The sequence below is a fragment of the Staphylococcus muscae genome (assembly GCF_003019275.1).
GTDB classification, from domain to species: domain Bacteria; phylum Bacillota; class Bacilli; order Staphylococcales; family Staphylococcaceae; genus Staphylococcus; species Staphylococcus muscae.
Genome location: NZ_CP027848.1, coordinates 865,073 through 980,415, shown reverse-complemented (window position 1 = coordinate 980,415; position 115,343 = coordinate 865,073). Strand labels below are relative to the sequence as shown.

General features: G+C 38.5%; 121 protein-coding genes, 2 tRNA genes, 3 rRNA genes, 1 pseudogene and 1 riboswitch (2 of these 128 running past the window's edge). Of the genes and pseudogenes, 94 read left to right on the top strand and 33 right to left on the bottom strand.

The genetic code is table 11. The features are described 5' to 3' along the window. The 25 genes from C7J88_RS04890 to fabZ form a co-directional block, all read left to right on the top strand. Nucleotides 1-9 carry the 3' end of an aldehyde dehydrogenase family protein gene (locus tag C7J88_RS04890; RefSeq protein ID WP_095117524.1) on the top strand. The gene continues 1,419 nt to the left of window position 1, outside the view, so 9 of the gene's 1,428 nt are visible here — the last part of the coding sequence; its start codon lies beyond the left edge, outside the window; its stop codon occupies nucleotides 7-9. A 263-nt stretch (nucleotides 10-272) separates the two neighbouring features. After that, the gene (gene rho / locus C7J88_RS04885; protein ID WP_095117523.1) at nucleotides 273-1,598 is read left to right on the top strand and encodes a transcription termination factor Rho; all 1,326 of its coding nucleotides are present in this window, start codon (nucleotides 273-275) and stop codon (nucleotides 1,596-1,598) included. 121 nt (nucleotides 1,599-1,719) lie between these two features. Next, a complete protein-coding gene (locus tag C7J88_RS04880; protein WP_044359146.1) occupies nucleotides 1,720-1,974 on the top strand; it encodes a type B 50S ribosomal protein L31 in 255 nt (84 codons plus the stop codon). 126 nt (nucleotides 1,975-2,100) lie between these two features. Next, entirely contained in the window at nucleotides 2,101-2,703 is a 603-nt protein-coding gene (locus C7J88_RS04875) for a thymidine kinase (protein ID WP_095117522.1), read from the top strand. After that, a complete protein-coding gene (prfA, locus tag C7J88_RS04870) occupies nucleotides 2,703-3,779 on the top strand; it encodes a peptide chain release factor 1 (RefSeq protein WP_095117521.1) in 1,077 nt (358 codons plus the stop codon). The genes C7J88_RS04875 and prfA overlap by 1 nt, the downstream gene beginning before the upstream one ends. Continuing rightward, a complete protein-coding gene (prmC, locus tag C7J88_RS04865) occupies nucleotides 3,766-4,623 on the top strand; it encodes a peptide chain release factor N(5)-glutamine methyltransferase (protein WP_188595418.1) in 858 nt (285 codons plus the stop codon). The genes prfA and prmC overlap by 14 nt, the downstream gene beginning before the upstream one ends. 80 nt (nucleotides 4,624-4,703) lie before the next feature. Then, nucleotides 4,704-5,750: an L-threonylcarbamoyladenylate synthase gene (locus C7J88_RS04860; protein WP_095117520.1), complete on the top strand. Its 1,047-nt coding sequence runs from the start codon at nucleotides 4,704-4,706 to the stop codon at nucleotides 5,748-5,750. Next, nucleotides 5,750-6,181 (top strand): low molecular weight protein arginine phosphatase, encoded by a 432-nt coding sequence (locus tag C7J88_RS04855; RefSeq protein WP_095117519.1) that lies wholly within the window; start codon nucleotides 5,750-5,752, stop codon nucleotides 6,179-6,181. The genes C7J88_RS04860 and C7J88_RS04855 overlap by 1 nt, the downstream gene beginning before the upstream one ends. A gap of 103 nt (nucleotides 6,182-6,284) precedes the next feature. Continuing rightward, nucleotides 6,285-6,815 (top strand): TIGR01440 family protein, encoded by a 531-nt coding sequence (locus C7J88_RS04850; protein ID WP_095117518.1) that lies wholly within the window; start codon nucleotides 6,285-6,287, stop codon nucleotides 6,813-6,815. A gap of 17 nt (nucleotides 6,816-6,832) precedes the next feature. After that, on the top strand, nucleotides 6,833-8,074 hold the full coding sequence (glyA, locus tag C7J88_RS04845; protein ID WP_095117517.1) for a serine hydroxymethyltransferase: 1,242 nt from the start codon (nucleotides 6,833-6,835) through the stop codon (nucleotides 8,072-8,074). 18 nt (nucleotides 8,075-8,092) lie between these two features. Continuing rightward, the gene (gene upp, locus C7J88_RS04840; protein ID WP_095117516.1) at nucleotides 8,093-8,722 is read left to right on the top strand and encodes a uracil phosphoribosyltransferase; all 630 of its coding nucleotides are present in this window, start codon (nucleotides 8,093-8,095) and stop codon (nucleotides 8,720-8,722) included. 23 nt (nucleotides 8,723-8,745) lie between these two features. Next, complete coding sequence (wecB, locus tag C7J88_RS04835; protein ID WP_095117515.1) at nucleotides 8,746-9,885, top strand: non-hydrolyzing UDP-N-acetylglucosamine 2-epimerase; 1,140 nt, start codon at nucleotides 8,746-8,748, stop codon at nucleotides 9,883-9,885. A gap of 158 nt (nucleotides 9,886-10,043) precedes the next feature. Next, complete coding sequence (locus C7J88_RS04830; protein ID WP_095117514.1) at nucleotides 10,044-10,394, top strand: ATP synthase subunit I; 351 nt, start codon at nucleotides 10,044-10,046, stop codon at nucleotides 10,392-10,394. A gap of 37 nt (nucleotides 10,395-10,431) precedes the next feature. Beyond that, complete coding sequence (gene atpB, locus C7J88_RS04825) at nucleotides 10,432-11,151, top strand: F0F1 ATP synthase subunit A (protein WP_095117513.1); 720 nt, start codon at nucleotides 10,432-10,434, stop codon at nucleotides 11,149-11,151. 42 nt (nucleotides 11,152-11,193) lie between these two features. Then, nucleotides 11,194-11,406: a F0F1 ATP synthase subunit C gene (gene atpE, locus C7J88_RS04820; RefSeq protein WP_044359165.1), complete on the top strand. Its 213-nt coding sequence runs from the start codon at nucleotides 11,194-11,196 to the stop codon at nucleotides 11,404-11,406. 158 nt (nucleotides 11,407-11,564) lie between these two features. Beyond that, nucleotides 11,565-12,080 (top strand): F0F1 ATP synthase subunit B, encoded by a 516-nt coding sequence (locus C7J88_RS04815; protein ID WP_095117512.1) that lies wholly within the window; start codon nucleotides 11,565-11,567, stop codon nucleotides 12,078-12,080. Next, a complete protein-coding gene (locus C7J88_RS04810; RefSeq protein WP_095117511.1) occupies nucleotides 12,080-12,619 on the top strand; it encodes a F0F1 ATP synthase subunit delta in 540 nt (179 codons plus the stop codon). Before C7J88_RS04815 ends, C7J88_RS04810 begins: the two co-directional genes overlap by 1 nt. 27 nt (nucleotides 12,620-12,646) lie before the next feature. Beyond that, complete coding sequence (gene atpA, locus C7J88_RS04805) at nucleotides 12,647-14,158, top strand: F0F1 ATP synthase subunit alpha (protein ID WP_095117510.1); 1,512 nt, start codon at nucleotides 12,647-12,649, stop codon at nucleotides 14,156-14,158. A gap of 31 nt (nucleotides 14,159-14,189) precedes the next feature. Next, nucleotides 14,190-15,056 (top strand): ATP synthase F1 subunit gamma, encoded by an 867-nt coding sequence (atpG, locus tag C7J88_RS04800; RefSeq protein WP_095117509.1) that lies wholly within the window; start codon nucleotides 14,190-14,192, stop codon nucleotides 15,054-15,056. A 23-nt stretch (nucleotides 15,057-15,079) separates the two neighbouring features. After that, the gene (atpD, locus tag C7J88_RS04795) at nucleotides 15,080-16,492 is read left to right on the top strand and encodes a F0F1 ATP synthase subunit beta (RefSeq protein WP_095117508.1); all 1,413 of its coding nucleotides are present in this window, start codon (nucleotides 15,080-15,082) and stop codon (nucleotides 16,490-16,492) included. 22 nt (nucleotides 16,493-16,514) lie between these two features. Beyond that, a complete protein-coding gene (locus C7J88_RS04790; RefSeq protein ID WP_095117507.1) occupies nucleotides 16,515-16,919 on the top strand; it encodes a F0F1 ATP synthase subunit epsilon in 405 nt (134 codons plus the stop codon). Nucleotides 16,920-17,150: 231 nt separating this feature from the next. Continuing rightward, nucleotides 17,151-17,381 (top strand): DUF1146 family protein, encoded by a 231-nt coding sequence (locus C7J88_RS04785; protein ID WP_095117506.1) that lies wholly within the window; start codon nucleotides 17,151-17,153, stop codon nucleotides 17,379-17,381. An 86-nt stretch (nucleotides 17,382-17,467) separates the two neighbouring features. Next, the gene (murA, locus tag C7J88_RS04780; RefSeq protein ID WP_095117505.1) at nucleotides 17,468-18,733 is read left to right on the top strand and encodes a UDP-N-acetylglucosamine 1-carboxyvinyltransferase; all 1,266 of its coding nucleotides are present in this window, start codon (nucleotides 17,468-17,470) and stop codon (nucleotides 18,731-18,733) included. Beyond that, nucleotides 18,726-18,917 carry a hypothetical protein gene (locus C7J88_RS04775; RefSeq protein WP_095117504.1) on the top strand — a complete coding sequence of 64 codons (192 nt, stop codon included), beginning with the start codon at nucleotides 18,726-18,728 and terminating at the stop codon, nucleotides 18,915-18,917. The genes murA and C7J88_RS04775 overlap by 8 nt, the downstream gene beginning before the upstream one ends. A gap of 3 nt (nucleotides 18,918-18,920) precedes the next feature. Beyond that, nucleotides 18,921-19,361, top strand: a complete 441-nt coding sequence (gene fabZ, locus C7J88_RS04770) for a 3-hydroxyacyl-ACP dehydratase FabZ (RefSeq protein WP_095117503.1) — start codon at nucleotides 18,921-18,923, stop codon at nucleotides 19,359-19,361. 29 nt (nucleotides 19,362-19,390) lie between these two features. Here the strand turns inward: fabZ and C7J88_RS04765 are convergent, their stop codons facing one another. Continuing rightward, nucleotides 19,391-19,825, bottom strand: a complete 435-nt coding sequence (locus C7J88_RS04765; protein WP_095117502.1) for a YwpF-like family protein — start codon at nucleotides 19,823-19,825, stop codon at nucleotides 19,391-19,393. A gap of 189 nt (nucleotides 19,826-20,014) precedes the next feature. Between C7J88_RS04765 and C7J88_RS04760 the strand changes: the two genes are divergently transcribed. The 5 genes from C7J88_RS04760 (at nucleotide 20,015) to yidC (ending at nucleotide 24,015) form a co-directional block, all read left to right on the top strand. Beyond that, complete coding sequence (locus C7J88_RS04760) at nucleotides 20,015-20,245, top strand: single-stranded DNA-binding protein (protein WP_157728699.1); 231 nt, start codon at nucleotides 20,015-20,017, stop codon at nucleotides 20,243-20,245. Nucleotides 20,246-20,637: 392 nt separating this feature from the next. Beyond that, nucleotides 20,638-20,738: riboswitch (TPP riboswitch) on the top strand. Nucleotides 20,739-20,816: 78 nt separating this feature from the next. Next, nucleotides 20,817-21,623, top strand: coding sequence for a bifunctional hydroxymethylpyrimidine kinase/phosphomethylpyrimidine kinase (thiD, locus tag C7J88_RS04755; protein ID WP_095118148.1), 807 nt, complete (start codon nucleotides 20,817-20,819; stop codon nucleotides 21,621-21,623). After that, the gene (gene thiM, locus C7J88_RS04750) at nucleotides 21,623-22,429 is read left to right on the top strand and encodes a hydroxyethylthiazole kinase (protein WP_095117500.1); all 807 of its coding nucleotides are present in this window, start codon (nucleotides 21,623-21,625) and stop codon (nucleotides 22,427-22,429) included. The genes thiD and thiM overlap by 1 nt, the downstream gene beginning before the upstream one ends. Further along, entirely contained in the window at nucleotides 22,419-23,057 is a 639-nt protein-coding gene (gene thiE / locus C7J88_RS04745; protein ID WP_095118147.1) for a thiamine phosphate synthase, read from the top strand. Before thiM ends, thiE begins: the two co-directional genes overlap by 11 nt. 88 nt (nucleotides 23,058-23,145) lie before the next feature. After that, nucleotides 23,146-24,015: a membrane protein insertase YidC gene (yidC, locus tag C7J88_RS04740; protein WP_095117499.1), complete on the top strand. Its 870-nt coding sequence runs from the start codon at nucleotides 23,146-23,148 to the stop codon at nucleotides 24,013-24,015. Between the two features lie 68 nt (nucleotides 24,016-24,083). Here yidC and C7J88_RS04735 read toward each other — a convergent pair whose 3' ends face one another. Together C7J88_RS04735 and cls are read right to left on the bottom strand one after the other, a co-directional pair. Then, nucleotides 24,084-24,722 carry an HD domain-containing protein gene (locus tag C7J88_RS04735; protein ID WP_095117498.1) on the bottom strand — a complete coding sequence of 213 codons (639 nt, stop codon included), beginning with the start codon at nucleotides 24,720-24,722 and terminating at the stop codon, nucleotides 24,084-24,086. Between the two features lie 20 nt (nucleotides 24,723-24,742). Next, nucleotides 24,743-26,233, bottom strand: coding sequence for a cardiolipin synthase (gene cls, locus C7J88_RS04730; protein ID WP_095117497.1), 1,491 nt, complete (start codon nucleotides 26,231-26,233; stop codon nucleotides 24,743-24,745). Nucleotides 26,234-26,376: 143 nt separating this feature from the next. On the opposite strand from cls, the gene csoR reads away from it, so the two are divergent. The 5 genes from csoR (at nucleotide 26,377) to C7J88_RS10420 (ending at nucleotide 29,614) form a co-directional block, all read left to right on the top strand. Continuing rightward, on the top strand, nucleotides 26,377-26,664 hold the full coding sequence (gene csoR / locus C7J88_RS04725; protein ID WP_095117496.1) for a copper-sensing transcriptional repressor CsoR: 288 nt from the start codon (nucleotides 26,377-26,379) through the stop codon (nucleotides 26,662-26,664). Between the two features lie 13 nt (nucleotides 26,665-26,677). After that, nucleotides 26,678-26,899 (top strand): putative copper chaperone CsoZ, encoded by a 222-nt coding sequence (gene csoZ / locus C7J88_RS04720; RefSeq protein ID WP_095117495.1) that lies wholly within the window; start codon nucleotides 26,678-26,680, stop codon nucleotides 26,897-26,899. Nucleotides 26,900-26,901: 2 nt separating this feature from the next. Beyond that, nucleotides 26,902-27,105: a cation transporter gene (locus C7J88_RS04715; RefSeq protein WP_095117494.1), complete on the top strand. Its 204-nt coding sequence runs from the start codon at nucleotides 26,902-26,904 to the stop codon at nucleotides 27,103-27,105. Nucleotides 27,106-27,204: 99 nt separating this feature from the next. Then, entirely contained in the window at nucleotides 27,205-29,388 is a 2,184-nt protein-coding gene (locus tag C7J88_RS04710) for a heavy metal translocating P-type ATPase (protein WP_095118146.1), read from the top strand. A gap of 85 nt (nucleotides 29,389-29,473) precedes the next feature. Further along, nucleotides 29,474-29,614 carry an Lmo0850 family protein gene (locus C7J88_RS10420; RefSeq protein WP_095118145.1) on the top strand — a complete coding sequence of 47 codons (141 nt, stop codon included), beginning with the start codon at nucleotides 29,474-29,476 and terminating at the stop codon, nucleotides 29,612-29,614. Nucleotides 29,615-29,684: 70 nt separating this feature from the next. Here the strand turns inward: C7J88_RS10420 and C7J88_RS04705 are convergent, their stop codons facing one another. Beyond that, entirely contained in the window at nucleotides 29,685-30,890 is a 1,206-nt protein-coding gene (locus C7J88_RS04705; protein WP_095117493.1) for an FtsW/RodA/SpoVE family cell cycle protein, read from the bottom strand. A gap of 156 nt (nucleotides 30,891-31,046) precedes the next feature. Here C7J88_RS04705 and C7J88_RS04700 point away from each other — a divergent pair, with 156 nt between their 5' ends. The 23 genes from C7J88_RS04700 to C7J88_RS04590 all read left to right on the top strand — a co-directional run bounded on the left by C7J88_RS04700 (nucleotide 31,047) and on the right by C7J88_RS04590 (nucleotide 53,211). Continuing rightward, nucleotides 31,047-32,120, top strand: a complete 1,074-nt coding sequence (locus tag C7J88_RS04700) for a D-alanine--D-alanine ligase (protein ID WP_095117492.1) — start codon at nucleotides 31,047-31,049, stop codon at nucleotides 32,118-32,120. An 11-nt stretch (nucleotides 32,121-32,131) separates the two neighbouring features. Continuing rightward, a complete protein-coding gene (locus C7J88_RS04695; protein ID WP_095117491.1) occupies nucleotides 32,132-33,496 on the top strand; it encodes a UDP-N-acetylmuramoyl-tripeptide--D-alanyl-D-alanine ligase in 1,365 nt (454 codons plus the stop codon). Nucleotides 33,497-33,703: 207 nt separating this feature from the next. After that, complete coding sequence (cshA, locus tag C7J88_RS04690) at nucleotides 33,704-35,194, top strand: degradosome RNA helicase CshA (RefSeq protein WP_095117490.1); 1,491 nt, start codon at nucleotides 33,704-33,706, stop codon at nucleotides 35,192-35,194. A 198-nt stretch (nucleotides 35,195-35,392) separates the two neighbouring features. Beyond that, nucleotides 35,393-36,094 carry a GNAT family N-acetyltransferase gene (locus C7J88_RS04685; RefSeq protein ID WP_095117489.1) on the top strand — a complete coding sequence of 234 codons (702 nt, stop codon included), beginning with the start codon at nucleotides 35,393-35,395 and terminating at the stop codon, nucleotides 36,092-36,094. Between the two features lie 134 nt (nucleotides 36,095-36,228). Continuing rightward, a complete protein-coding gene (locus C7J88_RS04680; protein ID WP_095117488.1) occupies nucleotides 36,229-36,702 on the top strand; it encodes a PH domain-containing protein in 474 nt (157 codons plus the stop codon). Beyond that, a complete protein-coding gene (locus tag C7J88_RS04675; protein WP_095117487.1) occupies nucleotides 36,695-38,200 on the top strand; it encodes a PH domain-containing protein in 1,506 nt (501 codons plus the stop codon). The genes C7J88_RS04680 and C7J88_RS04675 overlap by 8 nt, the downstream gene beginning before the upstream one ends. Beyond that, nucleotides 38,190-38,765 (top strand): PH domain-containing protein, encoded by a 576-nt coding sequence (locus C7J88_RS04670; RefSeq protein WP_095117486.1) that lies wholly within the window; start codon nucleotides 38,190-38,192, stop codon nucleotides 38,763-38,765. Before C7J88_RS04675 ends, C7J88_RS04670 begins: the two co-directional genes overlap by 11 nt. Beyond that, nucleotides 38,762-39,121 (top strand): holo-ACP synthase, encoded by a 360-nt coding sequence (acpS, locus tag C7J88_RS04665; protein ID WP_095117485.1) that lies wholly within the window; start codon nucleotides 38,762-38,764, stop codon nucleotides 39,119-39,121. Before C7J88_RS04670 ends, acpS begins: the two co-directional genes overlap by 4 nt. Before the next feature lie 27 nt (nucleotides 39,122-39,148). Continuing rightward, on the top strand, nucleotides 39,149-40,297 hold the full coding sequence (alr, locus tag C7J88_RS04660) for an alanine racemase (RefSeq protein WP_095117484.1): 1,149 nt from the start codon (nucleotides 39,149-39,151) through the stop codon (nucleotides 40,295-40,297). 88 nt (nucleotides 40,298-40,385) lie between these two features. Next, entirely contained in the window at nucleotides 40,386-40,556 is a 171-nt protein-coding gene (gene mazE / locus C7J88_RS04655) for a type II toxin-antitoxin system antitoxin MazE (protein ID WP_095117483.1), read from the top strand. Beyond that, a complete protein-coding gene (locus tag C7J88_RS04650) occupies nucleotides 40,557-40,910 on the top strand; it encodes a type II toxin-antitoxin system PemK/MazF family toxin (RefSeq protein WP_095117482.1) in 354 nt (117 codons plus the stop codon). A gap of 295 nt (nucleotides 40,911-41,205) precedes the next feature. Further along, nucleotides 41,206-42,210, top strand: coding sequence for a SpoIIE family protein phosphatase (locus C7J88_RS04645; protein ID WP_268233740.1), 1,005 nt, complete (start codon nucleotides 41,206-41,208; stop codon nucleotides 42,208-42,210). Nucleotides 42,211-42,285: 75 nt separating this feature from the next. Further along, the gene (locus C7J88_RS04640) at nucleotides 42,286-42,612 is read left to right on the top strand and encodes an anti-sigma factor antagonist (protein WP_095117480.1); all 327 of its coding nucleotides are present in this window, start codon (nucleotides 42,286-42,288) and stop codon (nucleotides 42,610-42,612) included. Nucleotide 42,613: 1 nt separating this feature from the next. Further along, a complete protein-coding gene (gene rsbW, locus C7J88_RS04635; RefSeq protein ID WP_095117479.1) occupies nucleotides 42,614-43,096 on the top strand; it encodes an anti-sigma B factor RsbW in 483 nt (160 codons plus the stop codon). Beyond that, nucleotides 43,068-43,841, top strand: a complete 774-nt coding sequence (sigB, locus tag C7J88_RS04630; protein ID WP_095117478.1) for an RNA polymerase sigma factor SigB — start codon at nucleotides 43,068-43,070, stop codon at nucleotides 43,839-43,841. The genes rsbW and sigB overlap by 29 nt, the downstream gene beginning before the upstream one ends. A gap of 143 nt (nucleotides 43,842-43,984) precedes the next feature. Continuing rightward, on the top strand, nucleotides 43,985-46,138 hold the full coding sequence (locus tag C7J88_RS04625; protein WP_095117477.1) for a Tex family protein: 2,154 nt from the start codon (nucleotides 43,985-43,987) through the stop codon (nucleotides 46,136-46,138). Continuing rightward, entirely contained in the window at nucleotides 46,131-46,580 is a 450-nt protein-coding gene (locus C7J88_RS04620; protein WP_095117476.1) for a SprT family protein, read from the top strand. Before C7J88_RS04625 ends, C7J88_RS04620 begins: the two co-directional genes overlap by 8 nt. A 505-nt stretch (nucleotides 46,581-47,085) precedes the next feature. Beyond that, nucleotides 47,086-47,168: transfer RNA gene (locus C7J88_RS04615), tRNA-Leu, on the top strand. Nucleotides 47,169-47,203: 35 nt separating this feature from the next. Continuing rightward, a tRNA-Gly gene (locus C7J88_RS04610) sits at nucleotides 47,204-47,277 on the top strand. A gap of 133 nt (nucleotides 47,278-47,410) precedes the next feature. Beyond that, a 16S ribosomal RNA gene (locus C7J88_RS04605) occupies nucleotides 47,411-48,961 on the top strand. A gap of 486 nt (nucleotides 48,962-49,447) precedes the next feature. After that, a 23S ribosomal RNA gene (locus C7J88_RS04600) occupies nucleotides 49,448-52,372 on the top strand. Nucleotides 52,373-52,446: 74 nt separating this feature from the next. Then, a 5S ribosomal RNA gene (rrf, locus tag C7J88_RS04595) occupies nucleotides 52,447-52,561 on the top strand. The 16S, 23S and 5S rRNA genes sit together here with 2 tRNA genes alongside, the layout of an rRNA operon. A gap of 359 nt (nucleotides 52,562-52,920) precedes the next feature. Next, nucleotides 52,921-53,211: a hypothetical protein gene (locus C7J88_RS04590; protein ID WP_095117475.1), complete on the top strand. Its 291-nt coding sequence runs from the start codon at nucleotides 52,921-52,923 to the stop codon at nucleotides 53,209-53,211. A gap of 84 nt (nucleotides 53,212-53,295) precedes the next feature. Here the strand turns inward: C7J88_RS04590 and ilvA are convergent, their stop codons facing one another. From ilvA to ilvD, 9 genes are all read right to left on the bottom strand, one after another. Next, on the bottom strand, nucleotides 53,296-54,564 hold the full coding sequence (ilvA, locus tag C7J88_RS04585) for a threonine ammonia-lyase IlvA (RefSeq protein WP_095117474.1): 1,269 nt from the start codon (nucleotides 54,562-54,564) through the stop codon (nucleotides 53,296-53,298). 12 nt (nucleotides 54,565-54,576) lie between these two features. After that, a complete protein-coding gene (gene leuD / locus C7J88_RS04580; RefSeq protein WP_095117473.1) occupies nucleotides 54,577-55,146 on the bottom strand; it encodes a 3-isopropylmalate dehydratase small subunit in 570 nt (189 codons plus the stop codon). Continuing rightward, complete coding sequence (gene leuC / locus C7J88_RS04575) at nucleotides 55,146-56,519, bottom strand: 3-isopropylmalate dehydratase large subunit (protein WP_095117472.1); 1,374 nt, start codon at nucleotides 56,517-56,519, stop codon at nucleotides 55,146-55,148. Before leuC ends, leuD begins: the two co-directional genes overlap by 1 nt. Further along, the gene (leuB, locus tag C7J88_RS04570; protein ID WP_095117471.1) at nucleotides 56,519-57,571 is read right to left on the bottom strand and encodes a 3-isopropylmalate dehydrogenase; all 1,053 of its coding nucleotides are present in this window, start codon (nucleotides 57,569-57,571) and stop codon (nucleotides 56,519-56,521) included. Before leuB ends, leuC begins: the two co-directional genes overlap by 1 nt. Beyond that, nucleotides 57,568-59,106, bottom strand: coding sequence for a 2-isopropylmalate synthase (locus C7J88_RS04565; protein WP_095117470.1), 1,539 nt, complete (start codon nucleotides 59,104-59,106; stop codon nucleotides 57,568-57,570). The genes leuB and C7J88_RS04565 overlap by 4 nt, the downstream gene beginning before the upstream one ends. A 96-nt stretch (nucleotides 59,107-59,202) precedes the next feature. Next, entirely contained in the window at nucleotides 59,203-60,207 is a 1,005-nt protein-coding gene (gene ilvC / locus C7J88_RS04560; protein WP_095117469.1) for a ketol-acid reductoisomerase, read from the bottom strand. 44 nt (nucleotides 60,208-60,251) lie between these two features. Next, complete coding sequence (gene ilvN / locus C7J88_RS04555; protein WP_095117468.1) at nucleotides 60,252-60,725, bottom strand: acetolactate synthase small subunit; 474 nt, start codon at nucleotides 60,723-60,725, stop codon at nucleotides 60,252-60,254. Further along, nucleotides 60,722-62,461, bottom strand: a complete 1,740-nt coding sequence (ilvB, locus tag C7J88_RS04550; RefSeq protein ID WP_095117467.1) for a biosynthetic-type acetolactate synthase large subunit — start codon at nucleotides 62,459-62,461, stop codon at nucleotides 60,722-60,724. Before ilvB ends, ilvN begins: the two co-directional genes overlap by 4 nt. 26 nt (nucleotides 62,462-62,487) lie before the next feature. Beyond that, the gene (gene ilvD, locus C7J88_RS04545) at nucleotides 62,488-64,176 is read right to left on the bottom strand and encodes a dihydroxy-acid dehydratase (RefSeq protein ID WP_095117466.1); all 1,689 of its coding nucleotides are present in this window, start codon (nucleotides 64,174-64,176) and stop codon (nucleotides 62,488-62,490) included. A gap of 483 nt (nucleotides 64,177-64,659) precedes the next feature. Here ilvD and tsaE point away from each other — a divergent pair, with 483 nt between their 5' ends. The 4 genes from tsaE to tsaD are packed head-to-tail and all read left to right on the top strand — an operon-like array spanning nucleotide 64,660 to nucleotide 67,207. Further along, nucleotides 64,660-65,109, top strand: coding sequence for a tRNA (adenosine(37)-N6)-threonylcarbamoyltransferase complex ATPase subunit type 1 TsaE (gene tsaE, locus C7J88_RS04540; protein WP_095117465.1), 450 nt, complete (start codon nucleotides 64,660-64,662; stop codon nucleotides 65,107-65,109). After that, nucleotides 65,102-65,770, top strand: a complete 669-nt coding sequence (gene tsaB / locus C7J88_RS04535; RefSeq protein WP_095117464.1) for a tRNA (adenosine(37)-N6)-threonylcarbamoyltransferase complex dimerization subunit type 1 TsaB — start codon at nucleotides 65,102-65,104, stop codon at nucleotides 65,768-65,770. Before tsaE ends, tsaB begins: the two co-directional genes overlap by 8 nt. Before the next feature lie 11 nt (nucleotides 65,771-65,781). After that, nucleotides 65,782-66,207: a ribosomal protein S18-alanine N-acetyltransferase gene (gene rimI, locus C7J88_RS04530; RefSeq protein WP_095118144.1), complete on the top strand. Its 426-nt coding sequence runs from the start codon at nucleotides 65,782-65,784 to the stop codon at nucleotides 66,205-66,207. Continuing rightward, a complete protein-coding gene (tsaD, locus tag C7J88_RS04525; RefSeq protein ID WP_095117463.1) occupies nucleotides 66,200-67,207 on the top strand; it encodes a tRNA (adenosine(37)-N6)-threonylcarbamoyltransferase complex transferase subunit TsaD in 1,008 nt (335 codons plus the stop codon). The genes rimI and tsaD overlap by 8 nt, the downstream gene beginning before the upstream one ends. 318 nt (nucleotides 67,208-67,525) lie before the next feature. Here the strand turns inward: tsaD and abc-f are convergent, their stop codons facing one another. Continuing rightward, nucleotides 67,526-69,478, bottom strand: a complete 1,953-nt coding sequence (gene abc-f / locus C7J88_RS04520) for a ribosomal protection-like ABC-F family protein (protein ID WP_095117462.1) — start codon at nucleotides 69,476-69,478, stop codon at nucleotides 67,526-67,528. A 154-nt stretch (nucleotides 69,479-69,632) separates the two neighbouring features. Between abc-f and C7J88_RS04515 the strand changes: the two genes are divergently transcribed. The 6 genes from C7J88_RS04515 to C7J88_RS04490 all read left to right on the top strand — a co-directional run bounded on the left by C7J88_RS04515 (nucleotide 69,633) and on the right by C7J88_RS04490 (nucleotide 75,510). Continuing rightward, nucleotides 69,633-70,283, top strand: a complete 651-nt coding sequence (locus C7J88_RS04515) for a redox-sensing transcriptional repressor Rex (RefSeq protein WP_095117461.1) — start codon at nucleotides 69,633-69,635, stop codon at nucleotides 70,281-70,283. Between the two features lie 277 nt (nucleotides 70,284-70,560). Continuing rightward, complete coding sequence (locus tag C7J88_RS04510) at nucleotides 70,561-71,643, top strand: YeeE/YedE family protein (protein WP_095117460.1); 1,083 nt, start codon at nucleotides 70,561-70,563, stop codon at nucleotides 71,641-71,643. 24 nt (nucleotides 71,644-71,667) lie between these two features. Further along, on the top strand, nucleotides 71,668-71,892 hold the full coding sequence (locus C7J88_RS04505; RefSeq protein WP_095117459.1) for a sulfurtransferase TusA family protein: 225 nt from the start codon (nucleotides 71,668-71,670) through the stop codon (nucleotides 71,890-71,892). A 186-nt stretch (nucleotides 71,893-72,078) separates the two neighbouring features. After that, complete coding sequence (locus C7J88_RS04500) at nucleotides 72,079-73,062, top strand: LacI family DNA-binding transcriptional regulator (RefSeq protein WP_095117458.1); 984 nt, start codon at nucleotides 72,079-72,081, stop codon at nucleotides 73,060-73,062. A 14-nt stretch (nucleotides 73,063-73,076) separates the two neighbouring features. Further along, nucleotides 73,077-74,570, top strand: coding sequence for a sucrose-6-phosphate hydrolase (locus C7J88_RS04495; protein ID WP_095117457.1), 1,494 nt, complete (start codon nucleotides 73,077-73,079; stop codon nucleotides 74,568-74,570). Beyond that, entirely contained in the window at nucleotides 74,563-75,510 is a 948-nt protein-coding gene (locus tag C7J88_RS04490; RefSeq protein ID WP_095117456.1) for a carbohydrate kinase family protein, read from the top strand. Before C7J88_RS04495 ends, C7J88_RS04490 begins: the two co-directional genes overlap by 8 nt. Before the next feature lie 52 nt (nucleotides 75,511-75,562). On the opposite strand, the gene agrA is transcribed toward C7J88_RS04490, so the two are convergent. Genes agrA through C7J88_RS04470 form a run of 4 tightly spaced genes read right to left on the bottom strand, consistent with a single transcriptional unit; the run spans nucleotide 75,563 to nucleotide 78,331 of the window. Continuing rightward, nucleotides 75,563-76,279 (bottom strand): quorum-sensing response regulator AgrA, encoded by a 717-nt coding sequence (gene agrA / locus C7J88_RS04485; RefSeq protein ID WP_095117455.1) that lies wholly within the window; start codon nucleotides 76,277-76,279, stop codon nucleotides 75,563-75,565. Nucleotides 76,280-76,291: 12 nt separating this feature from the next. Then, nucleotides 76,292-77,587 (bottom strand): quorum-sensing sensor histidine kinase AgrC, encoded by a 1,296-nt coding sequence (gene agrC / locus C7J88_RS04480; protein WP_371866988.1) that lies wholly within the window; start codon nucleotides 77,585-77,587, stop codon nucleotides 76,292-76,294. Nucleotides 77,588-77,624: 37 nt separating this feature from the next. After that, nucleotides 77,625-77,765, bottom strand: a complete 141-nt coding sequence (agrD, locus tag C7J88_RS04475) for a cyclic lactone autoinducer peptide AgrD (protein WP_229709407.1) — start codon at nucleotides 77,763-77,765, stop codon at nucleotides 77,625-77,627. Then, entirely contained in the window at nucleotides 77,765-78,331 is a 567-nt protein-coding gene (locus tag C7J88_RS04470; protein ID WP_095117453.1) for an accessory gene regulator AgrB, read from the bottom strand. Before C7J88_RS04470 ends, agrD begins: the two co-directional genes overlap by 1 nt. 354 nt (nucleotides 78,332-78,685) lie before the next feature. Between C7J88_RS04470 and C7J88_RS10765 the strand changes: the two genes are divergently transcribed. Further along, nucleotides 78,686-78,763 (top strand): delta-lysin family phenol-soluble modulin, encoded by a 78-nt coding sequence (locus tag C7J88_RS10765; protein ID WP_142380996.1) that lies wholly within the window; start codon nucleotides 78,686-78,688, stop codon nucleotides 78,761-78,763. 215 nt (nucleotides 78,764-78,978) lie between these two features. Here C7J88_RS10765 and C7J88_RS04460 read toward each other — a convergent pair whose 3' ends face one another. Beyond that, nucleotides 78,979-79,776, bottom strand: coding sequence for a carbon-nitrogen family hydrolase (locus C7J88_RS04460; protein ID WP_095117452.1), 798 nt, complete (start codon nucleotides 79,774-79,776; stop codon nucleotides 78,979-78,981). A gap of 262 nt (nucleotides 79,777-80,038) precedes the next feature. Between C7J88_RS04460 and C7J88_RS04455 the strand changes: the two genes are divergently transcribed. Together C7J88_RS04455 and adhP are read left to right on the top strand one after the other, a co-directional pair. After that, on the top strand, nucleotides 80,039-81,031 hold the full coding sequence (locus C7J88_RS04455) for an SdrH family protein (protein WP_095117451.1): 993 nt from the start codon (nucleotides 80,039-80,041) through the stop codon (nucleotides 81,029-81,031). 165 nt (nucleotides 81,032-81,196) lie between these two features. After that, the gene (gene adhP / locus C7J88_RS04450) at nucleotides 81,197-82,213 is read left to right on the top strand and encodes an alcohol dehydrogenase AdhP (RefSeq protein WP_095117450.1); all 1,017 of its coding nucleotides are present in this window, start codon (nucleotides 81,197-81,199) and stop codon (nucleotides 82,211-82,213) included. Between the two features lie 186 nt (nucleotides 82,214-82,399). On the opposite strand, the gene mroQ is transcribed toward adhP, so the two are convergent. After that, on the bottom strand, nucleotides 82,400-83,140 hold the full coding sequence (gene mroQ / locus C7J88_RS04445; protein ID WP_095117449.1) for an intramembrane glutamic endopeptidase MroQ: 741 nt from the start codon (nucleotides 83,138-83,140) through the stop codon (nucleotides 82,400-82,402). 172 nt (nucleotides 83,141-83,312) lie between these two features. Between mroQ and groES the strand changes: the two genes are divergently transcribed. The 4 genes and pseudogenes from groES (at nucleotide 83,313) to C7J88_RS10760 (ending at nucleotide 86,698) form a co-directional block, all read left to right on the top strand. Continuing rightward, nucleotides 83,313-83,600, top strand: coding sequence for a co-chaperone GroES (gene groES, locus C7J88_RS04440; RefSeq protein ID WP_095117448.1), 288 nt, complete (start codon nucleotides 83,313-83,315; stop codon nucleotides 83,598-83,600). Nucleotides 83,601-83,640: 40 nt separating this feature from the next. Further along, the gene (groL, locus tag C7J88_RS04435) at nucleotides 83,641-85,260 is read left to right on the top strand and encodes a chaperonin GroEL (protein WP_095117447.1); all 1,620 of its coding nucleotides are present in this window, start codon (nucleotides 83,641-83,643) and stop codon (nucleotides 85,258-85,260) included. A gap of 231 nt (nucleotides 85,261-85,491) precedes the next feature. Continuing rightward, nucleotides 85,492-86,016: a ClbS/DfsB family four-helix bundle protein gene (locus tag C7J88_RS04430; RefSeq protein ID WP_095117446.1), complete on the top strand. Its 525-nt coding sequence runs from the start codon at nucleotides 85,492-85,494 to the stop codon at nucleotides 86,014-86,016. A gap of 162 nt (nucleotides 86,017-86,178) precedes the next feature. After that, nucleotides 86,179-86,698, top strand: a pseudogene (locus tag C7J88_RS10760) (DUF3885 domain-containing protein). 192 nt (nucleotides 86,699-86,890) lie between these two features. On the opposite strand, the gene C7J88_RS04420 reads toward C7J88_RS10760, so the two are convergent. The 4 genes from C7J88_RS04420 to C7J88_RS04405 form a co-directional block, all read right to left on the bottom strand. Further along, a complete protein-coding gene (locus C7J88_RS04420; protein WP_095117445.1) occupies nucleotides 86,891-87,841 on the bottom strand; it encodes a glycosyltransferase family 2 protein in 951 nt (316 codons plus the stop codon). A gap of 274 nt (nucleotides 87,842-88,115) precedes the next feature. Beyond that, nucleotides 88,116-89,360 (bottom strand): acetylornithine deacetylase, encoded by a 1,245-nt coding sequence (locus tag C7J88_RS04415; protein ID WP_095117444.1) that lies wholly within the window; start codon nucleotides 89,358-89,360, stop codon nucleotides 88,116-88,118. Further along, complete coding sequence (locus tag C7J88_RS04410) at nucleotides 89,353-89,865, bottom strand: methylated-DNA--[protein]-cysteine S-methyltransferase (protein ID WP_095117443.1); 513 nt, start codon at nucleotides 89,863-89,865, stop codon at nucleotides 89,353-89,355. The genes C7J88_RS04415 and C7J88_RS04410 overlap by 8 nt, the downstream gene beginning before the upstream one ends. Before the next feature lie 87 nt (nucleotides 89,866-89,952). Beyond that, the gene (locus C7J88_RS04405) at nucleotides 89,953-91,242 is read right to left on the bottom strand and encodes an aminotransferase class I/II-fold pyridoxal phosphate-dependent enzyme (RefSeq protein ID WP_095117442.1); all 1,290 of its coding nucleotides are present in this window, start codon (nucleotides 91,240-91,242) and stop codon (nucleotides 89,953-89,955) included. A 171-nt stretch (nucleotides 91,243-91,413) separates the two neighbouring features. Between C7J88_RS04405 and C7J88_RS10535 the strand changes: the two genes are divergently transcribed. The 12 genes from C7J88_RS10535 to C7J88_RS04350 all read left to right on the top strand — a co-directional run bounded on the left by C7J88_RS10535 (nucleotide 91,414) and on the right by C7J88_RS04350 (nucleotide 101,267). After that, the gene (locus C7J88_RS10535) at nucleotides 91,414-91,587 is read left to right on the top strand and encodes an SE1626 family protein (RefSeq protein ID WP_095117441.1); all 174 of its coding nucleotides are present in this window, start codon (nucleotides 91,414-91,416) and stop codon (nucleotides 91,585-91,587) included. 129 nt (nucleotides 91,588-91,716) lie between these two features. Continuing rightward, nucleotides 91,717-92,094, top strand: coding sequence for a PSM export ABC transporter transcriptional regulator PmtR (gene pmtR / locus C7J88_RS04400; protein ID WP_095117440.1), 378 nt, complete (start codon nucleotides 91,717-91,719; stop codon nucleotides 92,092-92,094). After that, a complete protein-coding gene (pmtA, locus tag C7J88_RS04395) occupies nucleotides 92,091-92,984 on the top strand; it encodes a phenol-soluble modulin export ABC transporter ATP-binding protein PmtA (RefSeq protein ID WP_371866987.1) in 894 nt (297 codons plus the stop codon). The genes pmtR and pmtA overlap by 4 nt, the downstream gene beginning before the upstream one ends. Beyond that, nucleotides 92,968-93,588, top strand: coding sequence for a hypothetical protein (locus tag C7J88_RS04390; protein WP_095117438.1), 621 nt, complete (start codon nucleotides 92,968-92,970; stop codon nucleotides 93,586-93,588). Before pmtA ends, C7J88_RS04390 begins: the two co-directional genes overlap by 17 nt. 25 nt (nucleotides 93,589-93,613) lie before the next feature. Continuing rightward, nucleotides 93,614-94,261, top strand: a complete 648-nt coding sequence (gene pmtB / locus C7J88_RS04385; protein ID WP_095117437.1) for a phenol-soluble modulin export ABC transporter permease subunit PmtB — start codon at nucleotides 93,614-93,616, stop codon at nucleotides 94,259-94,261. An 11-nt stretch (nucleotides 94,262-94,272) separates the two neighbouring features. After that, the gene (gene pmtC, locus C7J88_RS04380; protein ID WP_095117436.1) at nucleotides 94,273-95,148 is read left to right on the top strand and encodes a phenol-soluble modulin export ABC transporter ATP-binding protein PmtC; all 876 of its coding nucleotides are present in this window, start codon (nucleotides 94,273-94,275) and stop codon (nucleotides 95,146-95,148) included. Next, nucleotides 95,145-95,873: a phenol-soluble modulin export ABC transporter permease subunit PmtD gene (gene pmtD, locus C7J88_RS04375; protein ID WP_095117435.1), complete on the top strand. Its 729-nt coding sequence runs from the start codon at nucleotides 95,145-95,147 to the stop codon at nucleotides 95,871-95,873. The genes pmtC and pmtD overlap by 4 nt, the downstream gene beginning before the upstream one ends. A 181-nt stretch (nucleotides 95,874-96,054) precedes the next feature. Beyond that, complete coding sequence (locus C7J88_RS04370; RefSeq protein WP_095117434.1) at nucleotides 96,055-96,738, top strand: GntR family transcriptional regulator; 684 nt, start codon at nucleotides 96,055-96,057, stop codon at nucleotides 96,736-96,738. Nucleotides 96,739-96,751: 13 nt separating this feature from the next. Beyond that, entirely contained in the window at nucleotides 96,752-98,290 is a 1,539-nt protein-coding gene (gntK, locus tag C7J88_RS04365) for a gluconokinase (RefSeq protein WP_095117433.1), read from the top strand. A 22-nt stretch (nucleotides 98,291-98,312) separates the two neighbouring features. Next, nucleotides 98,313-99,674 (top strand): gluconate:H+ symporter, encoded by a 1,362-nt coding sequence (locus C7J88_RS04360; protein WP_095117432.1) that lies wholly within the window; start codon nucleotides 98,313-98,315, stop codon nucleotides 99,672-99,674. A 190-nt stretch (nucleotides 99,675-99,864) separates the two neighbouring features. Then, entirely contained in the window at nucleotides 99,865-100,422 is a 558-nt protein-coding gene (locus C7J88_RS04355) for a DUF1700 domain-containing protein (RefSeq protein WP_095117431.1), read from the top strand. Nucleotides 100,423-100,424: 2 nt separating this feature from the next. Beyond that, a complete protein-coding gene (locus tag C7J88_RS04350) occupies nucleotides 100,425-101,267 on the top strand; it encodes a DUF4097 family beta strand repeat-containing protein (protein WP_095117430.1) in 843 nt (280 codons plus the stop codon). 53 nt (nucleotides 101,268-101,320) lie between these two features. Here C7J88_RS04350 and C7J88_RS04345 read toward each other — a convergent pair whose 3' ends face one another. Both C7J88_RS04345 and C7J88_RS04340 read right to left on the bottom strand, forming a co-directional pair. Next, nucleotides 101,321-102,364, bottom strand: coding sequence for a C45 family autoproteolytic acyltransferase/hydrolase (locus tag C7J88_RS04345; RefSeq protein ID WP_095117429.1), 1,044 nt, complete (start codon nucleotides 102,362-102,364; stop codon nucleotides 101,321-101,323). Between the two features lie 329 nt (nucleotides 102,365-102,693). Further along, on the bottom strand, nucleotides 102,694-103,083 hold the full coding sequence (locus C7J88_RS04340) for a hypothetical protein (RefSeq protein ID WP_095117428.1): 390 nt from the start codon (nucleotides 103,081-103,083) through the stop codon (nucleotides 102,694-102,696). A 166-nt stretch (nucleotides 103,084-103,249) separates the two neighbouring features. Between C7J88_RS04340 and C7J88_RS10530 the strand changes: the two genes are divergently transcribed. Beyond that, the gene (locus C7J88_RS10530) at nucleotides 103,250-103,423 is read left to right on the top strand and encodes a hypothetical protein (RefSeq protein ID WP_095117427.1); all 174 of its coding nucleotides are present in this window, start codon (nucleotides 103,250-103,252) and stop codon (nucleotides 103,421-103,423) included. Nucleotides 103,424-103,500: 77 nt separating this feature from the next. Beyond that, nucleotides 103,501-104,544, top strand: coding sequence for a 6-phosphogluconolactonase (pglS, locus tag C7J88_RS04335; protein WP_095117426.1), 1,044 nt, complete (start codon nucleotides 103,501-103,503; stop codon nucleotides 104,542-104,544). 61 nt (nucleotides 104,545-104,605) lie between these two features. On the opposite strand, the gene C7J88_RS04330 is transcribed toward pglS, so the two are convergent. The 5 genes from C7J88_RS04330 to C7J88_RS04310 all read right to left on the bottom strand — a co-directional run bounded on the left by C7J88_RS04330 (nucleotide 104,606) and on the right by C7J88_RS04310 (nucleotide 108,350). Further along, nucleotides 104,606-105,034, bottom strand: a complete 429-nt coding sequence (locus tag C7J88_RS04330; protein WP_095117425.1) for an SRPBCC family protein — start codon at nucleotides 105,032-105,034, stop codon at nucleotides 104,606-104,608. 32 nt (nucleotides 105,035-105,066) lie between these two features. Further along, complete coding sequence (locus tag C7J88_RS04325) at nucleotides 105,067-106,446, bottom strand: aldehyde dehydrogenase (RefSeq protein ID WP_095117424.1); 1,380 nt, start codon at nucleotides 106,444-106,446, stop codon at nucleotides 105,067-105,069. 65 nt (nucleotides 106,447-106,511) lie between these two features. Beyond that, nucleotides 106,512-106,790 (bottom strand): GNAT family N-acetyltransferase, encoded by a 279-nt coding sequence (locus tag C7J88_RS04320; protein WP_095117423.1) that lies wholly within the window; start codon nucleotides 106,788-106,790, stop codon nucleotides 106,512-106,514. Nucleotides 106,791-106,815: 25 nt separating this feature from the next. After that, nucleotides 106,816-107,742, bottom strand: coding sequence for a manganese-dependent inorganic pyrophosphatase (locus C7J88_RS04315; RefSeq protein ID WP_095117422.1), 927 nt, complete (start codon nucleotides 107,740-107,742; stop codon nucleotides 106,816-106,818). A gap of 56 nt (nucleotides 107,743-107,798) precedes the next feature. After that, nucleotides 107,799-108,350, bottom strand: coding sequence for a cysteine hydrolase family protein (locus C7J88_RS04310; protein WP_095117421.1), 552 nt, complete (start codon nucleotides 108,348-108,350; stop codon nucleotides 107,799-107,801). Nucleotides 108,351-108,423: 73 nt separating this feature from the next. On the opposite strand from C7J88_RS04310, the gene C7J88_RS04305 reads away from it, so the two are divergent. Beyond that, nucleotides 108,424-109,521: a glycosyl hydrolase family 28-related protein gene (locus C7J88_RS04305; RefSeq protein ID WP_095117420.1), complete on the top strand. Its 1,098-nt coding sequence runs from the start codon at nucleotides 108,424-108,426 to the stop codon at nucleotides 109,519-109,521. A gap of 50 nt (nucleotides 109,522-109,571) precedes the next feature. Here the strand turns inward: C7J88_RS04305 and C7J88_RS04300 are convergent, their stop codons facing one another. Both C7J88_RS04300 and C7J88_RS04295 read right to left on the bottom strand, forming a co-directional pair. Then, complete coding sequence (locus C7J88_RS04300) at nucleotides 109,572-110,372, bottom strand: prephenate dehydratase (RefSeq protein ID WP_095117419.1); 801 nt, start codon at nucleotides 110,370-110,372, stop codon at nucleotides 109,572-109,574. A gap of 46 nt (nucleotides 110,373-110,418) precedes the next feature. Continuing rightward, on the bottom strand, nucleotides 110,419-111,489 hold the full coding sequence (locus C7J88_RS04295) for a nitric oxide synthase oxygenase (protein WP_095117418.1): 1,071 nt from the start codon (nucleotides 111,487-111,489) through the stop codon (nucleotides 110,419-110,421). A gap of 256 nt (nucleotides 111,490-111,745) precedes the next feature. Between C7J88_RS04295 and C7J88_RS04290 the strand changes: the two genes are divergently transcribed. From C7J88_RS04290 to purB, 4 genes are all read left to right on the top strand, one after another. Continuing rightward, on the top strand, nucleotides 111,746-113,215 hold the full coding sequence (locus C7J88_RS04290) for a nicotinate phosphoribosyltransferase (RefSeq protein ID WP_095117417.1): 1,470 nt from the start codon (nucleotides 111,746-111,748) through the stop codon (nucleotides 113,213-113,215). Continuing rightward, nucleotides 113,208-114,029, top strand: a complete 822-nt coding sequence (gene nadE, locus C7J88_RS04285) for an NAD(+) synthase (protein WP_095117416.1) — start codon at nucleotides 113,208-113,210, stop codon at nucleotides 114,027-114,029. Before C7J88_RS04290 ends, nadE begins: the two co-directional genes overlap by 8 nt. A gap of 44 nt (nucleotides 114,030-114,073) precedes the next feature. Beyond that, nucleotides 114,074-114,259 (top strand): NETI motif-containing protein, encoded by a 186-nt coding sequence (locus C7J88_RS04280; RefSeq protein WP_095117415.1) that lies wholly within the window; start codon nucleotides 114,074-114,076, stop codon nucleotides 114,257-114,259. A 228-nt stretch (nucleotides 114,260-114,487) separates the two neighbouring features. After that, on the top strand, nucleotides 114,488-115,343 hold the 5' portion of the coding sequence (purB, locus tag C7J88_RS04275; protein WP_095117414.1) for an adenylosuccinate lyase. 440 nt of this gene lie beyond the right edge of the window; 856 of the gene's 1,296 nt are visible here — the first part of the coding sequence; its start codon is at nucleotides 114,488-114,490; the stop codon falls past the right edge of the window.

The window sequence follows — 115,343 nt, the reverse complement described above, 5'->3', positions numbered from 1 at the left end:
TATCACTAAGAAAACATTTGATATAAAACAATAAAATCAGGTAGGATAATGAAGTTTGAGAAACACAAACTCGTATCCTACCTTCCTTTTCTTTTTTGAGAAAATATGTATTTATAGTGAACAGAAAATGATAAATGGAGAAAAGTATCTAAAATGCCAAATTTGAGTGAGATAAGTTAAAGATTTCCAAAATTTTGTTTGCCATATTTCGTGGGCTATTGTATGTTAAATTACATAGTCGAATAAAAATTAAAATGAAATGAGTGTGTTAGATGTCTACAAGGGATACTAGGGAGAGAACTTCACCACAGTATGAATCGTTCCATGAGTTATACAAGAACAACACGACAAAAGCCCTGACAGAAAAAGCCAAGGCATTGAAGTTGGTTAACTATAGTAAGTTGAACAAAAAAGAACTTGTTTTAGCGATTATGGAAGCACAGATGGAAAAAGACGGCAATTACTATATGGAAGGCGTCTTAGATGATATTCAGCCGGATGGGTATGGATTTTTAAGAACTGTTAATTTTTCTAAAGGTGAAAAAGATATTTATATTTCAGCTAGCCAAATACGCCGTTTTGAAATTAAACGCGGTGACAAGGTAACTGGTAAGGTACGTAAACCGAAAGAAAATGAAAAATATTACGGTTTGCTACAAGTTGATTTTGTCAATGATCACAATGCAGAGGAAGTTAAGAAAAGACCTCACTTTCAAGCTTTAACGCCCCTTTATCCAGAAGAACGAATCAAATTGGAAACAACCCCTCACAACTATTCAACACGTGTTATGGATTTGGTCACGCCAATTGGTCTTGGACAACGTGGATTAATCGTAGCACCACCTAAAGCGGGTAAGACTTCATTATTAAAAGAAATTGCGAATGCGATTGTTGCGAATAAGCCGAGTGCTAAATTATTTATTCTTTTGGTGGGTGAACGTCCAGAAGAGGTGACGGACTTGGAACGTTCAGTCGACGAAGCAGAAGTTGTACATTCAACATTTGATGAGCATCCAAAACATCACGTAAAGGTAGCTGAATTACTATTAGAACGTGCCAAACGTCTTGTAGAAATTGGTGAAGATGTTATTATTTTGATGGACTCTATTACACGACTTGCACGTGCTTATAACTTAGTTGTACCACCAAGTGGTCGAACATTATCAGGTGGTTTAGATCCGGCTTCATTACATGGGCCTAAAGCTTTCTTCGGTGCGGCGAGAAACATTGAAGCGGGCGGTAGTTTGACAATATTAGCAACGGCGCTTGTCGATACAGGCTCACGTATGGATGATATGATTTATGAAGAGTTCAAAGGAACAGGCAATATGGAACTACACTTAGACCGTAGATTGTCAGAACGACGTGTCTTCCCAGCAATTGATATTGTGCGCAGTTCTACACGTAAAGAAGAGTTGCTCATACCTAAGGACGAATTGGAAAGCTTATGGCAGTTGCGTAATATGTTCTCAAATGCGCCAGATTTTACAGAGCGTTTTATGAGAAAGTTAAAAAAGACAAAAACAAACGAAGAATTTTTTGAAGAACTGCAAAAGAGTGCGGCCGAAAGTACAAAAACAGGACGTCCCATCATTTAATATGAAATTATCGTGTATAGGGTTGCTTTTTGAATGATGAACCTTTATAATAACTAAGTATTGGGTAAAAACTCACAAATAACTCTGTTCCAGATGGTTCAGGGCAAAGGAGCTGAAAAGAATGAAACAAGGAATCCATCCAGAATATCGTAAAGTTATCTTTTTAGATACAACAACAAACTTTAAGTTTTTAAGTGGATCAACAAAAACAACAAGTGAAACAATGGAATGGGAAGATGGTAACGAATATCCAGTTATCCGTTTAGATATCTCTTCTGATTCACACCCATTCTACACAGGACGTCAAAAGTTTGCTGCTGCAGACGGTCGTGTGGAACGTTTCAACAAAAAATTTGGTCTCAAATCAAACAACTAATGTATGTTCAAGCATTCTCATATTACTTGGGGATGCTTTTTTTATTGTAAATAGAAGATAAATTATAATACACAAAAGTTTGTGATATAATAAAGTGATTTGTTTTAAAAAAGGTGGATAGAAGTCATGTATGAAGCGTATCATTCGGGATGGATAGAATGTATTACTGGCAGTATGTTTAGTGGTAAATCAGAAGAATTAATTCGTCGATTACGTCGAGGCGTCTATGCGAAACAGAAAGTGGTCGTTTTCAAGCCGCTCATCGACGATCGTTACCATAAAGAGAAAGTCGTTTCGCACAACGGTAACGCCATAGAAGCAGTCAATATTTCGTCTGCCAAAGAGATTACACAATACGACTTAAAAGGTGTCGATATTGTAGGTATTGATGAAATACAATTTTTTGATCGTGAAATTGTGGATGTTGCTACATCACTTGCTGAACAAGGGTATCGAGTGATTACGGCAGGACTAGATATGGACTTCAAAGGTGAACCTTTTGAACCTGTCCCTGAGATGTTGGCAGTGAGTGAACATATTACGAAGTTGCAAGCGGTATGTGCAGTGTGTGGGGCATCATCAAGCCGTACACAACGTTTAATCAACGGCAAGCCGGCGAAAGTCGATGACCCGATCATTTTAGTCGGTGCGAATGAAAGTTATGAACCACGTTGTCGCGCACATCATGTAGTGTTACCGAGTGACAAGGTAGAGGAGGATAATCAATAATGTTTGATCAATTAGATATTGTAGAAGAAAGATACGAACAATTAAATGAATTACTAAGCGATCCTGATGTTGTGAGTGACGCCAATAAATTGCGTCAGTATTCAAAAGAACAATCGGATCTTCAAAAAACAGTCGATGTGTATCGTCAATATAAACAAGTAAAAGAAGATAGTGAAGAGATTGAATTAATGATGGCGGAAACAGACGATCAAGACGAAATTGATATGTTGAAACAAGACGCCAATGATTTGAAAGCTCAGATGCCAGAGTTAGAAGAACAACTGAAAATTTTATTAATTCCTAAAGATCCTAACGATGAAAAAGATGTTATCGTTGAAATTCGTGCAGCGGCCGGCGGAGATGAAGCAGCTATTTTCGCAGGTGATTTGTTCCGCATGTATTCAAAGTTTGCAGAATCACAAAGTTTAAAAACAGAAGTGGTAGAAGCAACAGAAAGTGATCATGGTGGTTATAAAGAAATCAGTTTCTCAGTAACAGGTCAAGATGCATATAGCAAGTTGAAATTCGAAAATGGTGCGCATCGTGTACAACGTGTACCAGAAACAGAATCAGGCGGACGTATCCATACATCAACAGCAACAGTTGCAGTGTTACCTGAAGTAGAAGATGTTGAGATCGAAATCCGCAAAGAAGATTTACAAATTGATACGTATCGTTCAAGTGGTGCGGGTGGTCAGCACGTCAATACAACTGACTCTGCCGTGCGTATTACCCACTTACCAACAGGTGTCATCGCAACATCATCTGAAAAGTCACAAATTCAAAACCGTGAAAAAGCAATGAAAGTATTGAAAGCACGTTTGTATGACATGAAGTTACAAGAAGAACAACAAAAATATGCAGCGCAACGTAAATCAGCGGTAGGAACAGGGGATCGTTCAGAACGTATCCGTACATATAACTATCCGCAAAGTCGTGTGACAGATCATCGCATTGGATTGACTTTACAAAAGTTAGACCAAATCATGGAAGGTAAGTTAGATGAAGTGATTGATGCTTTGACGATGCATGAGCAAACAGAAAAATTGAAAGAGCTTAATAGTGGTGAGTTATAAGCAGTGGCTTTTACAAGCGAAAAAAAGCGCAGTAGCGAGTGGGATTGAGACGTCTTCCGTAGAATGGTTGTTGTTTGATTTGTTAGGTTGGACACGTGTGACATTATTGTGTGACGGAGATGAACAGATGTCTGAGTCGGATACACAGTGTTTGAATGAAGGGTTAACCCGTCTATTAGCAGGGGAACCCGTTCAATATATTACAGAACAAGCGACTTTTTATGGTCGTACGTATCATGTTGATTCGCGCGTACTCATTCCAAGACCAGAAACGGAAGAAGTCGTTGCAGCGTTTATCGAGAAGTGTCCTAAATCGGGACGTATTGCAGATATTGGAACAGGTTCGGGCATTATTGCATTGACAGTTAAACAAGAATGCCCGCACATAGAAGTTTGGGCATCCGACATTTCATCAGATGCTTTAGTGGTTGCGCGTCAAAATGCTGAGCATCATCATGCTACAATTCATATGTTGGAAGGCAGTGTGCTGTCGCCATTTATCGAAAATAATATACGATTGGACGGTTTGATTAGCAATCCACCGTATATTGGTGAAGAAGAGATGCCACAAATGGGAGCGAATGTCCTTACGCATGAGCCACATCTTGCATTGTTTGCAGATGATAAAGGTTATGCGATTTATGCGCAATTGCTTAGAGATTTGCCAAAAGTCATGAGCGAAGGTGCCCCGATTGTCTTTGAAATTGGCTATCAACAAGGGAATGCGTTGTGTGAAATGGCTAGGTCTTATTACCCGCATTTACAACCTGAAGTGATGTCAGATATCAACGGGAATCCACGCATTTTTTATATGACGTGGCATGCGTCACCAGAAGAAAAATAAGGTTATGTTACAGATGATGATTCGTCTGTGCATAACCTTTTGTTTTGCAGTAAAATAGAGTATGAGGAGAGGTGTTTAATTTGGTAAAAACAACGATATGGGATGTACGTGAATATACGAACAATCTCATAGATTATCCATATTTATCAGAAATTATAGCAACTTATCGACAAGGTGGACTCGTTGCTTTACCGACTGAGACAGTCTATGGACTTGGCGCTGATGCAACGAATGAAGAAGCGGTGCAGGGAATATACCAGGCGAAAGGACGACCATCAGACAACCCACTGATTGTTCATATTTACGATACGAAGCAACTAGAAGATTTTGTTGAAAATGTATCGGAGACAACAGAACGATTAATGGAAGCATTCTGGCCAGGACCGATTACGTTCATTTTACCATTAAAGCCCGGTTATCTTTGTCAATCAGTCACAGGTGGACTCAATTCAGTAGCTGTAAGAATGCCAAGTCATCCGGTGGCACGCACGCTACTTAAGGAAGTTGCGTTACCCATTGCAGCACCGAGTGCTAATTTAAGTGGCAGACCTTCGCCAACCACTTTTGAACACGTATATTATGATTTAGAAGGTCGCATAGATGGTATCATCCAGTCTACGCAGAGTGAGGCTGGACTTGAAAGTACCGTGTTAGACTGTACGTCATTCCCATTTCGTATTGCGAGACCGGGTACGATTACACGCAGTATGTTGAATGAGATTCTTCCAAATGGTATCGATGCAATGCGTGATGAATCAATAGATAAACCAATTGCACCGGGAATGAAGTATAAACATTACGCACCAGAAACACCATTGAAGATTTTTGAAAGATTAAATGAAAAGTTAGATGCAACACAAAAAGATTGGTCGCAGACAGCATTTATTTTGCCTGCAACTCTATTGTCATATATACCTAAACAGGCACAGACGATTATTTTGAGTGAGACCGAGTCGGATATCAAACAAGCCAATCATAACTTGTATGCGGCGTTGCATCAGTTAGATCAATTGGATGGGATTGCACATGCTTATATTTATGGTTATCCCGATCATGATGATGCGGAAGCTTTGCATAATCGTATGGTGAAAGCGGCAAACCATCAATTTATTAAGGGGGAATGGTGATGAGAATTTTATTTGTATGTACTGGCAACACATGTCGGAGCCCGATGGCAGAAGGAATTGCCAAAAGTCTATTGCCAGATCATGAGATTGCATCTCGTGGTATTATGGCTCAAGATGGTGCACCCATTGCAGGGCATACACGAGACTTGTTGGAAGCGCATGATCATCCTGTTCCTAAAAGCGCAACAGCTTTTTCTCAAGATGATGTTGATGCTGACTTGATCTTAGCGATGACCACTTCACATGTGCAGCACATTCAAATGTTATACGGAGATACTTTGAATGTCGTAACATTAAGCGAATATGTAGGAGAGACGAATGAAGTATCAGATCCATTTGGTGGCTCATATGTGCAATACGCGAATACATTCGAACAGTTGAGTACATTGATTCGTCAATTACAGAAAAAACTTGACACAGAATTAGTATGAGACATAGAAAAAATAAGTTATAATAGTAAACATACAGCATGTATAGAGTTCTATGAATGATCTGTATGTTTGAATCATACATATTCATAGGGAGGTTGTTATGATGGAGAACTTCAGGCAGTTATTGCAAGAGCTCAAGTCAAAATCTTTTTTCGTAGAAGGGGAACTCTGTGTCATCGGTTGTTCCACTTCGGAGGTGCAAGGTGATCGAATAGGAACGTCAGGGTCATTAGATGTAGCGAAAGCATTGTACGACGCATTGGCAGATATCCAAAGTGAAACAGGTGTATCATTTGCCTTTCAAGGCTGTGAACATATCAATCGTGCTTTAACGATTGAACGTGAAGCATACAACCCGTATACGATGGAGCTTGTATCTGTTGTACCTGATACACATGCAGGTGGTTCATTAGCTACTTATGCGTATCGTCATATGAATGATCCGGTCGTTGTCGAATTTATTCGTGCCGATAAGGGGATTGATATCGGTCAGACATTAATCGGTATGCACCTGAAGCATGTTGCTGTGCCTGTACGTTGCAAAACCAAACAGGTAGGGGATGCGATTGTAACAGTAGCGACAAGCCGTCCGAAAAAGATTGGTGGCGAACGTGCAAAATATCAACTTGATTAGGAAAGAGGGAATGGTCTATGTCATTTATTGCAAAGCAAGATAAGGCAGTCTTTGATGCGATTCAAAAGGAATTCAATCGTCAAAATAACAATATTGAATTAATTGCTTCTGAAAACTTTGTCTCTGAAGCAGTGATGGAAGCTCAAGGTTCAGTCATGACGAACAAGTACGCTGAAGGATATCCAGGCCGTCGTTATTATGGTGGTTGTGGATTTGTTGACATAACAGAAACACTTGCTATTGATCGTGCAAAAAAACTTTTTAATGCAGAGCATGTCAACGTACAGCCGCATTCTGGTTCTCAGGCGAATATGGCTGTATACCTTGTAGCATTGGAGCATGGTGATACGGTTTTAGGGATGAACTTGAGTCACGGCGGGCATTTGACACACGGTTCACCTGTCAACTTTAGTGGTAAAACATATAACTTTGTGGAGTATGGTGTAACTAAGGAAGATGAACGCATTGATTACGAAGAAGTGCGCCAATTAGCGAAGAAACATCAGCCTAAATTAATCGTTGCAGGCGCATCAGCTTATTCACGTGAAATTGACTTCAAGAAGTTTAAAGAGATTGCGGATGAAGTTGGCGCAAAGCTAATGGTAGATATGGCACATATCGCAGGTTTAGTAGCAACAGGCCTACATCAAAACCCAGTAGAATACGCAGATTTTGTAACAACAACAACACACAAAACGTTACGTGGTCCACGTGGTGGCATGATTTTATGCAAAGCTGAATATCAAAAAGAAATTGACAAAACAATGTTCCCAGGTATTCAAGGTGGCCCATTAGAACATGTGATTGCTGCAAAAGCAGTTGCATTCGGTGAAGCACTTGAACCTGATTTTAAAGCATATCAAACACAAGTGATAAAAAATGCACAAACACTTGCGCAAACACTTAAAGATAATGGATTCCGCATCGTATCTGGTGGCACAGACAACCATTTAGTTGCAGTAGATGTGAAAGGTTCTGTCGGTATTACTGGTAAAGTAGCAGAAAAAGTTCTTGATGAAGTGGGCATTACATGTAATAAAAACACAATTCCATTCGATCAAGAAAAACCATTTGTTACGAGTGGTATTCGTCTCGGAACACCAGCCGCAACGACACGTGGATTTGATGAAAAAGCTTTTGAAGAAGTCGCACATATTATGAGTGACGTACTTAAGAACCATGAAGACACGAAGGTGCTTGAAGAAGCAAAACAACGTGTTAAAGCATTAACAGAAAAATTCCCTTTATATAATAAATAATTCATTGGAGGCATAGCAATGGGAAATGTACAAGTACTAGATCATCCTTTAATTCAACACAAATTAAGTTTTATTCGTGACGTCAACACAGGAACAAAGGCATTCCGTGAACTTGTTGATGAGGTCGGTATGTTAATGGCTTACGAGGTCACACGAAATTTAGAACTAGAAGATGTAGAAATTGAAACGCCTGTTACAAAAGCAACAGTTAAACGCTTATCAGGTAAAAAATTAGCATTTATTCCAATTTTACGTGCTGGTTTAGGGATGACAACAGGTATTTTAAACCTTGTTCCTGCGGCTCGTATTGGACATGTTGGGTTATATCGTGATCCAAAAACACTTGAAGCAGTTGAATATTTTGTGAAGTTACCACAAGATATCGAAGAGCGTGAAATCATCGTCGTAGATCCTATGTTAGCAACAGGCGCATCAGCAATTGAAGCAATTACTTCATTGAAAAAGCGTGGTGCGAAACATATTCGTTTCATGTGCTTAATTGCAGCGCCAGAAGGTGTTGAAAAGTTACAAGCGGCACATGACGATGTCGATATCTTCATTGCGGCATTGGATGAAAAACTTGATGAGAATGCGTATATTATTCCAGGACTAGGAGATGCCGGAGACCGCTTGTTCGGTACAAAATAGTCTCTGCAAGGAGTACGACGCCAATGAAAAAAATCATGACCATTTTTGGTACACGACCAGAGGCAATTAAGATGGCACCGCTCGTCTTACAATTGAAGAAAGATCCACTGTTGCAGCCTGTGGTTGTTGTGACAGCACAACATCGAGAAATGCTCGATGCAGTATTGGACACATTTGGTATCGAACCCGATTATGATTTGAATGTCATGACACCTGGCCAATCATTATCACAGATTACATCTCGTGTGCTGGTTGGCCTAGAGCGTGTCATTCAAGATGAATCACCTGATATGATTTTAGTCCATGGTGATACGACAACGACGTTCGCTGGTAGCTTAGCAGCATTTTATAACGAAGTCAGCATCGGTCATGTTGAAGCAGGATTGCGAACATATAATAAATATGCGCCATTTCCAGAAGAAATCAATCGTCAAATGACAAGTAACATGGCAGATTTACATTTTGCACCGACTGTACAAGCACGACAAAATCTCTTAAATGAGCGTAAGTCTGAACACGCAGTTGTTGTAACGGGTAATACGGCAATTGATGCAATGCGTACGACGATTCATGAGCAATATGAATCTGATATTTTACGCAGACATCAAGATAAGCGCATTATTTTACTCACTGCGCATCGACGAGAAAATATTGGAGAACCAATGACGCATATTTTTAAAGCAGCAAGACGCATCGTGGATACATTTGACGATGTTGTACTTGTGTATCCAATGCACAAAAATCCAAAAGTGCGAGAAATTGCACATCAATATTTAGATAATCATGCACGCATCGAATTGATTGAACCACTCGATGTCGTTGATTTTCATAATTTTGCCCATCATGCTTACTTTATTATGACTGATTCTGGCGGTGTCCAAGAAGAAGCGCCTTCACTTGGTAAGCCCGTTCTTGTATTGCGAGATACAACGGAAAGACCAGAAGGTGTTGAAGCGGGGACGTTAAGACTTGTTGGGACCAATGAAGCTGATGTGTATCAACACTTATTGCAATTACTAACAGATGTGACACAGTATAAAGCGATGGAAAGTGCTGACAATCCATACGGAGATGGATATGCATCGGAGCGCATCTGTGAACATATCAAATATTACTTTGGTTTGATTAGCGATAAACCATCGCCGTTTAAAGTGGAAAAGTAATTCATTGTAATTTGTGACGAATTTGTGACAAAAACTAGTAAGAATGAAAGCCCTTTTCATTGCACAATTGACACACTTTTGACCCTATATTATCATGAAAGTTGTATGTGTGGAACGGCTTTCTTATTTGTGTCTTAAGGCAGAAAAGGGGACCAAAAATGAAACGTTTCTTAAAAAAATCACAGCCATTTTTAACCGTTTACATGAGTATGATTACCATACTTGTCGTGTTAAACTTGTTGTATCATCACACATTTGTTGTCGGTTTGCTTGTTGGGACACTTGCATCTATGGTGAATACAACCGTATTTGAGTACTATCTTTGGCGTGCACAACAACGTCCTGCGAGCCCGTTATCAACAGGGAATGGCTGGCGATATTTAGTTGCGATAGTCGCCTGTACAATTTGGTTTTTCAACCAATCAGAAATACATATCATAGGTGTACTTATTGGGCTAATGATTTCATACGCAATGATTATTTTTCGTCCCTTGTTCAAAAGGGGATAGGGGTTATTTTAAAACTGAAAAGAGGTGAAATCCAAAAATGCAACATGAAAATCCAATTGTAACGTGGCACTTTTTAGGGATAGATATTAATTTTAACTTATCTACTATCATGATGCTTTTGATTACAGCAGCTATTGTATTCATCATTGCAATTGCATGTACACGCAATCTGCAAAAGCGTCCTAAAGGTGCACAAAACTTCATTGAGTGGGTTTTTGACTTTGTGCGTGGTGTTATTGAGAGTAATATGGCATGGAAAACTGGGGGGCAATTCCACTTCTTAGCAGTGACATTGATCCTGTTCATCTTTGTAGCAAATATGCTCGGCTTACCAATGTCCTTGGTTGTCGGTCATACATTGTGGTGGAAATCACCGACAGCTGATCCACATGTAACGCTAACATTAGCGACAATGATGGTGTTATTAACACATTATTATGGTGTGAAGATGCGTGGTGCGAAAGCATACGCAAAAGGGTATGCAACACCTTATGCAGCGTTATTGCCAATCAACCTTTTTGAAGAGTTTTCTTCAACATTAACGCTCGGTTTGCGTCTCTACGGTAACATCTATGCAGGTGAGATCTTGTTAGGTCTTTTAGCAGGTGTGGCTACTACTACAATCGGTTGGATTATCGGTATTCCTGGCCTGGTTATTTGGCAAGGTTTCTCAATCTTTATCGGTACAATCCAAGCTTATATCTTTATCATGTTATCAATGGTATACATGTCACACAAAGTGGCAGACAACCATTAAATAAAAATAATTTAACTTTATACATTTAGGAGGAAATATATAATGAATTTAATCGCAGCAGCAATCGCAATCGGTTTATCAGCATTAGGTGCAGGTATTGGTAACGGTCTTATCGTATCTAGAACAGTAGAAGGTGTTGCACGTCAACCAGAAGCACGTACACAATTAATGTCAATCATGTTCATCGGTATCGGTTTAGTTGAAGCACTTCCAATCATCGGCGTAGTTATTACATTTATCGTATTATTCCAATAATCAAGAAGACACGAGTATTTGTAACACAAGTCATGACGATATCGAGATAATGCCTTGTAGCTAACAAGTGCAATTGTCTGCGGCGAAGTCTAAAATGATAGGCCTTCGCCATTCGTTTTATGTAATGAATGAAATGATTGAAAGGAGTGTACAGCATAGTGACTGCCAACTTATTTACCTTTGCAGCAGGAAGTGGCGTTAATATTGGTGATATCGCCGTAACATTGGTGACATTTACCATCTTATTAGTACTACTGAAAAAATATGCATGGGGACCATTAAAACAAGTGATGGACGACCGTGAATGTTCTATCAATAAAGATATTGATGATGCAGAACAAGCAAAATTAAATGCGCAACGTCTCGAAGAAGAGAACCAAAAAATCTTAAAAGAAACACAAGACGAAGTGCATAAAATTATTGAAGATGCGAAGTTACAAGCACGTCGTCAACAAGAAGAAATCATCCACGAAGCGAATAAACGTGCGAACGGTATGATTGAAACAGCGCAAAGCGAGATCAACAGCGAAAAAGAACGTGCGTTAGCTGAAATCAATAACCAAGTTTCTGAGCTTTCAGTATTAATCGCATCAAAAGTTTTACGCAAAGAAATTTCTGAACAAGATCAGAAAGCACTCGTTGAAAAGTACATTAAAGAGGTAGGGGATAAATAATGGCTAATGTAGCTCAAAAATATGCCCAAGCACTTTTCGATGTTGCTTTGAAAGCAGAAGTGTTATCGCAAGTTTATAGCGAATTGACTGAGATCCATACTGCGATCCAAAATCAAAAAAGTGATTTGGCAACGATGGATTACGAACCAAAAATCACAGCAAATGAACGTCGTCAATTGGTAGACAATGTATTTAATGGTGTACATCCATATTTATTAAATACATTAAAGGTGATTGCAACACAACGCAATTTCCGACTTTTACCAGAGATTTATCGTGCATTTGAAGAAAGTTATTACGCATTTCATGGACTTGCGGATGCTTACGTTGAATCTGCAGCATCACTTTCTGAAGAAGAATTAGAACAAGTGAAACAAGCATTACTTGTTCGCACAGGTCTTAAAGATTTAAATTTACACACGACTGTCAATGAAGCTTTGATTGGTGGCGTACGTGTGAAGATTGGAACGAAGGTCTATGATGGCTCAATCCAAAATGATTTAAATCAGCTTGTAAAGCAGTTTAGCAGAGTTAATTAATTACGATATAAAAGAGGAGTGACATAGATGGCCATAAAAGCTGAAGAAATTAGTGCATTACTTCGCTCACAAATTGAAAACTATGAGTCTGAGATGTCAGTAACAGATGTAGGTACAGTTATTCAAATTGGTGACGGTATTGCATTAGTTCACGGATTAAATGACGTTATGGCTGGGGAATTATTAGAGTTCCATAACGGCGTTCTTGGATTGGCTCAAAACTTAGAAGAAACAAATGTCGGGGTCGTTATTTTAGGACCTTTCGATGAAATCAAAGAAGGCGACGAAGTGAAACGAACAGGTCGTATCATGGAAGTACCTGTTGGTGAAGAACTTATCGGTCGTGTTGTAAACCCATTAGGTCAACCAATCGATGGTCAAGGACCATTGAACACGACTAAAACACGTCCAATCGAGAAAAAAGCAACAGGTGTTATGGCGCGTAAATCTGTTGATGAGCCTTTACAAACAGGTATCAAAGCCATTGACGCACTTGTGCCAATCGGTCGTGGTCAACGTGAGTTAATCATTGGTGACCGTCAAACAGGTAAAACAACAGTTGCTATCGATACAATCTTAAACCAAAAAGATCAAGATATGATCTGCGTATACGTTGCAATCGGTCAAAAAGAATCAACTGTACGTGCATCAGTTGAAAAACTACGTCAAGCAGGCGCACTTGATTACACAATCGTTGTATCTGCATCAGCAGCACAACCAGCACCAATGTTATACATCGCGCCGTATGCAGGTGTATCTATTGCTGAAGAATTTATGTTCAACGGCAAACACGTATTAATCGTTTATGATGATTTAACAAAACAAGCGGCAGCATATCGTGAGTTATCATTATTACTACGTCGTCCACCAGGTCGTGAAGCATACCCAGGTGATGTATTCTACCTACATAGCCGCTTATTAGAGCGTGCTGCAAAGCTAAACGATGATTTAGGTGGCGGTTCGATTACTGCCTTACCATTCGTAGAGACACAAGCAGGGGATATCTCTGCATACGTTCCAACGAACGTTATCTCAATTACAGATGGTCAAATCTTCTTACAATCTGACTTATTCTTCTCTGGTATTCGTCCTGCCATTAACGCAGGTTTATCAGTATCACGTGTAGGTGGTTCTGCACAGATTAAAGCGATGAAGAAGGTTGCAGGTACATTACGTCTTGACCTTGCATCATATCGTGAACTTGAGTCATTCGCACAGTTCGGTTCAGATTTAGATGAAGCAACATCACGTAAACTTGAACGTGGTAAGAGAACGGTTGAAGTATTGAAACAAGACCAAAACAAACCACTTCCAGTAGAACATCAAGTATTAATTATTTATGCTTTAACACGCGGTTATCTTGATGATATTCCAGTTGAAGACATCACACGCTTCGAAGACGAAATCATCGAATGGACAAAAGCCAATGCAAACGACATTTTCACAGAAATCCGTGAAACAGGTGGCTTACCAGCAGATGAGAAATTTGAAGCAGCGATCAACGAATTCAAGAAAAGCTTCAAAAGAACAGAGCAATAATTGATATTTAATTGATGAAGGTGGTGAGATAGTGGCTTCTTTAAAAGAGATAGATTCTCGTATAAAATCAACCAAAAAGATGAAGCAGATTACGAGTGCAATGAACATGGTATCGAACTCAAAGCTTCGTAAGGCGGAGAAAAATGCGAAAACATTTAGACCTTACATGGATAAAATGCAAGACGCAGTGACTGCGATTGCAGGTACCAATACGTCATCTTCACATCCAATGCTTGTCAAACGCCCAACCAAACGTGTGGGTTATATGGTCTTAACGAGTGATCGTGGTTTAGCAGGTGCATACAATGCAAACGTATTGAAAACGATGATACGTGATATCGATGCACGCCATCAAAACCCTGAAGAGTACAGCATTATAGTTCTCGGGCAAATCGGTGTGTCTTTCTTACAAAACCGTGGTTATCAAGTGGCGAATGCGTTGACAGATATTCCTGATCAACCATCATTCAAGGCGGTACAAGCAATTGCGAAACGTGCCGTAGACTTATATGTCAGCGAAGAAATTGACGAATTGCATGTATATTACAGCCATTATATTAGTGTGATTGAAAACAAACCAACAAGCAGACAGTTGTTACCATTATCTTCTGAGAACGCAAGCGAAGGACATGGCAACATGGCATCATACGAATTTGAACCGGATAAAGAATCAATTTTGCAAGTATTGTTACCACAATATATTGAGAGTTTGATTTACGGTACAATTCTTGATGCGAAAGCCAGTGAACACGCATCACGTATGAATGCAATGAAGAATGCGTCTGATAATGCGACTGAAATGATTGATGATTTATCTTTAGAATTCAACCGTGCGCGACAAGCAGCCATCACGCAACAAATTACGGAAATTGTTGGTGGTTCAGCAGCATTGGAATAATTTGATTATAAGGAGGAACAAACATGGGATTAGGCCGTGTAACTCAGGTCATGGGTCCAGTCATCGACGTGCGTTTTGAGCATGATGAAATGCCAAACATTAACAATGCACTTGTGATTGAAGTACCTAGAGATGGCGAATCTGAGAGTTTAACTTTAGAAGTTGCGCTACATTTAGGTGACGACGTTGTTCGTACAATTGCAATGGACTCTACTGATGGTGTGCAACGTGGTGCAGAAGTAAAAGATACTGGGGCACCAATCAGTGTACCAGTAGGTGATGCGACGTTAGGTCGAGTATTTAATGTATTAGGTGATCACATTGACTTAGATGGTGAAATCGATGCGTCAGTACGTCGTGATCCAATCCATCGTCAAGCACCAACATTTGATGAACTCTCTACTGAAGTAGAAATTTTAGAAACAGGTATTAAAGTTGTTGACTTATTAGCCCCTTACATTAAAGGTGGTAAAATCGGATTATTCGGTGGTGCCGGTGTAGGTAAAACAGTTTTAATTCAAGAATTAATCAACAACATCGCTCAAGAGCACGGTGGTATTTCAGTATTCGCCGGTGTAGGTGAGCGTACACGTGAAGGTAATGACCTTTACTACGAAATGAAAGACAGTGGCGTTATCGCTAAAACAGCAATGGTATTCGGTCAAATGAACGAGCCACCTGGTGCGCGTATGCGTGTAGCATTGTCTGGTTTAACAATGGCGGAATACTTCCGTGACGAACAAGGACAAGACGTATTATTGTTCATCGACAACATCTTCCGTTTTACACAAGCAGGTTCAGAGGTATCAGCGTTATTGGGCCGTATGCCTTCTGCCGTAGGTTACCAACCAACACTTGCTACGGAAATGGGTCAATTACAAGAGCGTATCACGTCTACAACAAAAGGTTCAGTAACATCTATCCAAGCGGTATTCGTACCTGCCGATGACTATACTGACCCAGCGCCAGCAACAGCTTTCGCCCACTTAGATGCAACAACAAACTTAGAGCGTAAATTGAGTGAGATGGGTATTTATCCAGCGGTAGACCCATTAGCTTCTACTTCACGTGCTTTAGAACCAACAATCGTCGGTCAAGAGCACTATGAAGTTGCACGTCAAGTACAATCAACACTTCAAAAATATCGTGAATTACAAGATATTATCGCAATTCTTGGTATGGATGAATTGTCTGATGAAGATAAGAAAACAGTTGAACGCGCACGTCGTATTCAATTCTTCTTATCACAAAACTTCCACGTAGCAGAACAATTTACAGGTCAACCAGGTTCATATGTACCGGTTAAAGATACAGTTCAAGACTTCAAAGCAATCTTAGAAGGTAAATATGACCATATCCCTGAAGATGCTTTCCGTTTAGTGGGTGGCATTGATGATGTACTTGCAAAAGCAAAAGATATGGGTGTTGAAGTATAATTCAAATTAGGAGGCATGGATAATGAATACATTAACCTTAGATATCGTCACTCCTAATGGTTCTGTTTATAATGAAGACAACGTAGAAATCGTTGTTTTACAAACAACAGCAGGCGAGATGGGTGTGATGCATGGTCACATTCCGACAGTTGCGCCATTAAAAATTGGTCATATCAAAGTGACAAGAGACGGTCAGTCCGACTATATAGCTGTGACTGAAGGATTTGCTGAAATTCGTCGAGAAAAAGTCAACATCTTAGTTCAGTCAGCTGAATCAGCAGAAGATATTGATTTAGAACGTGCGAAATCAGCAAAACAGCGTGCAACATTTTATCTTGAAGGCGACAAAGAAGATACAGATATGAAGCGTGCAGAACGTGCATTGAAGCGTGCAGAAAACCGTATCGAAGTAGCCAAATTCAAATAATCTTAATCAAAAAGGTTTAGCTCAATAGGGCTAAACCTTTTTTTATCTCGACGATAGTGTGCTAGATGCTTTGTAATACAATCTTTTAATGACATTTATGACAAGACAACTTTTATTTTTAGTTTTTATTGTCTTCAAAAAGGGAATATCATTATTGCAAGTACTAATAGTATGATTTGAATGAAAAATCATGTAAAATCAATATAGATTTATATGAAGAGGAGCAACATCATGGAATATTTAGGACAGTTTGCAGTTGCGCATATCGTGATGCATGTGCTCTGTATTTGTGTTGCTTACTGGGCATTAAATGCTGTTCGTTTAGAGCAGTTTTTCAAAAAAGGATACCCTGTTCAAGTACAAGTTGTTATGATATTTTTGGCGATTGTGATTGGAACAGGTGTCAGCAATTTTGTCATTGATTTACTTCAGTTTTCAACACAAATTAAATATTTATTTTAGCAATTGTCATGAATGAATTGAAACAATCAAAGTTAATATGGATAACAAAGAAAAGCGTATAGAGAGATAGTGGAGGATTTTTGAAGATGGATAAAATTATTGTACGAGGTGGACAAACTTTAAAAGGGAGTGTAATGGTAGAAGGTGCAAAAAATGCAGTTTTACCTATTATTACTGCAGCATTATTAGCTAGCGAAGGTAAAAGTGAATTACGCAATGTGCCGCCGTTGAGTGATGTTGACACAATCAATAATGTTTTGAGTGTTTTGAATGCGGACGTTTCTTATGATGAAGCGACACAAGTTGTATCAGTGGATGCAACGAAACAATTGAACGAAGAAGCACCCTATGAGTATGTCAGCAAAATGCGTGCAAGTATTCTTGTAATGGGGCCGTTACTCGCACGACTCGGTGTGGCAAAAGTTGCATTACCAGGCGGATGTGCCATTGGATCACGTCCGATTGAGCAACACTTGAAAGGATTCGAAGCATTAGGAGCTGAAATACATCAAGAAGCAGGATTCATACACGCAACAGCAGAAAATGGCTTAGTCGGTAATGATATACACTTAGACTTCCCAAGTGTCGGTGCTACACAAAACATTATGATGGCAGCATCTTTAGCCAAAGGGCGTACAGTCATCGAGAATGTGGCACGTGAACCAGAAATTGTTGACCTTGCCAACTACATCAACGAAATGGGTGGTGATGTGAAAGGGGCAGGAACAGATACGATTACGATTCACGGTGTGGAAGTACTAAAAGGTGTATCTCATGCGATTATTCCTGACCGTATTGTAGCAGGTACATTGATGATTGCAGCAGCAATTACACGTGGTGATGTATTTGTGAAAGGTGCTATTAAAGAGCATATGACAAGTCTTGTGTACAAACTTGAAGAAATGGGCGTTGAACTTGAATATCGTGAAGATGGTATTCGTGTTACAGCACCTGAGCAGCTCAAACCTGTCGACGTGAAAACATTACCACATCCGGGCTTCCCAACGGATATGCAATCACAAATGATGGCACTATTATTAACTGCTGAAGGCCATAAAATCTTAACAGAAACTGTATTCGAAAATCGCTTTATGCATGTAGCTGAATTTAAACGCATGAATGCTAATATTTCGGTTGAGGGACGCAATGCAAAGATTCAAGGCAAAAGTCAATTACAAGGAGCACAAGTAAAGGCAACAGACTTACGTGCGGCAGCAGCATTGATATTAGCAGGTCTTGTCGCTGAAGGTGAAACGACGGTCACAGAGTTAAAGCATCTCGATCGTGGTTATGTGGACTTCCATGGCAAGTTAAAAGCACTCGGTGCAGATATTGAACGTATCAATGATTAAAAAGTATTATTTTGTGGTTGTGGAGCAGTCAACAAGTGTAAAATTGATCGCATTTGTCATTGTCAGTGTCATACTATTTTATATTGGACTTATGATTGGTTTATGGATGAATCATGATGATATTTTCAAAGTATTGAATCCTAACTTTTTTAGATATTTTAGCGAGACATTAGGAGGATCATAGTAGATGGAAACTATTTTTAATTATAATGAGATTAAAAAAATTATTCCGCATCGTCAACCATTTTTGTTGATCGACAAAATTGTGGAATACGAAGAAGGTCAGCGTTGTGTCGGCATTAAACAAGTATCAGGCAATGAACCTTTCTTTCAAGGACATTTTCCTGATTATGCTGTGATGCCAGGTGTATTAATAACAGAAGCACTTGCACAAACAGGTGCTGTTGCGATGTTAAATAGCGAAGAAAATAGAGGGAAAATTGCTCTATTTGCAGGGATTGATAAATGTCGATTTAAAAGACAAGTCGTTCCTGGAGATACATTGAGATTAGAAGTTGAAATCACCAAAATAAAAGGTCCTATTGGTAAAGGGACAGCCAAAGCAACGGTAGACGGTCAGCTTGCATGTAGCTGCGAACTTACATTTGCATTACAGTCACCAGAATAAAACAAGAACGCCAGGAGTATATATCATACTTACTGGCGTTCATCTTTAAGGCGAGGTTTTGATTGCATTTTTCGATTGAAGGCTTTGATCAGTGCTTCTCCTTCCAATCCTTCATCAACAAGTTGCTCTAATAAGCTCTCCGCATACACTTGACGCAATGTATAAATATGACATTCAAAAATAACGGAAATTTTATCTTTGAGTTGTGTAATGTGCTTAATCGTTGCATCAAAAAGTGCTGGATCATTAGATGGACGTGTAATGACCACACGAATATTGAGAAGTTGATTATCTTCCATATAAGCTGTCATCTGTTCTTTATGAATATCTGAAATAACAATTTCAAGCAGCCATCCCGTTCCCCGATCTTCTTTATTAATAATGACCCCATCAATCAGTTCGTACTCAGTCACACTACTGTTATCGGATACAATTTGAAAGCGTACGGCTTTGAATGTCTTCATGTTGCCACCATCCCCTTATTTTTTTAAATTCTACGTTTTTTGAATATATCACTTTTATTATAACTCAAATAATCAACTTATTCGTTATTAGATTGAAATTGTTTAAATAGTAAGCACTTTATATGGTCAATATTTGATAGAACTCAAATTGCATTTTGAAGTACTTCTATACTATCATACTTTCAGGAGGTGATAAGTATTAATCAAATTAAAGCAATCGGCACTGTCTCAAAAGTACCTAAGTATTATGAAAAGCCAGGAAGTTATTTTGTGACCTTTTTTCTTGCAGTTGAACGCAATTACAAAGGGAAGGATAACCACCCCATCTTTGATTATTTAAATTGTAAAGCATTTGGCCCTGTTGCGATACAAATTGATCAAGAAGTGAATCAAGGAGATCTGCTATCTATTGAAGGTTAACTCACAACACGTCGTTATCAGTTTAACGATGAAAAACGTTTTTCAACAGAGATTGTCGTTGAGTCTGTTGAAATTTTAGAAATCCCACCCCTTATTGAATCCAACGATCCCACACTTGTTTAGCTATTTATTACCCATACCCTAACAAAATGTATCCACCACATACTCTCTATTTATATACTACTTCCTTTCTTTATTTAATTCCCTAACCCTAATGACTTTTGTCAGTTTTTAAATCGTACGTTTTCTTAATATTTTATAGGCGGGTTGCACAATGCGTAAGGCGTGGACCCGTCTAATACATACTATAATCTTTCATTCATGACAGTGCTGATAGGGTATTCATTTGAAAAAAGACTTTGAGTTTGCTAAATTTAAGTAAATTAAACATTGATGACTACTAGGGGCGCTAACTCGCTGAGATGAATGGAAATTCAAACCCTTTGAACCTGATTTGGATGATGCCAACGTAGGGAAGTAGATGAAATGATGTATCAGGGTGAGAACGAATCATCCGAGTTACCTCTATGTAGTCTATATGTATAAAGTGAGACATGGAGGTAATCAAATGATTCAGAAACCTAAAATCGCATTGACTATTGCAGGGACAGATCCATCTGGTGGAGCGGGTGCAATGGCAGATCTAAAGTCATTTCATGCATGTGGTGTATATGGAATGAGTGCCATCACGAGTATTGTGGCGCAAAATTCCTTAGGTGTGCAGCATATACATAACCTTGAACCTGCATGGTTAGAAGAACAACTCGCAAGTGTATTTAACGATGAACCACCACATGCATTGAAAACAGGGATGATTCCAACACCTGACATGATGATTATTATCGAACGCTATTTAAAGGACTTTGATATTCCATATGTTATTGATCCAGTCATGGTTGCTAAAAGTGGTGATTCACTAATGGCAGAGCAAGTTCGAAAGCAATTAAAAACTACATTGCTACCGTATGCAGATGTTGCAACACCTAATATTCCAGAAGCTGAAGAAATTACAGGTTTTCAATTGGAAACAATGGATCAGATTCATCGAGCAGGCGACTTCTTTATCAATGAGGTAGGGTCTAAAGGTGTTGTCATTAAAGGTGGCCATTTAGAAGGTGATGCAACAGATCATCTTTTTACAAGAGAGGGGCATTTTGTTTTTGAAGGCGAACGTTATCCAACTGAACACACACATGGGACAGGTTGTACATTCTCAGCAGTTATTACTGCAGAGTTAGCGAAAGGGCGTTCCGTCTATGATGCAGTTGCGAAGGCAAAAGCGTTTATTGCTTTAGCTATTAAATATACACCGGAAATAGGACGGGGCAGAGGTCCGGTCAATCATTTTGCTTATCAATCACAGAAGGGATGGGACTAATGAGCGATTATTTATCAGCAGTACGCAAAGAAAGTCCGCTTGTTATATGTTATACCAATGACGTTGTTAAAAACTTTACTGCAAATGGCTTGCTCAGTTTAGGTGCGAGCCCGGCTATGAGTGAAGCCCCTGAAGAAGCGGTAGACTTTTTTAAAGTTGCACAAGCGTTACTCATCAATATCGGTACACTCACACAACAAAGTGGTGAAGATATGTTGAGTATTGCAAAAGAAGCAAATCGCCAAGGTGTACCAATTGTTTTTGATCCTGTGGCAGTGGGTGCTTCCCAATTCAGAAGAAATTTTTGCAGACGTTTTTTAGAAGAGGTTCAAGTAACAGTCATCAAAGGAAATGCTTCTGAAATTTTAGCACTTGTGGATGAATCAACCACAATGAAAGGGACGGACAGCACGCTTGATCAACTGCCTATTGAAGCAGCTAAACAAGCACAACTTAAATACAATGCAGCTATCGTTATGACTGGTGAAACGGATGTGATCATACAAGATGGCCGAGCAATTGCTTTAGGTAATGGGACGCCGTTATTAGCAAAAGTCACTGGTACAGGCTGTTTACTAGGTGCGGTTGTTGCCAGCTTTTTATTGAAAGATACACATCCTTCATTGGAGAAGTTGGCGGAAGCAGTGTCATACTATACAATTTCGGCGGAACGTGCAGAAGTAAAAGCTGGTGCTGATTTGCCAGGGACATTTGCAGTTGCTTTTTTAGATGCATTGAGTCAAACTGCGACAGTCGCTTTTCAACAAGAGATAAAGAAGAGAGAAGTGAAGAATGATGACATTTGATCGTAAGCAATTAAAAGTTTATTTTATTGCAGGTACACAGGATGTAAAAAAAGGCAGTCTTGATCATATCCTTGAAGATGCTTTAAAAGCAGGTATTACGATGTTTCAGTTTCGTGAAAAAGGGCCATCTGCATTGACAGGAGAAGCTAAAAAGCAAAAGGCATTAGACCTTCAGAAGTTATGTCGAGCATATCATGTTCCTTTTATCGTCAATGATGATGTTGCACTCGCTTTAGAAATAGATGCTGATGGCATACATGTCGGACAAGACGATGCAGAAGTTCAAAGTTTTTATGCACAAGCAGAAGATAAAATTATTGGTTTAAGTGTGAGTAACTTTGAAGAGTATGATCAGTCGGATTTGACACATGTCGATTATATTGGTGTAGGTCCTGTATATCGAACGCAATCGAAGAGCGATGCCAAGCAAGCAGGCGGTATCGAAATGATTCGTCGTATGCGTCGTTATGATGAAGAGATTCCAATTGTCGCAATCGGTGGTATTACAGAAGAAAATGTCGCCTCTATTATTAATAATGGGGCAGATGGTATCGCAACGATTTCTTCTATTACTCAGAGCGACAATATTGAAAAATCTGTGTCCTGCTACTTACAATATTTTAAATAAATTGCTGTAAATTATGAGAAATGTTTCCACCTGAATACGTTATATGATAAAATGACACTTATGTGAATAATAGTATAGAGGTGGAAAAATGAAGAATAAAGCGTTACTGGCCATGCTTTTTGGTATCACACTCTTTTTAGCTGGTTGTGATTATAGTAAGCCTGAAAACCGAGATGGTTTCTTTTACAATACATTCGTACAACCAATGGATAGCTTAATTCATTGGTTAGGCCATGAACTAGATAATAACTATGGTCTTGCGATTATCATTATCGTATTAGTTGTACGTATCGTATTATTACCATTGATGTTATCAAACTATAAAAACATGCATATGATGCGTGAAAAAATGAAAATTGCAAAACCTGATATTACAGCAGTGCAAGAAAAAGTTAAACGTGCACGTACGCAAGAAGACAAACTTGCGGCTAACCAAGAAATGATGACAGTGTACAAAAAATATGGTATGAATCCAATGTCAAGTATGATTGGTTGTTTACCATTAATCATTCAAATGCCAATCATCATGGGTCTTTATTTCGTATTAAGATACCCAACAGGTGGCGGCATTACGAAATACTCTGATTTCATGTGGTTCCAACTAGATAAACCAGATATTTGGATAACACTCATCGCTGGTATTCTTTACTTTTTACAAGCGTATGTATCTTTATCAAATATGCCTGCGGAACAAAAACAAATGGGTTATATGATGATGATTATTTCACCAATTATGATCATCTGGATTTCATACACGTCAGCTGCCGCATTAGGTTTATACTGGTCTGTGTCCGCTGCATTCCTTGTTGTTCAAACATATTTTGCGAACGTGGTTTATAGCAAAAAAGCAAAAGAAGAAGTGGCACCATTGATTAAAAAGATGGAAGCGGAGAAAAAACAAAACAACAAGACAGGTAAAAATACACAAGTTGTATCTAAAAAGAAGAAAAAGAAATAATTCAATCATAAAATACGCCCGTTTCAATAGCGATATATAAGCTATGTGAAACGGGCGTATTTCTATGTTCATTCCCATTCATCAAAGAATTGATTAAGAAACTGTTCAAGAAATTGATGACGTTGTGCTGCTATTTCTTGTGCTTCTGGTGTATTCATCAAAGTTTTTAATAACAATAACTTTTCGTAAAAATGTTTGATGGCAGAAGGTGACAATTGCTCGAGTTGAACACTTTGATTGTTGAGTTCTTGTTGCGTCGCTTCACCTGTCCACATCGGTTCTTTGAAGTGGCCGGCAAATTGGAATGTACGTGCAATACCGATAGCGCCAAGCGCATCTAGACGGTCAGCATCTTGTACGATTTGGGCTTCAATGGTTTTGAGTTTACCTACTTGCTCTGACTGACGAAAACTCATATTTTTGATGATATAGCGAATTGCGTCTTGATCCGTGCTTTTTACGTTAAGGTTATTTAAAAATGTATCGAGATTACGATAGGCTGCTTCTGGATTAACGAGTTTATCATCTACTGTGTCATGTAATAAAGCAGCCATTTCTATAACGTAATGGTTGGCGTTTGGATAGGAGCCTGCAATTGTGTGTGCCAGTTTATGAACACGTTTGACATGTGCAACATCATGACCGGTTGTATCTTGTGCATGTATCTCGTTCATATAATCAAATGCCGCTTGAATATGTGTCTTCATGCTTCAACCTCTCATTTTCATTATAATATCGGTGATAATAGTTGGCTGATTGCCTCTTTGAACTTAATCCCAAGCCCCCGACTATGATAGCGTTCTTTTGTCAACTCTGACGAAACTTCTAAGTCTTTTTCAAAGCTTTCTCGTACTTGTTTGGCAACTTCTTCATTATAAATAAAGGCGTTCACTTCGAAATTTAAAGAAAAACTACGATTATCCATGTTTGTTGTACCAATGCTTGTAATTTCATCGTCAATAGTCATCGTCTTTGCATGTAAAAAGCCATTATCATAATGATAAACACGTGCACCTGCTTCTAAAAGGCTCGCAACGTTTTTATATGTCGCCCAATAGACAAATGGATGATCGGGTTTGTTTGGAATCATAATGTTCACATCGACGCCACCAAGTGCTGCGATTTTTAAAGCATCCATAAACGAACTATCAGGTATGAAATAGGGGGTTTGAATGTAAATCGACTTTTGCGCCATAGAAATCATTTTAAGATAGCCATATTTAATTTGTTCCCATGATTCATCTGGTCCACTTGAGGCAATTTGAATACCTGTGTTGTGCTCCACATTGACATGATTTTCTGGAAAGTATTTTGGGTCATATTGAATATTATGGCGGTGAGACTGTGAATTCCAGTCTAAAATAAAGCGTAATTGCAGGGCGTTGACGCCTTCTCCTTCTAACCGTATATGCGTGTCACGCCAATAACCAAATTTTTTGGAAAGACCTAAATATTCTTTTCCAACATTGAAACCACCAACATAGCCGATTGTGCCGTCAATCACGACGATTTTACGATGATTTCGATTATTCATACGCAAGTTGATTAAAGGCAACTTCGAAGGAAAGAAAGCTTCCACTTGCCCACCTTTTTGGCGAAACTCTTTGAAATGACGTAATTTTAACGTACGAGATCCGATGTCATCGTAGAGCATTTTAACTTCTAGACCTTGTTCAAGTTTCTCTTCTAGTAAAGATAAAATTTCTTTTCCAAGAAGGTCTTTTCGGAAAATATAATATTGAATATGGATATATTTTTTTGCTTGACGAATATCTTCTTTAAGACGATTGAACTTGTCATACCCATCAGTGAATAGTTCAATCTGATTATCATTTGTGTAGAAGGCGGCATTATTGTACAGCAACATTTGAATCATATGATTGTAATATTGCATGTGTGGGTTACTTGGATCAAAATTGCCAGCTTTTAGTGCTTCTAATTGTTCGTTAACACGACGCTCTAAACCAACTTTGTCCTTTTCATCTATTTCAAATAATGACTTACGCTGTATTTGTCGCCCGAAGAGTAAATATAAAACGAATCCTAAGATCGGGAAGAGCCCCAATACGAGCAACCATGCCCAGATAGCTTCAGCACTGCGTCGTTCCATGAAAATAATGGTGAATACAAAAGTCAAATTCAGGAAGAATAGACCAATCAAAATGATGTTGACGATTGCATTTCCATTTGCAAATAATGAAATAAGTAATTCGCCCATATGTTTCTCCTTTAATAATATGTTTTTCATATTGTAGCATTTTTTTCAATGAATTTATATTGAAATCTTTCTTATTGACACATACCTACGTAGGGTATATTATAGAGTTGTAAAATAAATCACAATGAATCGAGGGAGACGCGATGACAGAACATGCAAATCATTCTGACGTGACGAAACGCAATTTACAATCTCGTTTAAATCGCATTGAAGGACAAGTACGAGCAATTAATCGTATGATTGAAGAAGACGTCTATTGCGATGATGTTCTGACTCAAATCCGTGCAACACGTTCTGCGCTGAATGGTGTGGCATCCAAGTTGTTAGAACACCATATGAAAGGATGTATCATGCACAAAGTAGAAGGTGGCAATGAACATGAAGCGATGGATGAACTACTCGTGACCTTCCAAAAGTTGATGAAAGACTAGGAGGTGAACATACGTGCATAGTAAAGTATGGCTATCTGGTCTCTCGAGTGAGGAACAGAAGAAACAGCTTGAGTCGAGACTGAGCAATATGATTGGTGTTGAAGCGGTAGAAGTGAATACCGAATCACAAATGGTGACACTGACGTATGAAACACCAGCTAACTTGAATACGTTGGAAAAAGAAATTTATGATGCAGGTTATCCTGTCATCAATTCATATAAAGGAGAGCGTTAATTATGGCAAAACATACAATTGCAGTAGAAGGTATGAGTTGTGATCATTGTAAAAAAGCAGTTGAAACAGCAGTTCAGGAAAATAAAGATGTTGTATCAGTTGTGGCAACACCAGCTGAAGACATTGTAGATGTAGAATTATCAAATGATGCGGCGCTAGAAGATGTGAAGCAACGTATCTATGATATTGGTTATGACGTTAAATAATATCATATAGAGTGGGAGATTCATTTTGTTATATAGTAGTAGATGATCCCGCTCTTTATTTGAAAATAAAATATACCCCATATAGGTATTGGAGTGGGAATTATGACAAAAGAGACATTTAAAATTTCAGGGATGGATTGTGCGGCTTGTGCTACCCGTATAGAACGCACATTGAATCGTGAAGCAGGAATTGAATCCGCTAATGTGAACCTTGTAATGGAAAAAGGGACAGTTCAATACGATCCATCTCAAATTAGTCAAAAAGAAATATTTGAACGCATAGAAAAAATTGGCTTTCAAGCGCATCCGATAGAAACACAACAACAGACACGAGAACGTAAACAACGTGAATTGAAACATCAAAAGAATAAATTTATTATTTCTCTTATTTTATCATTACCATTGCTGTATACGATGTTTGCACATTTCTCATTTTTAAGCTTTGTACCTGTACCAGACTTATTGATGAATCCATGGTTTCAATTAATACTCGCAACGCCAGTTCAATTTGTTTTAGGTTGGCAATTTTACGTAGGTGCATACCAATCACTAACGAATAAAAGTGCAAATATGGATGTACTCGTTGCGATGGGAACATCGGCTGCGTATTTTTACAGTATTTATTTGATGTTCACACATTCACATGGCGCAGGTCATGTCCCGCTATACTTTGAAACGAGTGCGGTTTTAATTACGCTTATTCTTTTAGGGAAATATTTTGAAAAGCGTGCAAAAGGACATGCGAGTGATGCCATTGAGAAGTTAGCAGCATTACAAGTTAAAGATGCAGAAGTAGAACGTGATGGACAAATACAACGCATGTCTATTGAAGAGATACAAGTCGGTGACGTTGTTCGTGTCCGCAGTGGTGAACAAATTCCACTCGACGGTACAATTGTAGAAGGTTGGTCAACGGTTGATGAATCGATGCTGACAGGAGAAAGTATTCCAATTGACAAAGTTGTAGGCGATTCGGTTATTGGGAGTACATTAAATCAACAAAACTTTATAAAAGTTCGTGTGACACATACTGGTGAAGATCTCGTATTAAATCAAATCATACAAGTCGTTGAAGAAGCACAAGGAGATAAGCCGCAAATTCAACGGTTGGCGGATAAAGTATCAAATATTTTTGTTCCGACAGTTATTGCCATTGCATTTGTAGCATTTTTAATTTGGTATTTTATCCTTACACCATTCGAGTTATCTCAAGCACTCGAAATCTTTATTGCGGTTATCGTAATCGCATGTCCTTGCGCATTAGGACTTGCTACACCAACATCTATTATGGTTGGTTCTGGACGGGCCGCAGAAGCAGGTATTCTGTTTAAAACAGCTGAGTCATTAGAACAAACACATCATATCAATACAATCGTATTTGATAAAACAGGAACTTTAACAGTTGGACAGCCAAAAGTCATTGCTGAACATCGTCTCATAGATGATGCTGTGATTGGACGTTACATCAAAAGTTTAGAAGCACAATCTGAACATCCATTGTCTAAAGCAGTCGTTGATTATTATAAAGATGAAATGATATTGCCGGTTGAAGCGTATAAAACACATACAGGCAGTGGGATTTCTGGTTATATTGACAATCATCATATTGTCGTAGGTGCGATCCCTTTTATTACACAATATGCAACGATTGAAGCAGATGTCCAACGACAAGTGGAGACACTCCAAACATCCGGTGCGACAGTGATTGCAATGACTGTCGATGATCAAGTAGGATTAGTACTCGGTATTCGTGATGAACCAAAACAAGAAGCGAAAGAAGTGCTAGCAGCATTAAAGTCACATTATGAATTGATTATGTTGAGTGGTGATAGCGAAACAACTGCGCGTGCGATTGGTCGTGAGTTAGGTGTGAACAATGTGATTGCAGGTGTCAAACCAGATGAAAAAGCTCAAGTCGTCTCTGACTTACAACAGAAAGATCATCAAGTCATGATGGTCGGTGACGGTGTCAACGATGCACCAGCACTGATGAAGAGTGATATCGGTGTGGCGATGGGCTCAGGCTCTGATATCGCATTGGAATCAGCAGATATTGCACTTGTAAAAGGGAATTTGAAACATATTCCAGAAAGTTTAAAATTAAGCCACTTAACTATTCGTAATATTAAACAGAATTTATTCTTCGCATTTTGTTACAATATGATCGGTATTCCCTTTGCAGCAATGGGATTTTTAGCACCTTGGATTGCCGGAACTGCGATGGCATTTAGTTCTGTATCAGTTGTATTAAACGCACTGAGATTGAAACATATCGCAAAATAAAAGTGACGTATTTCAAATTTTTATAGTCACTGTCATCAATTTAATGTAAGATAGGAGTAGTAGGTTGACAAACTGGGGTGATAATATGGCAAAGCCAAATGACAAGTTTTACAATGTGGTGAAAATGTTATCATCAATTGGGGTTACTGTGAAAAAGACAAAATCACGATTGGATATCATGCGATCACTACCGAAACCAACCACTGCACCAGAAAAACTTAAGTAATCAATCATTTCATAGAAATAACGAAAACCACTTTATCATCTAAACTCAGATGGTAAAGTGGTTTTTTAAGTTATCTTGTTGTGCGAGATTGTGTTTTACTTGCATCATACTTTTTCGGAGTATGGTAGTAAATACTGAGTATAACACCAACACCTGCCATAAGACTCCATAAAGAACTTCCTCCATAACTAATGAAAGGGAGTGGAATCCCAGTAATCGGCAATAGTTGGATCGTCATACCGATATTTTGTACAATATGGAACAGCAAAAGGCTGGCATATCCCATAATAAATGCTTTGCTAAACAGGTCGTCTGATGTGACAGCAAGGCGAATCAGATGAAGCAATAGGAGTAGGAAAACACCTAACACAATGACTGCCCCTACAAAACCGAGCTCTTCACCGATGACAGAAAAAATAAAGTCGGTATGGTTTTCAGGAATATAAACTTCGCCATTGTTCAATCCTTTACCGATAAGTTGACCCGATCCGATAGCTTTCATTGATTCTGTTAAATGAAAACCATCTCCCGTACTATATGAATAAGGATCGAGCCATGAATTGATACGACCGAGTTGGTATGTTTTAATGCCTGATACGTTCTCTATAAAGCTTGGATTGTAAATAATAGATAAAATAATACTACTTCCTAAAAGAATGGCTGAACCGAACAGGGGAGCCAAAATTTTCCATGTCACACCGCTAACGATGACGATCCCCGCAATGATAGCGAGAAAGACAAGTGTAGTTCCAAGGTCATTTTGTAATAAAATAAGCGCCATTGGCAAGATAGTGACAGCAAATATTTTAAGTAATAACATCAAATCTGTTTCGAGTGATTTATTGAATGTAAAACGATTGTGTTGTGCGACAACCTTTGCAACGGATAAAATCAGGACAATCTTCATAAATTCTGATGGCTGGACACTAATTGGACCAACGTGATACCAACTTTTTGCTCCGTTAATAATCGGTGTGAAGCTTGATTCTGGAAGGACAATCAAACCAATTAGTAATAGGATAAAAAAGGCATATACGACATTGACGTATTTCAAAATCTTTTTCGGTGAGACAATCATGATTGAAAATGCAATGATAGCACCGAGTATGTAATAGAAAATCTGTCTGACTCCGAAGTCCATACTGTATTGACCGCCACCCATTGCCGAGTGAATGGTTGTGACACTAATGATGCAGAGTGTGAAAATTAACCCGATCAATTGCCAGTCTAAACGTCGAAAGAATGACTTTTGAGTTTGTTGACGTGAAGAAGCCATAGCCATCTCCTTTGTACTAAAAATTTCTTTAGCTTATATTATATAACGATTTTACATAACATGTAATAAAATTGCTAATATTGTACAAAAATAAATGCATAATAAAGAGCGTGCGTGGTAATATGGGTTTGTAGAATTTATTTTGGAGGCTAAACTATGTCAAAAGAATCTTTATGTATTATTTATGGTGGGAAAAGTGCCGAACATGATGTCTCAATATTAACAGCTCAGAATGTATTAAATGCAATTGATAAATCAAAATACCAAATAGACATTATTTATATTACCAATGAAGGACAATGGAAAAAACAAGAAAATATCAATGAAGAAATAACAGATATTCAAATGCTACACTTAGAAGATGTTGAAGAAGGACAGATTTCTGTTATGTTGACATCATCGAGTCAAGGTGGCCGTTATGATGCGGTCTTCCCATTATTACATGGACCTAATGGTGAAGATGGCACGATTCAAGGGCTTTTTGAAGTACTTGATATTCCGTATGTTGGAAACGGTGTGTTGTCAGCAGCAAGTTCAATGGATAAGCTTGTGATGAAACAATTATTCGCACATAGAGGATTGCCTCAATTACCGTATGTCAGCTTTCTACGTAGTGAATATGAAAAATATCAAGACAATATTTTAAAACTTGTACATGATAAGTTGGAATTCCCAGTTTTCGTAAAACCAGCAAACTTAGGTTCAAGTGTTGGTATCAGCAAATGTGAAGATGAAGCGGCACTCATTCGTGGGATTGAAGAAGCATTTCAATTCGACCGTAAATTGGTGATCGAGCAAGGTGTGAATGCACGTGAAATTGAAGTAGCGGTACTTGGCAATGACTATCCAGAAACAACATGGCCAGGTGAAGTGATCAAAGACGTATCATTCTATGATTACAAAGCGAAATACAAAGATGGTAAAGTACAATTGAGCATTCCGGCTGACTTAGATAAGGAGCTACAAATGACGCTTCGTGATATGGCCGTAGAAGCATTCAAAGCAACAGATTGTTCAGGTTTAGTACGTGCTGACTTCTTCGTGACTGAAGACAATCAAGTATATATTAATGAAACAAATGCGATGCCAGGCTTTACAGCATATAGTATGTTCCCTAAGTTATGGGAAAACATGGGCGTATCTTATTCAGGATTAATTACGAAGCTGATCGAATTGGCAAAAGAACGCTATGCAGATAAACACTTGAATAAATATCGAATTGACGACTAGAGGTTTTAGTGATGATAAATATCAGCTTAAGACAATTAGCAGAATGGGTAGTATGTGAGATAGATGAACGTTATTTAGATGTGGAGATCAAAGGTGTGACGATTGATTCACGCCACATTGAACAGGGACAATTATTCATTCCGTTCAATGGGGAACGTGTAGATGGGCATCGCTTTAGTGAACAAGCGCTACAAGATGGTGCAGCTGCGACATTTTATGATCGACACAGTGAGGTGACTGCGCCAACTGAAGGGCCTGTCATCTATGTAGAAGATACATTACTGGCGCTACAACAATTGGCAGCAGCTTACTTACGCGAAGTGAATCCGACTGTGATTGCGGTGACAGGTTCAAACGGTAAAACAACAACTAAAGATATGTTAGAGAATGTGTTGTCTGCCAACTATAAGGTGAAAAAGACACAAGGCAATTATAACAATGAGATTGGCATGCCATTGACGATTCTTGCGTTATCTCCAGATACAGAAGTTTCTATTTTGGAAATGGGGATGTCAGGTTTTGGTGAAATTGAATTGTTATCAACGATTGCACAACCTGATTATGCAATCATTACGAATATCGGTGAATCGCATATGCAAGACCTTGGTTCAAGAGCAGGCATTGCAAAGGCGAAGTTTGAAGTTATTTCTGGTTTGAAGCCATCTGGAACGTTATTTTATGATGGTGATGAACCATTACTCACTGAATTAGTACAACAAGCAGACGGTTTGAATGCGATTGCTGTTGGGTCGAATATAACACACGATGTGCAGTGTGAGGTTGTTGCACATGATGCATCAGGAATTTCGTTTACATTGAATGGAAACGAAACGTATACACTTCCAGTACTCGGTGCACATAATATGAAAAATGCTGCGTATGCGATAAGTGTAGCAAAACAAATCGGTGTAACCGCTGACGTTATTCAACAGCAATTAAAAGGCTTATCACTCACTGGTATGCGCATGCAAAAGTTTACAGCGTCAAATGGTGCCGTCATTATTAATGATGCATATAATGCGAGTCCTACAAGTATGAAAGCAGCCATTGATACAGTGGTGGAATTAGCAGGACGAAAGATACTCGTATTCGGAGATGTATTGGAACTTGGGTCACAGTCTGCAGAATTGCACGCTGAAGTAGGTGCGTATCTAAAAGGCAAGTCTATTGATACATTATTTACGTATGGTGACGAGTCTAAAGCCATTTGTGAAACGGGATGTGAGTATGTACAGCAAGCGCAACATTTCGACTCAAAAACAGAATTGATTGACACGCTTTCAAAAATGTTAGAAGCGAACGATACAGTGCTTGTAAAAGGGTCTCGTGGCATGAAACTTGAAGAAGTTGTTGATGCGCTAATCACAGTATCTTAAATAATATTATTACGTGTCTTATTAAGGGAGAACTCCTTTGCTAAGGCACTTTTTTGTACACAAATGAACCATTTTGTTGCTTGACAAGTTGACTGACTTATTTCCATTTATTGCGATATTAGTAGTTAGGTGGTAATATGTAGAAGTTAGATTAAAAATATTTGACATACTTATTATGAGAATTTCGATATAAAAAGGAGAATTACTTTGCAAAAATTTACAGAATTAGGTGTTTCAGAACGTACAGCTGAAACCCTTGAGGCAATGGGATTTACTGAGCCGACCCCCATCCAAAAAGACAGTATTCCATATGCACTCGAAAATATTGACATATTGGGACAAGCGCAAACAGGGACAGGAAAAACAGGCGCATTTGGGATCCCACTTATTGAAAAAGTTAAGGGACAGGAAGGTGTTCGTGCCCTTATCTTAGCACCGACACGTGAGCTTGCAATGCAAGTAGCTGAGCAGTTACGCGAATTTAGTCGTGGTCAAAAAGTTCAAGTTGTGACAGTATTCGGTGGTATGCCGATCGATCGTCAAATCAAATCATTAAAACGTGGCCCACAAATCGTCGTTGGTACACCGGGACGTGTGATTGATCATTTGAACCGTCGCACATTGAAACCACAACAAATTGAAACATTAATCTTGGATGAAGCGGATGAAATGATGAACATGGGCTTCATCGATGACATGCGTTATATTATGGATAAATTGCCTTCAGAAAATCGTCAAACGATGCTTTTCTCAGCGACAATGCCAAAAGCAATTCAAGAACTTGTTCAGAAGTTCATGAAGTCACCTAAGATTATTAAAACGATGAATAACGAAATCTCTGATCCACAAATTGATGAATACTACACAATTGTGAAAGAATTAGAGAAGTTCGATACATTTACAAACTTCTTAGATGTACACCAACCTGAACTTGCAATCGTATTCGGACGTACGAAACGTCGTGTTGACGAGTTGACAAGTGCATTGTTATCAAAAGGTTACAAAGCAGAAGGACTTCACGGTGACATTACACAGGCGAAACGTTTAGAAGTATTGAAGAAGTTCAAAAATGATCAAATCGACATTCTTGTTGCAACTGATGTTGCGGCACGTGGTTTAGACATTTCAGGTGTGAGCCATGTATACAACTTCGATATTCCACAAGATACGGAAAGCTATACACACCGAATTGGTCGTACAGGTCGTGCGGGGAAACATGGTATTGCGGTAACATTTGTAAACCCAATCGAGATGGATTACATTCGTCAAATCGAACAAACAAACAAACGTCAAATGCGTGCGTTACGTCCACCTCATCGCAAAGAAGTATTACAAGCGCGTGAGGATGACATTAAGAACAAGGTAGAAAAATGGATGGCTGCCGATAAAGAACCACGCGTTGAAAAGATTGCGAAGTCATTACTTGAGACGTACGAGGCTTCAGACTTAGTAACAGCACTTTTACAAGAATTGGTAGAGTCAAACGACGAAGTAGAAGTACAATTAACATTTGAAAAACCACTTGCACGTAAAACACGTGGACCAAAAGGTGGTAACCGTAAGAGCTCAAATAATAAACGTCACGGTAAAAACAACCGTAATCACAAACAAGGTAGCTTCAACAAAAAAGGCAACTTTAGAAATAAACGTGATAACAAAGTGAAAAAAGGACGTACATTTGCGGATCATCAGAAATAATTATTAAAAAGAGTTAAAGAGATTATTTCTAACTCTAATATAAATCACCCAATCCTTATGAATCATCATTTTGGATTGGGTGATTTTATGTTTCTTTACCTTCAAGTGAGTTGCTTTAACTATTGTTTATTTAGCTATATATAAGATAGTTAAAAATATTCCCTTTATGCTATCATAAAAAATAAAAGGGGCGTTCAAATGAATTATAATTTATACAATCAACCGATAGGGGATGCAGTTCATTCTTTTCATCAACCTGAGAAACCCGACATTGAAATACTTGAAGGTAAATATAGTAAATTGGAACATTTGAGCACTTGCCACTTAGACGATCTATTCGAATTGTTATGTGACTCAAATAATGATTTAAGTTGGACTTACTTACCAAACGATCCCATACACGATAAAGAAGCATTTAGTACATTGATTCATCACTATATTCATTCGGAAGATCCGTATTTCTTTGCGATAGTTGATAAAACGACTAATAAAGCTTTAGGTATGATGTCATTACTTCGTATTAATACGAAAGCTTCAACGATTGAAGTAGGACATATTCATTACTCGCCTTTGTTAAAAAGAACACGCATTGCGACTGAAGTTCAGTATTTACTCGCTAAGTATGTGTTTGAATCATTAAGGTATAGACGTTATGAATGGAAATGTGATAGTTTAAACGCTCCTTCTAAACGAGCAGCTAAAAGATTAGGTTTTACATATGAAGGTACATTTCGACAAGCATTAGTATATAAAGGTAGAAATAGAGATACAGATTGGTTCTCTATCATAGATAAAGAATGGCCGGATATTAAGCAAAAATATGAGTGCTGGTTAGATGAGAGAAATTTCAAGCGTGATGGTACACAAATTCATAAACTTTCTATTCGTTCTCACGTATAAATATAAACCTTACTTTTTGATGAATGATGAGTTTTAGTTGAGTAATAATTGAAATATATGTTATTTGAGCACCTGTATATAGTGAAAAATGAGTATGTTATAATGTAAAAAAATCATTAGAAGGAGCAGAATCAATGACAACTTCATTCCAGAGAAGTCCAGAAGTTGCGAAAAAGTATTTCAGGCAATTTTATTTGCTTAGATGTTTAATTGGTACGGTGTTGCTTATTATTGCTTTTTCCCTCGATTACTATTTTGAGATTTGGCAACCGATACAATATATCGCGGGTGGTTTACTCATCTTACACATTTTATACTGTCTGTTAAAACCTTACTTTCGATATCATTTCACCTATTATCGAATCAAAGAAAATATGATTGAAGTGAAGCGTAACTATTGGTTTCGCAAACATCAAATTCTAAAGATTGAGAGACTTCAATATCTCCACTGGGAAAATGGACCACTATTGCGACGTCATCAGTTGCAAAGTTTGATACTAACAACAGCAGGTCATACGATCACGTTGCCTTTATTATATGAAGAAGACGTGCATCAACTCGAACAGTACTGTCTCGAACTATTACAGGAGGGTGATAGTGATGTATAGTCCACAAAAGCTCCATCCCATCTCATATGTGATGAGTATTTTCAATGCAATAAAATCCAATATTATACCGCTGTTACTCTTCTTGCTATTTGCAATTAAAGATTTTGATTATACGGAGCCTTCGAATTATATTTTCCCTGGAATGGTTGCATTCTTTTTCTTAATCACATTAGTAAACGATGCTATCAAAGCATATCGTACTCGTTATTGGATTGAAGGCAATCATTTTATTGTCACAACAGGTTTATTTAATCTCGAACGAAAAGAATTAAATATTTCTCGCATTCAATCGATGGATACGTCACAAAATCTGATTCATCAAATTGTTGGGGGAGTCAGGTTACAAATACAAACACCGAGTGATGGTATAGCACTTGAAACTATTACCCGAGCACAAAGTGAAGCGATTCAATCAGAACTGGAGAAGGTAAAATTTGATTTGAATGAGCATAAGCGTGATACAGAAGATAGCGAAGTAGCAGATGCTGAATCTTCTACTAATGCAATCAATATGCCACCAGAAGAAGAGTTATATCAATTATCTACAAAAAATCTACTATTTATGGCGATGACAAGCGGTGCTATTTTTGTTGCACTTGCGACACTCAGTCCTATTTTGACGGCAATGTTAGATTATATTGATTGGAATTGGTTGACTGAAGAGGTATCTTCTATTGTGAACAGTACAGTTCTTATTACGACAGTGATTGTTTCAGCTGGTATCATCATTTCATATTTTGTAGGGATTTTGATTACATTTTTCCGCTATTACAATTACACATTGAAACGGCAAGGTGACTACTTGACGATACGATATGGGCTTTTGAATGTTAAAAAAGTAACTGTCCCTTTAAAGCGCATCCAAGCTGTCATTGAACATAAAAGTTATTTGCGTACATTATTTGGCTACACAGCATATGATTTTGTCATAACAAGCGATATGAAAGTCGATTTGGAGAATGACTTTGCGGATGGTCGTGTGATGGTATTGCCATTTATACACAAACGTGAAGTGCGTGCACTATTAGCATCGATGGTACCGCATATGCAGTTTGATGAAGTTGACCACTCCTTACCATGGCGTGGATTCCATAGACGATTTTGGATACAATCACTCGTATTAGTCATCATTGCAGCTATTGTACACTACTATTTCTGGGTGTGGATTTGGATACCTGTCGCATTCTATATAGTGATGCGCATATTTAAGAGTTACATGACTATCTTAAAAGCTGGTTGGCACGTAGCAGGTGATGAAATCGCAATACGCCGTGTCTCGTATACTGGATTCCGAACAACTTATTTCAAACATGACAAAATACTCGGTTGGCAACGTGAATATCATCCAGTGATGGCAAATGCACAATTGAATCATTTTCATTACACGTTGGCTAAAGGTTCGTTGAGCATGGATGTGGGATTAGACTTCGTTGATACGCAAGATGTGGATGCATTACAATCATGGTATATAGAAGGTGGTGATCGTGATGACGCATGAATTGTATAACAAAATGGCACCAGAAGCGCGTAAAGTCATGCGTATTGCTAGTATGATTATTACAGCAGCAATTTTAATCTTAGCAATTGCGTCATTTGTCTCAAGTTATTTCATCAGTTCATTCGAATCACAACTCAAGTGGGTGGCATTGCTGCTAGTCATCATTGCAGTTTTGTATGCAGTTGTATTTGTCTGGCTCAAACCACTTTATACGTACCATGTCTTTCGTTATCATTTTTCAGAACAAGGCATTGTCGTTAGAGAAGGGTTTATATTTGTACAACAAACACAAGTACCATTATTCCGAATCCAAAACATTGATATGGATGAAGGGTTTATTATGCGTAAATATGGGCTTGCAACATTAACTATCTCTACGGCAGGTGGCAATGTTGAGATTTCTTTAATTGAAAAAGAACAAGCATTAAAGATTAAGCAGCTTATTCAACAAGGAATCATTATAGATGAAAATAATGATGAAAGTCATACACCGCTTGAAATAACTGATGAAAATTATGATAAAATAAAAGATGCGCAAACTGAAGATGAGGAGACGTTGTTATGATATTTGGCTTAGGCGTTGATTTAGTTGAAATAGACCGCATCAAGACGATAACAGAAAACCAACCTAAGTTCGTTAAACGCATCTTAAGCCAAGACGAATATGCCCATTACACGCAGTTGTTACATCCTCAGAGACGTATAGAATTTTTGGCAGGTCGATTTGCGGTAAAAGAAGCTTTTAGCAAAGCGCTCGGTACAGGGATCGGTAAAGAAGTCGCATTCAATGACATTCATTGTGCAAACGATGAAAAAGGAAAACCTTATATTTTATTCGATGGTTTTATCGTACATGTATCCATCACCCATACGGCGCACTATGCCATGAGTCAAGTTATATTAGAACAAAAAGATCAATGAAGTATATCAAAGGAAGGTGACAGTAGTTTGTCAGAAAAGTATTATCGTGATACCACATTATCTGTAAATTTAGATGCGATTACATCTAACTATCAAGAATTATCCAAGTGTCATCCTACAAAGACGATGATGCCTGTCGTCAAAGCGAATGCCTATGGCTTAGGAAGTGTAGCAATCGCTAATCATCTCGCATCACTAGGCGTTACGTTCGTCTGTGTTGCGACATTGGATGAAGCGATTGAATTACGCATGCATGGATTTAAAGAGAAAATCTTAATCCTTTCAAGTGTTCCGCCTGCGAATATTAACAAGGCTATTCAACACCGTGTGGCAGTTGCTGTACCTTCTAAAGCGTGGCTGGAAGAAGCAATTTCTCATATTGATCCAACAAATGAAAAGTCATTATGGCTGCATATCAAGTTGGACACTGGTATGAATCGACTAGGCATTAAAGATATCGAAACATATCGTGAAATGATTGCGCTCATCGAACAGTATGAACAGTTGATCTTTGAAGGTGTCTTTTCACATTTTGCATCAGCAGATGAAGAAAATGATTCTGCGCAACAGCAGTATCAACGTTTTGAAAGTCTCGTAACGAATGCAGAGCGTCCAACGTATGTGCATATTCAAAATTCAGCAGGAACATTACGTTTCAATCCTGAAATCTGTAATGCGTATCGTCCAGGTATTGCACTTTACGGTTATTATCCGACACCATTTATTGAATCCAAAAAAACGGCACGTCTGACACCTGCTGCGACTGTTGAAACAACTGTTGTTCAAGTAAAACAAGTAGAAGCGGGAGAAACGATTGGATATGGCGAGACGTATACAGCAACAGAGCGTATGCATATTGCACTTCTATCAATTGGTTATGCAGATGGATATTTACGCCAAATGCAAGGCGCTTATGTAAGTGTAAACGGTCAACAATGTGAAGTGGTTGGTCGTATTAGCATGGATCAAACGGCAATCAAAGTACCAGCGAACGTACAGCCGGGAGACAAAGTTGTCGTATTAGAAGCACGTGCCCATACACCACAATCGGCTGAAACACTTGCCCAGAAACAACAGACGATTAACTATGAAGTACTTTGTAACTTTGGACGTCGTATTCCACGCATCTATATTTCAGGGGAAAACATTGATGTCACAAATGAATTGTTAAAATAATATGGTAGATTTGTTATTTTTTTGCTATCATTGTGAGTGATAAAATTAGATTTTTAATGTGAGTTGAATTGATATGGAGGGTCTCATGATGTCAGTATTCAATCAAGTAAAATTTAAAAATTTAGAGCAGTCATTAAAAGAAGGTTATGCACAAATGGCTGATCTCAATCTCTCCCTAGCGACAGAAGCATATTCAGTAGAGTGTGAGGCGTGCGATTGTAATGAATCTCACTTACTATCAAAGCATCAGGATGATTAAATGAAGCGCGGTGATGTATACTTAGCTGATTTATCACCAGTACAGGGTTCTGAACAAGGGGGAGTTAGACCCGTCGTAATCATACAAAATGATACTGGTAACAAATATAGTCCGACTGTGATTGTAGCGGCAATTACTGGACGTATTAATAAAGCGAAGATTCCAACACATGTAGAAATTGAAAAAAAGAAATACAAACTGGACAAAGATTCTGTTATTTTGTTAGAACAGATTCGGACAGTTGATAAAAATCGATTGAAAGAAAAACTGACTTTTTTATCGGACGAAAAGATGAAAGAAGTAAACAATGCACTCGGTATCAGTCTAGGGTTACAAGTGGTTCAATCACGATAACAGGGGGATATACGAGTTGATCTGTTATAAGTTTTATGACAGTCAAATTGATCTTTGAGTCATGACAGACATTCGAGTTATTTGTGATAGAACAGTGAAGCATGCCCGACAACAATTGAGATAAATAGCACTTCATCTTATGAACGATGTAGATCAAAGGGAATAGGATATTACTTGAAGCGATTTGCTTAAAGTCATCCTTGTCAGGGTGGACGATGAAATCTTTGAACTGATAAGGTTTCACGGCCACTTTTTTGTTTTTAGGTGGAATATGATTGGAAAAGGAGTATTGAGAGTGGCGCAATCAAAAACAGAGTACTATTTTGAATTAATCGACCGGTTTTTAAATAGTAGTAACAGTGATGAAGTTTTAGAGATAGCACGTACATTTGCCAGTAACTTACCTGAAGAAAGTGTCACACCTGAGGCAATTGTCAATATACATAAATCATACCTTGAAGCTCGTACCTTAAGTCAACAAGACATGAAGGATAGCTTGGATGTTCTCGAAGTCGTCATTCAAAGTTTTGGTTACGATTATACGGATTACAAGCGACTTGTTGATCGCATGGAAGTTCATGACAAAGAGATGGGAGTAGCTTCTAGTCTTCAGCAAACAATGCTCAAAACAGATATTCCCCAATTTGATAGCATACAAATCGGTGCAATCTCTGTGGCAGCACATCAAGTGAGTGGTGACTACTTCAACTTGATTGATCATAAAGACGGAACGATGAGTTTTGCAGTTGCAGATGTTATCGGGAAAGGAATACCAGCAGCGTTAGCGATGAGTATGATCAAGTTTGGCATGGACTCATATGGACATTCACAATTGCCAAATGATGGATTGAAGCGGTTGAACCGAGTAGTTGAGAAAAACGTCAACCAAAATATGTTTGTGACAATGTTTTATGGTCTATATGAAGATCTTAATCATATCTTGTATTGCAGTTCAGCAGGACATGAACCCGGCTATATTTTCAGAGCAGCAACCGATACATTTGAAGAAATTACCGTTCGAGGTCGCGTACTCGGTGTAAGTCCCAATATTCGTTATGACCAACAGGAAATAAAGATTGAGTTAAATGATATGATCATTATTTTCACAGACGGTGTTACAGAAATCAGAGACGACTCAGGTCGTTTTATCGATAAAAATTACTTGTTGGACTTTATTTTGAAATATAAAGATATGCATCCGCAAGACATTGTACAGTTATTGTATGAGGCATTGTTACGTTTACAAGAAAAGAGTAAGCGTGATGATTTGACAATCTTGATCATTAAAAGAGCCCGATAATCACTAATAAACGATTATGGTGATCAATAATTGGGTAAAAACTAATAGTAGACTATTTTAGGAGTGTATAAATTAATGAACCTTAACATAGAAACTGATGTATATGAAGAATACTATGAGGTCACTGTTGCTGGTGAATTAGATGTAGCAACAGTCCCTGAACTTGAAGCTGTACTGTTGCCAATTCGCCAAGAAGGAACACATGATGTTCATGTTAATTTGACAGATTTAACTTATATGGATTCAACAGGATTAGGTTTATTTGTTGGGACACTCAAAGCATTGAATCAACATGACAAAGCACTCTATATTTTAGGAGTCAATGATCGTATCAAGCGTCTATTTGATATAACTGGACTAGCTGATTTAATGCATGTGAATCAAGGAACGGAGGTCGAATAACATGCCACAAGCACATGATGTCATCGAGATGAAGGTACCCGCAGCACCAGAATATGTAAGTTTAATTCGTCTGACGTTATCAGGAGTATTTAATCGTGCGAATGCATCGTACAATGATATAGAAGATGCAAAAATTGCAGTGAGTGAAGCTGTTACAAATGCGGTGAAGCATGCATATAAACACCATGAAGCGATTGGATATATTACAATTGTATTTGAAGTGACTGACACGCAAATTAAAATTGTCGTATCTGATCAAGGCGAAAGCTTTAATTACCAAGAAACAAAGCAACAACTAGGACCTTATCAAGATGATGAAAATATTGACTTTTTACGAGAAGGTGGGCTTGGCTTGTTTTTGATTGAAGCATTAATGGATGAAGTCACTGTAAGAAAAGAGACAGGTGTGACAATCAGTATGACGAAGTATATCAAAAAAGAGCAGGTGCAAACCCATGACGAAAGCATCGAACTCAATGAATAATGTTTCATCAGAACAAATCAATCAATGGATTTTAGCATGTCAAAAAAATCAAGATGAAGCCGCACAAGAAAAACTTGTTAATCATTACGGAAAATTAATCGAATCTTTAGCATATCGATATTCAAAAGGTCAATCTCATCATGAAGATCTCGTACAAGTAGGGATGGTTGGTTTGATTGGCGCAATCAATCGTTTTGACCTATCTTTTGATCGTAAGTTTGAGGCGTTCTTAGTACCAACTGTAATCGGTGAAATCAAGCGTTATTTAAGAGACAAAACATGGAGCGTACACGTTCCAAGAAGAATTAAAGAAATCGGTCCACGTATTAAGAAAACAATCGATGAATTGACGAATGAATTAGAGCGGTCGCCATCGATTCGTGAAATTGCGGAACATCTTGAAGTTTCCGATGAAGAAGTTCTTGAAGCAATGGAGATGGGTCAAAGCTATCATGCACTCAGCGTCGATCATTCGATTGAAGCGGATAAAGACGGCTCAACAGTGACATTATTAGATGTTATGGGCAGTCAAGATGAAAACTATGATTTAACCGAAAAGCGCATTATTTTAGAACGAATCTTACCAATACTATCCGATCGAGAAAGAGAAATCATTCAATGCACGTTTATTGAAGGACTCAGTCAGAAAGAAACAGGAGAACGTGTAGGTTTAAGTCAAATGCACGTTTCACGATTGCAACGAACGGCGATTAAGAAACTACAACAAGCTGTAAAGCAAACATAAATATTTGAATAGAAATATTGAAATAATAGCACATGATTTTCTGCACTTATTAAATTAAGTGTCTGAAAAGATTGTACTTCTTTCATCATCAACTTTAAAACAACATCTTTTGAATGGTAAAAAATGGAAAGGCAGTGAATCGTATGGCAACAGATACACTTGTACAAGCAATACATAAAGAATATCAATATTCGGTAAAACAAATTGAAGCGGTTCTCGCACTATTAAGTGAGAAAAATACTGTGCCATTTATTGCGAGATATCGTAAAGAAGCAACTGGTGGCTTAGATGAGGTGGCTATCAAACAAATCGATGATCGATATCAATATATGGAAAACCTTCAAAAGCGAAAAGAAGAGATTATCCATACAATTGAACAACAAGGGTTACTGACATCTGAGTTGAAACAAGATATTTTAAAACAAACAAAGTTACAGCGTGTAGAAGATTTGTATCGTCCATATAAACAAAAGAAAAAAACACGTGCTACGGAAGCGAAAAGAAAAGGGCTTGAACCTTTCGCAGAGTGGATTTTATCACAAAAGTTACCATCAGAGTTGGACGCTCAAGCTGAAAACTATCTCAATGATGAAGTAGCAACAATAGAAGAGGCGATTGCTGGTGCACAAGATATTATCGCTGAAAAAATTGCAGACCATCCAGAATATCGCAAGAAAATTTTAAAAGACGTTTGGCATACAGGTGTCATTGTGACACAAAAAAAGAAAAAAGCAGAAGATGAAAAAGCGGTATATGCGATGTACTACGATTATAGTGAACCTATCAAGAAAGCAGCCAACCACCGTATACTCGCTATAAACCGTGGTGAAAAAGAAAAGATATTATCAGTAAAAATAGATGCGGATATTGAAAAACTGTCTCAAACGATTCGTCGTATGGAAGTGAAAGGAACACATCGACTGTCGGATATCGTCATTACAGCTATTGAAGATGCGATGAAACGTCTTATTTTTCCATCTATCGAACGAGAAATTCGTGGAGATTTAACAGAGCGTGCAGAAACACAAGCCATTGATGTGTTCAGTGAAAACTTGAAAAATTTATTATTGCAAGCACCACTGAAAGGCAAACAAATACTGGGTGTTGATCCAGCCTTTCGTACAGGGTGTAAACTCGCAGTCATCAATCCATATGGTACATTTGTTGCGAAATCAGTGATGTATCCACATCCACCAGTCTCAAAAGTAAAAGAAGCAGAAGAAACCTTTTTATCAATGGTTAAACTATATGATGTTGACTTGGTGGCAATTGGTAATGGTACAGCAAGTCGTGAAACAGAGCAATTTGTAGCAAAAATGATACAAACAAATAACTTGGATATTCAATATATTATTGTCAACGAAGCCGGAGCCTCTGTATACTCAGCTTCAGACATTGCACGCCATGAATTTCCTGACTTTCAAGTTGAAGAGCGCAGCGCCGTATCGATTGGACGTCGTATACAAGATCCATTAAGTGAATTAGTCAAAATTGACCCAAAATCAATCGGTGTCGGTCAGTATCAACATGATGTGAATCAAAAAGCACTTTCAACAGCGTTAGACTTCGTCGTCGAAACAGCTGTAAACCAAGTAGGTGTCAATATCAATACTGCTTCGGGCACACTGTTGCAACACGTTTCCGGTTTATCGAAACAAATTGCAGACAATATTGTATCCCACAGAGAAGAGAATGGACCGTTTACGAAGCATCAACAAATCAAAAAAGTAAAACGTTTAGGTGATAAAACGTTTGAACAAAGTATCGGATTTTTGCGTATTGTAGATGGCGAAGATCCACTTGATAATACGGCGATTCACCCAGAAAGTTATGCGGTGACACATGATTTGTTAAGTGCAGTTAACTTGAACGTATCAGATATTGGCACAGATCATTTGAAAAAAATATTAGAAAAGATAGATACTGATCAATATGCACAAAAGTTAAATATTGGCGTGCCTACCCTTGAAGATATCGTGAATTCGTTAATTGCACCAAATCGTGACCCGCGTGATGCATATGAAACACCGCAGCTAAAGTCAGATGTACTTTCCATTGAAGACTTACGAGAAGGCATGAAGTTAACGGGGACAGTTCGTAATGTTGTGGACTTTGGTGCATTTGTTGATATCGGAGTGAAACAAGATGGCTTAGTGCATATTTCAAAAATATCTAAGCAATTTGTAAAACATCCAATGGATAAAGTGAATGTAGGAGATATTGTCGACGTATGGATAGACGGTATTGATGAGCAAAAAGGAAAAGTAGCGTTGACGATGATTGACCCGCATGAATAACATAGAGCTACAAGTAATGACTGAACAGATAGCCCAACAATACTTTCAGAGAACATTTCAACATCGTGCTTATTTTAACCCACGTTTGCGGACAACAGGTGGACGTTATTTATTAAAAACGCATGATATAGAAATTAATCCGAAACAGTATGAAGCATTTGGTGAAGCAGCACTCGTTGATATTATTAAACATGAATTATGTCACTATTTTCTACATCTTGATAAAAAAGGCTATCAGCATAAAGATGCAGATTTTAAAAAATTGAGTATTCGCGTGGGTGCACCACGATTCTGTAATCCAATTCAAAGTTATGAGTCCAGAGCAAAGTATATCTATAAATGTAGAAATTGTGGCGCAGCATATATGCGAATTCGAAAAGTCGATACAAAACGTATGCGGTGTGGCAAGTGTAGTGGAAAGCTCATAGAAAAAAATAAATAACTGTGTAAGGGCGATAGGTAATATGTATTATTATGTCTATCGTCCTTTGTTGTTTTTAAAAATTTCATGATACTTAAAAAAATAAGCGTTGATTTAAATATTATCTATATTCGGGAAATAGACTTTATAATTGATACAAAAAATGAAAATTACAAAAGATTGTTATGATTTTACTAACATTCGATAAAGCAATCTATAAATCATTCGGTTTTTACAAAGTGAAGAGTGTTTCTTCTTTGTCGTAGTTTGATTTTATATACGATTTTGTGTTGACTTTGAAAAATAGATTATATATAATAACAAAAGTCGAACAAAACAAGTTAAATAATATGGAAAATATATGTTGACTTGAGAGATACGACATGATATAGTTGAGTACGTTGCGAAAACGAAATATTAACAACAGATTACAAATATTAAATAAACATTAAAAAAGTGTTGACATCAAATGTCACGCCTGATATAATGAGTATCGTTCTGAAAAAATGATGTTTAAAGTTACCGAGCGGTCGTGGCGGAATGGCAGACGCGCTAGGTTGAGGGCCTAGTGGGAGAGATCCCGTGGAGGTTCAAGTCCTCTCGGCCGCATCAACTAAACTTTAATATCAACATTTAAATAATCTGCGGGTGTAGTTTAATGGCAAAACCTCAGCCTTCCAAGCTGATGTTGTGGGTTCGATTCCCATCACCCGCTCCATAATTTTTAACATGAACATTGAAAACTGAATGACAATATGTCAACGTTAATTCCGATAATTTGAGTACTCAGAGTAGTACTTTCAAGAGTGATTGACTTAAACAATCAAACGAGCTATATCAAGCTTACTTCTTTTATGGAGAGTTTGATCCTGGCTCAGGATGAACGCTGGCGGCGTGCCTAATACATGCAAGTCGAGCGAACAGACGAGGTGCTTGCACCTCTGACGTTAGCGGCGGACGGGTGAGTAACACGTGGGTAACCTACCTATAAGACTGGAATAACTTCGGGAAACCGGAGCTAATGCCGGATAACATATTGAACCGCATGGTTCAATAGTGAAAGACGGTTTTGCTGTCACTTATAGATGGACCCGCGCCGTATTAGCTAGTTGGTAAGGTAACGGCTTACCAAGGCGACGATACGTAGCCGACCTGAGAGGGTGATCGGCCACACTGGAACTGAGACACGGTCCAGACTCCTACGGGAGGCAGCAGTAGGGAATCTTCCGCAATGGGCGAAAGCCTGACGGAGCAACGCCGCGTGAGTGATGAAGGTCTTCGGATCGTAAAGCTCTGTTATTAGGGAAGAACAAACGTGTAAGTAACTGTGCACGTCTTGACGGTACCTAATCAGAAAGCCACGGCTAACTACGTGCCAGCAGCCGCGGTAATACGTAGGTGGCAAGCGTTATCCGGAATTATTGGGCGTAAAGCGCGCGTAGGCGGTTTTTTAAGTCTGATGTGAAAGCCCACGGCTCAACCGTGGAGGGTCATTGGAAACTGGAAAACTTGAGTGCAGAAGAGGAAAGTGGAATTCCATGTGTAGCGGTGAAATGCGCAGAGATATGGAGGAACACCAGTGGCGAAGGCGGCTTTCTGGTCTGCAACTGACGCTGATGTGCGAAAGCGTGGGGATCAAACAGGATTAGATACCCTGGTAGTCCACGCCGTAAACGATGAGTGCTAAGTGTTAGGGGGTTTCCGCCCCTTAGTGCTGCAGCTAACGCATTAAGCACTCCGCCTGGGGAGTACGGTCGCAAGACTGAAACTCAAAGGAATTGACGGGGACCCGCACAAGCGGTGGAGCATGTGGTTTAATTCGAAGCAACGCGAAGAACCTTACCAAATCTTGACATCCTTTGACCGCACTAGAGATAGTGTTTTCCTCTTCGGAGGACAAAGTGACAGGTGGTGCATGGTTGTCGTCAGCTCGTGTCGTGAGATGTTGGGTTAAGTCCCGCAACGAGCGCAACCCTTGAGCTTAGTTGCCATCATTAAGTTGGGCACTCTAAGTTGACTGCCGGTGACAAACCGGAGGAAGGTGGGGATGACGTCAAATCATCATGCCCCTTATGATTTGGGCTACACACGTGCTACAATGGACATTACAAAGGGCAGCGAAACCGCGAGGTCAAGCAAATCCCATAAAGATGTTCTCAGTTCGGATTGTAGTCTGCAACTCGACTACATGAAGCTGGAATCGCTAGTAATCGTAGATCAGCATGCTACGGTGAATACGTTCCCGGGTCTTGTACACACCGCCCGTCACACCACGAGAGTTTGTAACACCCGAAGCCGGTGGAGTAACCATTTGGAGCTAGCCGTCGAAGGTGGGACAAATGATTGGGGTGAAGTCGTAACAAGGTAGCCGTATCGGAAGGTGCGGCTGGATCACCTCCTTTCTAAGGATAATATACGGAATATCACCTTTAGGTGATAAGCGGATTAACGTGACATATTGTATTCAGTTTTGAATGCTCATATTTGAGGATTCAACCTATAATTAAATTTGTATTGAAAACGTTTGTCAGTCTATGAATCATGAATAAGAACGAGTGAGCTTACTTTGTGTAAGTAATCGAGTGATTATGAAATGATGAAGACGAATGCGAACGTTTGGCAAACAAATTGTTTGTACATTGAAAACTAGATAAGTAAGTATAAATGATTTTACCAAGCAAAAACCGAGTGAATAGCGAAAGCTTGAAACTAAAAAAATTATCGCTAGTCGTCAAATGACGACTCACATAATTAATAACACAGTTTTGAATTGAAAACGCTTGTCAGTCTATAAATCATGAACAAGAGCGAGTGCGCTTACTATGTGTAAGTAATCGAGCGATTGTGAAATGATGAAGCAGAATGCGAGCGATTGTCAATCAAAAGTAGATTAAGTTATTAAGGGCGCACGGTGAATACCTTGGCACTAGAAGCCGAAGAAGGACGTTACTAACGACGATATGCTTTGGGGAGCTGTAAGTAAGCTGTGATCCAGAGATTTCCGAATGGGGAAACCCAGCACGAGTTATGTCGTGTTATCTACATGTGAATACATAGCATGTAAGAAGGCAGACCCGGAGAACTGAAACATCTTAGTACCCGGAGGAAGAGAAAGAAAAATCGATTCCCTGAGTAGCGGCGAGCGAAACGGGAAGAGCCCAAACCAACAAGCTTGCTTGTTGGGGTTGTAGGACACTCTATACGGAGTTACAAAAGGACATGTTAGACGAATAACCTGGAAAGGTTAATCATAGAAGGTAATAATCCTGTAGTCGAAAACGTGACCTCTCTTGAGTGGATCCTGAGTACGGCGGAGCACGTGAAATTCCGTCGGAATCTGGGAGGACCATCTCCTAAGGCTAAATACTCTCTAGTGACCGATAGTGAACCAGTACCGTGAGGGAAAGGTGAAAAGTACCCCGGAAGGGGAGTGAAAGAGAACTTGAAACCGTGTGCTTACAAGTAGTCAGAGCCCGTTAATGGGTGATGGCGTGCCTTTTGTAGAATGAACCGGCGAGTTACGATCTGATGCAAGGTTAAGCAGAAAATGTGGAGCCGTAGCGAAAGCGAGTCTGAATAGGGCGAATGAGTATTTGGTCGTAGACCCGAAACCAGGTGATCTACCCTTGGTCAGGTTGAAGTTCAGGTAACACTGAATGGAGGACCGAACCGACTTACGTTGAAAAGTGAGCGGATGAACTGAGGGTAGCGGAGAAATTCCAATCGAACTTGGAGATAGCTGGTTCTCTCCGAAATAGCTTTAGGGCTAGCCTCAAGTGATGATTATTGGAGGTAGAGCACTGTTTGGACGAGGGGCCCCTCTCGGGTTACCGAATTCAGACAAACTCCGAATGCCAAATAATTTAACTTGGGAGTCAGAATGTGGGTGATAAGGTCCATATTCGAAAGGGAAACAGCCCAGACCACCAGCTAAGGTCCCAAAATATATGTTAAGTGGAAAAGGATGTGGCGTTGCCCAGACAACTAGGATGTTGGCTTAGAAGCAGCCATCATTTAAAGAGTGCGTAATAGCTCACTAGTCGAGTGACACTGCGCCGAAAATGTACCGGGGCTAAACATATTACCGAAGCTGTGGATTGTCCGTAGGACAATGGTAGGAGAGCGTTCTAAGGGCGTTGAAGCATGATCGCAAGGACATGTGGAGCGCTTAGAAGTGAGAATGCCGGTGTGAGTAGCGAAAGACGGGTGAGAATCCCGTCCACCGATTGACTAAGGTTTCCAGAGGAAGGCTCGTCCGCTCTGGGTTAGTCGGGTCCTAAGCTGAGGCCGAAAGGCGTAGGCGATGGATAACAGGTTGATATTCCTGTACCACCTAAATTCGTTTTAAGCGATGGGGGGACGCAGTAGGATAGGCGAAGCGTGCTGTTGGAGTGCACGTCTAAGCAGTGAGATTGAGTGTTAGGCAAATCCGGCACTCGTAAAGATTGAGCTGTGATGGGGAGAAGAAACAAGTTTCTTCGAGTCGTTGATTTCACACTGCCGAGAAAAGCCTCTAGCTAGAAAATAGGTGCCCGTACCGCAAACCGACACAGGTAGTCAAGATGAGAATTCTAAGGTGAGCGAGCGAACTCTCGTTAAGGAACTCGGCAAAATGACCCCGTAACTTCGGGAGAAGGGGTGCTCTTTAGGGTTCACGCTCTGAAGAGCCGCAGTGAATAGGCCCAAGCGACTGTTTATCAAAAACACAGGTCTCTGCTAAACCGTAAGGTGACGTATAGGGGCTGACGCCTGCCCGGTGCTGGAAGGTTAAGAGGAGTGGTTAGCTTCTGCGAAGCTACGAATCGAAGCCCCAGTAAACGGCGGCCGTAACTATAACGGTCCTAAGGTAGCGAAATTCCTTGTCGGGTAAGTTCCGACCCGCACGAAAGGCGTAACGATTTGGGCACTGTCTCAACGAGAGACTCGGTGAAATCATAGTACCGGTGAAGATGCCGGTTACCCGCGACAGGACGGAAAGACCCCGTGGAGCTTTACTGTAGCCTGATATTGAAATTCGGTACAGTTTGTACAGGATAGGTAGGAGCCATAGAAGCGTGAGCGCTAGCTTACGTGGAGGCATTGGTGGGATACTACCCTAATTGTATTGGATTTCTAACCCGCAGCACTTAGCGTGCTGGGAGACAGTGTCAGGCGGGCAGTTTGACTGGGGCGGTCGCCTCCTAAAGAGTAACGGAGGCGCTCAAAGGTTCCCTCAGAATGGTTGGAAATCATTCAAAGAGTGTAAAGGCATAAGGGAGCTTGACTGCGAGACCTACAAGTCGAGCAGGGTCGAAAGACGGACTTAGTGATCCGGTGGTTCCGCATGGAAGGGCCATCGCTCAACGGATAAAAGCTACCCCGGGGATAACAGGCTTATCTCCCCCAAGAGTTCACATCGACGGGGAGGTTTGGCACCTCGATGTCGGCTCATCGCATCCTGGGGCTGTAGTCGGTCCCAAGGGTTGGGCTGTTCGCCCATTAAAGCGGTACGCGAGCTGGGTTCAGAACGTCGTGAGACAGTTCGGTCCCTATCCGTCGTGGGCGTAGGAAATTTGAGAGGCGCTGTCCTTAGTACGAGAGGACCGGGATGGACATACCTCTGGTGTACCAGTTGTCGCGCCAGCGGCATAGCTGGGTAGCTATGTATGGACGGGATAAGTGCTGAAAGCATCTAAGCATGAAGCCCCCCTCGAGATGAGATTTCCCAACTTCGGTTATAAGATCCCTCAAAGATGATGAGGTTAATAGGTTCGAGGTGGAAGCGTAGTGATACGTGGAGCTGACGAATACTAATCGATCGAAGACTTAATCAAATTTTTTCACAAGGTTTTGTTTGTGTAACTGATATACTTACTATCTAGTTTTGAATGTATAACATTCAAATTTATCTGGTGCCAATGGCAAAGAGGTCACACCTGTTCCCATGCCGAACACAGAAGTTAAGCTCTTTAGCGCCGATGGTAGTTGAACTGACGTTCCGCTAGAGTAGGACGGTGCCAGGTAATTCTTCTAAGAGAGGTCTCGATGACTTCTCTTTTTTGTTGTTTTAAAGATGGTTGGGTGTTGAAATCTATGGATGAGAAACTTACTATTAAAATCATATAGAAGCCGAGCTCAGCCACTTTTATTGACTACTATAATTATTGACATTGGAATACTTTCAGTAAGACATGTTCTTAACTTTTGGATATCTTTTTTTATTTTTTCAAATTATGTATGTGCCCATGAGAGAGAAGATTGTAAATCATTCAATTTTATGTGTTTCCCATTATAAAATCATCATATTTAAAAACTGAAATCATGTTGAAATTTGTTTTTTTTTTGTAAAATGAAATCAATACTTTATAATGGAGGTTCTTTTATGTGGATTGTTTTATTAATTGTGATAGCAGCTGTATTTTTTATCACCAAAAAAGGTGATATTGGATTAATTGAATGGTTAAGATCACTTGATGTGGTGATTAGAATTGGAATATTTACGGGTATTATTGCATTGGTATTTTCTGCATTTTCACCGATTATGGCTGAAAGTCAAACAGATTCATTGGGTCTATTTTCTTTAATTGCTGGTATTCTTGTATATGTTTCACTCGGATGTTTTTTGTATACATTTGTTGTGTATTTATATAGAGTGTTATTTGGTGGAGAATAATCTTTTAACAATATAACCATTAAAAGAGACGTCATATAGGTGTTTATAGAACACATCACTATATGACGTCTCTTAATTTATTTTCTATATCAACAATGAATACAACATTTTATTTTCATTGATATAAATATTTTTAGGGTCAAATCCGTCTACATTATTAATCAGTTGTTGTAAGTCTTGGTGGTTTTGTAGTTGAATGCCAATAATAACCGTTCCTGTATTTTGAGAACTTTTTTTCAAGTATTCAAATTTTGTAATATCATCTTTTGGTCCGAGTACATCATTTACAAACTGACGTAATGCACCAGGACGTTGTGGGAAATTGAGAATAAAATAGTGTTTCATTTCTTCATAAAGCAATGAGCGTTCTTCAATTTCTTTCATGCGGTTGATATCATTATTCCCACCACTGATAATACATACGACGTTTTTTCCTTTAATTTGTTCGCGGTATGGTTCTAAGGCACTGATACTCAATGCGCCGGCAGGTTCTGCGACGATGGCTTGCTTAGAGTACATATCTAGAATGGTTGAACAAACAGCACCTTCATCAATTTGAACATAATCATGTAAGAGATGGTTACAAACATTGAATGTGATATCTCCTACACGTGCGACGGAAGCGCCATCCACAAACTTATCGATATTTGGTAACGTGACAACTTGTTGTTGTTTCACAGCTTCATACATGCTGCTTGCACCTAATGGCTCTACACCGATGAGTTGGGTGGATGGACTGTTTTGTGCAAAGTATGTTGCGACACCAGACATCAAACCGCCACCACCAATTGCGCCAAATGCATAATCGAATGTTATATTTTCTTCATTGGCTGATTGTAGGATTTCTTTGGCAAGTGTTCCTTGACCAGCAATCGTATGGATGTTGTTGAATGGATCAATGAATGTCATAGCATGCTCATCAGTATAGGCAAGTGCTTCTTTGAGACAATCATCAAATGTATCGCCCACAAGTTGGATTTCGACGTTATCTCCGCCAAAAAATTGTACTTGGCTTACTTTTTGATTTGGAGTAGTAACCGGCATGAAAATAACGGCATGTAAGTTGAGTTGACGTGCTGTAAAAGCGACACCTTGTGCGTGATTACCTGCACTGGCGCAAGTGATGCCTTTCTCTTGTTGTTCATGTGGTAATACAGAGATAGCGTTGTAAGCACCTCTCAATTTGAATGAACGTACCCACTGCAAATCTTCTCGTTTCAAATAGACATTGCAGTCATATTTCATGGATAGGTAATGATCCTTTTCCAAAGGTGTTTGTTTTACCGTTTGTTGTATGCGTAAAAATGCATCATCCACATCTTTTGCAGTGACAGTTTGTGTTTGGACAGTCATCTTATTCACTCCTTAATGTTGTTGTTCATATTCTGTGATTTGTGATTCATATTGTAATGTCATCGCTATATCATCCAGTCCATTAACTAATTTGTATTTCCACGTATCGTCAATATCGAAGCTGAATGTTTGATGTGACGTTTTTATTTGTTGTTTAGGCAAGTCAATTGTTAGTGTTGATTCTTGGGCTAATGTTTCACGCGTGGCTTTATCTAATGCAATAGGAAGTAAAGCATTTTTCGTACAATTCATGTAGAAGATATCGCTAAAGCTACCTGCAATAATGACTTGGAATCCGTAGTCTTTCAATGCCCAAGCTGCATGTTCACGACTTGAACCACACCCGAAGTTTTCACCAGTGATCAAAATACGAGCCCCTTTGGCTTCGGGTTTATTTAAAGCAAAGTCTGGATTATCTGACCCATCCTCTAAGTAGCGCCATTCGTCAAACAAAAATGGACCGAACCCCGTTTTTGAGATGCGTTTGAGATGTACTTTTGGAATAATTTGGTCTGTATCAATATTGTTATGAAATAATGAAACGACCTTTCCTGTGTATTCCGTAATCGGTTTGATTTCCATTAAGCATGACCTACCTTTCTAACATCAACAAAGTGTCCGTGTATAGCAGCTGCTGCAGCCATAGCAGGGGAGACGAGATGTGTTCTAGCCCCTTTACCTTGTCGTCCTTCAAAGTTACGGTTACTTGTTGAAGCACAATGGACACCCGCTGGAACTTGGTCAGGATTCATACCGAGACACATACTACAACCGGGTTCTCGCCATTCAAAACCAGCTTCTTTGAAAATGACATCTAATCCTAATGCTTCAGCTTGCTTTTTAACTTGTCGTGATCCAGGCACAACGATTGCGGTAATATTATCGTGTACTTGTTGTCCTTTAACAAATTTACTCGCTTCAATGAGATCTGATAATCGTGCATTCGTACATGAACCGAGAAATACGTAGCCAAGTGGAATGTCAGAGGCTTTTTGTCCAGGCTGTAATCCCATGTAGTCATAAGCTCTCGCATCATTTGTGTTTTCAATTTTAGGGAAGGATGTCGAGAAGTTGACGCCCATTTCGGGACTAGTCCCCCATGTCACTTGTGGTTCAAGGTCTGTGACGTCCAGTGTAATCACTTTATCAAAATGAGCATCATGATCACTGTATAAAGATGCCCATTTTGTTTTCAATGCATCGAGATCATTGACATAAGGTTTGCCTTCTAAATAGTCAAAAGTTGTGTTGTCAGGACGCATCAAACCATATTTTGCACCAGCTTCTATTGCCATATTACAGATTGTCATACGGCTTTCCATCGACAAGTCTTCAATCGTTTCACCTGCAAATTCAAGCGCATAACCTGTTCCGAAATTGACACCATGTTGGTTGATTAAATACAAAATGATATCTTTTGCATAAACACCGTGTGGTAATGTACCTGTAATTTCAATTTTTAAATTTTTAGGCTTTGTTTGCCAGAGTGTTTGTGTTGCAAAGACGTGTTCTACTTCGCTTGTACCAATGCCGAAAGCGATGGCGCCAAATGCCCCATGTGTAGCAGTATGTGAATCGCCGCATACGATCGTTTTACCAGGCTGTGTCAATCCGTTCTCTGGGCCGACCATATGAACAATCCCTTGTTCATCTGATCCCATATCAAAAAGTTTAACGTTGAATGCTTCACAATTTTTTTGTAATGCTTGAATTTGTTTGTTGGCAATATCATCTTTAATGTTGAAAATATCAATCGTTGGAACGTTATGATCGATCGTACCGAATGTTAAATCCGGTCTTCTTAACGTCCTGTTTTGTAGTCTTAATCCTTCAAATGCTTGTGGTGACGTGATTTCGTGAATCAAGTGCAAATCAATGTATAGCAATTGTGGTTCACCCGCTTGACCTGTAATCACGTGGTTGTCCCAAATTTTATCGAATAGTGTACGTCCCATTATGAAACCTCCTTGATGCGAGATTGTAGTATCTCAAAAATCTCGCTAGTCGTTGATTGTCCGCCTAAGTCGGGTGTTGTTATTTTTTGAGCAATCAGTTGATCGACGATATTTTCTATCCATGTAGCCATATCTTCACGTTGTGCAGACATTCGTAAACACATGGCAAGTGATAATAACATGCCAAATGGATTGGCTTTGTTTCGACCCGCAATATCAGGTGCAGAACCGTGAATGGGTTCATAGAGAGCGGGACCTGATGTACTAAAGCTTGCAGAAGGTGATAGCCCGAGTGAACCGGGTAACATGGATGCTTCATCGCTTAAAATATCACCGAATAAGTTTTCAGTGACAATGACGTCAAAGTCACTCGGTCTTTTCAATAAATGCATACTGCAAGCATCGACGAGTAAATGCTCTACTGTCACATCAGGATACTGGGTAGCGATGCGATTGACTGTTTGACGCCACAATTTACTGGAAGACAATACATTTTCTTTATCAACGGATGTCAATTTTTTGTGACGTTGCTGTGCGAGTTTGAATGCTTCATGAACGATACGTTCAATTTCATGTGTCGTATAAGTTAATGTATCTACTGCAACATCGGTATCCCAATGACTTGGCGTTCCAAAGTAAATCCCACTTGTTAATTCACGGACAATGATCAAGTTGGTTGAAGCAACAATCTCTGCTTTTAATGGTGACAGGTTGACGGTATGATCACTCACACGCGTAGGGCGTAGATTTGCGAACAATCCAAGAGACTTACGCAATTGTAATAAACCATGTTCCGGTCGATTATTTGGATCTTGCCATTGTGGGCCACCGATTGCTGCGAGTAAGACGGCATCGGCATGCTGACATGCTGCCAATGTTTCATCTGGCAGGGGTGTACCTGTTTGTTCTATTGCGCATCCACCCATAAGGTGTTCTGTTACGTGATATTCAAAATGATACTTTTTCGAAAGAGAGGCGAGCACATCAAGCGTTCCAGACATAATTTCTGGCCCAATACCATCACCTGGTAAGCTCACAATTTGGAATGTCATGCTGTTTCACCTTCTTTTGATGATGTGGGTGGTGATGCTAGTTGTGATGCGGCTTCAACATAAGCTTTACATGATGCGTATATAATATCGTGATCAAAGCCAACACCACTTACTTCTTTTTCACCTAATTGTAGGCGTACATGCACCTCAGCTTGTGCATCACGCCCTTCTGTCAATGCGTCAATTCGATAATCAATTAATTTAGGCTTCACTTGTAAAATTCGATCCACCGCATTATATATCGCAATGATAGACCCAGTGCCAATGCTACTATCTTGGTATGTGTTGTTTGCATGATCTTTCAATACAACGACGGCACTTTGAAGGCCTTTGGATACAAATTGTAACTGTAATGAATCGAGTTGATATGCTGATTGTTTTTCATGTGCTGAACCTTGAATCAACGCATGAATATCACGATCAGTCACATGTTTTTTCTTATCTGCAATTCCTTTAAACGCTTTGAAGAGTGACTTTTGTGTTTCAGCATCAATGTCATATCCGAGTTGTTTCAACTTATCTTGGAAGGCATGGCGCCCCGATAGTTTGCCGAGTGGTAATTCAGTGCTCTTTACACCGACGAGTTGCGGTGTCATAATCTCGTATGTTTCAGGGTTTTTCAAGAATCCGTCTTGATGAATGCCTGATTCGTGGCTAAATGCATTTCTACCAACGATCGCTTTATTACGTGGTACACGCAAACCAGCATAACGTGCAATTAACTCAGATGTTTGTTTTGTGGCATCCAGTTGAAGATTTGTCTGTATTTGATAATGATCTTGGCGAACATAAAGACCAAGTGCGACTTCTTCCAAAGCGGTGTTACCCGCACGTTCTCCGATACCATTGACTGTTCCTTCAATGCGTGTTGCGCCGTTTTCAATTGCAGCCATACTATTTGCGACGGCGAGACCGAGATCGTCATGACAATGGGCACTATATGTTATAGGTTGTTCTGCTTTTACTTCTTGGCTGAGTGTTTTAAAAATCTGACCATATTCTTGTGGATACGTATAACCAACTGTATCAGGAATGTTTATCACTGTTGCGCCTGCATCGACAGCGGTTTGAACACTTTGTATGAGAAATGGTAATGGTGTACGTGTTGCATCTTCAGGTGAGAATTGTACAATATCGAAGTGTGATTTTGCGTAGCGCACATGTTCATCGATTGAGGCTAAGACTTCAGCTTCTGTCATATTGAGCTTTGATGTTAAGTGAATAGGACTTGTTGCGATAAAGACGTGTATAGAAGGGGAAACCGCTTCTTTTGTTGCTTCATATACCGCATCTATGTCTGATTTCAAACAACGTGCGAGTCCTGTCACAGTCGTACGCTTTAAATGACGAGAAATTGCTTGTACAGATTGAAAGCTCCCTTCACTAGAAGCAGGGAATCCAGCTTCTATGACATCAACGCCCCAATGTTCTAATTGAGATGCTATGTGTAAACGTTCATCAAATGAAAAGCTGACTCCAGGTGTTTGTTCTCCATCTCTTAGTGTTGTATCAAAAATTTGAATATGGCTAGACATTGTAAACCACTCCTTTAAATATAAATAATATGAACAGGGCACATAAACGATGGGAACGACACTTCAAAAGTCATGTGTCACCTGTTCGTCTCTTGATTACTTAGAAATACTTTTTGATTTGATAAATGGCATCATTTCACGTAATGTTTGGCCTACTTCAGTGATAGCGTGGTCTTGTTGTGCGGCACGCATTTGTTTGAAGGATGCGAAACCATTGTTATTATCTTCAATGAAACGGTCACTGAATTTGCCATCTTGGATATCTTTTAAAACGGCTTTCATGTTTTCTTTCGTTTCTTCAGTGATGACACGTGGTCCTGAAACATAATCACCAAATTCTGCTGTGTTTGAGATTGAATAACGCATATTTTCCAGACCACCTTCGTACATGAGATCTACGATTAACTTCATTTCGTGGAGCACTTCAAAGTAGGCGATTTCTGGCTGATAGCCTGCTTCTGTTAAAACTTCAAAACCACTTTGGATAAGGCGTGTAACACCACCACATAAAACGGCTTGTTCACCGAATAGGTCTGTTTCAGTTTCTTCTTTATACGTTGTTTCAAGTACACCAGCACGTGTTGCGCCGATTCCTTTGGCGTAGCTTAATGCAAGATCACGCGCTTGACCTGTTGCATCTTGTTCTACTGCGAATAATGCTGGTACTGCTGAACCTTCAACAAATGTACGACGCACGAGATGTCCAGGTCCTTTCGGTGCGACTAAAAAGACATCAACATTACTAGGCGGTTGAATGACATTAAAATGAATGTTGAAACCATGAGCGAATGCTAAGGCATTACCAGCTTCTAAGTTTGGCGCAATTTCATTTTCGTAAACCTTTCCTTGAATTTCATCAGGTAACAAGACCATCACAACATCGGCTTGTTTGACTGCTTCAGCAACGGTAAATACATCGAAACCATCTTCTTTCGCCTGATCGAATGAGCGACCTGGGCGGATACCAACTACGACATCATAACCGTTATCTTTTAAGTTTTGCGCATGAGCATGACCTTGTGAACCATACCCAACGACTGCTACTTTTTTTCCTTGTAATACATCTTTCTCTACTGAATTGTCATAATATACTTTTGCCATAACAACATTCCTCCATTTATCAATAATAAAATTTTATTTGTGATTTAAACGATAGCTGCAGATCCAGTGCGTGATAACTGCTGAATATCGAACGCAGATAAGTTTTCAATGAACTGATCTAAAATGTCTTGTGGACCTACTGCTTGTAAGTACAATGTGTGATTGTCTTCTTTCAACTTGGTTACATAAGTTTCATAGTCTTTCAATAATTGTGTAAACTGATTGGATTGATTTGGTTTATTGATCTTGATTAGTAATAATTCAAGATTAAACGTGTTTGTTTCTGTAATATCTTCAACTGTCAATGTGTTGACTTGTTTTTTCAGTTGTTGAATGATTGTGCGTAATACCTGATCATCTGGTACTTCGGCGACGAAGGTGATTTCTGTTACACCGGCTTCTAATGTTGGACCAGCTGTAATGTTTACGATGTTGAATTGACGTCTAACAAAGGTGCTTGTGAGACGATTGAGCGTTCCCGCTTTATCGAATACGGTTAATTGGAATGTACGTCTCATTCTAATCCCTCCATTTCATGGTTTGCTTTGCCACTTGGTACCATTGGTAATACGGGTTCTGTCGGAGAGATTCGGACATCAATCAATGCAGGTCCCTTATAACTGAATGCTTCATCAAGTGTTTTTTCTAAGTTGTCAGCATTATCGATTAAAAAGCTTTTTACGCCGTATGCTTCAGACATTTTTACAAAGTTCGGTTGTTTGTTGAATACCGAATGAGAGAAGCGCTTGTCAAAGAACTTATCCTGCCACTGCTTTACCATTCCAAGCGTCCCGTTGTTAATGAGCACAATTTTGATATCTAGTTCGTATTCGTTAAGCAATGCCATTTCTTGATTCGTCATTTGGAAGCCACCATCACCGACAAATACGACTACTGTGTCATTTGGTTTTGCGAATTTTGCGCCGATTGCAGCCGGAATACCGAAGCCCATCGTACCGAGACCACCACTTGTGATGAGCTGACCATGCGTCTTAAAAGGGTAGAATTGAGCGACCCACATTTGATGTTGTCCAACATCTGTTGCGACGTAAGCATCGCCATTTGTCAACTTACCGATATATTCGATTGCCCGTTGAGGTTTGCTGAATGCGACATCATCAGTTTCTCGGTATGAGAATGGATGTTTTGTTTTGAAGTCTGTGACTTCATCTAACCAAGCTTGATGGTCATCCAAAGATAAGTCTTGTGAAAGTAACTGTTCGAGTACTTCTTTGACATCGGCAACGATTCCAATATCAGTACGGACAATTTTGTTGATTTCTGATGGATCGATATCAACATGCACGATTTTTGCATTCGGTGCAAAGGCATCAGGTTTGCTTGCAAGTCTGTCATCAAAGCGTGAGCCTAAATTGATTAACAAGTCACATTCTGTTAATGCCATGTTGCTCGCATAGGATCCGTGCATACCACCCATTCCTAAGAAAAGGGGACTGTCGTAAGGAATCGCACCGAGTCCATGTAACGACGTTGCCACAGGAATGTTGTGACGTGTTACAAACGTATGCAACAAGTCATTGGCTTGTGAAAAGTTCACACCAGCACCAGCGAGTACGAGTGGTTTTTGTGCTTGTTGTAATGCATCTCGCAGTTGCACAACATCTTCTGATAAAGGTGTTGTTGTCACTTGATAGCCAGGTGTGTGCACTGTTGAATCATAAGGAGTCGCAGTTGTCAGTGTTCCCATGTCTTTCGGAAAGTCGATGACAACAGGGCCTTTACGACCTGAGTTTGCGACATGAAAGGCTTCTTTGATAATGCGTGGAATGTCATTCACATCTCGGACTTGATAGTTGTGTTTCGTAATCGGCGTTGTCATTGATAAAATATCCGCTTCTTGGAATGCATCTTTTCCGATACCCGGAGAAGCTACCTGTCCTGTAAAGACAACGAGCGGTAGGGAATCACTATATGCATCAGCGATACCTGTAATCGCATTCGTTGCACCAGGACCACTCGTTACGACGACAACACCCGGTTTTCCACTTACACGTGCATATCCTTCTGCTGCATGTGTCGCGCCTTGTTCATGTCGATAAAGTACGTGTCTCGGTCCATGTCCATCATAAAAAGTATCGTAAAGTGGTAAGACAGCACCTCCCGGATAACCAAAAATATATTCAACGTTCTCTTCAATTAATGCATCTACTAATAATTCAGATCCCGTTTTAAATGTCGGTGTTGTTGTATCTGCTGTTTGTTCATAATCTGTCGTATTTGTTGCATGTGACATATGAATGACCTCCATTTTGATAAAATTTATAATAAATCTTCAGGTACTTTCATTACTCCACCCGTATTTGCACTTGTAACAAGTGCAGTGTAACGGGCTAAGTAACCTGTTTTGACTTTTGCTTTAAATGGTTGTTGTAATGTTTTACGTTCTGTTAATGTCGATTCATCTACATGTAAATCTAATGTACGGCTTGTTAGGTCGATTGTGATTTCGTCGCCATCTTCAATGAGACCGATTGGGCCGCCTGAAGCGGCTTCAGGTGAGATATGTCCGACTGCAATACCACGTGTTGCCCCTGAAAATCGACCGTCTGTGATAAGTGCGACATCTTTTCCTAAGCCACGTCCGACAATTGAAGAAGTAGGGGCAAGCATCTCTGGCATTCCGGGACCGCCTTTAGGACCTTCGTAACGAATGACGACGACATGACCTGCTTTAACGGTATGATTATCGATCGCAGCAACCGCTTCATCGTGGCTATCAAAACAGATGGCTTTTCCTGTGAATGTTTTGATACTTGGGTCAACGCCACCTACTTTGATAACGGCGCCATCTGGTGCGATATTGCCGTAAAGAATAGAAAGGCCGCCTTCTTTATCGTAAGGATTATTGAGCTTACGAATAACGACATCATTGGTGATTTCTTTTCCTTCGTTATTTTCACGTAGCGTTTTACCTGTCACAGTGATACGGTCTGGATGTAAAACACCTTCTTTTTTCATCAGTTCATTGATGATGGCTGGGACGCCACCGGCTTCATGGACATCTTGCATGGAGTATGAAGAGCTCGGTGCAATTTTTGATAGATATGGTGTTTTCTTGGCGACTTCATTAATACGAGATAAGTCGTAATCAATGCCAGCTTCTTGTGCGATGGCTAATGTATGTAAGACCGTGTTAGTTGAACCGCCCATCGCCATGTCCAATGCGAAGGCATCATCAATGGCTTCTTTTGTGACAATGTCACGTGGTTTAATATCGTGTTTGACATTGTAGACGAGTTGTTTCGCTGCTTGACGAATCATTTCACGACGTTCGTCACTGACGGCTAACGCAGTCCCGTTATATGGTAGGGCAAGTCCGAGTACTTCCATTAAGCAGTTCATTGAGTTAGCGGTGAACATCCCTGAACATGAACCACAAGTTGGGCATGCATTTTGTTCCATTTCTAAAAATTCTTCTTTTGACATTGTTCCTTCTTTGAATGCACCGACAGCTTCAAACATAGATGAGAGTGTCAATGCTTTACCTTGTGAAGAGAGTCCAGCTTTCATTGGTCCTCCAGAACAGAAGATGGCTGGTACATTTGTTCTCATTGCTGCAAGCATCATACCTGGTGTGATCTTGTCACAGTTCGGAATATAGAATACTCCGTCAAACCAGTGTGCATTAATAACAGTTTCAGCAGCATCTGCGATAATTTCACGACTTGGCAATGAATAGCGCATTCCGATATGACCCATTGCGATGCCGTCATCAACGCCAATCGTGTTAAATTCAAATGGTATCCCACCGGCTTCTCGAATTGCTTCTTTGGCAATGTCTCCAAGCTCGCGTAAATGGACATGGCCAGGAACAATATCGATATATGAATTGCAAATGGCGATAAATGGTTTATTCATATCAGTGGGAGATTTAATTTGTCCAGTTGCATGTAATAAACTTCTTGCTGGTGCCTGATGGTCACCTTTTTTTATCATGTCACTTCTCATTTTTATTGCCTCCTTGGTTGTTTACAGAAAATAAAAAATACGCCCCAATATGAATTGGGACGTATTATGGAAAGTCCCATTCAACTAGAAATAGGACTTAAGCAGTTTAGTAAATGTTTCTTACTAAAGCTCCAGTCCTGGGCGTAATAATAAAATAATGATATTAAGTTGTTGGTTAGGGAATGAGTAGTTCTTCATCATTGTTATACGCTCCTTAAATGTTGAATGAGTTGTTTTTCAAATAAGCTATTGTTAATTAAATGAATTATCTGAAAAAAGGATAAACTTAATTTAACGCATCTATTCTAAGAAGTCAACAGTAAGTTTGAAATTTTCTGAAAAATAATAAATAGTAATTTGTAAACTGAGAGATACGACAAAGTAGTCAGCTTATGAGTGGGCATGATTGTAAGACATTCATCATTCTACTTAAGACGAAAATTTGATACAATAGATAGGAAAATTGAGTCAGGAGTGCACATTATGAAGAAGGTTCAAAATTTAGCAGAAATGGAAGGTTTCGCTCAGCAACTTGCACAACAGCTTGAAGCAGGTGACGTATTGTTGTTAGATGGTGATTTAGGTGCAGGTAAGACGACGTTCAGTCAGTTTTTAGGACGTGCACTAGGTGTGACACGTACGATTAATTCACCAACTTTTAATATTATTAAATCATATAAAGGGTCAGAACTTAACTTTCATCACATGGATTGCTATCGTCTAGAAGATTCTGAAGAAGACTTAGGTTTTGATGAATATTTTAATGATGAAGCGGTAACGGTCATTGAATGGAGCCAATTCATTGAAGAATACTTACCAGATACATTTTTGAAAATAACGATAACAGTTGATAGTGAGACAGAACGTACACTACACCTAGAAGCAATAGGTGCCCACTATGAAGCGGTAAAGGAGGCAGTTGAACATGTATAGCTTGTTGATTGACAGCTCAAATCAGCCGTTAGCGGTGGCATTGATGAAGGAAGACGAACTACTCGTGACATACACATCATCAGTGAAACAAAATCATTCGGTACAACTAATGCCACAAGTTGCTGCATTGTTAGAAACAGCTAACATTACGCCACAAGATTTAACAAATATCGTTGTGGCACAAGGGCCAGGCTCGTATACGGGACTACGCATCGGCGTAACAGTCGCCAAGACTTTAGCTTATACGCTAAATGCGAATCTATATGGTGTTTCATCACTCAAAGCACTTGCAGCAACGTTACAATACACAGATCGCTTAATTATCCCTATCATGAATGCACGTCGTGAACATGTTTATGCGGGAGCTTATCAATGGCAAGACGGACAATTACAATCGATTAATGCGGATCAATATATTGCACTTTCAGATTTAATTGATCGTGTAAAAGATGAACCTAATGTTTTGTTTGTAGGAGAAGATGTTCGTCAATTTGAAACACAATTACAGGCGTTTGATGTGCAGCCTATGTTACCGAAAGCTGAAGTGATGTGGCAACATAAAGGTGAACCGCAAAATGTTCATAGCTTTAGTCCACAATATTTGAAATTATCGGAGGCAGAACAGAATTGGTTGAATCAACAAAATTCAAAAACCAACTAAATATTCGCCGCATGGCACACGAAGATGTCCCAGCGGTGTTTGATTTGGAACGTATCAGCTTTCACAAAAGTTCATGGACGATAGATGCGTTCTATCATGAACTCGAACAGAATAACTTTGCACATTATTTTGTGATGACATATGAAGAACAGATTATTGGATATATCGGTTTATGGATAGTGGTTGATCAAGCTCAAATTACAACAGTTGCCGTCGCACCTGACTATCGTGGTTATGGTCTCGGCCAATTACTGATGAACTATGCGAAAAACTTTGCTTCAACCATTGCGACAGTGATGAGCTTAGAAGTACGTGTGAATAATCACGTCGCACAACATGTTTATGAAAAATTAGGCTTTCAATTTGGCGGAAAGCGGAAAAATTATTATGGTGATGGAGAGGACGCATGTGTAATGTGGGTGAATTTAAATGACTAAACAAACATTGATATTAGCAGTTGAAACGAGCTGTGATGAAACAAGTGTAAGTGTCATTGCAGATGGACATAACATTTTAAGCAATAGTGTATTGAGTCAAATAGAAAGTCACAAGCGTTTTGGTGGGGTGGTGCCTGAAGTTGCGAGTCGTCATCACGTTGAAAATATGACACTGATGATAGAAGATGCTTTACAAACGGCACAAGTCACGATGGACGATATTGATGCCGTCGCTGTGACACAAGGGCCCGGGTTGATTGGGGCGTTGTTAGTAGGTGTCAACGCAGCAAAAGCATTGGCATTTGCACACAATAAACCGTTAATTCCGGTACATCATATAGCAGGACATATTTATGCGAACCAATTAACAAACGAATTGAAATTCCCACTTATGGCGCTAATTGTATCAGGCGGACATACGGAACTTGTCTTAATGCGTGATCATTTGGATTTTGAAGTAATCGGAGAGACACGTGATGACGCTGTTGGCGAAGCATACGATAAAGTGGCACGCACAATCGGTTTACCCTATCCGGGTGGACCACATGTTGATAAACTTGCTGCACAAGGCTCAGATACGTATGATTTTCCACGTGTTTGGTTAGAACCAGATAGTTTTGACTTTAGCTTTAGTGGTTTGAAGAGTGCGGTTATCAATAAGTTGCATAACTTGAAGCAAAAGGGAGAGACGCCGATTCCAGAAAATGTAGCAACAAGTTTCCAAAGCAGCGTGGTAGAAGTTTTGGTTGGAAAAGCAATTCGTGCTTGTGAAATATACAATGTGAAGCAACTTATCGTCGCAGGAGGTGTAGCGAGTAATCGTGGTTTACGTGCAGAATTAGAGCGTGCAACACAATCAAAAGGTATCACGTTGTCTATTCCTGAACCCAAATTATGTACAGATAATGCGGCAATGATTGGTGCAGTGGCTTATCATTTATATCAACAAGGTGTCTTTGCCGATATGTCATTGAATGGAAAAAGCAATATGTTTTTATAAGTATCAATTTCAAACACTTTAACGCCAGTGATTTATAGGACGTTAAAGTGTTTTTTTACATAAATGAATAGAAATCAGGAATTGTCAAAATTTAAGAAAGTCAATAGGGAACGTACGTACTTATGCACAAGTTGTTAACAAATAGTGGATAACTTGCTAATAAGTCGTGGATAAACGAGATTTTAGTGGATAAAAAAGGGGGATATGCACATTTTACATTGTGGATAACTGGGATAACTTTGTGGATAGTTGAAATCATCGCATTTTTATTGTGAATAAAAAAAGTAAAGATGGCAGAAAATTCCTGCACATCTTTACTTAAATATCATCTAAATCACTGACTAATAATTGTAATTCTTCCCATTTTGTCATTGTTTCTTCCAGCTCTTGTTCGATGGTTGTTCGCTCTTCCGCAAGTGTTTGTATCTGTTCATAGTCATCGATAATTGCTGGGTCAGACATAGCTGTATCAATCTCTTCCATCCGTGACTCATAAGTTTCAATATCTGTCTCATAAGCTTCGATTTGACGTGTTAGCTTACGCTTTTCACGGCGTGCTGCTTTTAAGTCTTCATAAGTTGTTTCTTGTTCAGATAGTTGTTCGTTTGAAGGACGCACTGTTGTATTTTGAGCTTCCGCATGCGTTGCAAGTGCGTGTTGTTGTTCAAGCTTTTCTAAATAATATTGATAGTCACCGAGATAGATGCGGCCACCGTGTTCATCCAGATCAAAGACTTTGTTTGCCAATTCGTTAATAAAGTAACGGTCATGAGATACAAAGATTAAAGTACCTGCGAAGTCATTGAGTGCTTGTTCAAGCATCTCTTTAGAATCAATATCAAGGTGATTGGTAGGCTCGTCAAGGATAAGCACATTATTGCGTTCTAACATTAGTAGTGCAAGTTGAAGTCGTGCCTTTTCGCCACCTGATAAGTCATTGATAATTTTTTGAACATCATCTTGAGTGAAAAGAAAGCGACCGAGAACCGCACGAACATCTTTTTCGGGCATATGACGATATTGATCCCAAACATAATCTAAAATGGTTTTACTAGACTGAAACTCTGCTTGTTTTTGATCGTAGTAGCCAATTTTTAAGTTAGCACCTGGAATCACTTGACCTGCTAAGGCACTGAGACGTCCAGCAAGTGTTTTGATTAATGTAGATTTTCCAATCCCATTTGGACCGATAATCGCAATATGATCTCCTTTTGATACTTCCATATTGATTGGCTTTGTAATCGGGGTTTCGTATCCTACTTCTAAATCACGTATGTGCATCACATCGTTACCTGTATTGCGATCGAAGTCAAAACGAATATCCGCACTCCTTGCATCCAACATAGGTTTTTCTAAGCGTGTCATTTTTTCTAAAACTTTTCGTCGGCTTTTTGCCATACCACTTGTAGAAGCACGTGTAATATTTTTTTCGACGAAGGTTTCCAAGCGTTTGATTTCATCTTGTTGTCGCTCATATTCTGCGAGTCGCTTTTGATAGTATTGATCACGTTGGGTAATAAATTTACCATAGTTACCCACATAGTGCTTCACTTCACCTAAAGAGACATCATATATTTGTGTGACAATTTTATCTAGAAAGTAACGATCGTGTGAGATAATGACGATAGCACCTTTGAAAAACTTTAAATAGTCTTCCAACCATGCGGTCGTTTCCATATCGAGATGGTTTGTTGGCTCATCAAGTAACAATAAATCTGGTTCACGCAACAACATCTGTGCGAGTGAAAGGCGTGTTTTTTGTCCACCACTGAAGTCATTTACAGGGCGATGATAGTCGTTTTCCGTAAAATGCAGCCCGTTTAAAACAGTCTTTATTTTACGTTCATAATCATAGCCGCCTTGCTTTTCAAACTCGTTCGATATACTTTCGTAACGCTTCATATGTTCTTGATAAGCATCCGAATCATAGCGATCTGCGTGTCGAGCGAGCCAATCCGTTTCTTCTTGCATCTTGTCACCGAGTTGCTTAAGATGTTTAAATGGTTGTAACATCTCTTCAAACACAGTTTTTTGAGTGTTGAGTGTCATTTGCTGTGTCAGATAACCCATTTTTAAGTTTTTAATCTTTGAGATATGACCCTCTTCGTATGCTTCAACACCTGCAATGATCTTCATTAAAGTGGATTTTCCTGCTCCGTTACGACCAACAATGCCAATGCGTTCACCGGTTTTCACTTCAAAGTTGACACCATCAAAAATTGTTTCGCCATCAAAGGACTTTGAAATCTGACTGAGTTGCATTAATATCATGTGGGATGCTCCTTTCATTAACATATATTGTACAACAAAAATATACCCATCAAAATGTAAATGTTTCTTTCTGAGTGAAAGTCAGTTATAATTATAGTGTTGTGCTGTGAAATGTATCACATATGTTTTAGAAATATTTTTGGAGGATTGTGAAATGGCTAAAGAAACGGTGAAAATTCCAAGAGCGACCTTAAAACGCCTACCTTTGTATTATCGGTTTGTAAACACGTTAAAGGCGAAAGGTGAAAATCGCGTCAATTCTAAAGCAATTAGCGAAGGATTAAATATCGATTCTGCAACGATTCGACGTGACTTCTCTTATTTTGGCGAGCTTGGCAAAAAAGGATACGGCTATAACATTGACAACCTTCTAGACTTTTTCAAATCAGAATTAAGTGACTCTGAAGAGATTCACATCGGCATTGTAGGTGTCGGGAATCTCGGACACGCATTGATTACTTACAACTTCTCCATCCACGATGATATGACAATTACAGAAGCATTTGATATACGTCCAGAAGTGATTGGTGAAACAATCGGTAATGTCCTTGTTAAACCAATGTCAGATATGACAGAAATTATTAAGAAGGAAAAACTTGAAGTGGTGATTATTGCAACACCGGAATCTGCAGCACAAGCGGTTACAGATCAACTTGTTGAAGCAGGCATTAAAGGTATTCTTAACTTCACGCCAAAGCGAGTACAAGTGCCGCAATCGGTACAAGTTCATCAAATTGATCTTGGTGTAGAACTTCAATCATTACTCTTTTTTATGAAAAATTACAATTCAACATTACAAGCATAATACATTCGACATAGATTATTGAATATGTAAGAAAATAAGTCATCAAAATTCAACGTTTGAATTTTGATGTTTTTTTATGTTGATTTCTCAAAATAGTGTAGAAACTGGTTTTGAAGCTGAGATGTTTTACAGAAAAATAATCTTTAAAAATGTTGCGGATTATTCACCCCTATACAAGAAAGGGACAGATTTATGAAATTTTATACTAACCCTTGCATTATGAAATAACATTCTATATAATTCAGATAATGTTAATCGGATATAGGAGGTTGGTAAAATGATTTGGACTATTTTCAGTGGTTTAATCGTTGGAGCATTGCTAGGATTTGTGATGCAACGTACAAGATTCTGTTTGACAGGTGGATTCCGCGATATGTACGTTCAAAAGAATAACAAGATGTTCTATGCATTACTTGTTGCAATTACAATTCAAGCAATTGGCATTTTCGGACTACAAGCAGCTGGTTTCATTACGATCGATAACGGAACATTTCCTATTGTTGGTACAATTATTGGTTCGTTCATCTTCGGTGTCGGCATTATCTTAGCAGGCGGCTGTGCAACCGGAACGTATTATCGTGCAGGTGAAGGGCTTATCGGAAGTTGGATCGCACTCGGATTTTATGCACTTTTTGCAGCTATTTCAAAATTTGGTATTTTAGCACCGATCAACAAACGTTTACAAAGTTATACAGTTGCAAATGCAGATATGTCTGTCTCAACAGGTGTGCCATATTGGGTATGGCTCGTACTTTTAGTGGGTATTACAACATTTTTCGTTGTAAAAACGTTACGTAAACCAAAACCAACCATTGCAGTTCCGAGATTAAAGCAACGTTACACAGGGATTAGACACATATTGTTCGAACGTCGTTATCATCCTTTCGTTGCAGCGATTGCAGTCGGCTTGATTGCAATGATTGCATGGCCAATGAGCATTTCGACTGGACGTGAAGGTGGATTAGGGATTACGACACCATCTGCACATATCGTTCAATTTTTAACAACAGGTAATGTTACTGTATTGGATTGGGGTGTTTTCCTCGTACTCGGTATTTTAGTGGGTTCATATATTGCAGCGAAAGGTTCGCACGAATTTAAATGGCGCTTGCCAGACATTAAAACCATTCGTAATAGTGCATTAGGTGGTACATTTATGGGCTTTGGTGCAGCCGTAGCAGGTGGCTGTTCAATTGGTAACGGTCTTGTTGCAACAGCCGCATTATCTTGGCAAGGATGGATTGCATTAGCATCAATGATTCTAGGTACGTGGTTTATGAGTTACTTCTTGTTTGTCAAACCATTACGTGCAGCACGCCGACAAACACAAAGTGTAAAAGCGCAATCAGTGAATGCATAATATAGAAATAAAGGAGATAATATCATGGTATATGAACTTGGTACAGTTGGAATGGTATGCCCGTTCCCTTTAATAGAAGCACAGAAAAAGATGGAAGAACTTGCAATTGGTGATGAGTTGAAGATTGATTTTGACTGCACGCAAGCAACAGAGTCAATCCCAAACTGGGCAGCAGAGCAAAACTATCCCATTACGAATTATGAGCAACTCGGTGATGCGTCATGGACAATCACTGTTCAAAAAGCATAATGTTATAGAAAAGTGAGAGACTGATTCATGTGTCAGTCTCTTTTTTATACGCACTATCGTGAAGTCCTTCCTAATTGTGAAGACTTGTCACAACTATAAAATGTTGATTCAATATTGCTACAAGTTTAAGCGAATATTTCGAGTGGTTTGTGTTAGAATAACAATTGACATAGTGAGGTGAAAGAGATGAACATACGGGACATTGCTGAGCTTGCGGGCGTTTCTAAAAGTACAGTATCGCGCTATTTGAATAAAGGCTCGATTAGTCCAAAGACACAGCGTAAAATTCAACAAGTAATTGATGCTCATGAATATGCACCGAATCAATTTGCACAAAGTTTAAGAGCGCAAAAGACGAAGATGATTGGTGTGATTATTCCACGTATGTATTCCTATGCAGTGGCAAGTACAGTGCAAGGTATTAAAAAGACGTGTGAAGCACAAGGGTATCAAATATTATTTTCACTAACCGAGCGTAATGCGCAACAAGAATTAGACGCGTTACGATCATTTCATCGCAGTAAAGTGGATGGCGTCCTTTTTATGGCGACTTCAATTACAGAAGCACATATGGGAGTCATTCAAACAATGCCAATGCCAGTCATTTTGATTGGACAAAATCATTCTGAACTAAGTGCCATTTACCACAATGATTTGCAAGCCGGTAAGTTGATGGCTGAGCGTATAATTGCAGAAGGATTTGAACGCATCTGTTATGCAGGGGTTCCAGACGAAGACCAAGCTGTTGGGCGTTCACGTTATCAAGGACTATACGAGACGTTAAATACAAGAGGTATTGAAGTTGAGATGTATCAAGCAGCATTTGATTATGATACAGCCTTAGAAAAGCTGCAATCCCAACTAACTGTAAAAGAACATACTGCATATATTGGTGCCACTGATACGATTGCAATGGCTCTATACCATTTGATTATGCATGATTCATCAATCACACCGTTTATCGGGGGATTTGGCGGAGACCCTGTGACAGATATTGTTCATCCAAAGATACATACGATTTATTATCAATATGAACGTGCCGGTCAGATGGCTGTCACTGCAATGTTTGAACAACTAAAAGATTCAGCGCGCCTCACAACACACGTATTAGATGTGTTACCGTCTCAAGACGATATTTTATTGCATAAAAATGGGACCGTTACCAAGTAAAAGGAGTATTTAATATGAAAGAATGGACACGTGAAGCACGTTATCGCAAAGTAGAAGATGCTACGGTAGAAGAGTTAGAGATGTTAAAAGAAACAGTTCAAAATTCTCAATACCGACAAACATATCATATTCAACCATCAACAGGATTGCTCAATGATCCGAATGGACTTATTTATTTTAACGGTGAATACCACATTTCACATCAATGGTTTCCACTCGGCGCAGTGCATGGTTTGAAATATTGGGATCAATATAAAAGTACAGACCTTGTACATTATTCACACGATACAACGATATTAAAACCTGATACACAACATGATAGTCACGGTGTATATAGCGGGAGTGCCTTTGAATTTGAAGGATCACTCTATTATATGTATACAGGGAATCACCGCACGGATACATGGGAGCGTAAGAGTGCGCAAGTTGTCGCAAAAGTGAATGAAGCAGGTCAAGTTGAAAAGTTGTTACCACCCGCCATTCCAGAGCCGCCCGTAGGCTACACACAACACTTCAGAGATCCAAAAGTATTTATGCGGGATGGAAAGTTATATGCACTCATTGGCGCACAGCGCATTAATGAAACAGGGTGTGCAGTGTTATATGAAGCGGATCGACCAGAAGGACCGTGGTCGTTTAAAGGTGAGATTAAGACATCTTTAACGGACTTCGGCTATATGTGGGAATGTCCGGACTATTTCCAACTGAATGGCAAAGATATATTAGTATTTTCGCCACAAGGGATTGAAGCGGATGGTGATCGTTATAACAATATTTATCAAAGTGGTTATATTATGGGAGAGCTAAACTTTGAAACCCTTGAAATGACACACGGTGAATTTAAAGAACTAGATAATGGCTTTGATTTTTATGCGCCACAAACATTCACGGATGAAGCGAATCGTCGTGTGATGATAGGATGGATGGGTCTACCAGATACAGATTATCCAACAGATAGTGAAGGATGGGCGCATTGTCTCACTGTACCAAGAACATTGATGATTGAAGACGGCAAGTTGAAACAAAAACCACACATGCACTTGCGTAAACTGCGGGGACATAGAGAGACTGCACTTGGATATGCAAATAAATTTTTGAAACAAATGCATCCATATGAAGGTGAGCGTTACGAACTGATTGTGGAAATCTTGGACAACGATGCATCTGCGATGGAGTTTCATTTGCGTTCAAATAAAAATGAGTCGATTGTGATTCGTTATGAAACAAATTCGCAAACAATTATCTTGGATCGTACAGAAAGTGGTCAACTGCCAACACCAGTTGAAAGCATGACACGTTGCGCTCAATTAGATACACCATTAAGACAACTACGCATTTTTGTTGATACATCAAGTATTGAAGTTTTTTGTAATGAAGGAGAACGTGTGTTGACATCACGTATTTTCCCAAAATCTAAAGCGAATAAGATTAAAGTCGCAACTGATTCGGGACAAGTCTATTTGAAAATGACGAAGTATGACATCGAGGAGGGACAACAAGATGAGTAAAGCATTTTATGCCATAGGTGAAGCACTGATTGATTTTATTCCAACAGAACGTGATCAATTATTAAAAAATGTGGATGGATTTATGCCACAAGTCGGTGGTGCACCGTGTAACGTTGCCGCTGCTGTTCAGAAGTTAGCAGGAAATAGTCAATTGATTACGCAACTTGGGCAGGATGCATTTGGTGATCGAATTGTTGATGCATTAGAAGAATTGCACGTAGGCACGCAGTGGATTACTCGTACGTCAGAAGCGAATACAGCACTGGCATTTGTAAGTTTAACGACAAGTGGGGAACGAGACTTTTCATTTTATCGTAAACCGAGTGCAGACATGTTGTATGCGGCTGATAATATTACTGATATTCCATTGAAACAAGAAGATATGGTTCATTTTTGTTCAGTTGCATTAGTGGAAAGTCCGATGAAGCAAGCACATGAAGCATTGTTAGAAAAAGCACATAAAGTAGGGGCAACGGTTGTTTTTGATCCAAATGTTCGTTTGCCATTATGGGATGATCACCAAGCGTACCAAGAAACAATCCAATCGTTCATTCCACATGCGAATATTATCAAAATTTCAGATGAAGAGTTGACATTTATTACAAAAATTGAAGATGAAACACGTGCGCTACAATCATTATTCAAAGGACGTGTTGAAGCGGTCATTTATACACAAGGTGGTGAAGGTGCGTCACTTATTTTTAAAGATGGTACGACGTTCACTTCTCGACCAAAACCAATTGAAGTTGTGGATACAACAGGTGCGGGAGATGCCTTTATCGGTGCCGTAATTGCAGAGTTGATGCAGTCAACGGATCAACCGATTGAAACACTACGCACACAAGGGGCGCAAATTTTAACATTTGCAAACGATGTTGCAGGGCATGTCGTACAGAAGTATGGCGCATTATCAAGTCTTCCAACACGTCAAAACCTATAAGCACATAAAAGAAACACCTGAAGCTATTACTGAGCTTTAGGTGTTTTTTGAGTTATATTTTTTTAATATTGCGCACAGAGACATAACAATGTTCACCATTTTTGAAGTGAACAGTTCTCTCTTTAGGCTCGACATTGGCGATGTTATGTCGGTTAAGGACGAAGCTGTTATGACAGCGGAAGAATCGTGAGTCGACTTGTGATAGTTCTTTTAATTTACCATAAAATTCAACTTGGCGATTGTCTAAATGTGCGATGACACGATGTGACTTTGGAGAGGATTCAAAAAACATCACCTCATCATAGTTGACGTATTCCGAACCACTCCCACGTTTTAATTCTAATGTTTCTACTGTCTCTTCTTTAGTTAGCAAATTCAAGCGATTAAGTGCTGTTTCCAAACAATCGATGACTCGTTTTTGAAGTTGATCAGGGTCATCTTTGAATATAAAGTCCATTGCAGCAACTTTGTATACAAATGTTAAATAGGTGAGTTCGCTGTGACTCGTGACATAAACGATATTGCCAATTGGATCATGTTGTCGAATCTCACTGCCGACTTTTATACCGTTAATATCTGATTCTAATTGAATATCCAAAAAGTAACAGCCAACATCTGATGACGTTTTGGAGGCTTCTATCAGTTCGTAGGGATTGTCCGTTGACAGTGCAATTTCCATGGGTTTTTCTTCAATCATAATGTATGTGTTGATGATATTTTCCATGCGTGCACGCTGTTTTGGATCATCTTCGCAAATGAATATTTTCATATAGAACGCCTCCTAAGGAATGTCGTTTAATATTTCTAATTTTTGAATGAAATATTGATTGTCAATAGTTGTATCGAGCAGTACATTGTCTGTACTATCAGTAATTTCTTTCAATGTAGACAAGCCAATACCACGATTGTTGCCTTTCGTTGAATAGCCTTCTTTGAACAATGTATGCAGTTTAGGGAGATTGTCAGGTGCTTTATTCATAATAATAATGAGCACAGAGACATCAGTTTGAATAAAGGCAATTTGTATCATCGGTTCTTCAACAGATAATGATGCTTCAATAGCATTATCCATAATGATACCGAGCACGCGACTTAAATCAATAATGGGCATATTAATTTCAGTGATTTCATCGGCAACTTCCACACTGATATTGATATGATGTTCTTGTGCTTCAATGATCTTTGTCGTCATCATTCCTTTGATCTCACGTACTTTTAACTTTTCAACGCCGTTTAATTTGAGCGCTGTATGTTCAAAGTGATCTTTAATCGGATGGATGTGCTGTTCATAATATACTTTAAGACCTTCCAAATCGTCTTCTCTTAAATATTCCGACATCGTTGAAAGCATATTGATGTAGTCATGACGAAACTTACGCATATCATTGTTGATTTCCTCAATCTGAAGCGTATATTTATAATAATCTTCAATTTCCTGCTTGTTTCGTCGATACGTTAACTCTCTCGAAGCGGTAATAGAGATCATAATAACGAGTATCGCAAAAGCAATAAAATAGACGATAATGACGAGTGCGATGGCTTTCATATCCTCGATAGAACGCACTTTAGCTGGTGTAAAAAGATCGATTAAAATAAAAAATGCCGTCAATGTAACTGCTAGAAGAACGAGATACAATTTGTTGACGTAAAGCCATGACACTCTTAAAAATCGCATGAGATATTGGAATAAAAAAGCGAATATAATTGCACAGCTAACAAACGTAATCACGTATATACCTTCTCTTAGGTAAACGTGCATATGGTAATGCGATGTCAAATACTCAAAAAATAAAGTAGAAAGAAAATCACTGAGTATCAATATTAAAGCAGCTATCAAAACGCTAATAATACCAATCATTTTCTGCTTGTTAAAAAAGAACACAAAAAAACTTAATATTAAGTAAAATAATGTCGCCTTGCCGAACAGTATAAACAAAATGGTAGAAGGGACTACAATCCCTATAAGAATAGAGAGGTAATCCCTTCGTGTGTATTTTGGTTTATCAATTAAAATCAAATGTGTAACTGAAAATAAAACTAAAACTTGAAACAATGTCAATAAAATGATACGTATCATTTCCAATTTTATACACACTTTCTAGTTATTATTGATATTATTTATCTAATTCTAAAAGTTCACGTGGAATTTCTGGTTCGTCAAAGAAATGTGTACACGTATTAATCCATCCGAAATTACCGATTGCTTTAAAGATGTTACTGAAGAAACTAATAATTGCATCTAAAATATTCATCATCAATCTGCCTCCTTAGGGAAAAATATAGGTAGTAATGTTGTTGCTTGTAGTGCGACACCAAAACATATCAATTGTTGGTATGGTGCAGGAACGACAAGGGCAATGATTAGGACTATCGCAGTTACAATGATAGATTTCACCTTCAACCCACGGCGTCTCGATGCTTTAATCGGTTGTTTTCTTGTTGCAGCAGGTGCATACTTGATGACAATAAGCCATCCAATAACACCTAAAGCGAACATGTAGTGAAAGGGTATTGTAAAACGTGCAATAGCAAACGGCACCAGTACAAATAATAGAATATTTTGAATGTGACACAGTAATGAAGATTTGGCATGTGCACCGTGTGAAAAGCGACGCACAAAAATATAACTTACGTGAACTGTGAGTGTGTATAAAATGGTGTTCAGGAGGAGCGCGAGACCATATGTAACGATGGCCTTAAAAAAATTAATCGCAACAATTTGGATGCCTAATCGTACTTTTAAAAAGTCGATATGGTCTGAATTTTGATGTTGTTGTATTTTTCGAGCCAGTGTCTCAATACCGTTATCAATGATTTGCAAAGGTTTTCCTCCTCGCTCCATATTATAGATGATAATGTTTCACGAAAGTCATTTTTTGCCTAACTGTTGCGTTTCAATGCCTAACTGTCAAAATGTGATTTGATACATTCATTTTAACATATAAATGAGACAGTTAAGCACGCAAAACCACCATTTACGCAATATTTAACACAACGGTCGAAAATCATGATGTAATATAACCAACATCACTTTAGTCATTAAATCAATACATAATTGTTTTGTGTGAAAATGGCTAAAGCTGATTCACCCTTATGTTGTATTCTTCGCTCAGTGTACACATAGAGGTTAGAAAGAGCATTTCGTTTAAAAAATTGTAACTAGGAGGTGGCAATAATGGTAGCAGATATCGTAGGTACAATCGTTGAATTTGTAAAACTTATTGCTGACACTGTACAAAAATTTACGAAGTAAGCCAAACTTAATGAAGATTATCAAAACAAGTACGCATCATTAAAATATAAAACCCCAATTTTTATATTTTAATGGATGAATCCTTAGTAACATCGTTTTCATATGTTCAAACTTCCCAACCATACAAATGAAGGCATGGTAATCTTTGAAATTCATTACATTCCCTTAGTACGATAGAAAGCAGACAAGTCTCTCCCAAGCTTGTCTGCTTTTATTTACCTTGTAGCATAGCGATAGACGTCAGGTCTCATATTGTCAAAAACGGGAATCGCTTGACGTTGTGCATCAACTATTGACATATCGAGTGTGGCTGTACATACCGTTTCATCTTCCTGTGTTTCAGTAATGATGAGTCCGTTTGGATCAATCACCATTGAATGTCCAGCATAAGTTGTTTGACCATCCGAACCACAGCTATTGACAGCAACGACGTACATATCATTTTCAATAGCACGTGCTTGCAGTAGTTGACGCCAATGGTTCAATCGTACTATTGGCCACTGTGCAACATAAAAAATAACTTTTGCACCTTTTGCAGCGGGGAAGCGCGACAACTCCGGAAAACGCAAGTCATAACAAATGATTTGTGAAACAGGTGTACCATCTGATAAGTTAAACGTATAAGGGACGTCATTGCCAGCGGTTAAATAATTTGGCTCATCTAACATTGGAACTAAATGGACTTTGTTGTAACTGTATAGTACTGTCCCGGAACGACTCACTGTGAGCGCTGTATTATACAATCCGCCGACATCATGGTTGGAAACGGACCCTGCTACGATGTCAACATCATATTGTGTCGCTAATTGTTGTAAAAAGGGCTGTGTCCGTGTCAGATGTTGGTCTGCTTTTTGTTCGAGTTCTGCCAACGCATATCCGTTATTCCACATTTCGGGTAGGACAACGACGTCGGTATCTGAATCAATGACAGTTGAAAAGAAATCTGATATTTTTTGTTCATTTACGGTTACATCACCTGGAGTAATCTCCAATTGTAATAGTTGTACTTTCATCAAAACACTCCTATCGAGAACGTATACAGAGAGTTTACTAAATAATCGGACAATTATCAAAGTAAAGTGATATCTATGTTATTTCAATAAGAACAACTAGTAATTGTATTAAAAAACAATTATAATGTGATAGGCAATTAACAGAATTTTTAAAGATAATCATCGAACTGTTTACAAAGATAAAATAATTCTGACTGAAACATAATAATTGAGAAATAGATAGAGCATCTACTCTTAACTAACTTTGAAAGGATTGTTAAAGATGTCCCAACACTTTTTAAAGAAATATATGGTTGCAAGCATTGCATCTATCATCATGGTAGGGGCATCACACACAAATGCTGAGACACAATCAGATGAAGTGACAGAACATGAGTTACATCAAACAGATGATGCCCAACAAAATGAATCACAAACAGAGCCAGATTCACCAAAGATTGATACGGGAGAATCGGTTGAACCTTCTGATGATGAATCGGAAGCACTTACAACAGAAGAAGAAAATCATCAAGATCAAACAGAATCACCACCACCTGATATAGAATCAAAACCAGATGGTAGTACAACAGAACAAGTTGATCCGCCTTCTGAGTCATCACCTGAACCACCGAAACAGTCCGAGAATCATGAAGATGAGCAAAGTACGATAAATAACCCAACGAACGAACAAAGTCAGAATAACGAATCACACGCAATGACTCACCACTCAGATTGGCAGCAAAGTCATGCGATGCATTCAAACATGGCACCGCATGCAGTATCAGGATTGAATAGTAGCTTTAAATATAATCCGCTTGCTATGGAGCGTTACCAACAATTTACAGCTGATGGAAAGGAAAATCCTTCAGCAATCCGGGCACTGGCGCAAAAAGATAATTTCAAAAACAATCAATTTTTAAATCAATTACAACAAGATTCGGATTATTTTCGCTACCAATCATTCCGTCCGCTTGCAACGAAAGATTACTATAAAAATCTCGATAAACAAGTGCTCGGTCTTATCACAGAAGAATTTGGTACAATGCCTGATTTAAAGCGTGCATCAAAGAAAGCAACAGCTTCTAGTCAGCATGAAGATAAAGAGCAACAAATTGAACAAAAACAAACATATCGTGAAGTGAGCAATGATAAGGAAACAACGTCTGAGGAAAGTGAATCACCAGATCATAACTATCATTGGACGCTTACTGGATTGATCATATCAGTAATTGCAGCAGGTCTTTTGTACTATTTTGTATATAGAAAACGTCGTTAAAGCATCTCAAATCGAGATGCTTTTTTTGTGACATTTAATCAAGATTTTATACCATTTTACTTGTCGGAAAACAAAATAAATATATTGACAAAACTTGTGAAATAATTCAACAATATAGTTGTAGAGAAAAGTAAGTATAAAAGTTGATTGACGGAGGTTATGAATATGAAAGCAGTTGTTGTAAACCAAGATAGTACTGGGGTAGAAGTGGTAGAACACGACATGCCAACAATCGGACATGGTGAAGCACTTGTAAAAGTCGACTGTTGTGGTGTTTGTCATACAGACTTACACGTTGCACACGGTGACTTCGGTGCAGTACCAGGGCGTATTTTAGGGCATGAAGGTATCGGTGTTGTTGAAGAAATTGGTGAAGGTGTGACATCACTTAAAATTGGAGATCGTGTATCTATCGCATGGTTTTTTGAAGGCTGTGGACATTGCGAATATTGTACGACAGGTCGTGAAACATTATGTCGTAGTGTGAAAAATGCAGGATATAGCGTTGATGGTGGCATGAGTGAATATGCAGTTGTGACTGCTGACTACGCTGTGAAAGTGCCGGATGGTTTAGATTCAGCGCAAGCGTCATCTATTACATGTGCGGGAGTAACAACTTATAAAGCAATCAAAGAAGCAGGAGCAGCACCCGGTCAATGGATTGCTGTGTACGGTGCCGGTGGGCTTGGAAACTTAGCTGTTCAATATGCGAAAAAAGTATTCAACGCACAAGTTGTTGCAATCGATATTAATGATGGTAAACTTGAATTGGCGAAAGAAGTCGGTGCTGATATTATCATTAATGGTAAAAATGTAGAAGATGTAGGCGCTTATATTCAAGAAAAAACAGGTGGATGTCATGGTGTCGTTGTAACAGCTGTTTCTAAAGTGGCATTTAACCAAGCGATTGACAGTGTGCGGGCAGGTGGCACAGTAGTTGCGGTTGGTTTACCGTCTGAATATATGGAATTGAGTATTGTTAAGACAGTACTTGACGGTATTCGTGTTGTTGGATCTCTTGTTGGCACACGTAAAGACTTAGAAGAAGCATTTGCCTTTGGGGCGCAGGGACTTGTCGTGCCAGTCGTTGAAAAAGTATCAGTCGACGAAGCACCGAAAGTATTTGAAGAAATGGAAAAAGGAACAATTCAAGGACGTAAAGTACTCGACTTCTCAAAATAGTCGAATGATATAAAGAACGAGGTTGTGAAAGAAGCGTTTAGGGGTTGAGCAGAACCTGAGCAGTGAGAAAAATCGCTTTTTGATTTTGTCTAATTGCAAAGTTCTAATAAAAATCCTGTTTGTGGGACACCGCATATTGGTTTCCCACAAGCAGGATTTTTTGTGTTTCAACTTCTTTTTCTGTCGTTATATGAAGTACAAGATAAACTGAGCTTGCTCGATTGCTTTTTGCATGACTTCTTCTGGAATTGAAAATTGAATCAGTGCAACGAGCGCATTTTGTGCCATATGGATACCGATGGCAACGCTCAACCGTTTTGTATAAATATAAAAGCCAGAGAAGATGACACCCATTACAAAATAAACGGCAAAATGTGTTAAATCCGCGTGTGCCACAGCAAAGATTGTCGAACTGACAGTCGTAGCAATTGTAAATTTAACTACTGGACTTGCCTTGATGGCATTATAGATTTCACCGAATATCACTTTTCGGAAGACAAACTCTTCAAGTAAAGGACCAACAATTGCAATTAAGATGATGAGTATTGGCATCTGACGTGCGATACGCATAATGCGCATCGTATTTTCACTTGCTGGGTTAACACCTAAAAGTTGTGCGCTGATTAAATTGGTGATAATCTGTGCAATAAATACGATGACGAGCCCCACTAAAATCCAGACGACAATATAGCGTTTTTCTTCTTTGCGTTGTAATTCAAAAGCGAAGGGATTTTTAATGAATGGCTGCATGAATAGGATCAAAAGAGCAGCGACAATAAAGACAATCACTTGAATATATGTGACTTGTTGAAGTTGTTCAGTTGCTGACTGTTTATCAATCCAACCGGCCATGAGAGCAACTCTAGGTGATAGTTGCGCAGTTATGTATATAACAACTGTTAAAATCGATACGATGATACGATTCATATGTGAGACCTCCTTTCACTCCACAACCATTTTAAAGCATTCTCATACATACAACAAACATTAAAAGCGTTCTACTTGATATTTTGACCAAATTTGATTAATATAAAACATGTGTTAGCACTTGATGTTGATAAGTGCTAAGTAGAAGGTAACAATAAGGAGGCATATATCCATGTTAAAACCATTAGGAAGCCGTATTGTAATAGAGAAGAAAGAACAAGAGAAAACAACGAAAAGTGGCATTGTCTTAACTGATTCAGCAAAAGAAAATTCAAATGAAGGTGAAGTAGTTGCAGTTGGGCCAGGTCGTTTATTAGACAACGGACAACGTGTTGCACCTGAAGTACAAGTAGGGGATCGCGTCGTTTTTCAACAGTATGCAGGAACAGAAGTAAAACGCAATGACAAGAAATACCTTGTATTAGATGTTGAAGAAGTATTGGCAATCATTGAAGCATAAATCATAGTGTAAAACTTACAATATATTGGAGTGAATATGAATGGCGAAAGAACTTAAATTTTCAGAAGATGCACGCCAAGCGATGTTACGTGGCGTTGATCAATTAGCAAATGCTGTAAAAGTTACAATCGGACCAAAAGGACGTAACGTCGTTTTAGATAAAGAGTTTGGTGCACCATTGATTACAAATGATGGTGTCACAATAGCAAAAGAAATCGAGTTAGAAGATCCATATGAAAACATGGGGGCAAAACTCGTCCAAGAAGTCGCAAATAAAACGAACGAGATTGCTGGTGACGGAACAACAACAGCAACTGTACTTGCACAAGCAATGATTCAAGAAGGTCTGAAAAACGTCACAAGTGGTGCAAACCCTGTCGGAATTCGTCAAGGGATTGATAAAGCTGTTGGCATAGCAGTTGAAGCATTACATGACATATCTCAAAAAGTTGAAAATAAAGAAGAAATTGCGCAAGTAGGTGCTATTTCTGCAGCGAATGAAGAAGTTGGACGTTACATTTCTGAAGCGATGGAAAAAGTTGGCAACGATGGGGTTATCTCTATCGAAGAATCAAATGGTTTCAACACAGAACTTGATGTCGTTGAAGGGATGCAATTTGATCGTGGTTATCAATCACCGTATATGGTGACAGATTCTGACAAAATGACTGCAGAATTAGAGAATCCGTATATTTTAATCACAGACAAAAAAATCTCATCATTCCAAGATATCTTACCGTTATTGGAACAAATCGTTCAATCAAGTCGTCCAATTTTAATTGTTGCAGATGAAGTTGAAGGCGATGCATTGACGAACATCGTGTTGAACCGCATGCGTGGTACATTCACAGCAGTTGCAGTGAAGGCACCAGGATTTGGTGATCGTCGTAAAGCAATGTTAGAAGACTTAGCTATCTTAACAGGTGCACAAGTCATTACAGATGATCTCGGTTTAGACTTGAAAGAAACATCAATCGATATGCTTGGAACAGCAAGCAAAGTTGAAGTGACAAAAGACAATACAACAGTAGTAGACGGTAATGGTGATCCAACAAACATCGATGCACGCATCAATCAATTGAAAGCACAAATCGATGAAACAGATTCAGACTTTGATCGAGAAAAACTACAAGAACGTCTTGCAAAATTAGCAGGCGGAGTGGCAGTGATTAAAGTAGGTGCTGCAACAGAAACAGAATTAAAAGAACGCAAATTGCGTATTGAAGACGCATTGAACTCAACACGTGCAGCGGTAGAAGAAGGTATCGTTGCAGGTGGTGGTACAGCATTGATGAATATTTACAAAAATATCGAAGCCATCGAAGCAGAAGGTGATGTTGCAACAGGTGTTAACATTGTGTTGAAAGCATTACAAGCGCCTGTACGTCAAATCGCTGAAAATGCAGGTTTAGAAGGTTCTGTTATCGTGGAACAAATGAAAAATGCAGAACCAGGTGTCGGTTACAATGCTGCAACTGATGAATGGGTAAACATGCTTGATGCGGGTATTGTGGATCCGACGAAGGTTACACGTTCTGCATTACAACACGCAGCAAGTGTGGCAGCGATGTTCTTGACAACAGAAGCCGTAGTTGCAAATATTCCTGAAGATAAAGGCAATGATATGCCAGCAATGGGCGGCATGCCAGGCATGATGTAGAAGCTGTATCTATAACTGAATTATCGATGTCATTTGAGCTATAAAATTTAAAATATTATTTTCAAGACGTTTTCAATAAGTTGACTAAACTTCTGGAAAACGTCTTTTTGTGCATAGTTAGTTGTTATAGTCCATTTAACCGTTAGCTTTCTAATTAATGCTTTTATAATATAGTTATCAAATAAGCTGATAAGCTATATAATTGAGTAAATAACTACTAGGAGTGGCGAGATGCAAACATATGCAGACAAAGACGCTTTGATATCGGAAATTAGAAAAAGAGCAGGATTATTTATTAATGAATTTATGGATATATCAGAAATAGAAAAAGATACGTATAAACCAAACGTTGACAGAACACCTGCACAAATGATTGCTTACCAATTAGGGTGGTTACATTTAATTCAATCTTGGGAAAACGACAACAAAAATGGTATCACTGTTGTAACGCCTAGTCCAAATTATAAATGGAACAATCTAGGCGGTTTATACCAAGAGTTTTATAGAACATACTCAGAATATACGTTAGAAGAACTTGTGAATCAGTTTCATAATGAAGTCAACAGTATTATACAATTAATTGAGGTTCTTGATGATGCAGTGTTATTTGAAAGCAATCAAAGGCAGTGGGCTTCATCAACGCCTTCTAAATGGCCAGTTTGGAAATGGATTCACATCAATACAGTAGCACCATTTAAAACCTTTAGAACAAAAATAAGAAAGTGGAAGAAGACGGAAATTGAAGAACATATGTAGACAGTTATAAAAAGAATATGATTTTCATATGATACGAACTAAAACTATATAAGATTGATATATAAAGTGGGAAATTTTTAAGAAAGTAGGCATTAAAAATGGCTGATATAAATAATATAGAAAGTATAAAAGATATTAATTTCAATACTCTAGAAAACAGTTATCTATTTAGAAAATGATTTATCTCCAACTGAAGATAATGGAATAGATACAAATAATACTTATTTTCAAATTGTATACGATAAAGCAATTGAAGTGTTTGATCAAATTTTTGATTCAGAAGATCGTATTAAATTATTTCATGTTATTTCTACTAATAGTCCAGTACTTCGGAATAGTAGATTTTCTGAAAAATTTCTATCTAAACAAGCTGCGTCTACATGCAAATATGAACAATCAATTAAATGTGATGATTTCTTCAAAAAAAGCAATGTATTCATATATCATTGTAAGAAAAATGACGTCAGGTATCAGAAGCTAATTAAAGCATTATGTAATCAGGATTTTCCAAATTTAACACCGAATATTAATCAAAACGAGACTTTTTCATCCATATATTTTATTCCATTTATATGATGATCGAGGATTTACTATTACATTTAGTAATGAGCAGGACTTTCAAAAATTCAAGGAAAAATATAAAGGATTAGAATTTGAAAAATACACTGAACAAGAAATATAGAATGTTAAAAGCAATAGGTATTCTAGTATAAATTTTAACAGTAATTCATAATGTATTTTATGTTTGGAATATAATTATTTACATCAGCATGGTAGTTTGGTTTAGTCTAGGTACTCAACTTAATTTCTTCGTAGCTTAAAAAACACCCCGTAACGTCTCATGAGTCTAAGCGTTATGGGGTGTTTCGTTTGATTATGAACGATACTGATCGTAATCGCCATTGAACAAACTATTAATAAATGTTCTTGTTTCTTCTGTCGCATGTGTATGTTGTACGATTTCCTTTAACGTCTCTTTCGTATGATCGAAGAAACGAACAGGTGCGTATTGTCCACGTTTAATCATGTTTGTGTAACGGTTTAAAAAGATGGTCAGTAAGGTTACTTTTCGTGAATGTGAAATCTGCGGGTGTTTCATCACGAAGTCATACACAGCATTATAGATTTTAACGGCATCTCTCGGTGGTGTTTTTGCGTGGTGTGTTAAAGCAACTTCGTCTTGTTGTTCATAGAAGTAATAATCTTTTTCGTAACCTAGCACGGTAATGCCGTTGACAACACTGTATGCTTGCATGAGGAACCAGTTGTCTTCACGAATTTTGATGCCAGCAGGGAAGCGAATGAGGTTATCTTCAATAACATCGCGTTTAATCAACTTACCTATTACGTTTAATGTGTTGAATAGTTTCGTGTTTTCAAATTGCAAGTTTCCAATTGTTTTTGGAAATGCGAATGCTGAGCGACTGATTGGTCTTGTGCTATTGGCGCTTCTAAAGTAAGGGAGACAAATCATCTCATCTTGATATGCTTCGGCAGCTGCTAATGCATCAGTTAATGAATCTTCTGTAATGTAATCGTCCGAGTCAATGAATAATACCCATTCACCCGTAGCAATATCTAATGCGTTATTTCTCGGTACAGATGCACCACCCGAGTTCGTGTCACTTTCGAGAATGATCAAATTAGGAATCTTATCGATAAATGTTTTAGCCACTTCGACAGAGCGATCTGTTGAAGCATCATCTGAAACAATGACTTCAACTTGATTTAAGTCAAATGTCTGACTTCGAATTTTTTGTAATAAGCGTTCAATCGGTTTTTCACGGTTAAATAATGGAATAATAATAGAAATTTTTTTCGTCATAGGTCACCTTATACATTAACAAAATTTAGTTATATTGTGATAAGTGTATGATAGAAAATAAGAACGGTATCATTGTTCATGAATTGCTATTTCTTATTTAGTACGAAGTCACTTTCCATTGATATCAAACGGATACAATCACACGCATAACTCTCTTTGATACTAGCATAGATATAAGATGATAAAAAGTGTTTTTTAGTTTATTTACTTTTTTTAGATAGTTTATATTATGTCGGATTCAAGTTCGGTCAATGATTTATGAGTTGAAAAGTTTTTATCTTATTGTGTTTGTTTGTGGTTGATCGTACCACTTTTTCAAAAACTGATATAAAACTTCTGTGAATTGTTCAAGATCTGATTGTTTGATTTTTTCATTCGTCCCATGTGCTTCGTTGAGTTCTCCGGGACCGTACAATATTGTTGGAATACCGAAATGTGCTGTCCAACCACCATCTGTGACAGTTGTACTCATGGTTGTTTGAAGTGGTTGTTGATGTACAGAGTGATGGGCTTCTTGTAAAAGTTTGAATCCCGGATGTTTTTCTGGAAGGGTAAAGCTCGGAAAGATTTCTCCTTGATCTTCAATCATCGATGTACCACCCCAACGGTATTGTAATGGGTGATGTTGTAACCATAAATCACTACTTGCTACTCGGTTCAAATAATCTTCTATTTCTTGAGTGATTGTTTCATAATCTTCATCTGGCAAATAGTGAACTGTGATCCACAATTCACACTTATCAGCAATAAAAGCCGGATGTCTGCCGCCTTGAATAACCGCTGGGTTTATCGTATTCGCACCAGCAGGCATTCCAGGGTTTGATTTTGTCACAGCCCAATGACGTTCCAATTCTTGTAATGCATGTATGATTTTCATCATTTTTTCAATGGCACTAGCGCCATGACGCCCACCGCCAGCATGAATCATATGACTTCTTGCACCGTCATGTATCGTTTCATCACTTTCAATCGTGATCCAACCTGTAATGACACCACCTTGTCCCATTGCGATAGATTCACTTGTGTCCAAAACAAGTGCTAAGTCGGCTTGTGGTGAATGTTCGCAAGCGACTTTCGTTCCAGCTTCTCCGACTTCTTCACCTGCAACGATTTGAACGATAATATCTCCTTCTGGTTGCTTTCCTTTTTTGTGGAGTTGTTCTAACGTATAAATGAGTGAAGAAACGCCACCTTTCATATCAGCGACACCACGACCATAACAATAACCATCTTTCATCACTAATTCAAAAGGGTCTGTATGCCAATAACGTGTATCATCTACTTCTGCCACATCAATATGTCCATTCAAGATGAGCTTAGGTGCATTGTCATTACGACCTTTTAATGTTGCGACAACAATCATGTCGTTGTCATAAAAGGGGATTTGATTGACATTAAAACCTATCGATGTCAACCAATCAGTGATGGTATGTTGAAGTGCGATCGTATTACGTGCGGGTGGACTTACAGTAGGGTGTGCGATTAAAGTGCGCAAAATATCAATATGTCGTTTATTCATTCCAGCGTCCTCCTTCTAAGCTTATTAAATATTTTTTACGGTGTAGCCCGCTATTAAAACCACCGAGACGTCCGTCCTTTCTCAACACACGATGGCATGGCACGATAATAGATAGGGGATTCAGCCCAATCGCAGTGGCAACTGCACGGACACTTTTTGGCTTACCAATCGCCTCAGCAATGTTGCCATATGTGACTTGATCACCGTAAGACAACGCTTTTAACGCACGCCAAACGTCTTGTTGGAAAGGTGTGCCGATCACATATGCCACGGGTGTTTTGAATTCCTGACAAGTCCCATGAAAAAAAGCTTCTAATTCAAGTGCAATCTGATTGATAATCGGATGTGTTGAAATTTGAATTAAAGTCCCTTGTTTTTTTAACTTCTCCCAGGCTGTCTGATAGTCGTTGGAATCAGTAAATGATAAGCCCAATAATGCCTTATCATTCACAACGGCTGTCATGCAACCTAAAGGTATTTGGATATGTTGATAATACAAATACATGTTGAAACGTCTCCTCTGCTCTCTGTGTATATATGCGAAAAAGAGACAGTCGCATGTTGTTCACAAACGCTGTCTCTCATTGTTTATTTAGTTTTGTAAGTCTTTGATTCCTTTGGCAATGCTTTCAAATACATGTGGGATGTCATCTTTTTCAATACAGCTGAAAGCAATACGGATATCCGTGTCATTCAATGCGACAATACCAATTGAGTAGTGTTCGATTAAGTGTTTGCGCAATGTTTCAGCATTCACATCTTTTACACGTAATGCCATGAAGTAACCAGAGTTGAAGTCGTACGGTTGCCATAACGCTTGGAAGTCTTCACGATAGACCCATTCTTTTGTCACTTGATAACGTGCTTCTAACGTATCAACGTTTGCTTGAATATCTTTATTAAACTGTTCTGGATTTTCAAGTACATAACGTACCGCAGAATGAGATGGTGTTGAACCATTTGAGTTATTACTGCGGATAAGACCTTTCATTTTTGCTTCCACAATATCTTTAGACGCTTGATTAGATAAGCCAAATGTGACAAACCCAACACGGAAGCCCCAAGCGAAAAATTCTTTTGTTGCGCCATCAAGACGAATTGGTAATACATGTGGGTTATTTAAGTTTGTAAGCGCTGTGAAAATAGATTGTGTATAGACGTCTTCATAAAATAGTCCATAGTAAGCATCGTCTACAACAGTCACTACGTTAACGCCACGTTTTCCGAGTGTATCGACAGCTTCTACAATCGTGTGAACTTCGTCAACAGTTGGGGTATAACCAGTTGGGTTGTTAGGATAGTTCAAGACAAGAATGACTTTGTCTTGTTCGATTGATGCTAATGTATCAACAAGTCCTTGTGTTGTGTAATGACCGTTTTCATCAAAGATTGGATATTTTTGAATGTCTGCTTGATGACGGACACCGTATACGAGGTTATAGTTCCCCCAAGTATGTGCAGGAAGTAATACCGTATCACCAGCATTGACGAACATATCACCGACTAGTGATAAACCATGTGTCAGTGCATTTGTAACGATTGGACGTGTGATTTGTTCTTCTTGAAGGTCAGGGTTGTCTGCTAACACTTTTTTCAACCATAAGTCACGTAAAGCTTCTAAACCTTGTGGCGGTGCGTATGCGAATACTTCTTCAGGTGAAAGGTGATTGAACATATCGTATAGAGTATCTGCATACATCATACCGTCACGGTTCGTTGCCATACCAATTGTCGCATTGTAATCAGTCGCTTTTGCTTCTGCAGATTGTGTTAAAATACCTTTTGGATAGTACATATTTTTGCCTAAATCTGACATCATATCGAGTAAGTGCGGATTGTTTTCGTTAAGTTGTTCGTTTAGAGTGAGCGCTAAAGGATTCATAAATACAACCTCATTTCTAAATTTGAAAATATATGTCTATCATACCGTGAATTCTTTGAAAGTTAAAGAAAGCTTATGAAAAAAATGAAAATAGCATGTCGGATACTTTCAAATGAGTGGTGTTATGTTAAAGTATCATTAAATAAATAAGAAATGAATGAGGTGTGTCGGGTGAAACATCTAACAAAAATATTTGTAATCTTGGCGTCTATCATCTTTATTGTTGGGATGTTTTTTCAAATACAAGGTGAAGAGTCAGCAGCCATTAAACTGTTTATGGCGACCATTTTATTTATGGTATGTGCCTTTATTAGTCGTAACAATGATAGAAAAAAGAATAGATAAGCGTATATCACGTGTGATTTGTATGGAATTACTAGATACAAATCGCATGTTTTTTTATATTGGGTTTACATATATTTATATAGTGTGTATACTCAATATATACAGTTGGTGTAAGAGAGGGAGGTATACATGAAAATATTACTGCAGAATAATAGTGCATCGCCCATATATGAACAAATTAAGCAACAAATTAAAGAACAGATATTACGTGGCACACTACCAGCAGGTGCGAATCTTCCATCTATGAGAGAACTTGCGAAAGATTTAAGTGTCAGTGTCATTACAACGAAACGTGCCTATGAAGATTTAGAAAAAGAAGGCTACTTAACTTCCATTCGTGGAAAGGGCACATTTGTTAGAGAACAAGACACGTCTATTTTGAAAGAGAAACAATTTATCGTCATCGAAGAACTTACACAGTCACTCGTAAAAGAAGCAAAAACAATCGGGATGCCTTTGTCAGAACTTCAAGACATCGTCAAGATGCTATATGAGGAGGAATTATGATGAATGAAAAAGCGATTGAACTCAATCATGTACGTTATGAGACGAAACATTTCTCATTAGAAGATATTCATTTTGAAGTGCCAAAAGGGTATGTGACAGGTTTTATCGGTGCGAACGGTTCAGGGAAAACGACAACGATTCGAATGATTATGGACTTATTACAGCCGACATCAGGCGATATAAAATTGTTCGGCCAACCGATGCAAACAGATCCGGTAGGTATTAAAGATAAAATCGGCTTTGTTTATTCAGAGTTGTACTTAAATGATAAATGGAAGGTTAAAAAGGCAGAGAAGTTGATCGCACCATTTTATAGTCAATGGGATCATGAATTATTTATGGATTATTTGAAACGCTTTGAACTGCCATATGATAAAAAAATCCGTGAGCTATCAACAGGTATGAAGATGAAGTTATCACTTGCAATTGCACTGAGTCATCATGCGGAATTGTATATATTTGACGAACCGACAGCAGGATTGGATCCCGTTGTCCGCAATGAAATTTTAGACATTATTCAAGAAGAATTGTTAGATGAACAAAAATCCGTCTTCTTCTCGACACATATCATTTCTGATTTAGAGCGTATTGCAGATTATATCGTTCACTTACAGGACGGTCATATTATTGTGAATGCCTCTAAGGAAGAACTATTAGAAACACATCATCTTGTACGAGGTGATAGTACAGATTTGGATGATGAATTGCGTCAGTTACTCATTCATTGTGTTGAAAAAGATGGAATATATAGTGGCATGACAAAAGACGCCCAAACATTCCATGAATTGTTCGGTCAACGTGTCACAATTTCACCTATGACTGTGGAAGAAATCATGGTGCATTATGAACAACACAAAAAGGGTGTGATGAATCATGATAACGCTCATTAAACGCAACTTTTTATTAGGTGATTCTTCAAAAACTTTTTATATTGTATCTTATCTCTTTATGATTGTCATACTGACATACTGCTATATGACAGATCAGTCATTATTTTTATCGCTCATTATCATGTTAGTCGGTGTTTTATCAGGCTTTCCACTCTATACAATTGAATATTTAAATCGTAATCAGTCGTATGTGACATTTCGGAGTTTACCGACTAGTGATCGCTTATTATTAAAAAGTTTTAATCTGTATACTTTAGTCATTTGTAGTATACAAGTCAGTGTTATCGTTCTGATATATTTGATTGTGCCATTTCCAAATGTATTTGAAGTGATGGCAGGTTTCTTGAGCTTAACGTTATTAATCGCAACCTTTTGTGTACGTACGATACTTGATGAATTTTGCAATAAGTGGATAAGTTACATGATATTCGTATTGTTAATGTTTAGTATTCCTGGCACATTGATAGGTACATTGACGAATGGTTACGACTTATATTGGTTCAACATCCTGGCATGGATACTACTCGTGCTGTCAGTGATATGTTTCAGTATAAAAACCATTTTGCGATATCGTCGATTAGGTCGAAATAAAATTAGATTATAAATGTTGTGAAAGAAAGGAGAAAGACATGCTGCACTTAATCAAGCGTAATCTATATTTGCATAAAAATACTTTGATATTATATTTGATTTTATTACTCGTTTATCCAATATATCAGCGTTATCAACCAGATTATGAGATGTGGTTGATACCTGTGACATTTATTATTTTCTTCATTTTTATGGCCGACTCAGCGCATGCATTTCGTGTGCATAAACGATTTGGAAGTGATGGTGCTTATTTGTTTCAACATAGCTTACCCGTCTCAAAGAAACAGCTATTGAATGCGCATTACATCACAATCGTGGGACTCACAGTTCTAACGGTATTATTAATACTTCTATATGATGTCAATCATTTTTATATTGAAGTGAATCAGGTCAAAGTCTCGTTTATATACGGATTTATCGCAACAAACCTTCTTGCGTTTCTGATCTCCTTTCCAACATCAGGGGAACAATCGCGTAAACAACGCCCTCCGATGTTCATTTATATTCTTTCAATATTGGGATTTATACCAGCATTGATGGCTTTAAGTTTTGTCACGATAGGATTATTTGTCTTTGATAATCCGGACTATTTTTTAATGGATATCGGTATTTACTATTTGGTTTTTAGTATTTTAACAGCAATTTTCACATATATTTTTCAAATGAAACGTATACACAGCACTTAGGAGGTACATCAATGGAATTAAAACAAATATCGAAACAGTACAACAAACATGTTGTCATTGATCATATTGATTTTGCATTTAATGACAGCCGTATTGTTGGGCTGATTGGCAAAAATGGTGTCGGTAAAACCACACTAATGAAAATAATGAATGGCAATATTGTGAATTATTCAGGAGAAGTGAAAGTTTCAAATGAAGATGCGATAGGCTATTTAATTGAACATCCGAAGTTATATGGCAATAAAACAGGCCTTTATAATTTGAAATTATTTGCGCAAGTCCTTGGAAAGGGCTATGACAAAGCATATACAGATAATATTGTTAGAGCTTTCGGTATGGAATCGTATATTCATAAAAAAGTTAAGAAATATTCAATGGGAATGAAACAAAAGCTGGCGATTGCGGTTTCACTTATGAATCAGCCTAAGTTTTTAATTTTAGATGAACCGACGAATGGCATGGATCCAGATGGTTCTATTGATGTACTTAAAACAATTGAGAAACTCGCAAAAGAATTAGACATGAAAATTTTGATTTCGAGTCATAAATTAGAAGATATTGAATTGATTTGTGATCGCGCAGTCTTTCTGAGAGATGGCAAGTTTGTTCAGGATATGATGTTGACAGGTGAACAAGAGACAGGTCAAACGATGATTCAAGTTACTCATGATGATTTTGAAGCAGCCTGTCAATATTTAGCAGAACATTTCAATGTGATTCAAGTACAAAAAGATGAAGGTGTTATCATCATCAGTCAACAACAGAATTATCAATGGTTATTGAAGGGCTTATCATCACAACATATTTATCCGACATATATTCAAACGCGTAAAGCAACATTAAGAGATACTTACTTTGACATTAATAAACGAGGTGACAACGCATGAACAGCTTACAATTAGTGAAGTTTGATATGTTGAGTGTTTTAAAAAGTCCTTTAACTTATATCGCTATTTTATTAGGGGTTTTACCAATTGCGGTTGTAGTCAGTGTTGTTGTGGCAACGGGTGAGGAAGTAGATCCGAATATGATTTTATCAATGGAAAAATGGTTCTTTTCTTTAATTGGTATGATGTTTATCGTTAAAACATTAAGTCGAGATATTTCAGAAGGAACGATTCAACTTTATTTAAACAGCTTGCATCATCGTATCCGGTATTTCGTGGCAAAATCACTTTCGATTATTGTGATGAGTGTTTTGATCACAGTGATTGTCTTAGGTATCACGTATATTGTAGATTGGACGACACAAGGACCAAGTATTGATATGAAATCTGTTGGACAATTGCCAGTATTTTATTTAATGCTCTTTGTCATTTACGGTTTATTATTATTTATGTTTAACTTAATCGTGCAAAAGCCTGCGTTTGTCTATACATTAGGGATATTCTTATTACTCTTTTTAGTGATTGTGTCACCGTTTATTCCATTGATTCCACAAATAGGTCCGAAATTGATGGAAGCATTAAACTATATTCCGATTGGTTATTTAACGCAAAAAACATTAGAGGACGATATGTCATTTACGAATTGGCAATGGATCATTAACGTTGCTTCATGTATTATTTTATTTGTAGGAAATGCGTGGTTGATTGCTAAAAAAGATATCTAACTTTATAACATAACAAGACAGCTTGTCTGTGAGAGAAATCTTACAGTTAAGCTGTTTTTTTGATGTTTTAATGACCGGTTGGACAATAATAATTTAAAAATTTATTAAAAATGATAAGTAAGCGTTTACAAAAACGCTTTTTTGAATTAGAATACTTGTATACAAGTTGAGGTGATACAAAATGGAGTTTCCAAAACAATGGCAGCAACAGATGTCAAAAGGGGAATGGATTGCAGCATGTTTACGCTTAAACATGATGAATGGTGAATATGAAGAGCAAGAAGTCATTACTGAAAATCAAATCGCCAAACAATTCAATGTCAGCCGTTCACCTGTGAGAGATGCCTTTAAGATTTTGAGTCAAGATCGTTTGATTCAGCTTGAGCGTATGGGAGCAGAAGTATTGCCGTTTAACGAGACGAAACAACAAGAAATGACGGATATCCGTTTAATGATAGAATCTTTTGCTTTTACAAAGGTCATTCAAAGAGATGATTTATCAACCATTGTGCATGCAATGTATCAGGCATTGGAGATGATGAAGGTGAGTGTGAAGTTTCGAGATCCTGTGAGCTTTACAGAGCATGACATTCAGTTCCATGAATTGATGGTGAATGCGTGTGAACACAGTTATCTGACACATTTGTGGATGCAGATGAAGCCATTGATGACTTGTCAGGTATATATCAGTATGTCGAGACGTATGAGTGAGAATGTAGAAGACTTTAATCGTGTCATTACGAACCATCAAAAGTTTGTTGAAGCGGTAGAACAGCGTGATCGTCGATTAATGTATGAAGCTTTCCGACTTAACTTTAGTGATTTAAATAATGATATTGGCGCATTTTGGTCTGATCAAATGTAAGGAGAGAGAAGATATGACAACGTATATGATCGGAATAGATATCGGTACAACGAGTACGAAGTCTGTATTGTATAACGAACAAGGTGTAGAAGTTGGTAAGTCACAACAAGAATATAAAATGTATACACCAACAGTAGATACATCAGAAGAAGATCCGGACGTATTATTTGATGCCGTTGTGAGTACATTACAAGGTGTCATTCAAGATAATGACGTCAAACCAGACGACATCTCATTCGTATCATTCAGTGCACAGATGCATAGCTTGATTTTAGTAGATGACGCTGGTAAGCCTTTAACGAACAGTATTACATGGGCAGATAACCGAGCACGCTACGCAGTGGAAGATTTGAAACAGAACCATGACGGTCAAAAAATATATGAGCGCACAGGTACCCCGATGCATGCGATGTCGCCATTAAGTAAAATGTGGTGGCTCAAAAATGATCAACCTGCGCTATATCAACAAGCAGCACGCTTCGTTGATATTAAGTCATATGTGATTTACCGATTGACGGGTGAATGGGTGATGGATGAATCGATTGCTTCAGCGACAGGACTTTACAACTTGCGTGAACGTGATTGGGACCAAGAAGTGCTCCAATTACTTGAACTGTCAGCTGAACAGTTACCGAAATTGGTGTCAACACAATACATTTGTCGGGATATGGATAAAAATTATGCACAAAAAATTGGAATGCATGCGACAACGCCAATCGTCATTGGTGCCAGTGATGGTGTCCTATCAAACTTAGGTGTCAACAGTTACCGTCCGGGTGAAGTTGCTGTAACAATTGGGACTTCTGGTGCAATACGTACAGTTGTTGATCGTCCACTCACAGATAGCAAAGGTCGTATTTTCTGTTATGTATTGGATGACGAACACTATGTGATTGGTGGTCCTGTGAACAACGGTGGTGTCGTATTACGTTGGCTGCGTGATGAGTTGTTAGCGAGCGAAGTAGAGACAGCCAAACGCTTAGGCATGGACAGCTACGATGTGATGACACGTATCGCAGAACGTGTTGAACCAGGTGCGCAAGGTTTGATGTTCCATCCGTATTTAGCTGGGGAACGTGCACCGTTATGGACATCAGATGCAAGAGGATCATTTATTGGTTTGACATTAGCACATAAGAAAGAACATATGATTCGTGCTGTACTTGAAGGCGTATTGTTTAATCTGTACACAGTCTATCTTGCATTAGTAGAAGTAATGGGTGAGATACCATCAAAAATTCATGCAACAGGTGGTTTCTCTAAAAGTGCATTATGGCGTCAAATGATGGCAGATATTTTCGACTGTGAATTGGAAGTGCCAGAAAGCTATGAAAGCTCTTGCCTTGGAGCGTGTGCAATCGGAAGCCGTGCGATTGGTAAGCGTGACAATTATGACATGATTGCGGATTGGGTGGGTAAAACACATGCCCATGAACCGAATCAAGAAGTTGTTCACATGTATCAAGAGTTAGCATCCATCTTTATACAAGTGAGTCGCAGTCTTATGTCATCTTATGAAGCAATTGCAAAATTTCAAAGTAAACATTATTAATTTAAGGATAGAGGGATAAATTATGTTACATGAGTTATGGCCGATTATTAGTGTTGTATTAGGTATTTTATTATTACTCGTATTAATTATGGCATTTAAATTAAATACTTTCGTATCGTTAATTGTGACAGCGATTGTGACAGGCTTGTTCTTAGGCATGCCATTCGATAGTATTATTAAAACAATTGAAGCCGGTATGGGTGGAACGCTTGGACATATCGCTTTGATCTTCGGTTTAGGTGCGATGCTTGGGAAGTTACTTGCTGATGGTGGTGGTGCAACACAAATTGCTGACACACTTATCAGTCGTTTAGGTGAAAAATATGTCCAATGGGCAATGGTCATTGCATCCTTTATTATAGGTATTGCGTTATTCTTTGAAGTAGGTCTTGTATTATTAATTCCACTCGTATTTACAATTGCGAAACGCATGAACATCTCACAATTAAAAATCGGTTTACCGATGGTGACAGCTTTATCTGTAACGCATGGATTCTTACCACCACATCCAGGACCAGTTGTCATAGCATCGGAATTGAATGCGAATATCGGTGAAGTATTGTTATACGGCTTTATCATTGCCATTCCAGTTACAATTGTTTCTGGACCACTATTCGTAAAAATCGCACCTAAATTATCACCAACAGCGTTTCAACGTGAAGGAGATATTTCATCATTAGGTGCAACAAAAACATTTGAAAAAGATGCATTACCTAGCTTTGGATTAAGTACATTTACAGCATTATTACCAGTTATCTTGATGCTATTTGCGACAATATGGCAATTAGTTTCAGGACATACTGATGGCGCAACAAATGCTTTTGAAAGCTTTATCTACTTCATCGGTACAGCAGGTACAGCCATGTTAATCGCCGTTCTGTTTGCAATCTTCAGCATGGGTTTAATGCGTGGTATTGCGATGAAAGATGTGATGGATACATTGACACAAGCCATCTATCCAATCGGTATGATGCTCTTAATTATCGGTGGGGGCGGTGCCTTCAAACAAATCCTTATCGATGGGGGTGTTGGTAAAAGTATTGAAACATTCTTTACTGGTTCACATATCTCACCATTACTACTTGCTTGGCTTGTAGCAGCTGTACTTCGCTTAGCATTAGGTTCAGCAACAGTTGCGGCAATCTCAACAACAGGTATTGTCCTACCATTATTACAAACAGCCGATATTAACTTAGCGCTTGTTGTATTAGCGATTGGTGCAGGTAGTGTCTTCTGTTCACACGTAAACGATGCAGGCTTCTGGATGTTCAAAGAATACTTTGGTTTGACAATCAAAGAAACATTCTTAACATGGTCACTCGTTGAAACAATTATTTCTGTCAGCGGTCTCGTATTCGTCTACTTCTTAAGTTTATTTGTATAAATTAGAATCAGCTGAGTCACACGATTTGATGTGTTACTCAGCTTTTTTGTGTTTGGAATCTAAAATTTTAAAATTACAAATCATTAAGAATATGACATTTACAATACAAATTGCGTATAGTTATTTTAATTTTTAAATCAAGTATCTATAATGATAAGTAATTTCTATTAAAGTAATCAGGTGCATTTGGATGGATAAAATTACGTTTTTGAATGAATTAGAGTATCAATTAAACAAATTACCAAAAGATGTCGTTGATGACGTCATGAATACATACGAAAATTATTTTTATGAAGAGGGGCAAAAAGGGTTTACAGACAAAGAGATAGTGGATGCATTGGATACACCGAAACAGATTGCTAAACGAAAATATGCGAAATCAGCGGTTAAAGACGCAGAGAAAAAGCCAAATATCACACATGTTTTACGTGCGATTATCGCAACGATTGGGATGAGTCTTGTGACGTTCTGTTTTGTTTTAATTCCACTTATCATTGTCGTCATCATGATGATGGCTGCCACCTTTGTTTCGTTAGGTATGATCCTTTCGCCATTTATTTTATTAATCTCAAATATATTAGCAGGCATACAAAACTTTTCGATTAGTAACTATTTGTTTAGCTTTGCGTATCTTGGTTTAGGTATGATGTTTTTAGTGATGATTGTTAAGGCATCCATTGGTATAAGGACTTTACTCATTCGATATTTAAAGTGGAATATGCACTTTATGAAAAAAGGAACTATGTAATCATGAAAAAACTATTTATTTTTGGTATGAGTTGTTTTATCGTTTTCTTTATTTTAGGAACGTGTGTCTGGCTGTTTATTGAACAGAAAGACAAACCGATTACAAAACTTAATCGCTCATTTGATCACACGCATATTGAAGAACTTGTCGTCAATACAGATATTGTTAATGTGACGTTTCAAGAAGGTAAAACTTTTCATATGCAGTATAAGGGGAGAGAGCAACTGAACGTGACACAACAAGGTCGTACGGTGCAGGTGGTTGAACGGATGAACGGTAAACGCAAGATGTTGAATTTGAACCCTTTTATCACGAATGCAGAAGAACTTGTAGTTACGTTACCGCCGAAGCATCTCAAGCATTTGAATGTGACGACACATATTGCTAACGTCAATATGAAAGATGTAAAGGTTGATAATGTCATGGTTTGGAATGATCAAAATGGTGAAGTGAATTTGAAAGATTGTCAATTCAAGCATACACAAATTAAAGGACATGAGACATTTGTGAAAATAGAGAATAGTGAGTTGACAAAAGGTGATGTAAACGTAGCGAATGGCATGATTTTTGCCAACCGTACCACTGTTGGTCAAAGCCTATTCAAACTAGGTGAAGGAGATATGCATTTGTTAAAAATGTCACCTGAATGTGATCTGAAAGGTATTGCAAATAAAGGGGATATCGAGATGTCATATGCGCAAGTACCAGAGCATGTACGTTTAAAGTTACAGCCAACAAATGGTGAAGCAATGGTGGAACATCCAAATTTAAAAAATGGCATTAATGGGAACGGCAAACATCAAATTGAACTCTATACTAACAATGGAAATATTGTTGTACGTTAAAAATAGCGTTACAAATTCAGAGGTCGATGAATTTGTAGCGCTATTTTCTTATATTATTCTGTTGCAAAATGAATGTCTGTATCAAGTTGACCGTGTAATGTCACTCGTTCTACTGATTTGCCATCTAACCATGCACGAAAGTCAAAAGCAATAGGTGCCTGAGACTCACCTAAGGCAATCCAAGCAGTTAGCGTTGTTGGATCGTACATTGATGTATGAATTGTACCGCTCCAACTTTTGAAGAGTTTACTATATATTTCATACTGAGGGTTGTTAAAACGTTTAAACACATCAAACTTGTCTGGTGAACTTGTAGGGATTTGTGACTCCAATCGGGCTAATCGCTCTTCTGATTCCTTTGTGTAATTTCGATTTTCGTGTGTGAGTAACTTAAAATGATTGGTACATGTTTGATCATGACGAATGTCAATGCTACGTGGTGTCACTTCTATGATCGCATGAGCACCAGTTGCATCCATCACGATATAGCTGAAAGAACTACGGTGAGGGATGCGTTTCAACAATGAGATAGCTTCTTCGACATTGCGACAGTATTCTAGAATGAGCCGACCAACCATATAGCACACGAAACCATTTGCTGGCTTTTTACGATGCATAAAGTTGTAAGCCATCACAAGACCATGTTCATTCATACCATCCATACGTCCTGTTGTTCTTGACATTGGGCCTATTTGTGCGTAGCCACCATCAGTAGGTTGAAACAACTGATAGCGTCCATCATATGTGGCAGGATGATAATCATAGTTACGCACGAGATAATGATCGCCTACAAACACACTGCAACCGCTATCTGGTAAAGTAGTGAATCGATAATGAGCAAAGTTGAGAATGGCTTGTCGTGTTGGGATATTCAACACATCTTGTATGCCACGAATCTCATCCCAAATCTGTGGTGCGAACTGTTGAAAGATGGCTTGCGTTTCTTGAACATCGATATCGAATCTAGGAACACGTTTGCGCCATTCTTTTTCTCTATTTTTAAGCATTTTTGTTTGTTTTAACCATGTGCCAACTGCGACACCGTAATCATAGTGTGTGCCTCTAAAAGTTAAAATATCTGATTTTACGTTTTGCATAGGCTGATATCCTTCCTGCAATATAAAATACATCTTTTGTTACGATGTTGTAATACAAGGTTAATGGTTTTTTGACGCTGGCATTACTATAATGAGTATATCATTTATAAAATGAAATTCATTGGAGTGTGCATAGTTGATGACTGAAACTTTTATTAGAGTAAAAAATTGGTTTTATCGAAACTTCACATCTTAGTTTTTTCAGCGCATACGTGTTGAGTTACGGTGTCAGATGTTTTCGGACAATGTGTTGTTAGTAGTAGGATATATTCATATACTGTTTCATCATGTGAGGGCTTTATATCATTGTGTCTGATGTTTACACCATATTAATTGTGGAAATCTTTAACATTCGGTGTAATATAGATGGACTTAATTGGGCTCGGATCATTTGCCTTGCGCGCACTGAAGGTGATGGCTATCATAGTCTTGTTTGTTTCATGGTAGTCTGAACTTTCCTGCGAATATGTATAAAAAATAACCGTTTGCTTATCATAAATATGCGCACGATGAATCACTTCAAAATTCCATTGCAAATTTTTGTTTGATTCGACTTGTTTCATACGTTTATGAAGCATATCAATTAAGTGTGACTTGCTCAGAGCAACTGGTTCACCTATTTCATTAATATAATACGCTGCGACTTGGTCATCTACCATATTTGTCACGCCTTCAATGTCATGGTTTTTCCAATAATTGAGCAATGAAATGTATGGCATGCAATTTACCTCTTTCTTAAAATTATTTATTCATAATGTACCATATTTTGATAGATAATTGAATGTTTTTAGATTAGTTTGTTCGTGTTTGGGGTATTTATTTAACCACAGGAATTATATATGGTATGATAGCTGTGTATATATTATGTAAATAGAGGTGACAATTATGTGGAATTTTATTAAAGGTGTATTCAAATTTTTCTTCTTACTAACATTCTTTACAACGTTAGCAGTAGGTGCTGGTGCCGCTGTATTAGCGTATGTTTTCAAAAAGGATTTTGAAGAAATCGAAAGCAAAACAAAAGAAATCGTATCAGATATCGAAAATAATATCGGATAATCAAAGGGGACTGAAGTAGAATAACTATTATTCTATGACAGTCCTTTTAGTTACATATAAGCAAAGGAGAGAATGATATGACGACAAAGGGTTACATCGGTTCTTATACAAAAAAAGGTGGTAAAGGTATTTATCACTTTGAATTAGATGAACAAACAGGCAAAATAAAAAATGTTGAAACAGCATATGAGCTCAATGCTTCTACATATTTAAGCCAGTTTAAAGATACACTTATCGCATTTACTAAAGATGACGAACGAGCAGGCGTTGTTACGTTTAATATTAAGGATGACAACACGTTAGAAGAGACAGGACGTAGTCTTGAATCGTTAAAAGGGTCTGCTTGTTATGTTTCTGCATCTCCAGAAGGTGACTTCATTTTTGAAGCGGTTTATGGTGATGGTATTGCACGCATTTATGAGTTTGACGCAGAAAAGCAGCAAGTTGGCAAGCTAATTGAAGAAGTATATCACGAATATACACCGGGTCCCAATGTTGCGAGACAAGAAGCGTCACATGTACATTACATTGAAGCGACACCTGAACAAAAATATGTGGTTGCTGTGGATTTAGGGGCAGATTTACTTGTAAGCTACGACTATGGTCATCAAGGCTTAAATGTTGCCCATCGTGCAGAACTACAACCGGGAGACGGTCCACGTCATATCGCTTTTCACAAGACAGGACGTTATGCATATGTTGTCAACGAGTTATCAAATACGGTCGTTGTCATGGATTATGAAGATGGTCGTTTTACAGAGCGCGAACGTCATCTCACAATACCAGAAGACTTTTTACATCCGACAAAGTTAGCAGCTGTACATTTGTCACATGATCAACAATATTTATATATTTCAAATAGAGGTCATGATAGTATCGCTATTTTTAAAGTATTAGATGACGGTGCGAGATTAGAATTAGTAGACATCGTACCATCGGGGGATGAATTCCCACGTGACTTTAATATCACACTATCTGATGATTATCTCGTTGTGGCACATGAGCAAGGAGATTCAAAAATCGTTGTTTTCAAACGTGATAAAGCAACAGGCTTATTAACACAAACAGATGACAGCCAACAAGCAGCTGAAGGCGTTTGTGTGAAGTTTTTAGAAGTATAATTAAATCGCCATATTTCTACGTATTATGAGTAGAAATATGGCGATTATTTGTTGAGAATTATTAAAGTTGTTCAAGATATTTTGGGAGTGAAACTTTTACGATTTCATCCCATCCGTCATTCATAAATGGTTGAACAACCGGGTGTGGTTGACCGAATTCTGTTTGTTTTGCATCATCCCAACCAGAATGAATCAGTGTAAACTCTGTCGTATTGGAATCTATTTCTTCTAGTTTAAACATAATCTCCCAATCTTTTCCCCAATCGAAACTTAGATGTTTCTTTGGAGCGACTTCTTTTACTTTGCAAGGTGAATCTCCAAATTCTCCAGCATGAAGGGTGAATGATTTATCAGGGATTGCTTCGAAATCATTTGGCATCCACCAAGATGCAATACCTTCTGATGTTGCTACGGCATCCCATACTTTATCTTTATTAACATGTAAGGTTACAACTTTTTCGATTGGTTTCATTTCAGAATTGTTATGCATTTATATTGACTCCTATTTTCGTTTATTTTCTGTTATTTCTTAAACAACTTTTTCATCGCATCTAATTTCCCTTGATAAGGTGGGAAAAGAAGGCTAGATTCAAGCTTTGTCGTTTTGAAAATATATGACTTCTCATGTGTGAATGTATCGAATGAATATTTACCGTGATATTGACCGATACCTGATGCGCCGACACCACCGAATGGTAAGTTAGGGTTTGCAAGGTGTAGTAACGTATCATTAATGGCACCACCACCAAATGACAGTTCATCCAGTACGCGGTCTGATGTATTTTCATCTTCACTAAAGAGATACAATGCTAAAGGCTTCGGACGAGACTGGATGAACTGAAAGGCGTCATCAATATTTTTATATGTCATGATGGGTAACAGTGGTCCGAAGATTTCTTCTTGCATGAGTGGATCATCGACAGTCACGTTATCATAAATGCTTGGTGCAATTCGGCGTTGTGTCGCATTGCGTTCTCCACCGATGATGCATTGTTCTTTTTGTGCATCCATCAAAGCAGCCAGGCGATCGAAATGGCGTTCGTTGACGATATGTCCTAAATCTTCACTAATAAGTGGGTGCGATCCGTAAAATTCTTTCAATGTTGTACGCAATGCATGAATAAAAGGCTCTTTAATTGACTCATCGATTAAAATATAATCTGGTGCGACACAAGTTTGTCCCGTATTGATGAATTTCCCGAAACTAATACGTTCACTTGCTACTTTCAGATTAGCTGTTTTATCAATGATGACAGGGGACTTTCCACCGAGTTCAAGCGTAACAGGAATAAGTTGCTCAGCTGCAGCCTTGTAGACAATCTTACCAACACGTTCACTACCGGTAAAGAAGATATGGTCAAAAGGTTGTTCTAGCAGTGTTTGAATAACATCAGGTCCACCTTGAACAACTGAGACATATTCTGGCTCGAAAGTGTCTGTAATGATGTTTTCTACGACTTTTGCCACATTCGGTGTTAATTCAGAAGGTTTAATGATTGCTGTGTTCCCAGCTGCAATTGCCCCAATTAAAGGTTCGAATAGAAGTTGGAAAGGGTAGTTAAAAGGGCCAATGATAAGTACAGTACCTAATGGCTCTTTAACGATGAAACTTTTCGCAGGGAATAGATAAACAGGTGTATCAACCGCTTGTTTTTTACTCCATTTATCGATCGATTTTCGCATCAATTTAATGCTACTTAATGTATAGCCAATTTCTGTTGCGTATGCTTCAATACTGCCTTTTCCCAGATCCGTGAGCAATGCTGATTTTAATGCAGTTTCGTGCTGCTTGATACTTTTTGATAAGCACTTCAATTGTTTTTTTCGGAACTTAATTGACTTTGTTTCATGTGTCAGAAAGTAATCTTTTGAATGTTGGACTTGTTCTTTAATCTGTTGCATGTATGCAGTCCTCTCTATTTGTGATAAAAGGACTGAGCGCGTATGTGCCCAGTCCTTAGGTTAAATTATGCTCTCAATGATTCAAGTGATGCATCTCTATCAAATTGTAACTTTACGTAGCTACATGTTGGAATAATCTTCAAATCTTCATGCTTCGCTTTATCAATCACACGGTTGAATAATTGTTTGGCCACACCACCACCGCGTAATTCAGGTGATACATATGTGTGATTCACATTGATTGTCTGTGCGTCATGATAAAGGAATGTAATCTCTGCTTGTGGTGCGTTAACATCTTCTCCGATATAGAATTTATTGTCTGTTTCTTTAATATCGTATGTCATAACCATTCACAACCTTTGAATTAGATTATTTTGTTAATGCTGTTGTAATCGGTGGGACGATTTGTTTTTTACGTGATACAACACCTGGTAAGAATGCTGTGTTGTTATCTAGTGTTGTATCAAAAGCTGTTGCTACCGTGTCTTTTTCTGCACCGACTACTAAGATTTTAGAGTCACTGTTGATAATGTCAGTGATTGCAAGAACGAAAATATCATAGCCGTTGTCAACACTTGCTTTGTTCATTGCATTTTCAAGTGCTTCTTGACGTGCGAATACTTCATCGATATCCACTGTGTTTACTTGTCCGATACGAACTGTGTAGTCACCCATGCTGAATGATTTGGCATCGGCATCTAATAGTTCTTCTTCAGATTTGTCAGCAGTAGATGCGCCTGCCTTTAACATATCAAGACCATAGGCATCTAGATCAACACCCGCAATTTCAGCCAATGCTTTTGCGGCATTCACGTCTTGTGATGTACAAGTAGGTGATTTGAATAATAAACTGTCAGAAATAATAGCTGAAATCATTAAGCCAGCAATTTCTGGGCGGATTTCAAAACCTTGTTCTTTGTACATTTTGTATAGAATTGTTGCTGTACAGCCAACAGGCTCGGCACGGTAGTATAATGGGCCAGCTGTTTCAAAGTTTGCAATACGATGGTGATCGATTACATGCTTGATAACTGCTTTGTCAATTGTTTCAGCACTTTGTTGGAACTCATTGTGGTCGACTAGGATCACATCTTGATCTGTTAAATCGTCTGTTAATAATTCTGGGGCTGAAACTTTAAAATGATCAAGTGCATATTGTGTTTCAGGGCTTACATCACCTAAACGGTAAGCTTTTGCTTCTTTGTTGCCATTTTGTTGTTCAAAGTCTGCCATAATAATTGCTGATGAAATTGCATCAGTATCTGGGTTTTGATGACCAAAAATATATGTTGTCATAGTTTCAATCTCCTTATATACGTTTCTCACTCATATTTTATCATGCGTGTATCAGTTTATTCTACCTTTGCGCCTAAAGTATCTTTAAAGTGTGATAATGCCCATTCGTGTCCAATTTGATTAAAAGATGCAACGCCTGCTGTTGGAATAATCAAGTGATAGCCAAGATTATAGGCGCTCACTGCAGTATGAAGGACACAAATATCTGTACACACCCCTAAAATTTCAACGGTATCAATATTTCTTTCTCTCAGTAATGCATCGAGCGGTGTACCATAAAAAGAGTCGTAGCGACGTTTATTGATAAAGTGCACGTTGTTTTTTGGCTGGATTGTTTCATATAATTCTTTCACTTCGCCATACAATTCACGTCCAGGTGTTCCAATAATATTGTGGGGTGGGAAAAGTTTTGTTTCCGGATGATAAGGGTCATTTTCTTCATGCAAGTCCATTAAGAAAAAGACGTTGTCATCATTGGCAATATAATCTTGAACGCGTTGTACAATAAATGATTCAATACGTTGACCTGCTTCGCCACATGTTAACTTGCCATCTTCGGCAATAAAATCATACGAGTAATCTACAACTAACAATGCACGTTGTGTCATGTTGTTCCTCCTAAAAATTGGGTATATAGTTATTATGTATAGTATAACTTTTATTTGGGAGGCGTCCACACAATTGGCTATAAATGTTATAAAATTTGGCGCAACAACACAAAATAGATGGCGAGATACAATAGGGATTCAACGTGCTTTAAATCAAGCAAAGAAGGGACCCATTACAGTATACATACCACCCGGCACCTATCATATTATGAAAGCATTGAAAATTTATAAAGGAACTACTTTGATTTTAGACGAAGGGGCAACTTTATTGCGTAAAGGACGAGATACTTTACTTAAAAATGGCTCGAGTTTACGACGCTATCATGGTTATGAAGGTCATGGCTACATACGTATTCACGGGGGGACTTTTGATATGAATGGCAATGAATATCCATACAACAATACCGCTATGTGTTTAGGGCATGCACGTGAAGTGGAAGTTGAAGGTGTCACAGTGAAAAATGTTGTCGGTGGTCACGGTATTGATGCATGTGGTTTAGATGGTGTATACATTCATAATTGTCAGTTTCTCGGTTTTTACGATGTGAAAGGGGACCGTTCATTCTCTGAAGCGATTCAATTAGATTTATTTGTAAAAGGGGCGTTTCCGAAGTTTGGGCGTAACGACGGAACGATTACGAAGCACGTCATGATTGAAAATTGTTATTTTGGTAACTCTCATGAAGGCAATATGCATGCGTGGAATCGTGCTATTGGCTCACACGCCAGTCGTGTTGATCATTTTTATGAGACGGTGGTTATTGAAAATAATGTATTCGATGGCATGCGAGACTATGCACTAACCCCTTTAAAAGGGAAAAGTACATTTATTCATAATAATGTCTTTCACCGATGTGTGGGAGGTATCCGATATTTAGGTGTGCATCAAGGTAAAAATGCGTGGACACTTGATGGTAAAACACAAGTTAAGCAAGGGGGCGAAGGCTTTTTCGTATTACAAAATACATTTATTGATATCGGGCCTAAAGACACGATGCATATACGTAGTCATAAAGTTGCGCCGCATACAGATATCGAAATATTGGACAACACATATGCGGGGAACTGTGCGCCAGTAACACTCACAGCGATTCAAAATATCACATTGAAAACTGATAAAAACATGCCTAAGATTAAAGAAAAACAAATTGCATATAAAAAACAAATATAACAAACAATCCCTTTTCGTCATATGTCGAAAAGGGATTGTTACTGAATTGATTAATTAAAGCGACCTAACGATTGTATCTCAAAATCTAATGTTTTTAAAATTGTTATGATTTTGTCTAAATCCTGTTGGTTCGGGCAATCAGCTTGTACGAAGAATCGATACATACCTAGTTGTGTTTTCAATGGACGTGATTCAATCCATGATAGATTGACGTGAAATAACGCAAAAGTATTTAAGACGCTTGCTAATAATCCCGGTTGATCTTGCTTCGGTGTAATGACGAGCAAACAAGTGTCACCACTATCTTGTTTCGTAAAGTCAGCATGTTGTAATACGAGAAAACGTGTTTGATTGTGTGCATAATCTTCAATATTTGTCGCAAGCGGGATATATCCATAGACCTCACCACTACCAAGTGGAATAATTGCACCAGTTGTATCATCAATATAATCCAATGCGGCAATCGTACTCGTTGTATAGTCGTAGGTTAAGTGATGTTGATGAATGAACTTCTGTGTTTGACTGATTGCTGGACCAATGGAATAGACTTTTTGTATCTCATCTAATGCTTGATTGGGATTTCCATATAAGCCAAATGAAATATCAAGAAGCACTTCATCAATCACAGTAAACGGTTGTTCCACAAGCGTATCTGCCACGATATTAATTGTCCCTTCAATCGCATTTTCAATTGGAACAATCGCTCGGCTTGTCGGGTCATCTAACAATGCAGTCATCACTTCATAAAGCTGTGTTTTAGCTACGAGATTGATCTGCGGTTGTCCACCACAATATTGTTTGGCCGCCAAGTATGAAAATGTGCCTTGCGGGCCTAAGTAATAGAGATTCATCACAATCACTTCCTGTCCAGTTGATTGTCATTTATTGTACATGAAGTTAGTGGAAAGGGCACCCTGAAGTTGTCTTTTCTTTGTAAAAAAAGTTCGGTTCACGCACTTCATTGCGGTATCCATGATGATAGTTTGATGTCAATGTTGGCGATAATGGTGGTGCGAGCCAAGACCATTTGCCAGTGACAGCACGTCCTTGTTGTGTTTCATTGTGCTCAAATTGTTCAAACTGTTTTGAAGCGGTGAGATGATCGACCATTGATACGCCTGCTTGTCGAAAAGATTGATAGACAGCATCATTGATTTCTACCATCACACGATCTTTGTTAAAGGATGTATTGCGCAAGTTATCAAAGCCCATTGCCTCTGCGAATGTTTCTAATAAGTTGTAGCGATAACTATCTGTAAAGTTGCGCACAGCAATTTCATTCACCATATACCAACCATTAAAAGGAACAGTTGGATATGTAATGCCACCGATTTTTAGATCCATACTTGAAATAATTGGCACAGCGTACCATTTCAAACCGAGCGTTGCAACTTTTGGATAATTCTTATGTTGAATGGGAACTTCCATAATGAGGGATTCTGGATATGTATGATACTTTACGGGTTGATTAGGCAGTTGATAAATGAGTGGTAAAATATCAAAATCAGTCCCTTTCCCACACCATCCCAAATATTCAGCTAGTTGTGTGACTTCTCTCTCTGCTGGATCTCCTTTGTCTGCATAGCCAGCATATCGAATGAGTTGATTGTTGAAAATTTTAGGTCCCGGAATGTCCGATTGTGCAAAGATCGTTATTGTAGGTTTAATACGTCCGCCATTAGTTGCATATTCAATATGGTTATGAATCGCATCGATAAAATCTGCTTCATCTTGGATATCTCGTGCATCCATGACAGTAAGTTTCTCCCAAAATAATCGTCCGATACAGCGATTAGATTGGCGCCATGCGACACGTGCACCATATGTTAATTCTTCTGTGGTATGTCGATATGTGCCAGTTTCTGCAATTTCTCGTTCAATATTTGCGAGACGTTCAGTACAAGCTTCTTCTGAAAAGTTTAATTCATTGTACATGTCAGTTATAAATGTGCGTGCTTGTTGTAACATTTTCCCACCTCATCACTTATGATAGTGAAATCTTACCATATAAATGATGCCTGTCGTATGAATGTCATGATATTGTTAGTATTTCGTTGAAAAGCGGATGTAATGTGTGAAAAAAGGTAGCATGACATGATTGAAACAATGCATTCAGAATTGTACATTTTCTGACTCACTCTCAATACACGATAATGATGTATCTATGATATGATTGACGTAACTAATATCAAAAATAACAATGGTGAATAGAGGGAATACGATAATGTATCAATATGATGATGATAGCTTGATGCTACACAATGACTTATACCAAATTAACATGGCTGAATCGTACTGGTTTGATGGCATTCATGAACGCAAAGCAGTTTTCGATATATACTTTAGAAAGATGCCATTCGGGAGTGGCTATGCTGTCTTTAATGGTTTGCGTAGAGTGATTGAGTTTATAGAGAACTGCCATTTCTCACAAAGCGATATCGCGTACTTAAGTTCAATTGGTTATCAAGATGACTTTTTAGCGTATTTGAAAGATTTGCGCTTTACGGGAAATATTCGTTCCATGCAAGAAGGTGAGTTGTGCTTTAACAATGAACCTTTATTGCGCGTAGAGGCACCACTCATTCAAGCGCAGCTTATTGAAACTGCCTTGTTGAATATCATTAATTTCCAAACGCTTATCTCTACAAAAGCAAGCTTGATCAAGCAAGTTGCACCGAATGATACGTTGATGGAGTTCGGAACACGTCGTGCACATGAAATGGATGCGGCTGTATGGGGGGCACGTGCAGCAATTATTGGTGGATTTGATTCAACAAGTAACGTCCGTGCAGGTAAATTATTTGATATCCCTGTATCAGGTACGCATGCACATGCATTTGTTCAAACTTATGGCGATGAATATGTTGCATTTAAAAAATATGCAGAGCGCCATAAAAATTGTGTTTTCTTAGTGGACACATTCCATACGCTTAAATCAGGTGTACCGAATGCGATTCGTGTTGCGAAAGAATTGGGAGATAAAATCAACTTTATCGGTATTCGACTTGATTCGGGTGATATCGCATATTTATCAAAAGAAGCACGAAAAATGTTGGATGCAGCAGGATTTCCAGATGCGAAAATTATTGCATCAAACGACCTTGATGAGTCGACTATTTCCAGTTTGAAGGCGCAAGGAGCAACCGTGGATTCATGGGGGGTTGGAACGAAGCTAATAACGGCATACCAACAACCAGCGTTAGGTGCAGTTTATAAAATGGTCGCTGTTGAAAATGAAACAGGCGAATATGTTGATCGCATTAAGCTGTCTAATAATGCTGAAAAAGTGACGACACCGGGTGTAAAGCGTGTTTATCGTGTCATCAATACGAAGACGAATAAGGCTGAAGGTGATTACATCACGTTAGAACATGAAGATCCGAATGCAGCATCACCGTTGAAGATGTTCCATCCAATTCATACGTATAAAACAAAGTTTATCAAACAATTTAAAGCGATTGATCTACACCAAGACATTTTTAAAGATGGCAAACTTGTTTATACGTGCCCATCGGAAAAATCTGCGAAAGCATACTTGGAAGATAATTTGAATTTATTGTGGGATGAAAACAAGCGTTATTTAAATCCTGAAGAGTATCCGGTTGACTTGAGTACGGCATGTTGGGAAAACAAGCAGAAACGTATCTTTGAAGTAGCAGAAAAAGTCAAAGAGATGGAGGAAGCTTATGAATAAAATGCAAGCAATGATTGTGAGCGATATGAAAGTAACGCCAACGATTGATAGTGCAGAAATGATTGAGACAATCAAAGACTTCATTAAACAATATGTGAAAGCACATGCCTTTGTTAGAACGCTTGTGCTCGGTATCTCAGGTGGACAAGATTCGACGTTGGCAGGTAAGTTAGTGCAACTTGCTGTGAATGAATTAAATGAAACAGCAGAACAACCTTATACGTTTATTGCGGTGAAGTTACCATATGGTATCCAACGTGACGCTGATGATGTGGAAGATGCGTTAAAGTTTATTGAACCTGATCGTATCGTGACTGTGAATATCCAAGCGGCGGTCGATCAAAGTGTTGCAGCATTGGAAGAAGCAGGTTTTACGTTGACTGACTTCCAAAAAGGGAATGAAAAAGCGCGTGAACGTATGAAAGTACAATATGCGATCGCGGCAAATACGAGTGGCATTGTTGTAGGAACGGATCACTCTGCCGAAAACATCACCGGATTTTTCACAAAACACGGTGACGGTGCGGCTGATATCGCACCACTCTTCGGATTGAACAAACGTCAAGGACGCCAACTTTTGAAGTATTTAGGTGCAGAGGCACATTTATACGAAAAGGTACCAACAGCGGACTTAGAAGATGACAAACCGCAACTGCCGGATGAAGTGGCACTCGGTGTCACGTATGATGCGATCGATGACTATTTAGAAGGCAAGACTGTGTCACCTGAAGATGCTGCAGTGATTGAACGTCACTTTGTAAGAAATGCACATAAGCGTGAATTAGCATATACACGTTTTACATGGCCTAAATGATAGAATACTGAGACGATATTATAAAATAAAGGCGAAGGATATAGATGAAATTTCAAGTTGAAGAAAATGAAACGATACAAGATTGTTTGGCACGTATGAAAGCAGCAGGTTATATGCCGGTGAAACGTTTTGAAAAGCCGGTGTTTAAAGAGAATAAAGATGGTAGTGTAGAAGTGCTAAAGCAAGAAATTATATTTACTGGTAAGAAACTCAATCATACAGAATCTTAAATAACGAATCTGAGAGAGACTACTCTCAGATTCTGTGTTGTTAAAACGAACTTTATAGATATTTTAACGACTAAAGTTCGTTTTACAAACGTCTTAGGGATGAAATTATTTGTAATTATTATCATTTAGTGGTTGATTCCGAACGATAAATCTGATTGAATAGAGAATGTATTGTTACTGTTGGTTTGCTATAATAAAACTATTATTTGAGATAGGAGTTTTTGACGAATGATTGAACGTTACTCAAGAGAAGAAATGTCACGTATTTGGACAGACCAAAACCGCTATGAAGCATGGTTGGAAGTTGAGATCTTAGCGAGTGAAGCATGGAGTGAATTAGGCTATATCCCGAAAGAAGATGTGAAGAAAATTCGTGAGCATGCCCGTGTAGATGTTGAACGTGCGAAAGAAATTGAACAAGAAACACGCCATGATGTAGTTGCATTCACAAGACAAGTATCTGAAACATTAGGAGAAGAACGCAAATGGGTGCACTACGGATTAACATCAACAGACGTTGTAGATACAGCATTAAGTTATCAAGTGAAACAAGCGAACGACATTATCGAAAAAGATTTAGAACGTTTTATTGATGTGTTAGCGGCGAAGGCAAAAAAATACAAAACAACCTTAATGATGGGACGTACTCACGGTGTGCATGCAGAACCAACGACATTTGGTGTGAAGATGGCGTTATGGTATGCAGAAATGCAACGTAATATGGAACGTTTCAAACGTGTGCGTGAAGAAATCGAAGTGGGCAAAATGAGTGGTGCGGTCGGTACATTTGCCAACATTCCACCTGAAATCGAAGCATATGTATGTAAACATCTTGGTATTGCGGCAGCCCCTGTTTCAACTCAAACATTGCAGCGTGATCGTCATGCGTACTACATTGCAACGTTAAGTTTGATTGCAACATCTCTTGAAAAATTTGCGGTTGAGATCCGAAACCTACAAAAAACAGAAACACGTGAAGTTGAAGAAGCATTTGCGAAGGGGCAAAAAGGTTCTTCAGCAATGCCACACAAACGTAATCCAATCGGTTCAGAGAATATCACAGGCATTGCACGAGTGATTCGTG

Bases quoted from the DNA above. Each gene is read 5' to 3' on its own strand.
- C7J88_RS04775 (WP_095117504.1), top strand. From the start codon at position 18,726: ATGATTAAAAAGTATTATTTTGTGGTTGTGGAGCAGTCAACAAGTGTA.
- C7J88_RS04515 (WP_095117461.1), top strand. From the start codon at position 69,633: ATGGCTAAAGAAACGGTGAAAATTCCAAGAGCGACCTTAAAACGCCTA.
- C7J88_RS04410 (WP_095117443.1), bottom strand. From the start codon at position 89,865: ATGTATTTGTATTATCAACATATCCAAATACCTTTAGGTTGCATGACA.
- C7J88_RS04705 (WP_095117493.1), bottom strand. From the start codon at position 30,890: ATGGCTTCTTCACGTCAACAAACTCAAAAGTCATTCTTTCGACGTTTA.
- murA (WP_095117505.1), top strand. From the start codon at position 17,468: ATGGATAAAATTATTGTACGAGGTGGACAAACTTTAAAAGGGAGTGTA.
- C7J88_RS04415 (WP_095117444.1), bottom strand. From the start codon at position 89,360: ATGAATAAACGACATATTGATATTTTGCGCACTTTAATCGCACACCCT.
- ilvB (WP_095117467.1), bottom strand. From the start codon at position 62,461: ATGTCACATGCAACAAATACGACAGATTATGAACAAACAGCAGATACA.
- atpA (WP_095117510.1), top strand. From the start codon at position 12,647: ATGGCCATAAAAGCTGAAGAAATTAGTGCATTACTTCGCTCACAAATT.
- leuC (WP_095117472.1), bottom strand. From the start codon at position 56,519: ATGGGACGTACACTATTCGATAAAATTTGGGACAACCACGTGATTACA.
- C7J88_RS04340 (WP_095117428.1), bottom strand. From the start codon at position 103,083: ATGCCATACATTTCATTGCTCAATTATTGGAAAAACCATGACATTGAA.
- agrC (WP_371866988.1), bottom strand. From the start codon at position 77,587: ATGATACGTATCATTTTATTGACATTGTTTCAAGTTTTAGTTTTATTT.
- pmtD (WP_095117435.1), top strand. From the start codon at position 95,145: ATGAACAGCTTACAATTAGTGAAGTTTGATATGTTGAGTGTTTTAAAA.
- C7J88_RS04880 (WP_044359146.1), top strand. From the start codon at position 1,720: ATGAAACAAGGAATCCATCCAGAATATCGTAAAGTTATCTTTTTAGAT.
- atpD (WP_095117508.1), top strand. From the start codon at position 15,080: ATGGGATTAGGCCGTGTAACTCAGGTCATGGGTCCAGTCATCGACGTG.
- C7J88_RS04355 (WP_095117431.1), top strand. From the start codon at position 99,865: ATGGATAAAATTACGTTTTTGAATGAATTAGAGTATCAATTAAACAAA.
- C7J88_RS04345 (WP_095117429.1), bottom strand. From the start codon at position 102,364: ATGCAAAACGTAAAATCAGATATTTTAACTTTTAGAGGCACACACTAT.
- pmtR (WP_095117440.1), top strand. From the start codon at position 91,717: ATGAAAATATTACTGCAGAATAATAGTGCATCGCCCATATATGAACAA.
- atpE (WP_044359165.1), top strand. From the start codon at position 11,194: ATGAATTTAATCGCAGCAGCAATCGCAATCGGTTTATCAGCATTAGGT.
- mazE (WP_095117483.1), top strand. From the start codon at position 40,386: ATGTCAGTATTCAATCAAGTAAAATTTAAAAATTTAGAGCAGTCATTA.
- fabZ (WP_095117503.1), top strand. From the start codon at position 18,921: ATGGAAACTATTTTTAATTATAATGAGATTAAAAAAATTATTCCGCAT.
- rimI (WP_095118144.1), top strand. From the start codon at position 65,782: ATGGCACACGAAGATGTCCCAGCGGTGTTTGATTTGGAACGTATCAGC.
- C7J88_RS04700 (WP_095117492.1), top strand. From the start codon at position 31,047: ATGTCAAAAGAATCTTTATGTATTATTTATGGTGGGAAAAGTGCCGAA.
- acpS (WP_095117485.1), top strand. From the start codon at position 38,762: ATGATATTTGGCTTAGGCGTTGATTTAGTTGAAATAGACCGCATCAAG.
- rsbW (WP_095117479.1), top strand. From the start codon at position 42,614: ATGCCACAAGCACATGATGTCATCGAGATGAAGGTACCCGCAGCACCA.
- glyA (WP_095117517.1), top strand. From the start codon at position 6,833: ATGTCATTTATTGCAAAGCAAGATAAGGCAGTCTTTGATGCGATTCAA.
- C7J88_RS04490 (WP_095117456.1), top strand. From the start codon at position 74,563: ATGAGTAAAGCATTTTATGCCATAGGTGAAGCACTGATTGATTTTATT.
- pmtC (WP_095117436.1), top strand. From the start codon at position 94,273: ATGGAATTAAAACAAATATCGAAACAGTACAACAAACATGTTGTCATT.
- C7J88_RS04625 (WP_095117477.1), top strand. From the start codon at position 43,985: ATGGCAACAGATACACTTGTACAAGCAATACATAAAGAATATCAATAT.
- rho (WP_095117523.1), top strand. From the start codon at position 273: ATGTCTACAAGGGATACTAGGGAGAGAACTTCACCACAGTATGAATCG.
- C7J88_RS04875 (WP_095117522.1), top strand. From the start codon at position 2,101: ATGTATGAAGCGTATCATTCGGGATGGATAGAATGTATTACTGGCAGT.
- atpB (WP_095117513.1), top strand. From the start codon at position 10,432: ATGCAACATGAAAATCCAATTGTAACGTGGCACTTTTTAGGGATAGAT.
- C7J88_RS04390 (WP_095117438.1), top strand. From the start codon at position 92,968: ATGATAACGCTCATTAAACGCAACTTTTTATTAGGTGATTCTTCAAAA.
- csoR (WP_095117496.1), top strand. From the start codon at position 26,377: ATGACAGAACATGCAAATCATTCTGACGTGACGAAACGCAATTTACAA.
- C7J88_RS04850 (WP_095117518.1), top strand. From the start codon at position 6,285: ATGGAGAACTTCAGGCAGTTATTGCAAGAGCTCAAGTCAAAATCTTTT.
- pglS (WP_095117426.1), top strand. From the start codon at position 103,501: ATGACGACAAAGGGTTACATCGGTTCTTATACAAAAAAAGGTGGTAAA.
- C7J88_RS04330 (WP_095117425.1), bottom strand. From the start codon at position 105,034: ATGCATAACAATTCTGAAATGAAACCAATCGAAAAAGTTGTAACCTTA.
- leuB (WP_095117471.1), bottom strand. From the start codon at position 57,571: ATGACATTCCAAATTGTGAGCTTACCAGGTGATGGTATTGGGCCAGAA.
- groES (WP_095117448.1), top strand. From the start codon at position 83,313: ATGTTAAAACCATTAGGAAGCCGTATTGTAATAGAGAAGAAAGAACAA.
- yidC (WP_095117499.1), top strand. From the start codon at position 23,146: ATGAAGAATAAAGCGTTACTGGCCATGCTTTTTGGTATCACACTCTTT.
- thiM (WP_095117500.1), top strand. From the start codon at position 21,623: ATGAGCGATTATTTATCAGCAGTACGCAAAGAAAGTCCGCTTGTTATA.
- pmtA (WP_371866987.1), top strand. From the start codon at position 92,091: ATGATGAATGAAAAAGCGATTGAACTCAATCATGTACGTTATGAGACG.
- C7J88_RS04510 (WP_095117460.1), top strand. From the start codon at position 70,561: ATGATTTGGACTATTTTCAGTGGTTTAATCGTTGGAGCATTGCTAGGA.
- C7J88_RS04695 (WP_095117491.1), top strand. From the start codon at position 32,132: ATGATAAATATCAGCTTAAGACAATTAGCAGAATGGGTAGTATGTGAG.
- groL (WP_095117447.1), top strand. From the start codon at position 83,641: ATGGCGAAAGAACTTAAATTTTCAGAAGATGCACGCCAAGCGATGTTA.
- C7J88_RS04300 (WP_095117419.1), bottom strand. From the start codon at position 110,372: ATGAATCTCTATTACTTAGGCCCGCAAGGCACATTTTCATACTTGGCG.
- C7J88_RS04405 (WP_095117442.1), bottom strand. From the start codon at position 91,242: ATGAATCCTTTAGCGCTCACTCTAAACGAACAACTTAACGAAAACAAT.
- C7J88_RS04295 (WP_095117418.1), bottom strand. From the start codon at position 111,489: ATGTTACAACAAGCACGCACATTTATAACTGACATGTACAATGAATTA.
- C7J88_RS04430 (WP_095117446.1), top strand. From the start codon at position 85,492: ATGCAAACATATGCAGACAAAGACGCTTTGATATCGGAAATTAGAAAA.
- C7J88_RS04325 (WP_095117424.1), bottom strand. From the start codon at position 106,446: ATGCAACAGATTAAAGAACAAGTCCAACATTCAAAAGATTACTTTCTG.
- C7J88_RS04715 (WP_095117494.1), top strand. From the start codon at position 26,902: ATGGCAAAACATACAATTGCAGTAGAAGGTATGAGTTGTGATCATTGT.
- C7J88_RS04460 (WP_095117452.1), bottom strand. From the start codon at position 79,776: ATGAAAGTACAACTATTACAATTGGAGATTACTCCAGGTGATGTAACC.
- cls (WP_095117497.1), bottom strand. From the start codon at position 26,233: ATGGGCGAATTACTTATTTCATTATTTGCAAATGGAAATGCAATCGTC.
- C7J88_RS04280 (WP_095117415.1), top strand. From the start codon at position 114,074: ATGAAATTTCAAGTTGAAGAAAATGAAACGATACAAGATTGTTTGGCA.
- wecB (WP_095117515.1), top strand. From the start codon at position 8,746: ATGAAAAAAATCATGACCATTTTTGGTACACGACCAGAGGCAATTAAG.
- C7J88_RS04315 (WP_095117422.1), bottom strand. From the start codon at position 107,742: ATGACAACATATATTTTTGGTCATCAAAACCCAGATACTGATGCAATT.
- agrD (WP_229709407.1), bottom strand. From the start codon at position 77,765: ATGATGAATATTTTAGATGCAATTATTAGTTTCTTCAGTAACATCTTT.
- C7J88_RS04640 (WP_095117480.1), top strand. From the start codon at position 42,286: ATGAACCTTAACATAGAAACTGATGTATATGAAGAATACTATGAGGTC.
- C7J88_RS04790 (WP_095117507.1), top strand. From the start codon at position 16,515: ATGAATACATTAACCTTAGATATCGTCACTCCTAATGGTTCTGTTTAT.
- thiE (WP_095118147.1), top strand. From the start codon at position 22,419: ATGACATTTGATCGTAAGCAATTAAAAGTTTATTTTATTGCAGGTACA.
- C7J88_RS04455 (WP_095117451.1), top strand. From the start codon at position 80,039: ATGTCCCAACACTTTTTAAAGAAATATATGGTTGCAAGCATTGCATCT.
- agrA (WP_095117455.1), bottom strand. From the start codon at position 76,279: ATGAAAATATTCATTTGCGAAGATGATCCAAAACAGCGTGCACGCATG.
- C7J88_RS04290 (WP_095117417.1), top strand. From the start codon at position 111,746: ATGTATCAATATGATGATGATAGCTTGATGCTACACAATGACTTATAC.
- C7J88_RS10530 (WP_095117427.1), top strand. From the start codon at position 103,250: ATGTGGAATTTTATTAAAGGTGTATTCAAATTTTTCTTCTTACTAACA.
- C7J88_RS04650 (WP_095117482.1), top strand. From the start codon at position 40,557: ATGAAGCGCGGTGATGTATACTTAGCTGATTTATCACCAGTACAGGGT.
- C7J88_RS04370 (WP_095117434.1), top strand. From the start codon at position 96,055: ATGGAGTTTCCAAAACAATGGCAGCAACAGATGTCAAAAGGGGAATGG.
- tsaE (WP_095117465.1), top strand. From the start codon at position 64,660: ATGAAGAAGGTTCAAAATTTAGCAGAAATGGAAGGTTTCGCTCAGCAA.
- ilvN (WP_095117468.1), bottom strand. From the start codon at position 60,725: ATGAGACGTACATTCCAATTAACCGTATTCGATAAAGCGGGAACGCTC.
- C7J88_RS04500 (WP_095117458.1), top strand. From the start codon at position 72,079: ATGAACATACGGGACATTGCTGAGCTTGCGGGCGTTTCTAAAAGTACA.
- tsaD (WP_095117463.1), top strand. From the start codon at position 66,200: ATGACTAAACAAACATTGATATTAGCAGTTGAAACGAGCTGTGATGAA.
- ilvA (WP_095117474.1), bottom strand. From the start codon at position 54,564: ATGACTGTCCAAACACAAACTGTCACTGCAAAAGATGTGGATGATGCA.
- C7J88_RS04765 (WP_095117502.1), bottom strand. From the start codon at position 19,825: ATGAAGACATTCAAAGCCGTACGCTTTCAAATTGTATCCGATAACAGT.
- C7J88_RS04855 (WP_095117519.1), top strand. From the start codon at position 5,750: ATGAGAATTTTATTTGTATGTACTGGCAACACATGTCGGAGCCCGATG.
- adhP (WP_095117450.1), top strand. From the start codon at position 81,197: ATGAAAGCAGTTGTTGTAAACCAAGATAGTACTGGGGTAGAAGTGGTA.
- C7J88_RS10765 (WP_142380996.1), top strand. From the start codon at position 78,686: ATGGTAGCAGATATCGTAGGTACAATCGTTGAATTTGTAAAACTTATT.
- sigB (WP_095117478.1), top strand. From the start codon at position 43,068: ATGACGAAAGCATCGAACTCAATGAATAATGTTTCATCAGAACAAATC.
- mroQ (WP_095117449.1), bottom strand. From the start codon at position 83,140: ATGAATCGTATCATCGTATCGATTTTAACAGTTGTTATATACATAACT.
- C7J88_RS04810 (WP_095117511.1), top strand. From the start codon at position 12,080: ATGGCTAATGTAGCTCAAAAATATGCCCAAGCACTTTTCGATGTTGCT.
- C7J88_RS04735 (WP_095117498.1), bottom strand. From the start codon at position 24,722: ATGAAGACACATATTCAAGCGGCATTTGATTATATGAACGAGATACAT.
- C7J88_RS04670 (WP_095117486.1), top strand. From the start codon at position 38,190: ATGACGCATGAATTGTATAACAAAATGGCACCAGAAGCGCGTAAAGTC.
- C7J88_RS04680 (WP_095117488.1), top strand. From the start codon at position 36,229: ATGACAACTTCATTCCAGAGAAGTCCAGAAGTTGCGAAAAAGTATTTC.
- tsaB (WP_095117464.1), top strand. From the start codon at position 65,102: ATGTATAGCTTGTTGATTGACAGCTCAAATCAGCCGTTAGCGGTGGCA.
- prfA (WP_095117521.1), top strand. From the start codon at position 2,703: ATGTTTGATCAATTAGATATTGTAGAAGAAAGATACGAACAATTAAAT.
- pmtB (WP_095117437.1), top strand. From the start codon at position 93,614: ATGCTGCACTTAATCAAGCGTAATCTATATTTGCATAAAAATACTTTG.
- C7J88_RS04495 (WP_095117457.1), top strand. From the start codon at position 73,077: ATGAAAGAATGGACACGTGAAGCACGTTATCGCAAAGTAGAAGATGCT.
- C7J88_RS04675 (WP_095117487.1), top strand. From the start codon at position 36,695: ATGTATAGTCCACAAAAGCTCCATCCCATCTCATATGTGATGAGTATT.
- C7J88_RS04320 (WP_095117423.1), bottom strand. From the start codon at position 106,790: ATGACATACGATATTAAAGAAACAGACAATAAATTCTATATCGGAGAA.
- C7J88_RS04590 (WP_095117475.1), top strand. From the start codon at position 52,921: ATGTGGATTGTTTTATTAATTGTGATAGCAGCTGTATTTTTTATCACC.
- abc-f (WP_095117462.1), bottom strand. From the start codon at position 69,478: ATGATATTAATGCAACTCAGTCAGATTTCAAAGTCCTTTGATGGCGAA.
- C7J88_RS04620 (WP_095117476.1), top strand. From the start codon at position 46,131: ATGAATAACATAGAGCTACAAGTAATGACTGAACAGATAGCCCAACAA.
- C7J88_RS04420 (WP_095117445.1), bottom strand. From the start codon at position 87,841: ATGACGAAAAAAATTTCTATTATTATTCCATTATTTAACCGTGAAAAA.
- C7J88_RS04505 (WP_095117459.1), top strand. From the start codon at position 71,668: ATGGTATATGAACTTGGTACAGTTGGAATGGTATGCCCGTTCCCTTTA.
- C7J88_RS04685 (WP_095117489.1), top strand. From the start codon at position 35,393: ATGAATTATAATTTATACAATCAACCGATAGGGGATGCAGTTCATTCT.
- C7J88_RS04310 (WP_095117421.1), bottom strand. From the start codon at position 108,350: ATGACACAACGTGCATTGTTAGTTGTAGATTACTCGTATGATTTTATT.
- C7J88_RS04565 (WP_095117470.1), bottom strand. From the start codon at position 59,106: ATGTCTAGCCATATTCAAATTTTTGATACAACACTAAGAGATGGAGAA.
- nadE (WP_095117416.1), top strand. From the start codon at position 113,208: ATGAATAAAATGCAAGCAATGATTGTGAGCGATATGAAAGTAACGCCA.
- ilvC (WP_095117469.1), bottom strand. From the start codon at position 60,207: ATGGCAAAAGTATATTATGACAATTCAGTAGAGAAAGATGTATTACAA.
- C7J88_RS04785 (WP_095117506.1), top strand. From the start codon at position 17,151: ATGGAATATTTAGGACAGTTTGCAGTTGCGCATATCGTGATGCATGTG.
- C7J88_RS04350 (WP_095117430.1), top strand. From the start codon at position 100,425: ATGAAAAAACTATTTATTTTTGGTATGAGTTGTTTTATCGTTTTCTTT.
- C7J88_RS10420 (WP_095118145.1), top strand. From the start codon at position 29,474: ATGGCAAAGCCAAATGACAAGTTTTACAATGTGGTGAAAATGTTATCA.
- gntK (WP_095117433.1), top strand. From the start codon at position 96,752: ATGACAACGTATATGATCGGAATAGATATCGGTACAACGAGTACGAAG.
- C7J88_RS04830 (WP_095117514.1), top strand. From the start codon at position 10,044: ATGAAACGTTTCTTAAAAAAATCACAGCCATTTTTAACCGTTTACATG.
- upp (WP_095117516.1), top strand. From the start codon at position 8,093: ATGGGAAATGTACAAGTACTAGATCATCCTTTAATTCAACACAAATTA.
- leuD (WP_095117473.1), bottom strand. From the start codon at position 55,146: ATGGAAATCAAACCGATTACGGAATACACAGGAAAGGTCGTTTCATTA.
- C7J88_RS04360 (WP_095117432.1), top strand. From the start codon at position 98,313: ATGTTACATGAGTTATGGCCGATTATTAGTGTTGTATTAGGTATTTTA.
- ilvD (WP_095117466.1), bottom strand. From the start codon at position 64,176: ATGAGAAGTGACATGATAAAAAAAGGTGACCATCAGGCACCAGCAAGA.